The sequence below is a fragment of the Frankia sp. BMG5.60 genome, from assembly GCF_059428125.1.
In genome coordinates this window covers 2531204-2646546 of the sequence record NZ_CM182091.1, presented here as the reverse complement: position 1 = coordinate 2646546, position 115343 = coordinate 2531204, and the positions used below count along the sequence as shown (strand labels likewise).

Genomic DNA, 115343 nt, shown 5'->3' with positions numbered 1-115343 from the left:
CCACCGGGGCCACCGGTGCGGGCGTGGCAGCGCCACGGTCGGGGGGTCGGATCCGTCGTTGACGACCGCACCGTCGACGATCTCCAGGATCGGTGGCATGGCCCGCCGCGGCCGCCGCTCCGCCGCCTTGCCGTCGTCCCTGGTTGCGGGGGCGGGGGATCCGTCACCCGGCGGCCCGGCGGCACCGGAACCGGCGTGCTGGGACATCGTCGCGTCGCCGGCCGCACCGTGCCGGTCGGTGGCCGTGGCCTGCTCGGACGTCCTGGCCTGCTCGGTGCTCAATGTCTCGTCGGTCGTGTCGGTGGTGCCGGTCGTGGTGCTTTCGTCGGTCGTGCTTTCGTCGGTCGGGGTGCTCTGATCGGTCGTGGTGCTCGCATCGACCGTGCTGCTCTGGTCAGCCGTGGTGCTCTGGTCGGTGGTGGTGCTCTGGTCGGGGCGGGTGGCACCGGCGGACGCCGGGGGCTCACCGAACGTCCCGCCCCCGGGGGACGTCGAGGCCCGGCCGGATGACTCGGCCGGCTTGGCTGCGCCGGCGTCGCCGGATGCCGCGGTCTGCTCGGTCGCCGAGGATCCGTCGGCGGCCGGTGCCGCAGCAGAGGCGGTTGCCGCCTCGGACCGCGCGGGTGGGCCGGCGGCGGCAGTGGCCGGGTCGTCGGCGTTCGTCGTCGCGGCGGCGCCGCGGGCTTCGGTGAGGGTCAGCGGTGGTGCGTCGTCGGCGAGGGCGGCGACCAGCAGCGCCTGGCGGTTGGCGAAGATGAAGGACTTGGCCTCCGCGGGTTGCAGGGCGTAACGGCTCAGCTTCTTGCCGCGCAGGTCGATCCGCTCGACGTCGTAGCGGCCCTTGGCGGGGTTCGTGAACTCCTCGCCGGTGCGCTTGCTCAGGTCCATGGAGACCAGGCGGCAGACGAAGAAGTGCGACACCGCGATCCCGTCGCCGCGCGGCGCGCTGGTGAGGAACACCTGTTGCACGCGGTCGACCGTCGCGCCGAGCTCCTCGGCGAGTTCGCGGTGCAGGGCCGCCACCACCGAGCCGTCCTCGCGGTCCACCCCGCCGCCGGGGGTGGACCAGTAGGGCTTGCGCTTTGGCAGCGTCCGCCGGAAGAGCACCAGTCGGCCGTTGCCATCGATGAGGATCGCTCGCGCCGCCCGCCGTACCACCCGCACCGAGCCATCATCCGCAACCTGCGGCGTCCCGCGCAGGGGAGTCCGGCTTCCACCGGCCAAGGTGTCCATTTGTGTTCTCTCGTATACAAGAGGTTGCGAAACGGGACTGGTTCGTCGCGGCCATCTGCCGGATGACCTCGCCGTACCGCGCCGACCCGGGGTCGTGCAACCATGGGCGGGTGCCGGTGTATCGCGACGAAGGGGTCGTCCTGCGAACGACCCCTCTCGCCGAGGCTGACCGCATCATCACCGTGCTCACCCGGCGCAACGGCCGGGTCCGGGCCGTCGCCAAGGGTGTGCGCAAGACGTCCTCGCGGTTCGGCTCCCGGCTGGAGCCGGGCACCTACGTCGACCTGATGCTGCACTCCGGCCGGTCACTGGACACCGTCACCCAGGCCGACATCATCTCCCCCTACGGGACGACGATCGCGCTCGACTACGCCCGGCACACCGCCGCGGCCGTGATGCTCGAGACCGCCGAGCGGTTGACCAGTGAGGAGCGTCAGCCCGCGCTGCGGTTGTTCCTGCTGCTCGTCGGCGGTCTGCGCACGCTTGCCGCGGCGCAGCGGCCGGCCCTGCTCGTGCTGGACGCGTTCCTGCTCCGATCACTGGCGGTGTCCGGATACGGCATGGCCCTGGACGACTGTGCCCGGTGCGGGGAGCCGGGCCAGCACCTGTCGCTGTCCGTTGCTGGCGGCGGCGTAGTGTGCCCGCAATGTCGTCCGCACGGCGCGGCGTCGGTCTCGGCGGGTGCAATACGACTCCTCACCGACCTGTTGCGCGGCGACTGGGACGGCGCGCTGGCCAGCGACGCCCGCGCCCGCCGGGAGGCCGGCGGCATCGTCGCCGCCTATCTCCAGTGGCATCTCGAACGGGGGCTGCGCGCGCTGCCGCACCTGGAACGGGCATGAGTGGCCGTGACCGGCCGGGACTGGACCGCGCTGTCCGATGACCGCGCCGGGGCGGCGTCGCGCCGGCGCGGTCCGTGGGCCGCTGGACGCGTTGGTCGGGAGGAACACGCTGATCGGGACGTGCTGGCCGGGGACGCGTTGGTCGGGGGGGAACGCGCTGGTCGGGGAGGAACGCGCTGGTCGGGGACGCGCTGGGAGGGGATGAGAACGGACATGGTGAGGTGGACAGCGGCGGTGGGGGCTCCCGGCGCGGTCCGGCGTCGGCAGGGGGACGGTGCGGCGATGGCAGCTACGGGTACGACGGACGACGGCTCGGCGCTGCCCCGGCCGGTTCTGGGGAGGTAGGCAGTGACTTTGCGCAATGACGTGGGGACGCGGTTCCGTGATCCGCACCCCCATCCCTCGGGGGCCCGGCCCCCGGCGCTGCCGCGCAGCCTGGTTCCGCGGCACGTGGGCATCGTCATGGACGGCAACGGCCGCTGGGCCAAGCGGCGCGGGCTCGCCCGGACGAAGGGGCACGAGGCCGGGGAGGACGCGCTGTTCGACTGCGTCGAGGGGGCGATCGAGCTCGGCGTGCGATGGCTGTCGGTGTACGCCTTCTCGACGGAGAACTGGAAGCGTTCGCCGGACGAGGTGGCGTTCCTGATGCGCTTCACCGACGGGGTCTTCGGCCGACGGATCGCGGATATGGACGCGCTCGGAGTGCGGGTGCGGTGGGCGGGGCGCCGGCCCCGGCTCTGGGGGAACGTGATCCGGCGCCTGGAGTCCTCGGAGGAGCGAACCCGCGACAACGACCGGCTCACGCTGGTTATGTGCGTGAACTACGGCGGCCGGGCCGAGATCGCGGACGCTGCGGCGGCGATCGCCCGGGACGTGCGCGAGGGGCGGCTGCGGGCCGACCGGATCGACGAGGCCACGGTGAGCCGCTACCTCGACGAGCCCGACATGCCCGACCTCGACCTGGTCATCCGGACGTCCGGCGAGCAGCGGCTGAGCAACTTCCTGCTCTGGCAGGCGGCGTACGCCGAGTTCTCGTTCGTCGAAACGCTCTGGCCCGACTTCGACCGCCGCAACCTGTGGCAGGCATGCGAGGAATACGCCCGCCGCGACCGTCGCTACGGCGGGATCGTCGCCCATCGTGCCTGACCATCCCGCTGACGCTGACGCTGACGCTGACGCTGACGCTGACGCTGACGTCGTCGCCGAGGCCGCTGACGACGACGCGCCCGCGCCGTCGGACGCGGCGCCGTCCGGCCCGGCGGCGGGCGGTGGACCCGAGTCCGGGTGGCCGGGCGTCGGCGCCGGGTGGACGGCGGCCTCCGGCGCGCCGGTGGTCGCCGAGATCCGCTTCGCGGTGCCGGCGGCGGCCGCGGCCGACTTTCCCGCGGCGGCGCGGACCGCACTCGACGCGCTGGCCCGGGCGGCCGGTTTTCGGTCCGGCCGGCTCGCCCGGGCGCTCGACGAGCCGGCGTCCTGGCTGCTGACCAGCGAGTGGGACGGCCCCGGCCCGTGGCGCCGGGCGCTGTCCGCGTTCGAGGTGCGGTATGCCCTCACGCCGCTGCTCGTCCACGCCGTCGACGCGCCCGGCGCCTTCGAGGTGCTCGCCGCCGTCGACCCACGAGTGGCGCGGAGTGACGGTCGGCGCGACGTCGAGGGTGGGCGCGACGTCGAGCGAGGTGGCTGCGGCCCGGCTGGCACCGGCAGCGAGGCTCGGACCTACCGTTCGGACCGGGCCGCCGACGCGGAGACCGCGGCGCCTCGCCGGCTCTGATCCACGGATTCGGCGGCCGCGTCCCGCCTGGCGCGGGTTGTCGGTGCCGCCCGGCGGCCTCCGACGTGCATCGCACATCCGTAGATGTGAACTACACAGATATCGGATTTCGGCTGGCCGAGGCGAGGGCGACGAGGTCGCGTAGGTGGTTGTGATCAGGCGGCGTGGTGGCGCCACCTGAAGCCGGACCGTCGAGGCATGGCCGTGGGAACGTGTGGTCATGGGCGTCGGGGTCGTCCTTGACGTCGGGCTCGCCTCCGACGGCGCCGGCGCGGTTCCGCGGAACCGTCAGGACCGTGCCAGGCCCTCGCGGTGCCAGGTCGTGCCGCGGGCACGGTTCCGCGGACGCGACGATCATCCAGGTCGGATGCTGGAGGCGCCGTGCGGTACGGACTGCACGGTCTGCGCTCCCAGACCGTGCAGAACGCACCACAAGTAAACACACGCCCTCCAGGCCGGCCGGGATCCTCGGGACTCCCGTCCAGCCCGCTGATCCGCGGCGTCGGCGGCCGCGCCCCGCCTGGCGCGGGTTGTCGGTGCCGCCCGGTAGCCTCGGACGTGCATCGCACATTTGTAGATATGACATATCGCGATATCGGATCTCGGCGGGCCGGGGCCAGGGCGACCAGGCCGGCCGGGATCTTCGGGACTCCCGTCCAGCCCACTGGCGGGCTCGTCCCCGGAAGGTCGCCGCGCGCGGCCCGGGGCCGACCCGTGGGTGGGGCGTCCTGCCCCGCTCGTGACCGTGACAGCGAAAAGCCGAGGCTCACCCGATGTTGACCATGCAGGACGCGTTGCTGGCGCTGACCCGCTACTGGACCGACCGCGGTTGCATGATCATGCAGCCGTTCAACACCGAGGTCGGCGCCGGTACGCTCAACCCGGCGACGGTGCTGCGAGTGCTCGGTCCGGAGCCGTGGCGGGTGGCCTACGTGGAGCCGTCGGTCCGTCCCGACGACTCCCGCTACGGCCAGAACCCCAACCGGCTGCAGACGCACACCCAGTTCCAGGTGATCCTCAAGCCCGATCCGGGCAACGCCCAGGAGCTCTACCTCGGCAGCCTGGCGGCGATCGGGGTCGACACCGCCGCCCACGACGTGCGCTTCGTCGAGGACAACTGGGCTTCGCCCGCGCTCGGCGCCTGGGGGCTCGGCTGGGAGGTGTGGCTCGACGGGCTGGAGATCACCCAGTTCACCTACTTCCAGCAGGCCGGCGGCCAGACGCTCGACACGATCAGCGTCGAGATCACCTACGGCATGGAACGCATCCTCATGGCGCTGCAGGGGGTCCGCCACTTCAGCGAGCTCGCCTACGCGCCGGGCATCTCCTACGGCGAGGTGTTCGGCCAGGCCGAGTACGAGATGTCGCGGTACTACCTCGACGACGCCGACATCGACACCGTGCGCCGCCTCTACGCCGACTACGCCGCCGAGGCCCGGCGGCTCGTCGACGCCCGTCTGCCCGTTCCGGCGCACTCCTACGTGCTGAAGTGCTCGCACGCGTTCAACATCCTCGACTCGCGCGGAGCCGTGTCGACCACCGAGCGGGCGACCTCCTTCGCCCAGATGCGCGGGCTGTCCCGCGAGGTCGCCGCCCTGTGGCGGGATCGCCGCGAGGAGCTCGGCCACCCGCTCGGCGTGGCGAGCCCGCCCCCGGCGGCCGTGCCGGTCACCGTGCCCACCCCGGTGCGCGAGCCGGCGACCCTGTTGTTCGAGATCGGCACGGAGGAGCTGCCCGCGGCCGAGGTGACCCGCACGGTGGCGGTGGTGCGCGCCGGCCTGCTCGACCGGCTGGCCGCCACCCGACTCACCCACGGCGGCGTGCGGGTGCAGGGCACCCCCCGCCGGATCGTGGCGATCGTCGAGGACGTGGCCCCGCGTGAGCCGGACGTCGAGCGGGTGGTGCGCGGCCCGCGGGTCAGTGCCGCCTACGACACCGCCGGAGCGCCGACGAAGGCCGCGGTCGGTTTCGCCCGCGGGCAGGGCGCGGACCCCGCCGACCTCCAGATCGTCACCCACCGCGACGTCGAGCATGTCGCCCTGGTTCGCACCGAGGCCGGCCGGGACGCCACCGACGTGCTGGCCGACGTCCTGGGCGAGCTCGTCGCCGGGCTGCGCGCGGAGCGCAACATGCGCTGGAACGACCCGGAGCTGTCCTTCAGCCGCCCGGTGCGCTGGCTGGTCGCCCTGCTCGGGGAGACGGTGGTGCCGGTGGCGGTGTCCTCCCTCGCCGCCGGGCGGACCACCCTGGGCCACCGGCGGGCGGGATCGCCGCCGATCGAGGTGGCCAGCGCCGACGGTTACCCGGAGCTGCTCGCCGCCCGCTCCATCCTGCTCGACCCGGCGGTGCGTCGCGACCTCGTCGTGGAGGAGGCCGCCAAGCTCACCGCGGACACCGGCGGCCACATCGATCCCGACGCCGACGCCGACACTCTGGCCGAGGTGACGAACCTCGTCGAGTTCCCGCGGCCGCTGCTGGGCGCCTTCGAGGCGCGCTTCCTGGAGCTGCCCGCGGAGATCCTCACCACCGTCATGCGCAAGCACCAGCGGTACCTGCCCGTGCGCGACGCCGCGGGGCGGCTGCTGCCGGCCTTCGTCGCCGTCGCCGACGGGCAGGTCGACGACGCGCTCGTGCGCGCCGGCAACGAGGACGTCATCCGGGCCCGGTTCACCGACGCCGCCTTCTTCTACGACGCCGACGTAAAGGTGCCGTTGGAGACCTTCCGCGCCGGGCTCGCGAAGCTCACCTTCGAACAGCGGCTCGGTTCGGTCGCCGACCGGGCGGACCGGATCGGGGCGCTGGCCCGCGCGCTCGGCGACGAGATCGGCCTCGGCGCCGACGACCGGGCGACCCTGGACCGAGCGGCCACGCTCGCCAAATTCGACCTGGCCACCCAGATGGTGGTCGAGCTGTCCAGCCTCGCCGGCACGATGGCCCGGGAATACGCCCGTCGGGCCGGTGAGCCCGAGGCCGTCGCCACCGCGCTCTACGAGATGGAGCTGCCGCGCCGGGCGGGCGACGACCTGCCCGCCACCGTCTCCGGGTCGCTGCTGGCCCTCGCCGACCGGCTCGACCTGCTCGTCGGGCTGTTCGCCCTGGATGCCGCGCCGACCGGCAGCTCCGACCCGTTCGGGCTGCGCCGGGCGGCGCTTGGTGCCGCCGCGATCCTCGGCAGCCGGCCCGAGCTCGCAGGCCTCGCCGTCGCCGACGTCCTTGCCCGGGCCGCCCGGCTCACCCCGGTGCCGGTGTCCGGGCCGGCGCTCGCCGCGGCCGAGGCGTTCCTCCGCGGCCGCTACACCCAGCAGCTCCTCGACAGCGGGGTCGACCACCGCCTGGTCGGTGCGGTCGCCCCGCTCACCGGCACCCCGGCGCGCGCGGCGGCCACCCTGGCGACGCTGCGCGAGCTGATCGCGGTGCCCGCCGGGGCGATGCTGGCCGGCGCCGGTGAACCGGCCACCGCCACGACGACGCCCGCGACGACGGGCGATCCGGCCGCGTTCGCCGCCCTGGCGGCTGCGCTGCAGCGCGTGCGTCGCATCGTTCCGGCCGACGCCCCCGCCGTCCTCGACGGCGAGCGGCTCACCGAGCCGGCCGCCGCCCGGCTTCTGGCCGTGGTCACCGCACTGGCGGAGCGCCTCGGCACGCGAGCAGGTTCGCCGGCTCCGGTCGGGGCCGATGGTCCGGTCGTGGCGGACGTTCCGGTCGGCTCGAGGGAGTCGGCGTACCCGGCGTTCGTCCCGCTCGGCGAGCTCGTCGCCGCAGCGGGGGAGCTGCCGGCCGCGATCGACGGGTTCTTCGACGCGCTGATGGTGATGGACCCCGATCCGGCGGTCCGGGCGGCCCGGCTCGGCCTGCTCGCCCGGATCCGGGATCTCACGGCGGGCACCCTGGATTGGGAGGCGCTCGGCTCGCTGCCCGCCGCCGGGCACTGACCCCGCCGCCGAGGACCGACCCCGCCGCCGCTCGGTCCGGTCGGTGGCCGGTCCGGCGGGCGCGGCCCGCCGCCGTCCGGTCACCCGCGAAAGAACCAGGACAAATGGGCGCATAGGCCGCGCTGTGTCGGATAGCCCGCCACGGGGGGCTACTGTTCCATCGCGTGGGTCTGTCCCGTCCTAGCCTCGCTGTCCATCCGTTCCGCGCGACCTGGTACCAGGTGCCCTGGTGGCGGTGGGCGATCCGGGCTGTGGTCGCGGTCGTCGCCGCCGTCGTGATCCTCACCGTGGTCACGTTCGTTCAGGTGTGGTGGGTGGGCCGGGAGGATCACCGGCCCGCCTCCGACACCCTGGTCGTCCTCGGGGCCTCGCAGTACGACGGGCGTCCCTCGGCGGTCTTCGCCGCCCGCCTCGACCACGCACTGGAGCTCTACCGGCAGGGCGTCGCACCCAACGTGATCACGATCGGCGGCAAGCAGCCCGGCGATCGCTACACCGAGGCCGAGGCCGGCGCCGCGTACCTGCGCCGCCGGGGCGTTCCGGCCGATCGGGTGATCGTCGTCCCGGAGGGCTCGGACACCCTCGGTTCGCTGACCGCCGTCGCGGGGGTCATGAACACCCGGCACTGGCGGTCGACGGTCCTGGTCACCGACCCGCCGCACAGCCTGCGGTCCCGGACGATGGCGCGCGATCTCGGGCTGGACGCGACCACGTCGCCGGTGACTCGCGGCCCGGCCGTCCGTGGCTTCGACACCAAGGTCCGCTACATCATTCGCGAGGGCATCGGCTACCGCTGGTACAAGCTTTTCCACCGGGCCTCGCCGCCCTCGGCGACCACACGGGCGGTCTGAGCTCGGCGCCTGCGACGGCCCGCCGTCGCAGGCGCGCAGCGGCGGCCGGGGGCGGCAGGGCTGCTCCCGGAGGCCGCTGCGCGCGGCCGTCGCGCCGGGTTGTCGGTTCGGGCGCGGACAGGCCCGCCGCCGGCACCGACCGGCTCGACACCTTCCGGCGCGCGGGTGGCCGCCCGCGAGGTGGCCTCTCCCGGACGGGCGGCGGTGGGCAGCGGCGGGGCGGCGAAGGGCGCGCGGTGGCCGGCCGGACGAAATCGGACGAATCTCCGATGTGACCTACCCGCAGCGCGTTCGACCCTCTTCGGTGGTCACCCGCGCTGGTACGGTTCGGATCGCCGGATGAGAGGGTAGTGCGACAAGCGGCAGTGACGCAAGGCGGCGGAGGCGGCCACCCGATGCGTGCGACAACACCCCGGAAATCACCTTCCGCGAGTGTAACGACTTCCTAAGGAGACTGGTGTGGCAACTCCCGTATCCGAGAGTGCGGTCGGGACGGCCGATCTGGAGACAGTCCGGGAACTCGCGCAGCAGCTGCGGGTCGACTCGGTGCGCAGCAGCACCTCGGCCGGCTCCGGGCACCCCACCTCTTCCATGTCCGCCGCGGACGTGCTGGCCGCCCTCGTGGCCCGGCACCTGCGCTACGACTGGGACAACCCCGACGACCCGGCGAACGATCACCTCATCTTCTCCAAGGGCCACGCCTCCCCGCTGATCTACTCGATCTTCAAGGCGGTCGGGGTCGTCAGCGACGAGGAGCTCATCAACGGCTACCGCCGCTTCGGCGAGCGGCTGCAGGGCCACCCCACCCCGATCCTGCCCTGGGTCGACGTCGCCACCGGTTCGCTCGGGCAGGGCCTGCCCGACGGCGTGGGGGTGGCGCTCGCCGGGAAGTACCTGGACAAGGTGCCCTACCGCGTCTGGGTGATCTGCGGTGACAGCGAGATGGCGGAGGGGTCGGTCTGGGAGGCGCTGGACAAGGCCTCCTACTACAACCTGTCGAACCTGATCGCGATCGTCGACGTCAACCGGCTCGGCCAGCGTGGCCCCACCGAGCTCGGCTGGGATCTCGACACCTACGCCAAGCGGGTCGAGTCGTTCGGCGCGCGGGCGGTCGTCGTCGACGGCCACGACATCGCCGCGATCGACGAGGCGCTCGCCGGGGCCGAGGACGCGACCCGGCCGACCGTCATCCTCGCCCGCACCCACAAGGGCGCCGGCTTCTCGGAGACGTCGGACAAGGAGGGCTGGCACGGCAAGCCCTTCCCGGCGGACATGGCCGAGCGCGCCATCGCCGAGCTCGGCGGCGAGCGCAACCTGCGCATCCGTGGCCCGGTGCCGGGGCCGGACTTCCCGCGCCCGGAGCCGATCAGCCGGCCGGCGATCACCCTGCCCAGCTACGAGCTCGGGGCCAAGGTCGCGACCCGTCGGGCCTACGGGCAGGCGCTGGCCGCGCTCGGGGCGCGCACCGACGTCGTCGCCCTCGACGCCGAGGTGAGCAACTCGACCTACTCCGAGGACTTCGCCAAGGCGTACCCGGACCGGTTCTTCGAGATCTTCATCGCGGAGCAGCAGCTCGTCGCGGCGGCGGTAGGCCTGTCGGTGCGCGGCTACGTGCCGTTCGCCTCCACCTTCGCCGCCTTCTTCTCCCGCGCCTACGACTTCATCCGGATGGCGGCGATCTCCCAGGCCGACATCCGGTTGTCCGGCAGCCACGCCGGGGTGGAGATCGGCGCGGACGGTCCGTCGCAGATGGCGCTGGAGGACCTGGCGATGATGCGGGCCGTCGGCGGGTCGACGGTGCTCTACCCGAGCGACGCGACGTCCGCCGCCAAGCTCGTCGCGGCGATGGCCGACCTGTCCGGGGTGAGCTACCTGCGTACCACCCGTGGCGCCTACCCGGTGCTCTACGGCCCGGACGAGCCGTTCGCCCCCGGGGGCTCCAAGGTGCTGCGCCGTTCGGACGGCGACACCGTCACGCTCATCGGTGCCGGTGTCACCCTGCACCAGGCCCTGGCCGCCGCCGACACGCTCGCCGCCGAGGGGGTCGCCGCCCGGGTGATCGACCTGTACTCGGTCAAGCCGGTCGACGCCGCGACCCTGCTCGACGCCGCCCGGGCCACCGGCGGGCGCATCGTCGTCGCCGAGGACCACTACCCGGAGGGTGGCCTGGCCAGCGCCGTGCTCGGGGCACTGGACGACAGCGGGCTGCCGCTGTCCGTCCGGCACCTCGCGGTGCGCTCGCTGCCCGGTTCCGGCACGCCGGAGGAGCTGCTCGACGCCGCCGGCATCTCGGCGAAGCACATCGTCGAGGCAGCCCGCGACCTGCTGCGCTGAGGGTCTCCCCGGCGGCGCGCGACGCCGCCGGGGAGGACCGCCGATGGTGCGGAGACGGCAGCGGGGCCGGGGGGATGACGTCCCCCCGGCCCCGCTGCCGTCGTCATGCCCGTGGCCGCGTCACCAGAGCCCGGCGCCGTCACACGCCCGGCAGTCCCGGCGACGCGGCCACCCCCGCGTCGTCCCCCGCGGGTGGGATCCGTACCGCCGGCGTCAGTCGTCGCCGGCCGGCGATGGTGCCCCACCGAAGGTCATGTCGACCAGGGTGAGGTAGAGCCGGTCCGGTCGCGGCAGAAACTGGATCTTGGATAGTGCCTGGTCCTGACCTGCGGACTCGACCACGAACTCGCCGTAACCGAGCAGCCGGCCTAGCGGATCCCGGTTGTAGGTCAGATCGGTGATCTTGGACAGCGGCATCGTCTGGACTTTGCGGAAGAAGATCCCCGACACCTTCAGCAGCCGCTTGTCCGTGATCATCAGATGATCGAACTGCCAGTCGGCGACCTTCCAGAGCATCCGCAAGATCATAAAGAGCGCGAAGTACCACAACAGTGTGGTGATGAAGCCCGCGTCGACGTCCTGCGCGGCGAACAGGATGTTCGCCACCAGGGCGAGCAGCACCGCACCCAGGGTCTGGAGGAAGACGGGGAGCAGGACGGCCCAGTGCAGCCGCACCATCATCACCAGGCGTTCCTGCGACGCCAGGTACTTGGTGTCGCGCTGGGCTGGATCCGGGAGCTGAAGTCTCACCACGTCCGCAGTGTCCCAGACATCCGGGCCGCCTGGGCAGGCATTACAGGGCGGTGTCGCTGACGAACGTGGACACCCCGTCGGCCCATGACTGCAACCATCCGAACACACGGTCGATGATGCTGGCCGCGCTGTTCGGCGAGGTCACCACGAAGAAGAGGATAAACGCGATCGCGCCATACTTGATGATCTTGTCCACGGCGGGCCTCCGGGCCGATTGGTGAAGGGTGCGCACAAAGTATCGTCGCTGCGATCGGCCGAGGTCCCCGAATCGCGCCGATACGCTCAACCTCGTGGTCGGTGAGTGGTATGACGCTTCGGATACGGTCCGTCGGGTCTCGGAACGCCCGAAGGCTACACCGCAGCCGCGGCCCCCGTTCGTCCGGGACCGGGCGCGAGTGCTGCACTCCAGCGCGCTGCGCCGGCTGGCGGGAAAGACGCAGGTCGTAGGCCCGCTCGACGACGATTTCCCGCGGACTCGGCTCACCCACTCGCTCGAGACCGCCCAGGTGGGGCGGGAACTCGCGGCGGAGCTGGGAGCCGATGCGGACCTCGTCGATGCGGCGTGCCTCGCACACGACCTCGGACATCCCCCTTTCGGGCACAACGGCGAGCTGGCGCTGGACGAGGCGGCGGCGGCCTGCGGCGGCTTCGAGGGCAACGCGCAGAGCCTGCGGGAGCTGACGAGACTGGAGGTCAAGATCGTTGATGACGAGGGGCGCAGTGCGGGGCTGAACCTGACGCGCGCGAGCCTGGACGCCGCGACCAAGTACCCGTGGACGCGCCGGTACGCCCCGCCCGAGCACGCCGGCAAGTTCGGCGCGTACGAGGACGACCTGCCCGTGCTGGAGTGGGTGCGCGCGGGCGCCCCGCCGGGGCGGCGGTGCTTCGAGACCCAGATCATGGACTGGGCCGACGACGTCGCCTACTCGGTCCACGATCTCGAGGACGGGGTCGTCGGCGGGCACATCGAGCTCGCCGCGCTCGACGATCCGGGGCACCGCGAGGAGCTGGCGGCCGCCACCGCGCAGCGCTACCCGGGCGCTTCGGCGGCGGCGGTGTCGGCGGCTCTGGACACGCTGCGTGGCCAACCCTGGTGGATCCGTTCGGAGATCACGTCGGCCCGCGGCCAGGCGGCGCTGCGGGCGATGACGAGCGAGCTGATCGCGCGGTTCTCCCGGGCGGCGGTGCGGGCCACGCGGGAACGCCATCCCGAGGGGCCGCTGCGGCGCTACGGCGCGGACCTGGCGGTGGATTCCGCCACGGTGGCGGAATGCGCCGCCCTCAAGGGGGTGACCGCGTGGTACGTCATGGAGCGGCCGGGCGCGCGGACCCGGCAGGCCCGGCAGCGGGAGGTCGTCACCGAACTCGTGGATCTGTTGCTGCGCGGCGCGCCGCGGTCACTGGACCCGTCGTTGCGCGCCCGTTTCGAGGCGTCCCCGGACGACGCCGCCCGGCTGCGGGTGGTCGTCGACCAGGTGGCCCGGCTGACCGACGCGAGCGCCGAGCGGCGCCACGCCGCGCTGCGCGGGCAGCCGGTGCACCGTGTGCTCTGAGCGGCCCGGTCGCCCGTCGGCGCCCGCCCGCGGCGGCTGCGGGTGGCGCCGCGCCGGTCGGCGCGCGCCGCGGGGCGGTGCGGGGTCCTCCACGCGGGTGATCGTCGCACCCCCGGCTGAGGGAACGAACCCGTCCCCACCCGGGGTAGGGGCGCATCCCCCGTCGGAGGGAGGGTCGCCACGGCCGGCCGCGAGGCCACTCTCCCGGCCCGGGATGCAGGTGGCGGCCATTGTCCTCAACATTCCCGTGGCATGATCGGTACTGTCGTGCTTACGACACGTACCATCGCACCGGTAGGACCGATGTGAGCGGCGTCGCGGCCGCCTTCACCGCCGACATCGGCCGGGGGTACGGCGACGGTGCCGTGATGATCGGCTCCGCGGGAACGGGATGGCGCACTACTGGCGGGCGTTCTGCCCCGGGCGAGGTACCTCTTGCCCGACACGGACGAGGGGAGGGACGGGTGGCCGGACGAATCCGTGACGCCGACGTCGCCCTGGTCCGGGAGCGCTCGCCGATCGCGGACGTCGTCTCCGAACACGTCCAGTTGCGCCCGGCGGGGCGTAACGAGCTGGTCGGGCTGTGCCCGTTCCACGAGGAGAAGTCACCCTCCTTCTACGTCAACATGGCCACCGGCCTGTTCCACTGCTTCGGCTGCCAGCAGGGCGGCGACGTCTACTCCTTCGTCCGCGAGATCGACGGGCTGAGTTTCCGGGAGGCCGCCGAGCGGCTGGCCCGCCGCGCCGGGGTCACGCTGACCTTCGAGGGCGGTGGCACCACCGACCGGACCGTGTCCAGCCAGCGTCAGCGGTTGCTGGAGGCGCACCGGATCGCGGCCGAGTTCTACGCCGAGCAGCTCGGCGGCCACTCGTCGGCCCGCGCCGGCTGGGACTTCCTCACCGCCCGGGGCTTCGATCTCACGGCGGCACAGCGCTTCGGCGTCGGCTACGCCCCGACCGGCTGGGACACGCTCACCCGCCACCTGCTGTCGCGCCGCTTCACCGGCGAGGAGCTCGTGCTCGGGGGGCTGTCCAAACAGGGAGCCCGCGGGGGCCTGATCGATCGGTTCCACCACCGGCTCATGTGGCCGATCCGGGACCTCGCCGGCGAGGTGGTCGGCTTCGGCGGGCGCCGCCTCGCCGAGGACGGCTCGCCGAACGCCGGTCCGAAGTACCTCAACACGCCCGAGACGCCGCTGTTCAAGAAGGCGAGCCTGCTCTACGGGGCGGAGCTGGCCCGCCGCGACATCGCCCGGCGATACCAGGTCGTGGTGGTCGAAGGCTACACCGACGTGATGGCCTGCCACCTCGCCGGGGTCACCACGGCCGTGGCGACCTGTGGCACCGCCTTCGGCCCGGAACACGTCGCGGTCGTGCGCCGGCTGCTCATGGACTCCGACGAGCGCCGCGGCGAGGTGATCTTCACCTTCGACGGCGACGCCGCCGGCCAGAAGGCCGCCCTGCGGGCGTTCGAGCACGAGGAGCGCTTCGCCACCCAGACGTTCGTCGCGGTGGAACCCGCCGGGCTCGACCCGTGCGAGCTGTGGATGCGCGGCGGCGACGCCGCCGTGCGCGAGCTGGTCGCCCGCCGCGTCCCGCTGGTGGAGTTCGCGATCCGCGGGGTGCTCGCCCGCTACGACCTCGACACCACCGAGGGCCGCCTCGCCGCCCTGGACGCCGCGGCCCCGTTGATCAACCGGATCAAGGACGCCGGCCTGCGCCACCGCCACGCGGTGAACCTGGACCGCTGGCTGGGATTCCTCGACGAGCGGTTCGTGGCGCGTCGGGTCGCCGAGCACCGGGAGAAGCAGACGGGCGGCCGGTCCGCCGCCGTCGCGTCGGCGGTGGGCCGCCGGGAGCCCGCCGCGACCGACCCGGTCGTCATCGTGGAGCGTGAGGCGCTCAAACTCGCGGTCCAGTTTCCGGGACTTGCAGGGCCGATGTTCGACACGCTGGCCCCGGAGATGTTCACTGTTCCCGCGCACCGCGCCGTCCGTGAGCTCATCGTGGGTCTCGGTGGGGTGGGCGGGGGGCTGGCGAGGACCGGCGACGTCGCCGTGTGGGCGACGGAGCTGTCCGCGGCGGCGACGGAGGAGGGGCTGCGACGTTTCGTCACCGCGCTCGCCGTGGAAAGGGTGCTCTGCGACCACGATGTGGATGATCGTTATGTCGACGAACAGATGTCACGCGTACAGGAGTTGCATGTGACACGTCGGATCACCGACCTGAAGTCGCGAGTGCAGCGGCTTAACCCGGTGGCCGACGCCGAGGCCTTCAACCGTGCCTACGGTGAGCTGATCGCTTTGGAACAGCACAAGCATCAACTCCGGGAGCGGGGCGTAGGTGCCGCGTAACCTGGGTCGATCCCGAGAAGGAAGTGACGAGATTCCGCCCATGAGTCCTACCGTCCTACCCCGCGAAGCCCAGGTGGACGAGGTCAAGGACCTCATCACCCGGGGCAAGGAGATCGGTTTCCTCACCACCGAGGATGTCACGGTCGCCATCCAGGCGGCGGAGCTGCCCCCGGAGCAGGCCGAGACGGTGCTGCAGGTGCTCAACGACGAGGGCATCGAGGTACTCGAGGCGGGGGGTGAGAACCCCGACGAGGCCGATCTCCTCGCCCGCCGGCGCCGCGAGGAGGAGGAGCTCGCGCTCAAGGCACCGACCTCCGACCCGGTGCGCATGTACCTCAAGGAGATCGGCAAGGTCCCGCTGCTCACCGCCGAGGAGGAGGTCGACCTCGCCAAGCGGATCGAGGCCGGGCTGTTCGCCTCCGAGAAGCTCGCGGTGGCGACGAAGAAGACCTCCCCGCAGATGCGGCGGGATCTCGAGGCCATCGAGCGCGACGGGCAGATCGCCAAGCGCAAGCTGGTCGAGGCGAACCTGCGCCTCGTCGTCTCGATCGCCAAGCGCTATGTCGGTCGCGGCATGCTGTTCCTGGACCTCATCCAGGAGGGCAACCTCGGCCTGATCCGCGCGGTCGAGAAGTTCGACTACACCAAGGGCTACAAGTTCTCGACCTACGCCACCTGGTGGATCCGGCAGGCGATCACCCGCGCGATCGCCGACCAGGCGCGCACGATCCGCATCCCGGTGCACATGGTCGAGACCATCAACAAGCTGATCCGCATCCAGCGGCAGCTCCTTCAGGACCTCGGCCGCGAGCCGAGCCCGGAGGAGATCGCCAAGGAGATGGACCTCACCCCGGACAAGGTCCGGGAGATCCTCAAGGTCTCCCAGGAGCCGGTCTCGCTGGAGACGCCCATCGGTGAGGAGGAGGACTCCCACCTCGGCGACTTCATCGAGGACTGCGACGCTGTCGTCCCGGTCGACGCGGCGAGCTTCATCCTCCTGCAGGAGCAGCTCGACTCGGTCCTGCATACCCTCTCCGACCGGGAGAAGAAGGTCATCCAGCTCCGTTTCGGGCTCACTGACGGCCATCCCCGCACGCTGGAGGAGGTCGGGCGCGAGTTCGGCGTCACCCGTGAGCGCATCCGGCAGATCGAGTCCAAGACGCTGTCGAAGCTCCGCCACCCGTCGCGATCGCAGAAGCTGCGCGACTACCTGGAGTAGACGCGCCTGAGTGGTCACTCGGGTCGTTGACCGTGGGTGGCGACAATATTACTCTTGGCTAGTATCGGTGTCCTGATCCTCGGTGGTTGCTGTCCATCGATGCTCGTCGGCCCGGTGCGCGGCGGCACGTTCAGTGCCGTCTGTCCGGCCGAGAGGATGGCGAGCATGGCTGGCAGGGGATCCACCGTCGCACGCCGGCTACGCCCGCTGGCGGGATTCGCCATGGCGACAGCCGGTGCGCAGAACTTCCTCGGCGCTCGATGGGTGTCTGCGCTACTGGCCGTGACCCCGGCCGGCCGGCGCCCGGCGGTCGCGCTGGGCCTGCTGGCCTGGAGCCCGCACTACTTCCAGCCTGGCGAACATGACCGTCACGCCGCGGCCGAGCGCAACCGGCGCACCCGGCAGGTGCTCGCCGACGAGATGCTTGGCCGTTACCTGCATGCGGACGACGATGTCCTCGACGTCGGCTGCGGCCCCGGCTACCTGGCCGCGGCCGTGGCGCCACGGGTCCACTCGGTGACCGCGGTCGACGTCTCCCGCGGGGCGCTCGCCTGCGCGCGGGTGTTGAACCCGGCCCGCAACCTGGACTACGTCACCGTCGACGAGTTCATCCGCGGTGGCCGTGACGTCGACGTCGTCTACTCCGTCGCGGTCGTGCAACACCTCACCGACGAGGTGTTCGCGCGCGCGCTGCGTGGCTGGCACACCGCACTGCGCCCCGGCGGCCGGTTGCTCGTGCACGTGGTCGTCGACGATCCCCGCTGGCGGACCGAGGCGCAGTGGCGCGCCGAGCGGGGGTTGGCGGGCCGGCTGAAGCTCCGGTTCGCGCTGAACTGCTTCGGCCGCAGCGCCGACCAGGTGCGTCGACTCGTGACGGCGGCCGGATTCGGCGATCTGGATCTCGTGCCGGTGGCCTCGCTCGTCGACGTCGACGACGACGTCGCCGGTCAGCATCTACTGGTCGCCCGGCGCCTTGACGTGGCCGCGCAGTCCGTGGCGACGCCGTCGCGCGGGCTCCCGGTGCCGGCTCAGGCGACGCCCGTCGAGCCGTTCGATCTGGAGCCGTTCGATCTGGAGCCCATCGTTCCGGCGACGGCGGACAACGACCCGACCCGCTGAGCGACCCGACCCGCTGAGCGGACTGTGCCGGCTGAGCGAGCTGGGTCCGCCGCGGCGGACGCGGTGGAGCACGACCACGCCCGCCGGAACCGCCGCGATCAGCCCGCGGCGCCCTCGCCGAGCAGCAGATCGAAGTAGCGCCCGCGGTCGAACGGGTTGTCCTGGTCCGGCTTCAGGTCCGCCTCGAGCGCGGCGTGCAACGCGGCGGCGATCTCCTCGGCGGCCTCCCGCTCGTAGCCGACCAGCGCCGGACCGGCGATCTCGCGGTTGTGGGCGGTGTCCAGCGCGACGACGGGCACGCCCATCATCCGGCCCTCGGCCATGGGGTAGCCGAAGGATTCGAGCTCGGCCGGGAAGAAGATGGCGTCGCACCGGATCATCATGTCGATGACCGTGGTCGCCGGGTGCTCCCTGACGAGCCGCAGGCGTGGATGGTGCGCCACCGCGGGATCCTCGATCAGGTCCGCCCGGCCGGTGACGGTGATCGTGGCGTCGATGTGGTGGGGCGGTCCGGCGAGGATGTCGAGGGCCCCGAGCCCCGCCCGCAGGCGGCGGGCCATCAGCTTGTGCGGGGTGATGATGATGGGGCACAGGAAGTCCACCGTCCCGGCGCCCGCGTCCCGCTCGCGGCGCTCGTCCGAGCGGACCCGCAGCAGGTGCGGGTCCGGCGGCGTCACCGGGTTGAACGCCACGACCACCCGGTCCCGGGCGGCCGGCATGATCCGCAGGACCCGCTCGGCCATGCTCGTCGACGGAACGAAGATGTGGTCGGCCCGGCGCATAGCCGCCCACACGACCGGGGCCTGCGCGTGCACAGCCGGGCCGATCCGCAGCCCGAGCGTGCGCACCTCGTCCATCCGCAGGAAGTGCTGGGGGCCGTGGATGAGGACCCGGCGCTCGCGGCCGGTCAGCGCGAAGGACACGTTGTTCAGCGCCAGCGAGCGGTCGTACCGGTCGCCGGGGCGCTCCCGGCGCAGCAACCAGGGGGCGGTCAGGACGCGGTCGCGCCCGGTCACCCGCAGCTCGGGCAGCCGGCGGTCCTGCAGGTAGAGGTCGAACTCGTTCAGCAGGCGTTTCGCGCCGCCGATGCGGGCGCCGGCGCAGTCGACCAGGATCTTCATCATGCTCCCGAGTGAGAGGGTGCGCCGGCGCGCGCCTTGCCGCGCGGGGCGTCCGCCGGCTGGTCCGGGACCTCCGCCCCGCCGAGGGCGGCGGGCGGACGCCCGGTCAGGGCGGTGAACACGAGCCGGACGTAGTCGTCCGGCCGGGTGGCAGCCGCCGCCCACTCGGCGGCGCGCCGCCCGGTGCGGGCGAGGCGCGCCCGGTCGGCGAGCATGGCGCGCAGCACGTCGGCGAGTGCCTCGGCGGACTCGTCGACGGGGGTGGAGCCGGTGACGCCGTCCTGGTAGGCGTCGTGGCTGCCGCCGGAGGCCGGGCCGACCACCGCGCACCCTGCGAGCTGGGCCTCCAACAGCACGATGCCGTAGCCCTCGCCGCTGGCGGCCGGTCCGCGCGGTCGGGTGCGGGTGCACAGGGCGAACAGGTCGGCGGTGGCGTAGAACCGGGCGAGGTCCTCGTCGGTCGGGGACTCGTGCAGCTCGGTGTCGGGATCCGCGGACACCAGTTCGTGCAGCGCACCCGGAGCCGGTCCCTGGCCGGCCAGCACCAGCCGGACCGGCCCCAGGGTCTGCCGGACGGAGCGCACCGCCTCCATCAGCACCGCCGCGCCCTTGCCCGCCCAGTCGGCGAGCCGGAAGACGCTGAGCATGGTGGGGACCGGCGGTAGCGGCCGTCGCCGGCTCGCCTCGGCGAGCAGCATCGTCCGCCAGGCCGGGGAGATGCCAGGCGGCAGGATGGGGGCCAGGCCGACAGTGGACAGCGCCCCCGCGCTGTAGGAACTGATCGTGAGCGGGTGCAGCAGGGGGTCGGCCCGCAGGATCGCCCGGTCGGCGGCGCGCATGCCCCAGATGTCGGTGCCGTAGAACAGGACCGGGCCGAAGCGGGCCCGGGTCAACCGCAGCGCGGCGGCGGCGACCGGGATGAGGTTGGCATGGCCGGCGACGACGCTGTCCGCGGGGCCGAAGCGCCGGGCCTGGTCGAGTGCCCGCAGGGTGAAACGGGCGCGGGCGGCGGCGGTCAGCTCGACCCCCGGTCCCAGCATGTCGATCCGCAGCAGGTCTGCCCCGCCGGCACGCAGCGTCTCCTCGACGGTGGTGAGGTAACGCTCGATGCCGCCGCCGAGCCCGCGCGAGACGGTCAGCAGCAGCACGCGCGCGGGCTGGTCGAGTGCGGGCGCAGGGGAGGGGGCAGGGAATCGGCGAGGAAGCGGCACGGAAGGTGATGCTAATCTCTCGCGGGGTGTTGGCTCCGTGTTGAGTGCCGTGTCATCGGCACGTTGAGGATTGAGTAACCCACTCTCAGTGTCCTGTGCGCGGGGCGGGAAGGGCGTCGGGGGAGCCGTCCGGACCCGGACGGCGGGACCACCGGTTCTTCTGGCGCAGCGCCGGCGCCTCCACGGTGGTCCAGCTCGCCGCGGCGAGCAGCACCGTCACGACCGTGGTCAGCGGCAGGTAGACGAGGGCGCCGAGCCGGTGCAGGCCGTACACGGTGGCGAGCTGCTGGATCGGGAAACCGTAGATGTACAGGCCGTAGGACAGGTCGCGGCGGGAGCCGACCCGGCGCAGCGGCAGCCGGACCGCAAGCCACGCGATCAGGTACGCCATCGGCAGCGCGGACACCAGGTGCTGGTCGGTGATGAAGAACGACGCGCCGAACGCGAGCGCCGCCGCGGCGGCCAGCCGGCCTGACAGCGGGATGCGCTCGGCGTACAGGCACAGCACGGCGCCGGCGAGGAAGTGCAGCCCGAATCGGGCGAGGTCCGTGGAGAAGGGCGCCGGCAGCAGCGCGCCGCCGGGGCCCAGCGGGTGGATCGCGGCGAGCAGCAGCAGCGCCGCACCGACGGCGAGAACCGGGCGGCGGCGCAGCAGGCCCACCGCCGCGAGCGCCGCGGTGCCGAGGTAGCACAGCACCTCCCACCACAGTGTCCACAGCGAACCGTCCCAGGCGACCGGCATGCCCGAGCCGGGCAGCGGGAAGAAGGTGCCGGTGGGCGTGCCGGCGATGTCGTAGAAGCGCATCCTGACCAGCGCGTTGTCGGTGAGGTAGCGCAGCGCGCCGTGCGAGCCGGTCAGCGGGTAGCCGCGAAGCGAGCCGGTGTCGTGCAGCCAACCCAGGGGCGCTACGACGAGGGCGACCAGCAGGAGGCACGCCCAGAAGGCCGGCAGGATGCGCAACGCCCGGTGCCACAGGAAGCGGGGGAGGCTCAGCCGCGTGCCGCTGCGGGTCACCAGGAAGCCGCTCACCGCGAAGAAGCCGTTGAGGGCGACCGCATCGTACTCGTGGTGGCCCAGTGCAGGTGTGCGGTGTCCACTCAGCGCCCAACCGTGGCACAGCAACACCGTCGCCGCGAACAGCAACCGCAGCGCCGCGCCGCTGTTCGGCCCCGCGAAGGCCGTGGCGAGGGTGGGCCGGGGTCCACGCACCGCCTGTCCGGCGCTCGGGGTGGTCGCCGAGGCGGGGGACCCGCTCGGGCGCGCGGCGGCCGGCGTGGGGAGGGCGCTCGCGGTCGGTCCGATGCCCGATTCCATCAGAGGCTCCTTCGCGGCCGACACAGGGCCGACGGTGGTCCCGACGCAAGGTCGACGATGATGCGTCACGATGGCATTACTCTATGTGAACATCGGGCCTCGCCTCTGAGGCCGAGGACGCGTGCCGTGCCCGCGCGAAAGGAGTCGTACATGGAACTCGATCTGCGGTATCGCAATGGCGGCAACTCCGACCTGCTCGACCTGATCGACATCCGGCCTGGGCGGGCGCTCGACTGCGGCTGCGGGGCGGGGGACAACGCCCGGCTGCTGCGCGCCCGGGGCTGGCGCGTCACCGGTGTGACGATCGATCCCTCGGAGCGGACGGCCGCGGGCGTGGAGTGCGAACAGGTTGAACTCGCCGATCTCAACGACGGGCTGTCCTTCGCGCCGGACGGCAGCTACCAGCTCGTCCTGCTCTCCCACATCCTGGAACACCTGGCCGAGCCCGCGCCGCTGCTGGCCGAGGCCCGCCGGGTCGTCGACCCGGCCGGGCGCATCCTGGTGGCGCTGCCCAACGTGCTGCACTACCGGCAGCGCGCACAGTTCCTGCTCGGGCGCTTCGAGTACACCGAAACCGGGCTCATGGATGCCACCCACCTGCGCTTCTACACGGTGAACTCGGCGCGGCGCCTGCTGGCGGACAACGGCTTGCGCCTCGTCGCCCACTCGACGACCGGCGGCCTGCCGTGGTGGCGCAGCCGCGAGGTGCTGCCGCGCGGGCTGACGCGCGGTGCCGACCGCAGTGTTCTCGCCCGGTGGCCGAACATGTTCGCGTGGCAGGCGCTGTTCCTCGCCGCCCCGGCCCCCGCCCCCGCCCCCGCAGCCCCCGCCGTCGGCGTCGGCGTCGAACCCGGCGCGCCCGCAAGCACACCCGTGGTCGTGCCGGCACAGAGCCCGGGGTCGTCGAGGCCACCGGCGGTCATCGGGCAGCTCGGTGCCGAGGCCGAGGCCGGCCGGCGGACACCGCCCCGGCGGCCGTGAGAGCGGGACCGACAACCCACGTCGGCCATCGGCGACCCGCAGTAGGTCGGCGCGGCGGGGCCCACCACCCGGGGCGCGCGACGCTCAGGTGGCGCGGGGACCGCTGCGGCAGCAGATCCGTCGCCACCCGGATCGCGACCAGGACGACGCCCAGCACCGCGACGGACCGCGCCACCGTCACGGTGGCGAGCACGGGCGGGATGCCGACATCGAACGCCACCTGGATGAGCAGGATGCGGATCGCCACCATGGGTACCGTCGTCGCGGCACACCGCCGATAGCCGGCGTCGAGGGCGAGCATCCAGCCGCAGATGAGCAGGGTCGCTCCGCCCAGCCCGAGGTTGAGCGCGGCGTCGCCGAAGGCGGTGATGGTCGAGAAGGTGGGTACCTCGCGCGGAAGCTCGAAGACCGCATAGCTCACGGCGTGGCCGTAGTCGACCGGCGGCTTGTCCGGATAGAGGAACCGGGGCACGGCGCTGGCAGCCTGGTCGGCGAGGTCGACGGCCTGGCGGGCAGCCGGATCGTGCCGTTGGTCGAGCGCCCGCAGCAGGTACGGGCGGTAGTCCAGCCGGCGGGCGATCGCCTCCGGCGTCTGGCCCACCGAGACCGACGCCGGCCCGTGCTGGCCGTGCTCGGCGCTGATCGTGGCGCGCACGGCCGACCCCAGTAGGAACAGGGCGACACCCGCGGCGCCGAGGAGCACCACCGGCGCCGGGTGGCGCGCGGGCCGCCGGGCGAGCGGGCGCCCGTCCCGCCGGGCGCGCGCCTGGCCGGCCGGAAGGTCCGCCGCGGCGGGCCCGGGCGGGCCCGAGCCGGCCGGGCCCGCAGGGCGCCCTGCAGCGATCGCCACTGCCAGGCACATCACCGGCGCCGCGCCGCGAAAGCCGGTGAACGGCAGCGCGAGCAGGTGCAGCCCGAGCAGGCCGGCGGCGGCGATCGTGGCGGGCGGCGACGCGTCGGTGCGGTGCAGGACGACGGTGGCCGCGGCGGCGAGGACCGGCCCGAGGGCGCCGAACAGCCCGGCGTACCCGCCGCCGCTGCCGCCTCCGCTGACCTGGCTCACCACTCCGACCGAGCCGGAAATGATCATTAGTATCTCGACGACCAGGGCTGCTGCGGAGACCGCGATCGTGCCGAGCGCCATCCGCAGGCTCGCTGTCGGCGGGTTCGCTGTCGGGGCGGCCCCGCGCCCGGTCGCCGACCGGCCGCGGGGTCCGAGGCCGGCGGCCAGCACTATCGCGGCGATCCACAGCGCCGCACAGGTGTCGGCCCGGCCGCCGTCGATCACCCCGGTACCCGGTAACAGGACGTCGCGGGCCGGTGCCAGCCGCCCGGCGAGGACGAGACAGAACACCACCGTGACCAGACAGGTGGCACTGAACCGGGACAGCGCGCGTCGGGCGGCGACGGCACCCGCCACGGCGACGGCGACGCACCAGCCGCCGGGCAGTCCGGCGGCCACCGCCGCGAACACGAGCGGCGGGGCTCCCAACGCGGGCAGTGTCCCCGGCGGGCGGGGGACGTACGGTCCGGCTACCGCCATGCCGTCCAGTGGGCCGCGCGCGGCTCGTCGGCCCTCGGGTCGCCGAGGGGCGGCAGGGGGCCGAGGCCGTCGAGCAGGCCGTGGCGGACCAGCGCCGTCGTCTCGAGTCCCCGCCCGCGCACCACGTCCAACACCACACTGCGGGGCAGGACGACGGTCGCGGTGACGGCGGCGACCAGCGTCGTGCGCAGCCGCCAGCCGCGGATGCGGGTGAACCACAGCCGGTTGCGCACGATGTAGTAGGCGTTGCCGCGGCGGGGGATCGTGGTGCTGCCGGTGTGCCAGGCCCGGTGCGGGCTGAGCACGACACTCCACCCGGCCTCCCGGACCCGGTAGCAGAAGTCGACGTCCTCGAAACCGAGGAAGTACCGGCCGTCGAACGGGACCCGCCGCAGGCATTCGGCCTTGATGAACATCACCGCGCCGGTGACCCAGTCCGCCTCGCAGGGCCGGTCGTCGGGGGGGCGCCGGGCCCGCGGCGCGACGAGGACCGGGCTCAGCCGCGCCGAGCCGGACTGCAGGCCGTCCCCGTTGATGAGGGTGGGGGCGACGACGCCGATGTTGGTGCCGGTCAGTAGGTCCAGACACGCCCGGATCGTCGCCTCGTCGATCCGGATGTCGTTGTTGACCAGCAGGTAGGCGCCCGCCGCCGGGTAGTCCCGGACGGCGAGCTGGAAACCGCCGCCGAAGCCGAGGTTGCGCGGCGGCAGGATCCACGCCACGGAGGTCGCCAGCTCCGCCGGCCGGGTCGAACCGTCGTTGGCCACGACGGTGACCTGGGCGATCGCCGGGCTCGCATCCAGGCGTTCCGCGAGTTCGACCGTGGGCTGGTGCGGGCCCCAGTGGACGATGACCGCCACGGTCTTCATCGGGCCCCCTACCTCGGTCGAGCGGAGCGTGAGTCCTGGCGGCCGCGGGACGGCGCCATTGATTGGATGCTGAGAGTAGCAGAATAGTGTCACGCTGTAAGGCAAGGTGGGGGTGTCGGCTCGCCGTGGCGAGGGTGTGGCGCCCGATCGATCTCCCGAATGATTGCTAGAAGTAGTTGAACGATGCCTTAGAGTGATGATATGGCTGGAGCATCCTCGGTCCCGGCGGCCGAAGACGAGCAGGGAACCGCGTCGAGCGGTCCGGCGACGGGCGGGATACCCGGACCTGGTCGGCCGGCCGTGCCGGCGGCCGACGCGCCCACGGTGCTCGTCGAGGACCCGGCGTCCGGCGGCGAGCGCGCTCCCACCGCCGGGTGGCGGATGCTCGCCGGCCGGCTGGCCCGCGGCCTCGGCGAGCTACTGATTACCGCCGGGATCGTCGTCGCGCTGTTCCTCGCCTACCAGTTGTGGGTCACCGACCTGTTCGCCGCGCGGACCCAGGATCGCCTGCACCACCAGCTCGAGCAGGCCTGGCAGCGGCCCCCGGCGCCGCGGGCGCCCGCCGGCGATCGGGTGCGGCCGGCTCCGCCGCCGGTCGATCTCGGCGACGGTCTGGCGATCCTGCGGGTGCCGCGATTCGGTCGGGACTATTCCCCGGTCGTCGTGGAGGGCGTCGCCGCCGCTGACCTGCGGCGCGGACCAGGCCATATTCCGGGCACGGCCATGCCCGGTCAGCTCGGCAACTTCGTCGTTTCGGGGCATCGGACGACGTATGGAAAACCGTTTAGTCGTCTCGATGAATTGAAGGTTGGCGATCCCCTTGTCGTCGAGGTGCGGGACCGTTACTACACCTACCGGGTCACCGGCTCCGAGGTCGTGACACCGAACCGGGTGGATGTCATCTATCCGGTCCCCGAGCGACCGGGAGTTGCGCCGACCAAGGGCCTGATCACCCTGACCACCTGCCATCCGAAGTTCTCGGCGAGCCATCGACTGATCGTGTACGGCGAGCTGGTCGACACCACCGCGAAGTCCGCCGGGGCGCCCCCGGCGCTCAGGGGAGAGTGAGCGATGTACGCGTGGCTCTACCGTCACCTGCCCGGTCCGCCCCGGCTCCGGCTGACCCTGGCAGTCGTTGCGGTCCTTGCTGCCGTCGCCTTTTTGATGTTGGTGGTCTTCCCCGCGGTGGAGACGGTGTTGCCTAACGGTCGAGTCACACTGGGTGACTGATAGGAGCCGGCCCGGCGGCGGCGGGCCGCCGGCCTACGCTCGTCCGCCGCCGGACCAGCGGATTAGTCGAAATGGCGACGGCCTGGTCCCATCGGGTAGCGGAGTGGAATTCGGCAACGCCTTCCCGGGCATTAGGACCCGATGGTCGTGGGAGCGCGCCGGGGACACCGGACAGCTGAGCCGATGCCACCGGAAAGTCGGGCATCGGATACCCTGCGAACTGGGCCACGTTACGCTCGGATAGCGCGGAGATCGGCGTGGGCGTGGGGCCGGCCGGGCCGGCGGAGGTGGCGGCGGGTGGGCCGGCCACAGCCGGTCCGGAGAGTGGCACAAGGGCATTGCGGGATCGGCTTCGGGGGAATTCAATGAAATGGCCGGATCGGATACGGCGTGGTTCGGCGCTCCGCCCCGGCGGCGTGGCGTCGGGACTGGGCAGTCGCGGACCGTCACGCCGCCCGCCGGGCGGGGCGGCCCCCGTCGTCGGCGCCGGCGGGCCCGACCAGCCCGGAGGGGTTCGGCCGGCGCCGGGCGCCGTACCGCCCGGCCGGGGCGGCCGCGGCGTCGCCCGCCTGGCGGTGGCCGTCCTCGCCGTGCTGATCGTGCTGGCGCTCGTGGTCGGTTTCGTGCGCCCGTCGGGCTTATCTGGCTCCGCCGGTGGCGCCGGGGGTCGCGCCGGCGCGGCCGCGATCTCCCTCGCCGCGGTCACGGCGTTCGCCGCGGTCCTCGTCCCCGCGGTGGTCTCGGGCCGGGGACGCGCGCGCGCCGGCACCGGGTGGGGCTACCGGCGGCGGCGGCGCTGGGCCGGAGACGAGCTGACCGGGCTCGCCGACCGCCGGCACTTCCTCGACGCGGTCGGCCGCAGCCTGGGCGGCGGCCACCGGGCGCGCGCCGTGACGCCGGTCGCGGTCCTGCTCCTCGACCTCGACCGGATGCGCGACGTCAACGGTGCCCTCGGCCACGAGCAGGGCGACCGACTGATCGTCACCGTGGGCCGGCGGCTGCTCGCCGCCCTGCCCGGCTCAACCCTGCTCGCCCGGGTCGACGGCGACGCCTTCGCGGTGCTGCTGCGCGGCGGCGAGGTCGAGAGCGCCGAGCGGCTCGCGGCCGTCCTGCGGGAGGCGCTCGAACCGCCGGTCCTGCTCGCCGGCACCCCGGTCCGGCCCGACGCGAGCATCGGGATCGCCTGCTCACCCGAGCATGGCCGGATGGCGCTGGAGCTGTTCCGCCACGCCGAGGAGGCGATGCACGCCGCGAAGCGCTCCCGGTGCGGGCAGGCGGTCTACATCCGGGCGCATCCCCCGATCAACCGGGCACGGCTGCTGCTGCGGGCCGAGGTTCGCCAGGCGCTGGACCGCGGCCAGCTCGAGCTGAGCTACCAGCCGAAGGCCGATCTGCGCAGCGGCCGGATCAGCGGGGTCGAGGCGCTCGTGCGCTGGCGCCATCCGGTCGACGGGGTGCGCCCGCCCGACGTGTTCCTCGCCGAGCTCGACCGGGCGGGGCTGATGCCGAAACTCACCATGCACGTCCTCGACCAGGCGCTGGCCGCCTGCGCGGGCTGGCACGCCGGGGGGGCACCGCTGACGGTCTCGGTCAACGTGCCGGCGTCGGTCGTCGTCGACCGCGCCTTCGTCGGCGTGGTCCGCGCGGCGCTCGGCCGCCACCGGCTCCCGCCGTCGGCGCTGGTCGTCGAGGTCACCGAGGACAGCCTCATCGAGGCCCGGGAGGCGGCCCGCCGCACACTGGCGGGTCTGCGCAGCCTGGGCGTGCGCGTCAGCCTGGACGACTACGGCACCGGCTTCTGCTCGCTGACCTACCTGCGCGAACTTCCGGCGGACGAGGTGAAGCTGGACCGCACGTTCCTGCGCGATCTTGACCGTGACCCCGCGGCGGTCGAGATCGTGCGTTCCACGGTCTCGCTCGCCCACGCGCTGCGGCTGCGCATCGTCGCCGAGGGAGTGGAGACCCAGCGGTCCTGGCAGGCGCTGGCCGACTGGCAGTGCGACGAGGTGCAGGGCTTCTTCGTCGCCGGGCCGATGACGGGCGACCGGGTCGTCGGGTGGCTGCGTGAGTGGGCCGCCCGGCTCGCCGTCCCCGCCGCCGGGGCGCCGGCGGGCGGCGCCCTGGTCGGCGCCGGCATGGCGCCGGGGGGTGCCGCCGCGGCCATCCCGGCGCTGTCGGCACCGCCGTCGGCCGGGGCCGGCACGCCGCGGCCGGGCCAGTGGCCGGCCGGTCTGCGCGGCACCCCGGCGCCCGCCACGGCCCGGCGTGCGGCCGGCTACCGGGTGCAGACCGACCGCGCGGCCTCCTGAGCTCAGCAAGCCGGTCCCTGCCGGGCCGCCGCCGCGTCCAGCCGCAGCGTCAGCTCGGCGACCGCCCTGATCTCCCGTGCGTCCTCGCCCGGCGCCCCCGCGACGAGCCGCTCGCAGATCCCGCGGTACATCGCCGGGTAGCTGTCGAGCCGGTTGACCCGGCGGCGGCGCAGGATTCGGGAGCCGGCCTCGGCGGTGTAACGGGCGCCGTCGACGATGGTCGCCGTCACCCCGTTGGCGCGCAGCTCGGTGTGCTCGCGCAGGCCGTAGCGGCTGCCGCCGGCGCTGGTCAGCACGAGCGAGAGGATTGCGTCGTTCACGAGCTCGACGTACACGGTGAAGGTGCCCGTGCGGGCGGAGGTGACCGTGGCACGGCGTACCGGCGCGAAGTCGTTGAGCCACAGGAAGTGGTCGATCCAGTGGCAGCCGTTGCTCACCAACCGGGTGCGGGAGGCCGGCCAGCGGTACCAGTGCCGGGCGGGCAGCGGCTCCTCGTACACCACCGCGCTGTAGACCATCGGCTCGCGGGCCTCGCCGAGGCGGAGGTCGGCACGTAGCCAGGCGTTGATCGGCGAGTGGCGGCGCTGGAAGCACGCGAACAGGCGCCCGCCGCCGTCGATGAGCTTCGTCAGCTCCTCGAGGTCCTCCTCGGTGGTGACCACGGGTTTCTCGACGACGGCCGCCGAGCCGCGGCGCAGCGCCGCGCGGGCCAGCGGTGCGTGGGTGTGGTGGTAGCCGGCGATCAGCAGGACGTCCGCCGGGTCGTCGTCGGCCAGCAGCGGCGAGGTGTCCCACGACCACCGGTCGGTGCGCCGGGCGCCGATCTGCATGGGATCGAGCTCGTGCACCCGGATGAGGTCGAGATGCTCGCCGATGTGCGGGACGATCTGGGTCTTGGCGTAGTGACCGAGCCCGAACAGGGCCGCGGTGGGGCGGCCGGAGCCGGGCGCCGGGCGCCGCCGCGTGCTGGTCGCGATCGGGCTGGCGCCGGTGAGCAGCCGGTCGTCCGGCCTGGCCCCGCGCCACTCGACCGCGAGCCACGCCACGAGTCGGTCGACGGCCGCCGGGTCCAGCGCGGTTCCCGCCATCGGCGACCAGCCGACCAGCGCGTCGTCGACCGCCGGCGGCGGGCTCGCCGGCCGGGCCCGGTGGACGATCGTGGCCCGGCCCGGCCGGCCGCCGTGGTCGACCGGCCGGGGGACGTCTGCGAGGTGGACCGGGCGGATCAGGTCGCGGTGCAGGACTACCCGCTCCATGCACGCCGGGTGGCAGGGCGCGACGAAGGCGACGGGCGAGCCGGCGGCCGGGACGCCCGCCGCGGGCTCCTGCGCCCGGGGCTCGCCCGCCGAGGACGGGTCCGGTTCGACCGTGCCCAGCCCGACCCCCACGTACCGGCGGTTGCGGTCGCGTTCCCGCAGCCGGCTGGCGGTCTTGCGGGCCACCGCCCGAGCCCCGAACTCGCGGGTGTAGGCGGCCAGCGCCCGGGCGCCACCCGACCGCACGAAGAACTGGTCGTCCACCGGGACCAGGGTGATCCAGACGGACGGGCGGATGCGTGCCTGCCCGGCCGTCGGGGTCTCGTCGAGGAAGCCGTCGGCCCAGCGTTGCGCGATGAGAACCCTCATCCCGCCGCCGCCGCCGGCGGCAGTCCGGCCGGCTGGGCGCGGCAGGCGCCGGCGAGCAACGTCAGCGGACCCGACAGCGCCTCGTCGATCATCCGGGCGCAGGTCTCGAACGCATCCCGACCGCCCTCGAGCGGGTCGGTCAGGTCGTCGATCGACGCCGGCACGATGCGGCCCGAGGCACGGACCCGCCAGGCGGCCGCGGTCAGGTGCTCCCCGGCCAGCCGCGGCTCACCCGGCGGGAGGTCCGTGGGGCGTACCCCGGAGGTCAGCCGGCCGAACTCGCGCACGGTGAAGGTCCGGCGCAGTGCGCGCGGCGCGAGGGCGACCACCGCCGAGCGGTGCGGTCGGGTCGCGCACAGGACCAGGTCGCTGGCGCCGATCAGCTCCGCGGTCAGCGGCCGGGTGCGGAACGCCCCTGGGTCCACGCCCCGCGCGCGCAGCAGCGCCGCGGCGTGCGGGTGCATCGGCGCGGCCGGCTCCGCGCGCACCCCGGCGCTGTGGAACACGGGCCCCGGGGTGTGCGTCGCGCCGGGCGTCGCGCGGAACCGGGCCGCGGCGAGGTGCTCGGCCAGCGGCGAGCGGCAGAGATTGCCGGTGCAGACCATCAGCACCGTCCACGGCCGACGCTGCTCGCCTGCCCTGCTCGCCTGCCCTGCCCTGCTTGCCTGCCCTGCCCTGCTTGCCTCGCCTGCCTTGCCCGCCTCGACCGCCCCGCCAGCCTCCCCGGGCCCGACCGGCCGGGTGGCGTGACGGGGCCAGCCGGTGGCGCTCATGCCGGACGGGGCGCGCTGCCCCGGCGCCAGTACACGCCCGTCCAGTCGACCTGGATGATCGGCTCGGTCACGCCGTGGGCGGCCCGGTAGTCGTCCACGGCCGCCCGGCAACCGGGAACCGCCCCGTAGTCGTCGATGATGCAGTAGCCGCCGGGGGACAGCCTCGGATAAAGCGCGCCGAGCGCGTCGATGGTGCTCTCGTACATGTCGCCGTCCAGGCGCAGCACCGCCAGGCGTTCGATCGGCGCGCCGGGCAGCGTGTCGCGGAACCATCCCGGCAGGAAGCGGACCTGGTCGTCGAGCAGGCCGTAGCGGCGGAAGTTCTCCCGCACCTGGTCGATGGAGACGACGAGGGCGGAGTGCTCATGGTGGCGGTCGCCGGCGTCGGCGGAGTAACGCGGGTCGGGCACCGGCAGCCCGGCGAACGAGTCGGCGACCCAGACCGTGCGGTCGTCGACCCCGTAGGCCGCCAGCACCCCGCGCATCAGAATGCAGGCCCCGCCCCGCCACACCCCGGTCTCGATGAGGTCGCCGGGGACGCCGTCGCGGATCACCTGCTCGGTGCACTCCTGGAGGTTGCGCATGCGATGTTCGCCGGTCATCGTGTGCGCGAGTCTCGGCCAGTCCCGCCCGTCGCCGCGGGCGTCGGGGGAGGATCTCTTCACGATCTCCACCCCCTGTCGCGCGGCGGCCAGGGCCACGATGCGCCGGGCTCCGCCGCGCGGCTCCCACACGCTGCCGTCCCCGCCGTCCCACAGGGAGAAGGTCAGGGTGGACCGGAGGAGATCGAGGTACCGCGACGTGGTGTCGGGCAGGTCGTCGCGGGTGACGGTCGGCGTCGTGGTCATCGTCGCTCCTGGATGGGGGATGTATCGCCGGTGAGGTCGGTGATGGGGTCGGTGATGGTGTCGGTGGTGGTACGGGGCGCGGGGATCGCGGGGTACGGGCGGCCCGCAGGATCGGTCGGGCCGGTGCGGGCGAGCTGGCGGGTGCGGGCGAGCTGGCGGGTGCAGGCAAGGTAGAGCGCGGCGGCGGAGGCGGTGTAGGTGGCGCCGGAGACAGCGGCCACTCCCGGCAGCCCCCCGTGGCGCAGCGCGACGAGGAGTCCCAGGACCGTCGCCAGCGCTACCGGCACCTGCACGGCGAGCACCGTGCGCGGCGAGCGGAAGCCGAGCAGCACGTGGATGAGCAGGTAGTCGACCGACTGGGGGATGGCGGCGAGGACGAGGATCCGGGTGGTCGTGGCCGCCGGGGCGAAGTCGGCGCCGTACACCACCCGGATACCCAACGGGGTGAGCAGCGCGACCGGCCCGGCGACGGCCGCGGCGATCGCGAGCGTGGCGAGGACCGCCCGGCGCACCGTGCGGGCCCGCGCGCGAGGGTCGACCATGGAGCGCAGCCGGCTGAACACCACCATGCCCGTCGCCTGGCAGATGCTCGAGCAGGCGGTGGCGAAGGCGACCGCCACCCCGTAGAACGCCACCTCGTGGGCCGCCCGGAAAGTCGCGACGAGCAGCATGTCGAGCTTGTAGATGAGCTGGGCGCCGACGACCGTGCCGTAGGCCGCCAGCGCGCAGCGCACGAAGGCGCGCCGCGGCAGCAGCGCGCCGATCCGCGGGCCCCGGGAGCCCCGCCGGCCGCGTCCGGACGGCTCGGCGCCGCGGCCCTTCCCGGCGGGGCGCATCCCGCCGCGGCCCTTCCCGGCGGGGCCCTTCCCGGCGGGGCGCAGCACGAGCAGGTGGTAGCCGAGCGGGGGCACCAGCGCCGTGAGTGCCAGCGCCACCATCCACCGGCCGGGATCACGCACCCCGCTCGCGGCGAACAGGACGAACGCGCCGAGCGTCGCCGCCGCCGGGAGCAGCCGCACGAGCTGGAACTCGTCGCCCATCCGCCCGCGGCGCTGCGCGAGCCCCGCCGCGTTCGACCCGACGACCGTGGCGGCGGCGAAGCAGCTCGCGCCCACCACCGCGACGGCGTCCCACTGCAGGTCGCCGCGGCGCGCGATCCCACCGGCCGCGGTGGCGGCGAACAGGGCGCCGCCCGCCGCCGCCACGGCGCCCGCGTGCGCGAGCAGGGGACCGAGCAGGCCGTCGTCGTCCCCGTCGTCGGTGACCAGCGCCTGGGAGACCCCGAGGCTGAGCACCATCGCGAGCATGCCGGCCCAGGTCTGCAGGGTGAGCAGCTCGCCGCGACCGGTGGGCCCCAGCGTCCGGGCCGCCAGGGCACCGGTGGCGGTGCCCAGCACCAGGGTGCCGGCGTTGCCGGCGAGTACCGCGACGGTCGCCCGCGACAGCCTGGCGGTCGGGTTGGGACGGGTCACCGCGGCCGCGCCGAGCGGCGCACGGTGGCGACCGCCCGGTGGAACCCGTCGATCGAGGCGTCGAGGTCGATGTCCGGCACCGCCTTCTCCGACTCCAACGCCATCGCGGCGAGCAGGTCGGGCCGGCGGCGCAGCTCGTCGAGGATGCCGGCGAGCGCGCCGACATCACCGACGGGGTGGATCCGGGCGTTGCGGCCGGGGCGCACGTCGTCGGTCGGGCCGATCGATCCGACCCGGTCGCTGACCACCACCGGCAGGCCGCACAGCACCGCGTCCTTCACGGCCAGCGGATGCGGATCACGCTGCGCCGGATGCAGGCACAGGTCGCTGGCGGCGTACAGGCGGGGCAGCCGTTCCTGGTCGGCGAAGCCCACCACGCGCAGCGCTCCGTCGAGGCCGGCCGCCGCCGCGTCGAGGGCGGGCCGCAGCACCCCGTCGCCCGCCATGATCACGACGAGCTCCCGGGTGTCGGACTGCCGTGGGGCGCGGGCGACGATCCGCAGGGCGTCGGGGATGTCCAGCGGGCGCTTCCGGGAGATCATCTTGCCGACGTAGAGGGCGACCACCGCGTCCGGGGCGATCCCGAGTTCGGCGCGGACGGCGGCGCGGTGGGTGGCCCGATCGGTCACCACCTTGTGCAGCGCGTCCTGCTCGGTGGGGTAGGGCGTGCGGAACATCCGCTCCCGCGGGACGCCGTAGTGGGCGAGATAGTCCTCGTTGTTGTCACCGACGGTGAGGAACGCGTCCACCCGGCCGAACAGCGGCGGCAGGACGAGCCGCTTGGCGGCGCGCACGCGGGCCGCGCGGTGGCCGAGCAGTTCGCTGTCGCCCATCATCAGGGCGCCGACGCCGCGTCGGCGGGCCCAGGCGAGGGCCGCGAGCGAGCCGACGTGGCGGTAGCCGTGGACCAGCACACAGTCGGGCCGCAGCCGGTCGAGTGCCGCCCAGACCCGGCCCGCCGCCCGGGCGCTGGCCGCCGGCTGGCGCCACTCCGGTCGCAGCGGCAGGTCGGCGACGAACTCGTGCCGGTAACCCGCGGTGATGTCCGGCCGCCAGCGCACCTCGGCTCCGAAGCCCCGGTCGAAGTAGCGGTCGAGGCCGGCGCGGGACAGAAACAGCACCCGCAGGTCCACCGCTCCCTCGCCGACGGCCCGGTACAGCGGCACGACGTGCTGGATCGGATGGGGCACGACGGCGGTGACGGCCGTCGGCCGGGAGGTGGACGTCATGGGCGTGCTGCGCCTCCTCGGGGCCGCCGATCAAAGCGGCTGTCGGGCTGTCGGGAGCGTCAGTCTTTACGATGCGTGTTTATTAATCAACGCACTGTAGATATGTGTCGCGGAACCGGTCCCTCGTCCGCTCCGAACCGGCGGTCATCGCGGCGGAGGTCGGCGGGGCATCCGAGCGGGCTGTGACGTGTTGTGCTATGAGTCATACTCTCCGTGAGCGACTTGATCTGGCCGAACACCCGGCCGGGTGCGCCGAGGTCGGCTCCGCCAGGGAGGCTGGGGAGGCTGTGATGTCCATGCGTGTCGTCGTGGCCGGGGGAGCGGGCTTCCTCGGCAGTCATCTCTGCGAGCGACTCCTGGCCGGCGGGGCCGAGGTGATCTGCGTCGACAACTTCCTCACCGGCCGGCCGGAGAACATCGACCCGCTGCGGGCGCTGGACGCCTTCCGGATGCTGCGCCGCGACGTCACCGGGTCCGTCGACGTCGCCGGGCCGGTCGATGCGGTGGTGCATCTGGCCTCCCCGGCCTCGCCGGTGGACTACCGGGCGCTGCCGCTGGAGACGCTCGCGGTGGGCGCCTGGGGTACCCGCCGGCTGCTGGAGCTCGCGCGGCGCAAGGGGGCCCGGTTCGTGCTGGCGTCCACCTCCGAGGTGTACGGCGACCCGCAGGTGCACCCGCAGCACGAGGGGTACTGGGGCCACGTCAACCCGGTCGGCCCGCGCAGCATGTACGACGAGGCCAAGCGTTTCGCCGAGGCGCTGACCACCGCGCACCGTGCCACCCACGGCACTCGCACCGGAATCGTGCGGATCTTCAACACGTACGGCCCCCGGATGCGCGCGGACGACGGCCGGGCGGTGCCGACCTTCATCACCCAGGCCCTGCGCGGCGGGCCGGTCACCGTGGCCGGCGACGGCTCGCAGACCCGTTCGCTGTGTTACGTCGACGACCTCGTGGACGGGCTGGTCCGGATGCTCGACGCCGAGCATCCGGGGCCGGTGAACCTCGGCAATCCGCGGGAGCTGTCGGTGCTGGAGCTCGCCCGGCTGGTCGTGCGCCTGTGCGGCGAGCAGGTGCCGATCGTCTTCGTCCCGCGGCCCCCCGACGATCCCAGCGTGCGCCGGCCCGACGTCACCCTGGCCGGCGAGGTGCTCGACTGGCTGCCCGAGGTGGAGCTGGCGGACGGGCTGGCCCGGACCGTCGGCTGGTTCCGGGACCGGGCCGCCCGGCCGCCGCTGGCGCTCGTGCCGCGCCAGAGCGGGGCGCCGCGTTCCCGGGCGGGCGGCGGCTGAGCGGGCGTCCCGCGATGGACGATGACCGCGGTCGCCTTCACGCCTGGGCCTGCCGCAGGGCGACCGGCTCCGGCGGCCGGGCGGTGGTCGGGACGGCCAGGGTCGACCAGGGCGCGACTGCCAGCGGGTGGCGCCGCGCGGGTGGGGTGTCCGCGTCGACGACGCGGTAGTCGTGGCGGGCGAGCAGCGCGCCCACCGCCTCGGCGTTCGGCGTCGCGACCTCGCAGATCAGTACCGGCCGCACCGCCGCGAGCAGGTGGTTGGCGCCCGCGAGCACCGCCCGTTCGGCTCCCGCCACGTCGATCTTCACCACGTCGGGGGCCGGCAGGTCGGCGAGCAGGCCGTCGAGGGTGACGGTCGGGACCAGGTGCGTGGTGCGCACGCCGCCCGTCTGGCTGCCGCCGAAGCCGGCGAGGTGGCTCGTCGCCCGGCTGCGTCGGGCCACGTGGAAGCGTCCGACGCCGGTCGACGCGCCGACCGCCGCGGGCAGAATCTCCACCGCTGCCTGCTCCCTCGCCGGACCGGCGCTGCGGGCGGACAGCCGCGCCGAGCGACGCAACAGGCTGACCAGCCACGTGTCCGGTTCGATCGCGACCACGGTTCCTCCGGGCGCGGCCGCCCGCGCCGCGGTGAACGTGAACAGGCCCAGGTTCGCGCCGACGTCCCAGACGATGTGCCCAGGCCGGATCACCTCGGCGACGAGACCGGTGAGCATCGGATCGACGCGGGCGAGGCTCGGGCGCAGGTACTTCAACCCGCCCTCGCTGGACACGTAGATCCGGCTGGCCCGGTACGGCGGCGGCAGCCGGCGGGGCAGCACCACCCGGTGGGTGAGCTGCTCGGCGAGGCGACGCGCGGGCGGCCGGTGCGGCACGGAGCCCTCCTGACGGGTGTGGTCGGCGCGGCCCGCCCTCGCGGAGGCATTCAGCGCCACGGGTCGGTGTCGGCGGGACGCGGCGCGTCGAGGGGATGCGGGGTGTCCCGGGGAAGCGGGACGTCGAGGTGGCCCGCGGCGCGGGCGGTCAGCGTCGCGTGCAGTTCGACGGGTAGCTCGGCGTCCAACCGGAACTCGGCGGTGGGGGCGGCCACCGTCCGTTCCCAGCCGGTTGCTCGCCGGGTCGTGCGTACGTGCCACCGGCCGGGTCCACCGGCGCGCAGCAGCAGGCGCCGCCCGGCGGGGGTGGTGATGTCGAGCGCGGCGGGCTCCGGTGGGCCGCCGGGACCGGGCCGGCGGGCGGCGGCCAGCGTCACTCTGGGCGCGAAGTGGAACAGCACGGCGAGCCGGTGTCGTCCGCCGCCGCTGATTCGGTCGGCGACGGTGAGGCCCTCCGCGTCGAGCCGCCAGGTTCGCCAGTGGACGGGCCGGCCGGGCAGGTGGCGGTAGCCGTCGTGCCCTGCGGTCAGGGTCGCCACCCCATCGTGGTGGCGCATGGTGACCAGGGTGGGGCGGGCCCGGCGGCCGGCGCGGAACGCTCCCCAGACCTCGGTCGAGTCGGCGCCGTCGACCGTGACGGTGCTGTGGGCGGCGGAGCCGCGCTCGGCGTCCCGGCGCTGCCCGGGCGCATAGGTCGAGGTGCCCACGTCGACGAGCAGCGGGTGGCCGTCCAGCCACAGCAGGAAGCCGAGGGTGTCCGCGTGCGCGTGCGCCGGCAGGTCGTCGGGGCAGGGCGGGCCGACGTCGGCGAGCAGATGCCAGGCACCGGCCGTGAGCGCCGCCAGCCCGCTGTCCGCCAGCAGCAGGCCGCCGTCCCGGCCCGGTCCCCCCGCGCCCGCGGCGGCCGGGACGCCGGGCCGGCCGTGAGCGCTGGCGCCCGCGGGTCTGGAGGCGTCGGTGGGGCTGGAGGCGTCGGTGGGGCTGGAGGCGCGGGTGGGTCTGGAGGCGCGGGTGGGGCTGGAGGCGTCGGTGGGTGTGGAGGCGCGGGTGGGCGGGTCCACCTGGGGGCCGGGCGGGGGCGGCTGCGCCGGCACCGAGGGCAGCAGCCGGCGCAGCAGGTCGGGGTGTACCGGGAACCCGTCGTTGAGCAGCGGCACCGTGCCGTCCGGACCGAGCACCGCGCCGAGCCAGGCCCGCATTCGGGTGATGGCGTCGAACAGTTCGGTCGGCACGGGCCACCCGCCCGCGACGAGCAACCCGGCGACGTCGTCGAGGTCGGCGAGGACCTGACAGTGGTAGGACGGTGACCGCTCGTAGTGGCCGCCGTCGTCGAGTACCTGCCGGCGGGTTTCGCGCACGAGCTGATCGACCCAGCGGTGCAGCCCGCGCGGGTCGTCGGCGGCCACCGCCAGCGCGATCAGCGCCTTGTGGTTCTTCAGCAGGTGGTTGCCCCCGACGTCGGTCTCCAGGTGGATCCGCAGGAACGATCGGTGGACGCCCAGATCGGCGCGCAGCACGTCCCGCGCGGGGGTGTCCCGGGCCAGCGTCGGGCCGAGCGCGCACAGCGTCCAGGCCCGCAGCGAGGCGACGTAGGGCGACCAGGCCACGGGATGGCCGACTGGGACCGCGGCGCGCCAGCCGAGGTAGAGCCGCGCGAACAGGGCGCGCTCCCGATCGCCGCCGGGTGCCAGCGCCCAGGCCCAGTCCCAGTAGTGCAGGTGGTAACGCCACAGCAGCGGGGCGCCGGCCTGCTCCCAGTCCCAGCGCGCCGGATCGTCGTCCACGTCGCGGACGGGGTCGAGCGGGTCCGTGTGGCTCAACGGACCGGTGTGGCTCAGCGGACCCGTGTGGCTCGGCGGACCGGTGCGGCCGAGCGGACCGGCGTGGCCGAGCGGACCGGCGTGGCCGAGCGGACCGGTGTGGCCGAGCGGGCGGGCATGGCCCAGCAGGGTCAGCCGGCCGAGGGCGAGCTCGTCGACGGTCGGACCCGAGGGTGGGCACGTCTCGTCCACCGGGACGAACCCGGCCGGCCACTGCCCCGCCGACGGGCGGCCGCGCAGCATCGCCGCGGCCAGATGGGGATGGCGGCGCAGCACGGCGCGCTGTCCGCGTAGCCGCGCACGGGCGGCGACCTGACGTGGTCGCAGGCGTGCGACGGTGCGCAGATAGCGACCGAGATCCGCCGGTGGGTTCATGCGCCGACCGGTCCCTTCGCGGCGCCGGCTGGTCCGACCGGGTGCGCGGACGTGCCGTTCGCGGCGTGCCGGCGCTGCGCCTCCAGCTCGTCGTGGCTGATCTCCGGGGACATCATGGCCTGTTGACGCTGGCCGGCGTAGCCCCGCCAGGAGATGTGCCAGACCGCGGCGCCGCTGCTGCGCGCGAGCTCGACCGTGCCCCGAGGACCGGGCCGCTCACCCGGCTCACCCGGGCATCCCGGCGGGCACCGCGGCGGGCGGGCCGGCGGCAGCGGTGCCCGCCGACCACCCGTCGCGGCGGGCGTAGAGGTATCCCGACGAGGCCCCGGCGAGATCCCGGACGCGGCGCAGGTCGTTGTCGAGCAGGGTCACCTCGAACCCGTGCCGGCGCAGCCGCGCGACGAGGGCCGCCGGATCGCCGAACCCGGGGTGCACCTCCATCACGAGCCGGCCGACCGCGTCCAGCCAGCCCGGCTCGCCGAACAGGGCGAACTCGGAGCCCTCGATGTCGAGTTTGAGCAGGTCCACCTCGTCGACGCCGCCGGACTCGAGAACCTGGGCCATCGTCAGCCGGTCGACGTCGCCGTGCCAGTGGGTGGCGCCGTGGCGCGCCGACGGGTCGGCGAACACTCCGGTCGACGGTCCGACCAGGGCGTGCAGAAGCTGAATGCGGTGGGAGACGCCGTTGGCGGCGGCATGGTTGACGAAGGCGGAGGCGAAGCCGCGCTGAGCCTCGACGGCGATGACGTCGGCCCCCGCCCGAGCCGCCAGCATTGAGAACAGGCCCTGGTTCGCCCCCAGATCGACGACGATCTCCCCGGCTGCCGGCGCGAATCCGGGCAGCGCGTGGTAGACCCCGCGGCAGTACATCTCCCGGGCGTCCCCGAACGCCCCGCCGGGCAGGGTGACCTGGACGCCCGGCAGCGGGCGGTAGGTGTGGCTGCCCCGGGCCATGGCCCGGTCGGCGGCGTCGAGGGTGCCGGAGCGCAGGACGGCCGGGGCGTGGCGGACGATCGCGGCGCCGAAGCGCAGCGCGGTGGGGCCGCCCGCCACGTCGGCGACGGCGCGGACGTCGCGGATCAGCCGGCGCAGCCGGTCGGGCCGGCTGATGGTCCGTGGCCGCGGGTCGGGCCGGCTCGTCGCCCGTGCCCGCTGCTCTGCCCGTGCCGCCGGGGCGGACCGGCCGGCGGCGCGGCGTTCCGCGGCGGCCTGCTCGGCGATGCCGACCCCGAACGGTCGCGGCCGGTGGTCGAGGTCGCGCATGGCGGGGCCGATGTCGAAGGCCTTGTCCTCGGCGAGGCGGGCGATCTGCTCGACCTTCAGCCGCGGCGCGGCGGCGCGGCGCTCGTAGGCGCGGGCGGCGGCGAGGACCGGGCGGGCCGGTACCGGAACGCAGTACACCCGGCGGCCCTCGGCCGCCGCGGCCGCGGCGACGATCTGGCGCAGGGACAGCGCCCGCGGACCGGCGACGTCGTAGCCGCGCCCGACCGCCGCGTCGGCGCTCAGCGCCCGCAGCACGGTCGCGGCCAGGTCGTCGACGTGCACGGGCTGGTGCAGCCGCCGCCCGCCGCCCGGCAGCGGCAGGACGGGGACGCGGCGTACCAGCGCGAGCAGCCGGGCCATGTTGCGGTCGTCCGACCCGCCGTAGATCATCGTCGGGCGGATGATCGTCCAGTCCAGCCCGCTGGTCTCGATCGTGTGCTCGGCCGCGATCCGCACGCGCTTCGACGGCGGGTCGAGCGAGGTGAAGATCCCGGTGGTGGACAGGAACACCGCCCGGCGGAGGCCCGCCGCCCGGGTCGCGGACACGATCGCGTCGGCGTGGCCGAAGCCGAGCGAGGCGATGTTGAGCAGGGCCGCGCAGTCCGCCTCGGTGAACGCCGCGGTGAGCCCGGCCGGGTCGTCGAGGTCGCCGGCGACGGCGGCGGCCCCCTGCCGGCGCAGCGCCGCCGCCGCCGTGGCGCTGCGCGCCAGCCCGACGACCTCGTGCCCCTGCGCGAGCGCGCGCGGCACCACCCGGCTGCCCAGGAAACCCGTTGCGCCGGTGACGAGGATCCTCACGCCAGCGCCTCCGGTCCAGGTGCCATCGCCGTCCGCTGCCCGGCCGAGTCCCGGTCCGGGGCGGGCGTCGCCGCCCGCTGCGCCGGGACCGTCGCGTCCGGCGCACCGGTGGTTCGCCCGGCGCCGCCGGGGCGGGCCGGTTCGTCATGGTCGAACAGCAGCCGGCGGTAGTGCCGGGCCAGCGCGTCGCGGTCGAAGTGCCGCTCGACGTGCGCCCGGCCGGCCTGTCCCATCAGGGCCCGCCGACTCGGGTCGGCGGCCAGTTGCGCGACGGCGGCGGCCAGCGCCGCGGGATCCTCCGGGGGGACGACGACCTGCCCGGCGGCGGTGAGGATGCGGGCGGCCTCGCCGCGCACCGCGCCGATCACCGGCCGACCGGCGGCGAGCAGCTCGAACATCTTCGACGGGATGAACGTGTCGAACATCGGCACGTCGCGCAGCGGCACCACGCAGAGGTCGGCGGCCGCGATGACGCCCGGCACCTGCTCGCGGGGCACGCCGTCGTGCAGCACCGTGTTCGCCAGCCCCAGGCCGCGGACGTGCTCGGCGAGCCGGCGTTTGTCGGCGCCCTCCCCGACGAAGGCGAACCGGATCCGCGCCTCACCGAGCCGCGCGTCACCGAGCCGCGCCTCACCGAGCCGCGCGTCACCGAGTCGGGCGTCAGCGAGTCGGGCGGCGGCGTCGGCGACCGAGGTCAGGCCGTGCGAGATGCCGTGGGCGCCGACATAGAGCACGAGCGTCTCCGCGCCCGGCGCGCCCAGCCGCGCCCGCAGGCCGGCCGGCGCGACGGTGTCGGGGTGGAACCGGTCGAGGTCGACGCCGTTGCGCACGACGTGCACCTTGTCCGCCGCGATGCCGCGGCGGACGATGTCGTCGCGGAAGCCCTCGGTGACCGTGACCACGGTGTCGGCGGCCCGGTAGGCGGCCAGTTCGAGGCGTTCGAGCAGGCCGAGGACGTGCGGGTCGGTGATGACGCCGAGCTGTTCGAAGATGGCGGGCCACAGGTCGCGCACCTCCACGACCAGCCGGGCCCGCCGCAGCCGGGCGAGCAGCCACGCCGAGCCCAGCGGGAAGAAGGTCGGCGAGGACACCACGACCACGTCGCACGGGCCGGTCCGCCAGCCGCCGAGCAGGACGCTCGAGACCATGAACGACAGGTGGGACAGCGTCTTGCGGACCACGCCCTCGTTGGGGGTGGCGTACAGCCGGGTGCGCACGACGCGGTATCCGTCGACCCGCTCGGTGCGCAGCCAGGCGCCGCGGTACTCGGGCGGGATCACCCCGGTGGGATGGTTCGGCATCCCGGTGAGCACGGTGACGTCGAGGCCGTCGGCCGCCCACGCCCGGGCCGTCTCCGACAGCCGCGCCTGCGGCGCCCCGATCTCCGGAGGGAAGTAGTGCGTCACCACCAGGACGCGGCGGCCGGGAAGGGTGGACACGGAGTTCGACCTCCAGCCATCGACGATCTATCGCTAAAAGTAGCGTAGACTTTACATGGAGTGATTAGCGGTAGTGCGATCGCCCGCGTGTCGCGGCGGCGACCTCGTCCCAGGCGGGTTGCCCGAGCGGCAGTCGGAAGCCCCGCGTGTCGAGCCAGCCCCGCTGCTGCTCCTGGCCGAACAGCAGCAGCTCCGCTCGGCGGCACACCGCGCTCAGCGGCGGCAGCCACTGCCCGGTCGGCTCGGCGGCGCGCAGCAGCCCCCGGACCGCCCGCGTCGGCAGCGCGTGCAGCGGCCGGCCCGGCGCGAACGTCTCGTAGAGGCTGCGCACTGTTTGTCCCTCGTAGGGATGGGACACCACCAGGGGCGCGCCGTTCGCCGCCAGGATCGCGGCGACCGCCGCGCCGACGTTGCCGACCAGCGCGACCGGCACGGGCTGGCTGCCGTCCCCGCATGTCACCAGGGGCCAGCGGCGGCAGAACGCGGCGAAGGCGGTCGTCATCCGCCGCCCCGGGCCGTGCACGGAGGGGGGTCGGTAGAGGGTCACCTCGACGCGGCCGGCCGCCGCGGCGTCGCACAGGAGCTGCTCGCCGAGTGTCTTGGACCGGGCGTAGGGGTTCACCGGCGCGTAGCGGAGCCTCTCGTCGAGCCGGTCGGCCCGGCCCTGCACCGCCGCGGTGCTGACGTGGACGAGCCGGGGCACCCCCGCCCGCTCGCAGGCGTCCGCGAGCAGCCGGGGCCAGGCGGCGTTGCCCCCGAGGAGCTCGGGTGACAGGCGGGCCGCCGACACCGCCAACCCCGCGGCGTTGACGACCGCCCCGACGCCGTCCAGCTCGGCGGCGAGCCCAGCCAGGTGGGGTCGGTACGCGCGCTCGGGGGCCCCGGTCAGGGCCTCGCCGTCGACCGACAACCGGCGCGCCGGGCGGGGCAGCACCTCGTGGCCGGCGCCGGCCAACGCCGCCGCGCACGCGGCGCCGATGAAACCGGTGGCGCCGAACAGGGCGATCCTCGTCATCGGGTCGTCCTCCCTGGCGCCGCCCGATGGCCCGGCTCGTCGTCGGTCCGCCGCTGTGCCGGCAGCCTGGCGGCCTGGCGGGGTGACGGCGCGGCGGGGCGAGGCGCGACGGGGCGAGCCGTGAGCGGGTGGGCGGCGGTCCGGCCGCGTCGCGCCGCCCACCGGGGTGCGCGGAGGTAGGCCAGCAGTACCAGCCCCGCGGCGGCGTCCGCGGCGAGCCGGCCGGGCAGCGGGCCGAAGGCGGCCAGGGACAGCACGACGAGCACCGCCGTCGCGGCGGCGACGAGGCCGGTGACCCGCACGTGTGACCAGCCGGCGATGGTCAGCCGCTGGTAGGCGTGCGAGCGGTGCGGGGAGTACCACTGCTCCCCGGCACGGATCCGTCGCGCCAGCGTGGCGGTGGTGTCCGCGAGGTAGAGGGCGGTCGGGGCGAGCGCCGACTCCAGCGGGATGCCGGCCAGCACCGCCTGGACGGTGAGCACGGCGAGCACGGCACCCAGCGCGTAGCTGCCGACGTCGCCGAGGAAGACCCGGGCTCGGGGGAAGTTGAACGGCAGGAAGCCGAGCGCCGAGGCCACGACGAGTACCCCGCCGGCGGTCACCGTGGGCAGGTCCTGCGCGGCGCCGAGGGCCGCGAAGGCCCCGCCCGCCAGTGCAGCCGTGGCCGCGGAGATGCCGTTGATCCCGTCCATGAAGTTGAAGACGTTGACGAAGCCGGTGATCCAGACGGGCGCCGCGACGGTCACCAGCAGGACGGTGAGGAGACTGGGCGCCGCGTCCCCGAGCACGGCGCCGAGCACTGCCATCGCCGCGACGACGAACGACATGGCGGTGTGCAGGGCCAGCCGCCGCATCGCGGTGACCCCGCCGACGTCCTCGGCCAGCCCGATCAGCCCGAACAGGGCGGCCGCCGCGGTCAGCGGCAACAGGTCGGGGGAGTCGGCGCCGCCTTGGGTGAGGAGCATGACGAGGACGCCCGCGAACAGGCCGAGCACCACGGCGATGCCGCCGCCGCGCGGGGTCGGTGCCTGATGCGAGGAGCGCGCCGTGACCTCGTCGATCGCGGCGAGGCGCCGCATGCAGACGATGACGATCGGGGTTGCCGCCAGGGTGACGATGCACGCGGCGGCCGGCGCTCCCAGCATGCCGTTCCTCCGGCTCTGACACGTCGGGTGGAGTACGAGCGGCGTTCATCGCTGAATGTAATGCATCAACTACACTGCGGAGCACGATGCGGGTGCGGGTGTCCCGCGCGGCCGCCCGCCGGCCGCTGCCGGCCGGGGGCCGGGCTCGCCGACGCTCACCGGAGGTTCGCGCGATGAAACAGGTGGTCCAGGCGGCATCCGGGGGAGCGGTGCGGGTGCTCGACGTGCCCGTGCCGGTCATCGGCCCGACCGAGGTGCTGGTGGCGACGGCGGCGACGATCGTGTCGGCCGGCACCGAACGGGCCGTCACCGAACTCGCCCGCGCCGGGCTGCTGGCCAAGGCGCGGGCCCGCCCCGACCTGGTGCGCAAGGTGACGGAGAAGGCCCGGACCGACGGCCTGGTGCCGGCCGCGCGGTCGGTGCGCGACCGGCTCGGCGGCGATGTGCCACTCGGCTACAGCGGCTGCGGCCGGGTCGTCGAGGTCGGCTCGGCGGTCGCCGACATCCGCCCCGGTGACCTCGTCGCCACCGGCGGCGCGGGTCGGGCCAACCATGCCGAGTTCCAGGCCGTGCCCGGACTGCTGTGCGCGCGGGTGCCCGACGGGGTGGAGCCCGCGGCGGCGGCGTTCGCCACCATCGGCTCCATCGCCCTGCACGGGCTGCGCCTCGCCGAGGTCGGGCCGGGATCGAAGGTCGTCGTCATCGGCCTGGGCCTGGTCGGCCAGCTCGCCGCCCGGCTGGCGCTGGCCAGCGGTTGCGAGGTGGCCGGCATCGACCTGGCGCAACCGCCGCTGGCGGCCGCGGCGGCGGTCGGCGTGCACGCGCTCGCCGAGGTCGGCGAGGCCACCACGGCCGCGGTGCGGGCCTGGAGCCGGGGCCGTGGGGCCGACGCGGTGCTCATCTGCGCGGCCGGCCGATCGGCGGAGCCGGTGATGCGGGCGACCGCGCTGGCCCGCGACCGCGCGCAGCTCGTCGTCGTCGGCGACGTCGGGCTGGGCCTGCTGCGCGCGCCGTTCTACGACAAGGAGCTCACCCTGCGCTTCGCCCGCTCCTACGGGCCGGGACGCTACGAGCGCGGGTACGAGGACTGGGGGGTGGACTACCCGGCCGGGCAGGTGCGCTGGACCGAGGGCCGCAACCAGGAGGCCGTGCTCGACCTGCTCGCCGCGGGCCGGCTGCGCGTGGACGACCTGGTCACGCATGCCTTTCCCATCAGCGCGGCGCCGCGGGCCTACGAGCTCGTCGCGAGCCGCAGCGAGCCGTACCTGGCCATCCGGTTCGACTACCCGGCAGAGGTCCCGGCCCTGCCGGCGAGCCGCCGGCCCGGGGACGACGCGGGCGGACGGGCTGCGGACGACCTCGGCGGGCGGGCTTCTGATGGCGCGGGCGGGCGCGCTTCTGATGGTGCGCAGCGGCTGCCCGCACCCGGGCTCGCCGCCGCGCCGCGCCCCCGCCCCCGCCTGGGGCTGCCGCGCCAGCGGGGGGTGGCGGCGAGCCGTCGCGGCAGCCGGGTGGGCTGGATCGGCGCCGGGACGTTCTCCGGGGCGGTGCTGCTGCCCGCGTTCCGGGCCGTCGGGTTCGACCAGTTCGTCACGGTCGCCTCCGCCGGCGGCCGCTCGGCGCGGTCGTTCGCCGACCGGCACGGCTTCGCCGGGGCGGTGGCCGGCGCCGACGCCGTCCTCGATGACGACGACATCGACGTCGTCGTCATCGCCACGCCGCACGCCACGCACGCGGAGCTCGCCGCCCGGGCGTTGGAACGGGGTCGGCACGTGTGGTGCGAGAAGCCGCTCGCTCTCAGCTTCGACGAGCTGGAGCGGGTGGAGAAGGCGGCGGCTGCCGGCGGCGGCGCACTCGTCGTCGGCTACAACAGGCGGTTCTCGCCCGCGGTCGGCGCCGCCCGGGCGGCCCTGGCGGCGCGGACCGGGCCGCTCACCACCGTCTACCGGATCGCGGCCGGCGCGGTGCCGGCCGGTCACTGGTACAACGACCGGGTCCAGGGGGGTCGCCTTCTTGGCGAGGTGTGCCACTTCATCGACACCTGCGCGGCGCTCGCCGGCAGCGAGGTCGAGGCGGTCGCGGCGCTCGCGGGGCGGGAGGCCGAGCTGCTGCTCGCCCCCGACCTGGCGGTGTCGCTGCGGCACGCCGACGGGTCGCTGTCGACCGTCGCCTACAGCTCCGCCCTGCCCCGCGGAGCCCGTAAGGAACAGGTCGAGGCGCTGGCGGGCAGCCGCCACGTCCGCATCGACGACTACCGGGAGCTCGTCGTCGACGGCCGGTCGGTGTGGAAGGGGGCCCAGGACAAGGGGCACCGCGATGCCGCGGCCGCCTTCCTGCGGATGTGCCGCGGCGGCGACGCCGCGGTGACCGCGGAACTGTTCGCGTCGAGCCGGGCCACCCTCGCCGCCGCCGACGCACTCGGCGTCGAGGCGGTGTGCAGCCCCGGGTGACGCCCGGGCCTGACTGGAACCGCTTCTTTGCGACGACGACGACCGCCGCCGCCGGCCCGCCCCGGCGAAAGAAAGGATGACGACGTGCCGCGTGCGCTGATTACCGGGATTACCGGTCAGGACGGGTTGTATCTGGGTGAGTTGTTGACCGCGAAGGGTTATGAGGTGTTCGGGTTGGTTCGGGGGCAGTCCAACCCGAAGGTGGCGGTGGTGGAGCGGGTGGTGCCGGGGGTGGTGTTGTTGGAGGGTGATCTGACGGATCTTCCGTCGTTGATCGGTGCGGTGGAGATCTCGCAGCCGGACGAGGTGTACAACCTGGGGGCGATCTCGTTCGTCGGGCTGTCGTGGAAGCAGGCGGAGCTGACGGGGGAGACGACGGGGATGGGGGTGTTGCGGGTGTTGGAGGCGTTGCGGATCGCGGGTGGTAACGACATGTCGCGGGTGCGGTTCTATCAGGCGTCGTCGTCGGAGATGTTCGGGAAGGTGCGGGAGACGCCGCAGCGGGAGACGACGCCGTTTCATCCGCGGTCGCCGTATGGGGTGGCGAAGACGTTCGGGCATTATTTGACGGTGAATTATCGGGAGTCGTACGGGGCGTTTGCGTGTTCGGGGTTGCTGTTTAATCACGAGTCGCCGCGGCGGGGGATCGAGTTTGTGACGCGGAAGATCACGCGGGCGGTGGCGCGGATTTCGTTGGGGTTGCAGGACTCGTTGACGTTGGGGAATTTGGAGTCGCGGCGGGACTGGGGTTTTGCGGGGGATTATGTGGAGGCGATGTGGCGGATGTTGCAGCAGGACACTCCGGATGACTATGTGGTGGCCACGGGTGTGACGCACAGTATTCGGGAGTTGTTGGATGCGGCGTTCGGGCGGGTGGGGATTGCGGACTGGTCGGGGTTGGTGAAGCAGGATCCGCGGTTTTTCCGGCCGGCGGAGGTGGATGTGCTGGTGGGGGATCCGTCGAAGGCGCGCGAGGTGTTGGGGTGGACGCCGCGGGTCGGGTTCGAGGAGTTGATCGCGATGATGGTCGACGCCGACCTCGTCGCCGAGGCCGAGGCGGCTGCCCGCGAGCGCCTGACCGCCACCGCGCCCCCACCGCCCGTCCCGCCGCCCCTGCCCGCCCCCCCGCCCCTGCCTGTCGCGACGTCCCTGCCTGTCGCGACGTCCCTGCCTGTCGCGGCGCCCGGTCCGACCTCGCCGCCTCCGCCTGTCGCGTCGCCCCGCCCGACCCTGCCGCCCCGCCCCACCCCGCCGCCTCGCCCCACCCCGCCATCCCGCCCCACCTCACCGGGCCGCCCCACCTCACCGGGCCGCCCCACCCCACCGGCCGCCCACGCACCATCCGCGGGCCCGCCGGCCCAGGGGGCGTCGCCGGAGGTCAGGTCATGACCGAGGGGTCAGCCGCGTCAGCCGGGTCAGCCGGACCGGGCGGATCGGGCGCTGGTCGGGCGGTGCGGCCGCCCGACCAGCGGGTCCCCAGACCTGCGCGGCCGGTGCCGCAGGTGGCCCCGGGGCCGCACGCGGTGGTCGTCGCGGGCGCGCGGCCCAACTTCGTCAAGGCCAAGCCGGTCCTGGACGCCCTGGCGACCGGCGGGTTTCGCACCACGCTCGTGCACACGGGCCAGCACTACGACGAGGCGATGAGTGGGGTGTTCTTCGCCGAGCTCGACCTGCGCCGCCCCGACCACCATCTGGCGGCGGGTTCGGGCTCCCACGCCGTGCAGACGGCCGCCGTGATGACCGCCTTCGAGCCACTGCTGGAGCGGCTGGCCCCCGACGTCGTCGTCGTGTTCGGGGACGTGAACTCGACGCTGGCCTGCGCGCTGGTGGCGGCGAAGGCGGGGGTGCGGGCCGCGCACGTCGAGGCGGGCCTGCGCAGCGGTGACCGGTCGATGCCCGAGGAGATCAATCGGATCGTCGCGGACCATCTCTGCACCGACCTGTTCGCCACCTCGCCGGATGCGGTGGAGCACCTGCTGCGGGAGGGCGTCGCGCCGCGGTCGGTACATCTTGTCGGGAACGTCATGGTGGACACCCTGCTGGCCCGCCGCGACGAGGCGCTCGCCCGGCCGACCCTCGCCGAGCTCGGGCTGCGTCCCGGCGGCTACGGGCTGGTCACCCTGCACCGGCCGGCCAACGTCGACGACGCCGCGGCGCTCGCCGGCCTGCTCGGGGCGCTCGGCGAGATCGCGACGCGCTGCCCGCTGGTCTTCCCCGCCCACCCGCGCACGGCGGCCCGGGTGGGCGGCCGGCTGCCCGCGGGGGTCCGCCTGCTCGGGCCGGTCGGGTACCTCGACTCGGTGGCCCTGCAGGCCGGCGCCCGGATCGTCCTCACCGACTCGGGCGGGATCCAGGAGGAGTCGACGGTGCTCGGCGTGCCGTGCCTGACGCTGCGGGAATCCACCGAGCGCCCACTGACGGTCACCGAGGGTACGAACCGGGTGGTCGGGCGCGACCGCCGGGTGGTCGTCACCGCGGCGCTCGACACCCTGGAACATCCGCCGCCCCCGCGCCGTCCGGCGCTGTGGGACGGGCAGGCCGGCCGGCGGATCGCCCGGGTGCTGGCGCAGGCGGTGGCGCACCCGCCGACCGGCGGCGCGTCCGTCGGCCCGGTGGCCGCCGCGCGATGAGGACACGATGAATCGGCTGCGTCTCTCTATGTGATTGATAAGCAACACTCTGCTCATGTCATCGAACAAGCTGGTAGTGGTCGGGCAGGGCTACGTCGGCCTCCCGGTGGCGATGCGGGCCGTCGCCGTGGGCTGGCACGTCGTCGGGGTGGAGGTGGATCCCGACCGGGCCGCCCGGCTCGCGGCCGGGCGCTCCTACGTCGAGGACATCCCGGACCCAGAGCTCGCCGCGGCCCTGCGCAGCGGCCGGTACGAGCCGACCGGAGACTACGCGCGGGCCGGCGGGTTCGACGTCGCGGTGATCACGGTGCCGACCCCGCTGCGCGAGGGCGCCCCCGACCTGTCCTACATCGTCGACGCGGCCCGCAGCCTGGCGTCGCTGGTCACCGCGGGAGCCACGGTGATCCTGGAGTCGACCACCTATCCCGGGACGACCGAGGAGCTGCTCGCCCCGCTGCTCGCCGAGGGCTCCGGGCTGCGGCCCGGGGTGGACTTCCACCTCGGCTATTCCCCGGAGCGCATCGACCCGGGGAACCGGACGTGGAACCTGGTGAACACGCCCAAGGTGGTCTCCGGCACGGGCCCGGCGTCGCTGGCCGCCGTCACCGCCTTCTACGACAGCCTGATCGAGCGGACGGTCCCGGTCGCCTCGACCCGCACCGCGGAGCTGACCAAGCTGCTGGAGAACACCTTCCGCCACGTCAACATCGCGCTGGTGAACGAGCTGGCGATGTTCGCCCACGAGCTCGGCGTCGACATCTGGGAGGCGATCGACGCCGCGTCGACGAAGCCGTTCGGCTACCTGCGCTTCACCCCCGGTCCCGGCGTCGGCGGCCACTGCCTGCCCATCGACCCGTCGTACCTGTCGTGGCGGGTGCGCCGCAGCCTGGGGCGCAGCTTCCGGTTCGTCGAACTGGCCAACGACGTCAACGACCACATGCCCGATCACGTCGTACGCCGGGTGACCGAGATGCTCAACGCCCGCCACCTGCCGGTCGCGGGCAGCCGCATCCTGCTGCTGGGGCTGGCGTACAAGCGCAACACCGGCGACGCCCGCGAGGCGCCGGCGACCCGCGTCGCCGGCCTGCTGGCCGATCTCGGCGCCGAGGTGCGTGCCGCGGACCCGCACGTCGATCCGGCCCGGCTGCCGGCCCGGGTGACCCTCGTCGAGGCGGGCGCGGCCGAGCTGGCGGCGGCGGACCTCGTCGTCGTGCTCGTCGACCACGACGCCTTCGACCGCGACGCGGTGGCCCGGCACGCTCGGCTCGTGCTCGACACCCGCCGCTGGCTGCCCGGCCCCCTCGACGCCCGGCGATCAGGCCCCGCCGCCGTACGCATACCAGCTCAGGCGACCCGGCACGAAGACGCCGGACTCGCCGTGGAGTCCCTCTGACCCACCCGTACGGCGACACGCCCGAAACTCACTCGACGAAGCTAACTACTTGCAGGTAGTCGTCGGATCGCGCCTCCCCTTCCTAGGATGATCGCTGAAAGTAGCAATCAATTTATGGAAAGGAGGGATCTGATGCGAAGCTCGTTCCGCGTGGCACACCGGGTGGGACTGCGCCGGCTCACCGCCGGCGTCGTGTCCGGTGGCGTCCTCGCGGCCACCATGGTCGGTGTGGGTGGGCCCGGCCTCGGCCGTCGCCAACCCCCTGGCCTACGAGCAGTACGCCTACGGCACGCAGGTCGCGCAGGGTAGCACGGTGACGTCGGGGCCGACGTTTCCGGCCGGGATCTCCTGCACCACCCAGCCGAACCTGGGGGTGAGCGCCGGGGGTGTCGTCAACGTCCCGGGAGTGATCACGGCGGCGGCGGTGTTCCAGTCCGCGACCACCTCGGAGGTGGGGCCGAACAACAACCAGGTCGCGGTCACCCGTAGCACGGTGAGCAGCGCGAGCATCCTGGGTGGGGTGGTCGCGTTCAGTGGCCTCGCGGTCACCTCGACCGCGGTGAACACCGGGACCGCCGTCGCGAGTTCCGGCGCGGTCTCGTTGGGCAGCCTGACCGGGCTTGGTCTCCCGATCCCGGTCGGTGCGATCGCGCCGAACACGGTGATCCCCATCCCGGGCATCGGGGCGATCACGCTCAACCAGCAGACCGTCGCGGTGAACGGGATCCGCACCATCGGGGCACGGGTGCAGATCCTCGCGGGACCGAACGCCGGCCTGGACATCGCCCTGGGCTTCACCCGGTCGCGCCTCCTGCCGAAGCCGCCGGTGTTCGTCACCGGGGTGGCGTACTCCAACCTGATCGCGGCGGGTCCGCTGTCGGTGAGCCCGCTCATCGCGCAGAGCGTTCCCTGCAACGGTGGATCGACCACGGCGAACCTGGCCGGGATCAACCTGCCGGGCGTCCTCACCACCGGGGTGATCACTGCTTCGGGGGCGGCGGTCCTGGGTAATCCCACGCTGGGCGCAACGAAGATCGCGCTGGCCAACGTCAACATACTGGGTGGGTTGATCACGGCAAGTGCGATCACCTCTCAGGCGAACGTCTCGAAGGCCAACGGCCAACCCGCCGTGCTCGATTCCATCGGCACCCAGTTCGCCAACCTGACGGTCGCCGGGGTACCGATCTCGGTGAACGTGGCACCCAACACCTTCATCCCGCTGCCAGGGCTGGGGTACGTGGTGCTCAACCGTCAGATCCAGACGGCCAACGCGCTGGAGGTCCGGGCCGCCGAGGTGGTGGTTCAGGTCGCCGGTGTCCTGCCGGCAGGGGCCGTGATCCGACTGGGTGTTGCCGCGATCAACGCGTCCGACAACGGGGCCACCCCGCTGTCGGCGCCGCTCGACGGGCATGACACCAGGGCGCTGTCGTCCGGGCATGCCAGCGAGCTCTGCGCTGACGTACCGGACCCGGTGAAGTGCCTGGCGGTGAGCGACACGCTGTAACTCCGAGGGATACGCGAACCCCCGAAGGGAATACACGAACCCCCGAAGGGATGCATGAACCCGCGAGGATGCCTCCTGACCCTGGGGGTGCAGCCCCCGCGGGAGGCGGGCGGGTGGGGCGCTTTGCCCCACCCGCCCGCTCGTGCGTCCGGCGCCGGATGTCGCTCCCTGGCGCCCGAACTCTCCGCGAGTGCTGTATCTCTCTGTAGTCAAGTCATGGCTGTAGGTTGAGCACGTCGTGGAGGGAGTACCAGGGAAGGGCAGGCGCCATGCGAGTTGTCGTCGCGACGGAGGCACGGTTCCATCGGGGAGGCGACGGCAGTGCGCTGGCCCCCACGCCCGGTGAGGCCTACCCACACTGGTGCGGCTACCTCGCCGTCTTCGACGAGGTCGTGGTGCTCGCCCGGGTTGGCACGGCGTCCGACGACCCGGCTGCGACAGCATCCTTCCCGGTCGAGGGTGAGCGGGTCCGCGTCGTCGCGCTGCCGCCCTACCAGGGGCCGGCCGGCTACCTGCGCGCTGTGCGATCGCTACGTTCCGTGATTGCCGGCGGGCTCGACTCGGGCGGCCAGCTTGCTCCCAGCCCCCGGCAGCGCGCTGCGGCCGCGGCTGCGGCGCGCCGATCGTCGCCGCCCGGGCCGGTCCCGGCGCCCCGGTCGCCCGCCACCCCCGGCCCCGGGGCGCTGCCCGCCCGCGCGTCCCACGTCGTGGACACCCGCTACCTGGCGGTGATGCCAGGCATGGTCGGGGCGGCGCTCATCACCGAGCTGAGCGCTCGCGGGCTGCCCTACGCCATGGAGATCATCGGCGACGCCGAGGCGGTGGCCGGCGGGATGTTCGGCCGCTGGGCGCGCAGGCCGGCGCGGCGCTGGTTGGCCCGGCGGGCCGCGGGAGCCCAGGCGGTCGGTTACGTCACCCGCGAGACGCTGCAACGCCGCTACCCACCGGCGGCCGGAGCGTTGACGGCCGACTACGCCTACGGCCGCCTGAGCGCCCAGGACTTCACCGCGGCCCGGCCGCGTGCCGCTCGGCCGCCGATGCCGGCGACACTGGTGACGATCGGCTCGCAGGACCGCCGGTACAAGGGCCACGACATCCTGCTGACCGCGGCCGGCCTGCTCGACGCGTGGGGGCACCGGCTGCGCGTCGTCATCGTCGGCACCGGCCGCCATCACGCCGCCCTTGTCCGCGCCGCCCGGCGTGCGGGGCTCACCGACATCGTCGAGTTCGTGCCGGCGCTCGACCGGGCCGGCGTGCGCGCCGTGCTCGACGTCGCCGACCTGTTCGTCCTGCCGTCGCGGACGGAGGGCCTGCCCCGGGTGCTCATCGAGGCGATGGCCCGCGGGGTGCCCTCGATCGCCACCGCGGTCGGCGGGAACGTCGAGCTGCTCGCGCCGCAGGACCTCGTCCCGCCCGAGGATCCCGAACGGCTCGCCCGGCGGATCGCCGAGGTCCTCGCCTCGCCCGGCACGCTCGCCGCCATGTCCGCGCGAAACCGCGCCGCCGCCGAGGACTACCGCGGCGACCGGATGGCCGCGCGGGCGTCGGCCTTCTACGCGGCGATCGCCGGGGACCCGCCGGCGGTCGCCGCCGCGGCGCCGACCCTCGAGCGGGGGGTGCCGGCGGTCGCGACGCCGGCCGCATCGCCACCCGCGCGGACTCCTCAGCCGACGGGACGATCATGACTCCGGACACCACGTCCACCCCCGTCCGCACGCCACCTTCGGACGGCACGCCACCTTCGGACGGCACGGCGGCCCAGGAGACGGCGTCGGTTGCGGCGGCCACGTCCGCCCTGGAGACCACCGGACGGACGGCGCCCGAGGACACCCGCGTCGACCGGCGGCCGCAGGCCCCGACCGGGTCCGTGATCGAATCTCGCCCCGCCGCCCCGGCGGCCGGCGCGGCCACCGTGGCCACCCGGCCGGGGCCCGGCGACCCCGGCCGGCCCCGCCGCCCGGTGCGGGTGCTGGAGGTGCTGGGCCGGATGGACCGCGCCGGGGTGGAGCTGCGCGCGGTGAACCTGTTGCGTCGGCTGGATCCGGAGGAGTTCCGGCTGGAGTTCGCCGTCACCTCCGGTGCCCGGGGTTCGCTGGACACCGAGATCCGCGGCCTCGGCAGCGAGGTGTACTACTGCCGGGCCGACTGGCGGTTCGGCTGGCGGTTCCTGCGACTGCTGCGCCAGGTCCGTCCCGACGTGGTCCATTCCGCCGTGGCGACCTTCTCCGGGGTGGTGCTCGCGCTGGCCCGCCTCGGCGGTGTGCGACGGCGGGTGGCGTACTTCGTCAGCAGCGCCGACCGGCACGGCGACAGCCTGCGCGGCCGGGTTCAGCGGGCGTTCGGGCGCCTGCTGCTCGACCGGTTCGCCACCGACCTCGTCGCGGTGAGCGAGGCGGCGATGCGGGGGTTGTGGCGGGAGGACTGGCGGCTCGATCCGCGCTGCCGCGTCGTCTACAACGGAGTCGAACTGGAGCCGTCCGGGGTCGCCATCGCCGCGCGGCGCCGCGCCGAGGACCTGGCCGAGGACGACCACGACGTCGTCACCCTCGTCCACATCGCCCGCCCGGACCCGCTGAAGAACCGGGCCCGCGCCATCGAGATCCTCGCCGCGCTGCGGGCCCGCTCGGTCCATGCGCGGCTGCGCATCGTCGGCCGCCAGGACGATGCCGAGACCGCCCGACTGAGCTCGCTCGCCGACCGGCTCGGCGTCGCCGAGCACGTGGAGTTCACCGGCGAGGTCCGCGAGATCCCCCGGCTGCTCGTGGCGTCCTCGCTGCTGCTGGTCACCTCGCTGCACGAGGGGATGCCCACGGTCGTGCTGGAGGCGCTCGCGGTGGGTACCCCGGTGCTCTCGGCGGACCTGCCGGGAGTCGTCGAGATCGGCCGCCTGCTGCCCGGGGTGGCGACGCTGCCACTGGCCACGTCGGACGCCGTCTGGGCGGACACCGCCGACATGCTCACCGCGGTCCCACCGACCATCGATCAGCGCCGCGAGGCGATGCGGTTGCTGCGCCGCTCTCCGTTCACGATGGACACCTGGCAGCGCGACATCACGGCGGTGTGGTCCTAGGCGATGGCCGCCCCCAGCCGCGCCGCCCGACCGTGCCAGTCCCGGTGGCCGTATCCACCCGTCGCCGTGGCTGCCGTCCTGACCGCCCTGCCCGCACGGACCGCCCAGCCCGATCAGCCCGATCAGCCCGATCCACGGCGTCGTGTGGGCGCGGCGCCGTCCCGGCCGGCGAGCGGGGTGGCGCTCGCCGGCTGCCTGCTGGCCCTGTTCGCGGTCGCGGCCTGGTCGTCGTCGTTCGCCGAGCTGGCGGAGCACTCTGCCGCCCGGCTCAGCGTCGCGGTGGTCGCCGGCTGCGTGCTGCTGTGCGTCCGGGCCCAGCCGCGTGGGGTGTGGGCCTGCTCGTCGGTCTACCTGATCACCCTGTCGGTGTTCCACTTCGGGGTGGCGGCGCTGTTCGCCACCGGCACCTCCTTCGACCGGATCCGCGGTCAGTACGACTTCCGCTGGCTGGGCGTCTACCCGATGAGCCGGCTGTTCGCCGTGGCCACGCTGGGGGTCGTCAGCGCCGCGGTGGGCGTGGCGGCGATGACGTGCCTGCGGGCCGTGCGTGCCGGGAGCGAGAGGCCCGAGCCCGCCGCGCTCCACCCGCCGGCTGCCGCCGACCGGCCGGCCACCGTCGCGGATCGGCCGGTCGGCGCCGACCGGCTGGCCGTCGCTGCGGATCGGCCGGACCTGCGCGCGCCCGTCGGCTTCGTGCTGCTCGCGGTGTCGGTCCTCGGGCTCGTCGCGATCGTGCTCGCCACCGGCGGGATCGGTCTGCTGTTCGGCTCGTATGCCGCGGTCGGCGAGACGGCGTTGCGTGGCCCGCTGGTGCCCTACGTGCTGCTCGGGATGAGCCTGGGCCTCGTGTTGGCGGTCATCGGCGGGCCGAGCCGGTGGCGCACGGCGGCCCTGGTGGTGTTCGCCCTGTTCGCGGTCGTGGCGCTGCCGCTCGGACTGCGGGGCGAGGTGATGTTCCCGGCCGTCGCGGCGGCGGCGGTGGCCGCCCGGCGGCGCATCGTGGTGCGCGGGGTCGTCGTCCTGCTCGGCGCGGTCATCCTGCTGGCGTTGATCGGTGGGCTGCGGGAAATCCGCCAGTCCGGTCTCGCCGCCACCCGGCTCAGTGCCATCACCTTCAGCCCCGTCGACGGTATCGCCGAGCTCGGGGCCTCGATCCGTCCGATCGGCTCGGTGCTCGAATGGCGCGACGAGTTCGGCGAGCGCCCGCCCGCCGGCGCGACCTTCTACGGCCAGATCGACCGGCTGGTGTCCGGGCGGCTGCTCGGCCAGCCCCAGCCCTCCCAGTTCAGCGACGAACGGCTGTTCAACGTGCTGATGCTCGACCGGGAGGGTCCGATCGGGGGGTCGCCGATCGCCGAGGCCTATTACAACTTCGGCGCTCGCGGCGTCGTCGGCTTCCTGCTGCTGACCGGTCTCGTCGTGGCCTGGATGGACCATGGCCGGTCCGTGCGCGGGACGGACACGGCCTGCCTCGTCCTGCTCGTCCCGTTGATCACCGAGGTGCGCAACGCCTTCGCGGCGGTGCCGGTCCAGGTGGTACTCGGACTGGGTGTGCTCGGCCTGATCCGGGCCGCCGAGATCGTGGCCGCCCGCACCCCCCGCGCCGACCCCGCCCGGCCGCGGCGGGATCCGCCGCGGCCCAGTCCGGTCCGCCCGCGCCCGCCTCGTCAGCTCGGGCAGACCGGACTTCCGCCGGGGCAGGCGGTGCGACGACCGCCCGGGCCGGCAGGGCCGCAGTCCCTGCCGGCGTGGGCCGAGGCGGCGGTGGCGCTGCATGCGCCGGCCGGGGGATCGTGGACGAGGGTGCTCCCCGCACTACCCACGCCGGGTCGGAGGGTGGGCGTGGCGCACCCCTACCGCGGGATCGGCCGGGTCGGCGCGGTGGTCACCGGGTGGCTGGGACTGTCCGCCGTCGCCAGCCTGGGCCAGGCGGTGGTCACCGCGCGGATGCTGCCCCTGAGCGGGCGCGGGGCGCTGGTGGTCCTGCTGACGGTCTCCGCGCTGGGCTCGCTCGTCGGCGGTCTCGGCACCAACGTCGCGTTCCGGCACTACTTCGGCCGCGGCGACCCCCGGGTGTCCCTCGGCGACTACCTGGGGCTGTCCCTCGCCGCGACCGCACCCGCCGCCGTCCTGATCACCGTGGCGTCGCTGCAGGTGATCCACCTGTCCGGCGGGGCGCGGGTGGACGCCGGTCTGGTGCTCGCGATCGCCGTCCTCGCCGCCGCGAACCTCCTCGCCGTGCAGGTGCTCGACGCGCTCAACGCCGCCGGTTCGATCGTCCTCGCCGCCGGGCTCGTCGCCGCCGCCGGGCTCGCCCAGCTCGGGCTGCTGCTGGCCGGCCCGCGCCATCCGTCCCTGCCGCACATCCTGGTGATCCTCGCGCTGTGCTGGGCCGCGCAGGCGGCGACGGGCGTGGCGGCGCTGGCCCGCAAGGGGCTGTCCGTGCGGCCGCGGGCCGACCCGTGGGCCTGGCGGCTGCTGGTCGTCAAGGGTGTCCCCGCGCTCGGCCTCAACGTGGGCGCGACGATGGCGTTCCGGTTCGACCGGCTGCTGGTCGCAGCCTTCGGTGGGGCCGGTGCCGCCGCCGTGTACTCGATCGCCGCCGCCACCGGCGAGGCACTGCGCCTGCTGCCCGGTTCGGTCGGCCAGGTGGTCTTCCACCGCGCCGCGCGGGGCGTCCTGTCCCGCGCGGCGCTTCGGACGGTGACCCGCGGCCTGCTCGCCGTCCTGCTGGTCGCCGCGGGCGTCCTCGCGTTCGCCGCGCCGTGGCTGGTGCGGACCCTGTTCGGGCCGGGCTATGCCGCGGCGGTCACCCCGATGCGCCTGCTGCTGGTCGCCGAGCTCCTGCTGGCCCCGTTCCTGGTCGAATGTCGGGCCCTGACCGGCCTCGGCCGCACCGGCGCGGCCGGTGGCGCCGGGCTGCTCGGCCTGGCCGTGTCGCTGGCGACCTATCCGGTGCTCGTGCCCTGGTGGGGACCCGCCGGCGCCGCGGTCGGCAGCATGATCGCCTACGCGGTCATGACGGCGCTGGCCCGCCGCGCGTTGCGGGGGGAGTTCGACGCCCCGCTCGCTCTCCCCTCCCCGCAGCCGACCGTGCCGCTGACCGTGTCCCGCCCGTTCGGACCAGGCCATCCGCGCGAGCCGGGCGGTGACGAGCCGCTGCCAGTCCTCGGAAAGGGGATGCCCTGATGGCACCACACCCGGCCCGCGACACGCTCGTCGTCGAGCCGACCGCCCACGGCGGGCGGCTGGTGTTCTACCGCCAGGCGGCCGACGCCGCCTACTGGGACGAGCGGTGGGACGCCCAGCCCGCGGACTACCGCCGAGCCCGTGCGGGCCATCTCCCGCTCCACCTGCGCCGGGCGGTCCGCCGCCACCTGCGGCCGGGCGACCGGGTCCTGGAGGCCGGGTGCGGGCCGGGGCAGTTCAGCGTCGCGATGGCGGCGCAAGGATTCGCCGCCGAGGCGGTGGACTGGGCGCCGCGCACCGTCGAGCGGCTGCGCGCGGCCGCTCCCGAGATCCGCGTCTGGCGGGGCGACGTCCGCTGGCTCGACGTGCCCGACGGGCGGTACGACGCCGTCTACTCGCCCGGCGTGTGCGAGCACTTCGAGGACGGCCCGCAGGAGGTGCTGCGCGAGACCCTGCGCGTGCTGCGACCGGGCGGGATCGCGCTGGTCTCCACACCGTGCTTCAGCCCGCTGCTGCGCAGCCTGGGCCGTGGCGGCCGGGTCGGCGGCCCGGGCTCCCACGGGGGCCCGGTCTGGCTGCCGCTGCCGCTGCCGCGGGCGGGGGCGGGGGAGTTTTACCAGTACGCCTTCACCCCGGCGGAGCTGTCCGCGGTGCTGCGCGCCGTCGGTTTCGAGCAGGTGCGGGCGTATCCCTACGGCGCGCTCGCCACGGCGCTGGAGTTCACCGCTGCCGGCCGGGCCGTGTCCGCCCGCGTTCCCCGCCCGCACCTGCGGCCGCTGGAGGCCGCCCTCGACCTGTTCGGCGCGGCCCACCTGTCCGGCCGGGCCTGCCTGTGGGTGGCCCGCCGACCGGCCACGCCTCGCGTCCCGCGACCCGCGGCGGCGCCTGCCGCCCGCCCATCCACGACCCGGAAGGACCGTTCCGCATGAAGATCGCTACTTTGGTCAAGACCGGGGACGGGCCGTTGTGGATCATTCCGCACGTGCTCGCCGCGCGGGAGTCCGGCGACCAGGTGGTCGTGCTGCTGCCCGCGCCCGACCACTTCGACAGCCGGCTGGCGCGGGAGCTGACGGCGCTGGGGATCGAGGTCGTCGAGAGCCCGGCTCCCCGGCGCGGCGCGTCGCCGGCCGCGCAGCTCGTCGGGATCATCCGGCTGCGGGCGAGGCTGCGCGAGCTCGGCGTCGATGTCGTGCACTACCACCTGTACGCGTCGGCGCTGGCGGTCCGGCTCGCCACCCTGGGTACCCGGATCACCAGGGTGTACATGGTCGCGGGCCCTCTCTACCTGGACAACACGCTGATCCGGGGGGTCGAGCGGGTGCTGTGCCGGCTCGACCACCTGCTCATCGCGTCCAGCGCGGACATCCGCCGGCGGTACGCCGCGCTCGGTCTGCCGGCGCACCGGATGCGCACGCTGTCCTACGGCGTCGACCTGGAGCGCTTCAGCCCGGCCGACGGCGAGCGGCGGCGGGCGGCGCGGGCGGAGCTCGGCCTCGGCGAGGACGAGTTCGTCGCGGTCTGCGTGGCCTACTTCTACCCACCGAAGCGGCTGGTCCGTCCGGGCCAGGGCGTCAAGGGCCACGAGGTGCTCCTCGCGGCGTGGGCCCGCTTCGCCGAGCTGGGCGGGCGCGGGACGCTGATCCTGCTCGGTGGGGGCTACGGCGAGGCCGGTGAGAGCTACCGCGAGCAGGTCCGGGCATGGGCCGCCCGGCTGCCCGGCGCCGACCGGGTCCGCTGGGTCGACAGCGTCACCGACGTCCGGCCGTTCTACGCCGCCGCGGACGTCAACGTCGTGTCGTCGTGGTCGGAGAGCTACGGCGCCGGGGCCGAGGCGTCCGCGTGCGGGGTGCCCTCCGTCGCCACCGCGGCCGGCGGGCTGCCGGAACTGGTCGACGAGGAGACCGGCTGGCTCGTCGGGCTCGGCGACGCCGTGGCGATGGCCGCCGCCCTGCAGGAGGCGGCTGCCGGCCGGCGCACGCCCGCGGCCCGCCGCCGCGGTGAGGCGGCCCGGTTGCGGGCGGAGAAGCTGCTCGACCGCCGGGCGCTCAGCCACGATGTGGTGGCGGCGCTGCACCACGCCACCCGCGTGCGGCACACGCCGGGCCAGTGGCTGCACCGGGCTCCGTCCCCGTCGTCCCCGAAGCCCTCCACGGTCCAGCCGTCCCCGTCGTCCCTGTCGCTCCCCGTTGGCGCGTCGGTCCGTCGGCCCGGGCCGGACCGGCCCGGCGCGGGGGCGCTGGCCGGCCGGGTCCGCCTGTCGCCGCTGGCGGCGCTGCCCGGCCGGGCGCTGCGGGCGGCCTTCCGCACCTACCTGCTGCGAACCGACCCGGTGGGCTACGCCCGCAGCATCGGGGTGCGGCTCGGCGCGGACTGCCGGCTCATCGGGGTCACCGCCGCCACCTTCGGCACCGAGCCCTACCTGATCAGGCTGGGTGACCGGGTGGCCATCGCGGGCGGCGTCCGGTTCATCACGCACGACGGCGCGGCCACCCGGATGCGCCGGCAGCATCCCGACATCGACGTGGTCGCGCCCATCAGGGTCGGCCACGACACGGCGATCGGGATGAACACGATCATCATGCCGGGCGTCACGATCGGCTCCGACGTGGTGATCGCAGCCGGCTCCGTGGTGATGCGCGACGTGCCGGCGCGGTCCCTGGCCGCCGGGGCGCCGGCCCGGGTGGTGACCGACGTCGAGCAGTGGGAGCGGCGGATGCTCGCCCGGTCGGTGGGCACCGGGGCGATGAGCCCGCAGCGCAAGCGGCAGGTGTTCCTCGACCGGTTCGCGGCGGAGCTCGCGGCGGATCCGTCTGATATTGTTAGCGCTGCTAATTAAATGGCGGCACGTCCTCCCGGGTTCGCCGTACGGTGGGTTCCGGCGTCCCCGCCGCGGCGGGCGGGACCGATCGAGCCTCGGTGGCGCGGTCGCGTCGGCTGTGTCACAACCCCTCGGGCGCGATCCCGCAAGGCGGGAAATGCCAGGATGGACACGAGCCGGCCGAGGATGGCCGACGCCGCGGGCGGCCCTGCGCCTACGCCAGCCGCCGTCGGCGGCGTCGCCATGGCGTAGCCGCAGGGGCGCGACCATGGTGGCAAGCCCCGCCGCCCGCGGGTGACGGACGGCGGGTCATGAGGAGGAGAACGATGGACAGCTTCGGCAGTACCGGATCGCTCGCGGTGGGTGATCGCACCTACACGATCAGGCGGCTGGACGCGGTGCCCGGGGCCGATCGACTCCCCTACAGCCTGAAGGTGCTGCTGGAGAACCTTCTGCGCACCGAGGACGGCGCCAACATCACCGCGGACCACGTCCGGGCGCTGGCGAACTGGGACCCGGCGGCGGCACCGAGCCAGGAGATCCAGTTCACCCCCGCCCGCGTGATCATGCAGGACTTCACCGGCGTCCCCTGTGTGGTCGACCTCGCTGCCATGCGCGAGGCGATGGCCGCCCTCGGGGGCGACCCGGCGAAGATCAACCCGCTGGCGCCGGCCGAGCTCGTGATCGACCACTCGATCATCGCCGACCACTTCGGCCGGCCGGACGCCTTCGAACTCAACGCCGCGCTGGAGTTCAGCCGCAACCGGGAGCGCTACCAGTTCCTGCGCTGGGGCCAGGCGGCGTTCGACAACTTCACCGTCGTCCCGCCGAACACCGGCATCGTGCACCAGGTCAACCTGGAGCACCTGGCCCGGGTGGTGTTCACCAAGGACACCCCCGAGGGCACGCTGGCCTACCCGGACACCCTGGTGGGCACGGACAGCCACACCACGATGATCAACGGCCTGGGCGTGCTCGGCTGGGGCGTCGGCGGCATCGAGGCCGAGGCCGCGATGCTCGGCCAGCCCGTGAGCATGCTGATCCCGACGGTCGTCGGCTTCAAGCTGACCGGCGAACTGCCCGCCGGCACGACGGCCACCGACATGGTCCTCGTGATCACCGAGCAGCTCCGTCGGCACGGTGTCGTCGGCCGCTTCGTCGAGTTCTACGGCGAGGGCGTCACCAACGTCCCGCTGGCCAACCGGGCGACCATCGGCAACATGAGCCCCGAGTACGGCTCCACCTGCGCGATCTTCCCGGTCGACGACGAGACGCTGAACTACCTGCGCCTGTCCGGCCGCCCGGCGGAGCAGGTGGCGCTGGTCGAGGCGTACGCCAAGGAGCAGGGGCTCTGGCACGACCCGAGCCGAGAGGCCGCCTACACCACCACTCTGGAGCTCGACCTGTCGACGGTCGTGCCGTCGCTGGCCGGGCCGAAGCGGCCGCAGGACCGGGTGCCGCTGTCGAACGCGAAGCAGGCGTTCCGCGCGGCCCTGGTCAACTACGCGCAGCCCTCGGCGTTCACCAACGGTGGCGCGGACGAGGCCGACGCCGAGTCGTTCCCCGCCTCCGACCCGGCGGCGGCGTTCGAGGACAAGCCGTCGGACGCCCCCATCTCGGTGAACGCCGTCGCCGGCGACATCACCAGCCGGCCCGCCAACCCGACGTCGGTCACCCTCGCCGACGGCACGACGGTGGAGATCGACCACGGGGCCGTCGCGGTCGCGGCGATCACCTCCTGCACCAACACCTCGAACCCGCAGGTCATGGTGGGTGCGGCGCTGCTGGCCCGCAACGCCGTGGAGAAGGGGCTGACCCGCAAGCCGTGGGTCAAGACGACGCTGGCCCCGGGCTCCAAGGTCGTCATGGACTACTACGAGCGCGCCGGGCTCGTGCCGTACCTGGACAAGGTCGGCTTCAACCTGGTCGGCTTCGGCTGCACCACCTGCATCGGCAACTCCGGCCCGCTGCCGGAGGAGATCAGCGCGGCGGTGAACGACGCCGACCTCGCGGTGGTCAGCGTGCTGTCCGGCAACCGCAACTTCGAGGGCCGGATCAACCCCGACGTCAAGATGAACTACCTGGCGTCCCCGCCGCTGGTCGTCGCCTACGCGCTGGCCGGGACGATGGACATCAACCTCGACACCGACCCGCTCGGCCACGGCAGCGACGGCCAGCCGGTGTACCTGCGCGACATCTGGCCGAGCGAGGCCGAGGTGTCCGCGGTCGTCGCGGACGCGATCCAGTCGGAGATGTTCGAGTCGGACTACGCCGACCTGTCCGGCGACGAGCGCTGGCGCTCGCTGCCGGTCGGCGACGGCGGCGAGGTGTCGCGGACGTTCGCCTGGGCTGACGACTCGACCTACGTCCGTCACCCTCCGTACTTCGAGGGTATGGCGACCAAGCCCGAGGCGCGCACGGACATCATCGACGCCCGTGTGCTCGCGGTGCTGGGGGACTCGGTCACCACCGACCACATCTCCCCGGCCGGTTCGATCAAGAAGGACTCGCCGGCCGGCCGTTACCTCGCCGAGCACGGCGTCGCGCCCGGCGACTTCAACTCCTACGGGTCGCGGCGCGGCAACCACGAGGTGATGATCCGCGGCACGTTCGCCAACATCCGGCTGCGTAACCGGCTGGCGCCCGGCACCGAGGGTGGCGTCACCCGGCACCTGCCCGACGGCCAGGAGATGGCGATCTACGACGCGGCCCAGAAGTACGCCGCCGAGGGCGTGCCGCTGGTCGTGCTCGCCGGCAAGGAGTACGGCTCGGGCTCGTCGCGCGACTGGGCGGCCAAGGGCACCTCGCTGCTCGGCGTGCGCGCCGTCATCGCCGAGTCGTACGAGCGGATCCACCGCTCCAACCTGATCGGCATGGGCGTGCTGCCCCTGCAGTTCCCGGCGGGCCAGTCGGTGGAGTCGCTCGGCCTGACCGGTGAGGAGTCGTTCACGATCACCGGTCTCGCCGACGTCGACGAGAAGACGCCGGCGATCACCGTCCGCGCGGGGGACAAGACCTTCGACGCGGTCGTGCGCATCGACACCCCCGGCGAGGCGGAGTACTACCGCCACGGCGGCATCCTGCTCTACGTCCTGCGCTCGCTGCTCTAGTCGAAGCGATCGACCCCGGCCGGGGACCGTCCCGGCCGGGGTCGAGAAGCTCGTCCCACGCGAGCCCGGACGGACGACCCATGTTCACCTTCCAACGCATGCCGGTGGAGTACGCGCCGGGAGAAGGCGCTCGAAGGTGACGCGTCGGGTCAGTAGACTGGACGGCAGCGTCGCGTGCCGTCGAGCGTTCCGGTTCCGGCATGGAGGCGTGGGACCGAATGGGGTCGGCATGACCGTTCGTTTCAACCACACCATCGTCGCAGCACGCGACAGGCACGAGTCGGCGACCTTTCTCAGCCGGCTGCTCTCACTGCCCGCGCCGGTACCTGCCGGACATTTTCTGGCCGTCCAACTCGCCGACGGCGTCACTCTGGACTACGCCGACACCGGCACCGAGTTCTCGGCCCAGCACTATGCCTTCCTGGTCTCGGACGAGGTTTTCGACGCCGCGATCGAGCGGATCCGGACGCAGGGCGTCGAGCACTGGGCGGACCCGGCGCGACAGCACCCAGGTGAGACAAACACCAACGACGGCGGCCGGGGCGTCTACTTCCAGGACCCGGGCGGCCACTTCATGGAAATCATCACCGTGCCGTACGGCGGTTTCTGACGGTCGACAACCGTACCTCGTCGCACTATTGGGCCCTGCACCATCGTGCGACCGACGGTCCACACTGGCGTCCCGTACACCGGAGATGACCGCACGGGCAGTTGCCTGCGCCTGACCTTCACCTTCCTGGTCTCCGTCGCTGCCGCCGACGGCCGCGATCATCCGCTGCCGCGCGCCGAGCTCCGGTGGACGGCGTCAAGGGCCAGCGTGAGTAGCCGGCCGGCCTGGTCGGCATTGTCGCCGCGGGCCGTGGCCAGGGCGATCCCGACGACAAGCTGGACGAGATCGTCAGGGGTCAGGTCGGGGCGGGCTGTACCTGCCTGCTGGGCGCGCTCGAGGAGGCCGGCTGCGGCATCCACGATGACTCGGTGGCAGTCCGCGACCCACGGCTCGATTTCCTCGACCATGAAGGCGCCGGCGAGGCCCTGGTTCACATGGACATGGACGAGGAACAGGCGCAACCAGGCCGACAGCGCGCCGTCAGCCGATTCGATGGCCGACAGCTCCGCCGCCCGCCGGCACAGCGTCTCGATCCGGTCGGCGAGGACGGCCTGCAACAAGGCGGCCCGGGTCGGGAAGTGCCGGTAGAGAGTTCCCTGTCCAACGCCGGCCCGGCGGGCGATCTCGACGAGGGACACGTCCGGTCCGGCCTCCTCGAACGCCTCGCGCGCGACGGTGAGCAGGAGCTCCCGATTGCGCCGGGCATCCGCGCGCGGCGGGCGTTGCCCGGGGGCTCGCCCGGCCGGTGTCGCCATCGCGTCCTCCTCTCGCCACCGAACGTAGACAACCGGACAAGGTGTCCGTATTGTAGTCGGCATTAACCGGACAGCATGTCCGGATATCCGACCTGAAGGAGCATGGTGGCAGCGCACCCAGGACACGAGCTCGGCGGCATCGGTGTCTGGACCTTCGCCTTCGAGGGCCAGCCGGCCAACCGGGTGCGGGAGGCCGCGGCGGAGATCGAGGAGCTGGGCTACGGCGCCATCTGGTACGGGGAGGCGTTCGGTCGGGACACGGTGGGCCAGGCGTGGCTGCTGCTGTCGGCCACCCGGAGAATCACCGTCGCGTCCGGGATCGCGAACATCGCGTTTCGCGACCCGATCGCCATGGCGACCGCGGCCCGCACGCTGGGCGAGGCGTTCCCGGGGCGCTACCTGCTCGGTCTCGGTGGCCACCGGATCGACGACACCGTCCACCTGATGGACGGCTATCCCATGCCGGCCCTGGGCAGGGCGGTCTCGACGATGGACGCCTACCTGGCGGCCATGGACGCCGTCCCCGCCCACAGCCCGTCGCCGCAGGTGGCCGTGCGCCGCGTGCTGGCAGCCCTCGGCCCGAAGATGCTGTCGTTGGCGGCGGAGCGGACCTGGGGGGCGCACCCGTACTTCGTGCCCGTCGAGCACACCCGGCGGGCCCGCGAGATCATGGGCCCGCAGGCGTTTCTCGGTGTGGAGCAGGCTGTCGTCCTGGATTCCGACATCGACCGCGCCCGGGAGGTCGCCACCGCGCACGTCGCCGCATATGTCGCGATGGAGTCACATCAGACGGCGAATCTGCGGCGCCTCGGCTTCGGCGACGACGACATCCTCGGCGGCCCGAGCCGCCGCCTCGTCGACGCCATCGTCGCGTACGGAGACGACCAGACGATCCACGATCGGGTGCGCCGACACTTCGACGCAGGCGCGAACCACGTCGGCATCCAGGTCCTCACCACCGACCCGGCCGCGCTGCCTGACCACCAGTGGCGCGAGCTCGCGCCGGCGCTGCGCCAGGCTGCGACCGCGCAGTAGACGCGATCCTGCGCCCGGGTCGCGGTCCGCGCGGCGACGGCATGGGCCGGGTCGGATCTGGGTGGGGATCGACGCGGGCCGTCGGACCCGTGACTAGTCGGGCCAGGCGGCCAGCGCGGCGGTGACGACGTGATCGAGTTCGGCGTGGGTGGCGCCGTCGCGGGCGAGGCCCGACATGCCCTGCAGGGTGGCCGCGTAGAAGCTCGCGAGGGCGTGGGCGTCCGTCTCGGGTGGCATTTCGCGGTCGCGGATGCCGGCGGAGATGCGTTGCGTGAGGGCCTGCCGCCCCTGCGCCCGGATGCCGCGTAGCTCGGCCTGGACGTCGTAGGAGCGCGGCGCGCAGTTGGTCGCTGCGCTGATGACGAGGCAGCCGGACGGGTGGCCGGGCTCGGTGTAGGCGGCTGCCGCGGCTCGAAGGAGCCGCTCGACCGCCTCGCGGGCGGTGGACGCCCCGTCGAGTGCTGTGGCGGTGAAGCGTGCCGGCCCCTGAAGGTAGCGGCGGACCGCCGCGGTGAACAGGGACCGCTTGTCGCCGAACGCCGCGTAGAGGCTGGAGGCGGTGATTCCCATCGCCTCGGTGAGCGCGGTGATCGAGGTCGCGTCGTAGCCGTGCTGCCAGAACACCAGGAGCGCCTGTTCGAGGGCGGTCTCACGATCGAACGCGCGCGGTCTGCCCGGGGTCACTCCCGAATTCTACAGCGATCGCTCCAGAATTGGGGTATCGTTCTGGAACGTTCTCTACAGAATGAGGTTAGTCGTGGTCACTGTGGGACTTCTGATCCGGCTCGAGGCCAAGCCTGGCAGGGAGGAGGAAGTCGCGAGACTGCTGACGTCCGCGGTTGCCATGGTCAACGACGAGGCGAAGACCCCGGTGTGGCTCGGGGTGCGCTTCGGCTCGGCCGCCTTCGGCGTGTTTGACGCCTTTCCGGATGACGCCGCGCGGCAGGCTCACCTGTCGAGGAACCTCGGCGCGCTCCAGGCCGCCGCGGCGGAGCTCTGCGTCGCCGCACCGACGATCGAACCCGCCGACGTCCTCGCCGCAAAGCTTCCAGGCCAGGGCATCCGGTCTGGCTGACGGGCTGCGTACGGCACGGGCTGTCCCCTCGGGTCGGGCCCGGATCGTGATGCGCTCTGGGTTATCTGAAAACTACAGACAGTGATACCTTCCCCCTGTGAGGCAGCCCCGGGCCGCCCGGCGATCGTCCGGGCGGGCCCTCGGCCGCTGGTGTCGACGCGTTGCGCCAGGGGGAATCCGATGCCGCGTGGTACTCCGGAGCAGAGTGGGCCCTCCGTACCGACGGTTCCGTCGGGGCTGCCCGGCGAGCGGGTCAAACCGCTGGTGCCCCAGCCCAGCGGGCCGCAGCCCCGCCGCCCGTCGCTGACCGCCTCCCGGTCGGCGTCCGCCGTGTCGCGGGCGGCCGGCCCGACCGGGCGCCGCCTGCGGGTGCTGGTGGTGGTGGGCACCCGACCGGAGGTGGTCAAGCTCAGCCGGGTCGTCGCCGCCCTCGACCGGGCCGTCGACCTGCGCCTCGTCCATACCGGGCAGAACTACGACCATGAACTCAACCAGGTCTTCTTCGAAGAACTCGGCATCCGCCGGCCGGACCACGTCCTCGACGCCGCCGGGCCCACCCCCGCCGAGACGATCAGCCGGTTGATCTCCCGGCTGGACCCGATTCTCGCCGCGGAGGCCCCCGACGCCGTGCTCATCTACGGCGACACGAACACCTGCTACGCCGCGATCGCCGCCAAACGTCGCCGGATCCCCGTGTTCCACCTGGAGGCCGGCAACCGCTGCTTCGACCAGCGGGTCCCGGAGGAGATCAACCGGCGGGTCGCCGACCAGCTCAGCGACGTCCACCTGGCCCTGACCGAACGGGCCCGCGGGCACCTGCTCGCCGAGGGGCTGCCCGCCCAGCGGATCTTCGTGGTCGGCTCCCCGGTCAAGGAGGTGCTCACCCACTACGCCCCGCTCATCGACACCTCGTCGGCACTCACCACCCTCGGCGTGCAGGCGGGGCGCTACCTGCTCGCCAGCGTCCACCGCGAGGAGAACGTCGACCGGCCCGAGGCGCTGTCGGCCATGCTGGAGACCCTCAACCGGCTGGCGGCCCGCTACCGACTTCCGGTGATCGTCTCGACCCACCCGCGGACCCGGGACCGGCTCGGCGCGCTACGCCGCTCGGGGCGGGCACCCCTGCTCGACGACCGGGTCCGCTTCTGCCGGCCCTTCGGCTTCTGCGACTACATCGCGCTGCAGCGGGCCGCCCTGTGCGTGCTCTCCGACAGCGCCACCCTGACCGAGGAGGCCTCGCTCGTCGGCTTCCCCGCCGTGCTCGTCCGCGAGGCGCACGAGCGGCCGGAGGGCATGGACCGCGGGGTGCTCGTCGCCAGCGTGCTGCGCCCGGAGCGGATCCTCGACGCCGTCGAGCTGATCGTGCGGGAGGCCGAGAGCGACCGCCGGGCGCGGGTCGTCCCCGACTACGACGCCGACGACGTCTCCCGCCGGGTGGTGCACATCATCGTCAGCTACGTCGACCACGTCCGGCGGACCGTCTGGTACGGCGACACCGGCTCCAGCGCCGGGCCGAATCCCGCCGCCCCCGCCACGACCGCGGACAGCCGCTGACCCACAGATCAGGGATCACAGTCAGGGATCTCCCCGACCCGCCGACCGGCCATGACGGCCTGGCCGGGGCGTGAACCCGGCGAGGCCGCCCCCGCCCCCGCCGCTGCCGCTGCCCCGCCCGCGGGCCGCGGGCGGGGCAGCGGGCGGGGGGTCAGTCGCGGTCGGCCGGGGGGTCCTCGGCGAGCAGGTCCGTGAGCGGGCCGAACAGCGCCGGCGGGGCGGCGACGGTGAGGTCCTCGGTCGCCGGCCGGCCGTGCAGCCCGCCGACCCGCAGGCCCGCCTCGGCCGCGACCAGCCCGCCGGCGGCATGGTCCCACGGCTTGAGGCCGCGTTCGTAGTAGGCGTCGACGAGGCCGCCGGCGGCGGCGCACAGATCCAGCGACGCCGCGCCCATCCGGCGGATGTCGCGGACCCGGGGTACCACCCTGGTGAGCACCGCGGCCTGGGCGGCGCGGCGGGACTCCAGGTAGCCGAAACCGGTCGCGACGAGGGCGCCGGCCAGGGTCGTCACCGTCGACCCGGTCAGCGGCGTGCCGTCGCGGAAGGCGCCGCCGCCGCGGACGGCCGTGTAGGTCGTGCCCATCGCCGGGGCGTGCACCACCCCGGCGACGACCTCGCCGTCGACCTCCGCGGCGATCGACACCGCCCAGTTCGGCAGTCGGTAGAGGAAGTTCACCGTGCCGTCGAGCGGATCGACGATCCAGCGCACGCCGGTCGACCCGGCGGAGTCGGATCCTTCCTCGCCGAGCAGGCCGTCGCCCGGACGCAGCTCGTCGAGCCGGCGGGCCACCAGCGCCTCGGAGGCGCGATCCAGGGCGGTGACCACGTCGGTGGGGGAGGACTTCGTCGTCTCCGCGGCGACCGCGCCCTCGCGGCCCCGAGCAAGCAGCTCGCCGGCCTCGCGGGCGATCGTCAGCGCGACGTCGAGCAGGATGTCCGGGTCTGGCAGGTCGCTCATCGGTCGGCGCTCCGGGGCTCGGGCTCTGGTTCGGCTTCGGAATGGCGGCCGGCTTCGGGACGGCGGCCGGCCTCGGGACAGCGGCCGGCGTCGGCGGGGCAGGGCGGTCCGCTCACGGGCTCATCCTGCCAAGGTGGCGTCGCACGCGAGCATCCCGGCGGGTGAAAGCGGTCACGCCAGGCGGACGCGCGGGGTCTCGGGGGGCCGGGCCCGGCGGTCACGATCGGCGCGCCCGTAGGATCGTCGCTGTGGTTGGCACAGACAGCACTGATCGCTCCGCACGCGCGGTTCCCGCGAAGCCCAGCCTCGATGGCATCGAGGCGCGGTGGTCGACGGCATGGCAGGACGAGGGCATCTACACCTTCGACCGCACCGTCGACCGGGGGCGGGTGTACTCCATCGACACCCCGCCACCGACCGTAAGCGGCTCGCTGCATGTTGGCCACGTGTTCTCGTACACGCACACCGACCTCATCGCCCGCTACCAGCGGATGCGCGGCCGTGAGGTCTTCTACCCGATGGGCTTCGACGACAACGGGCTGCCCACCGAGCGCCGGGTGCAGAACTACTTCGGGGTGCGCTGCGACCCGTCGCTGCCCTACGACCCGGACTTCGCTCCGCCGGCGAAGCCGGGCAAGGAGCAGGTGCCGATCTCGCGGCGCAACTTCGTCGACCTGTGCGAGCGGCTGACGCTGGAGGACGAGAAGGGCTTCGAGGAGCTCTGGCGCCGCCTGGGGCTGTCCGTCGACTGGTCGCACACCTACGCCACCATCGACACCCGCGCGCGCGCCGTCGCCCAGCGGGCGTTCCTGCGCAACCTCGCCCGCGGCGAGGCCTACCTGGCCGAGGCGCCGACGCTGTGGGACGTCACCTTCCGCACCGCGGTCGCCCAGGCGGAGCTGGAGGACCGGGAGCGTCCCGGCGCCTTCCACACCCTCGCCTTCCCCCGCGGCGGCGCCGACCCGGCCGGGTCGGCCGCGGCGGAGCCCGTGGTGATCGAGACGACCCGGCCGGAGTTGCTGCCCGCCTGCGTGGCCCTGGTCGCCCACCCCGACGACCCGCGCTACCAGCCGCTGTTCGGGTCCACGGTGCGCACCCCGCTGTTCGACGTCGAGGTCCCGGTCGTCGCCCACCGGCTCGCCGATCCCGAAAAGGGATCCGGTATCGCGATGATCTGCACCTTCGGTGACCTGACCGACGTCATCTGGTGGCGGGAACTGCGCCTGCCGGCCCGCGCCGTGATCGGCCGTGACGGCCGGCTCGTGCCGGAGTCGCCGGCCGCGATCACCTCGCCCGCGGGCCGGGCGCACTACGCCGAGCTCGCCGGCAGGACCGTGCACAGCGCCCGCACGCGCGTCGTGGAGCTGCTCACCGGGTCCGGTGCGCTGCTCGGCGAGCCGCGGCCGATCGCCCACCCGGTCAAGTTCTACGAGAAGGGCGACCGACCGCTGGAGATCGTCACCACCCGCCAGTGGTACATCCGCAACGGCGGGCGGGACGAGCCGCTGCGCGCCGCGTTGCGGGCCCGAGGCCAGGAGCTGCGCTGGCACCCGGAGTACATGAAGGTCCGCTACGAGAACTGGGTCGACGGCCTCAACGGGGACTGGCTGATCAGCCGGCAGCGGTTCTTCGGCGTGCCGTTCCCGGTGTGGTACCCCCTCGACGACGCCGGCGCGCCGCGCTATGACGCGCCGATCGTGCCGGCCGAGGCGGCCCTGCCCGTCGACCCGTCCAGCGACGTGCCACCGGGCTACACCGACTCCCAGCGCGGGGTGCCCGGCGGGTTCGCCGCCGATCCGGACGTGATGGACACCTGGGCGACGTCCTCGCTCACCCCGCTGATCGTCAGCGGCTGGGAGAGCGACGCCGACCTGTTCGCCCGGGTGTTCCCGATGGACCTGCGGCCCCAGGCCCACGAGATCATCCGGACCTGGCTGTTCTCCACCGTGGTCCGCACCCACGCCGAGTTCGGCGTGCTGCCCTGGTCGAACGCGGCGATCTCCGGCTGGATCCTCGACCCGGACCGCAAGAAGATGTCGAAGTCCAAGGGCAACGTCGTCACCCCGATGGGCCTGCTGGAGGAACACGGTTCGGACGCGGTCCGCTACTGGGCGGCGTCCGGGCGGCCGGGCACCGACACGGCCTTCGACGTCGGCCAGATGAAGAACGGCCGCCGGCTCGCCATCAAGATCCTTAATGCCAGCCGTTTCGCGCTGGGGCTCGGCGCCGAGGAGCCGCCCGCGGGGGCCCCGGTGCCGGTCGATGGTGCTGCGCCGGTCGATGAAGCCGTGCCGGTCGATGGTGATGCTGTGCCGGCGGGTGAAGCCGTGCCGGTCGGCGAGCCGCTGGACCGGGCGCTGCTCGCCGCGCTCGCCGACGTCGTCGATGCCGCGACCGCCGCGCTCGACACCTACGACTACGCGCGGGCCCTGGAGGTCACCGAGTCGTTCTTCTGGCGGTTCTGCGACGACTACGTCGAGCTGGTCAAGGGCCGTGCCTACGGCTCGTTCGGGGCCGCCGGCGCCGCCTCCGCGCACACCACCCTCGCGGTCGCGCTGTCCGTGCTGCTGCGGCTGTTCGCCCCGGTCCTGCCGTTCGTCACCGAGGAGGTCTGGTCCTGGTGGCGGCCCGGCTCGGTGCACCGGGCGAGCTGGCCGGACCCGGCGGAGATCCGCAAGCTCGCCGACGGCGGGCGTCCCGAACTGCTCGACGCCGTCGGCGCGGCGCTGACCGGCGTGCGGCGGGCCAAGTCCGCGGCGAAGGCGTCGATGAAGGCCGAGGTCGCGAGCGCCCGGATCAGCGGCGAGGCCGACCTCGTCGCCCTCGTCGAAGCTGCGGCCACCGACCTGCGCAGCGCCGGCAGCATCCGCGAGCTCGCGTTCCGCCCCACCAGCGGCGAGATCGCCGTCGCCGTCGACCTCGCCTGAACCCGCTGCCTTCCTTGTCTTTCCACAGCGACGAATCGGACGTCCAGGGCTGTGGGCCGGCAAGGAAGGCGCGTGGGCGGCGGGCGGCGGCTGCTCAGATGCCGTGCAGCCGCCGGGCGGACGGCCGCAGGTAGACGAACCAGGTGACGACGAAGCACAGCGCGTAGTAGGCGATGAAGGAGATGTACGCCGCGTCGCCGGACTTGTAGCTCAGGAACGACTGCCGGAAGGCCAGGTTCACCAGCATCCCGCCGAACGCGCCGATCGCGCCGGCCAGGCCGATCAGCGCGCCGGAGCGGCGCCGGGCGGCGCGCTGGGCCGCCAGCGGGTCGGCGCCGGCGTCCACGGCGAGGCGCGACTTCGCCCGGAAGATCGCCGGGATCATCTTGTACGTCGACCCGTTGCCGACGCCGCTGAAGACGAACAGGGCGATGAACCCGACGAGGAACAGGGCCAGCGAGTCCGTCAGCGAGGCGACGAGCACGACCGCGGCCGCGGCGGCCATCGCCACGAAGTTCGCGAACGTGATGCGGGCGCCGCCGAAGCGGTCGGCCATAAGGCCGCCGAGCGGGCGGATCAGCGAGCCGAGCAGCGGCCCGAGAAACGTCAGGTACGCGGCCTTGATCGGGGTGTCGAACCGGTCGGCGAACTGCACCTGCAGCACCTGCCCGAAGGCGAAGCCGAAGCCGATGAACGAGCCGAACGTGCCGATGTAGAGCAGCGACATCACCCACGTGTGGCCGTCGCGGGCGACCTCGCGCATCGCGCCCCGGTCGTTGCGCGCCGAGGACAGGTTGTCCATGAACAGCGCCGCGCCGAGCGAGACCAGCACGATCAGCGGGATGTAGACCGCCAGGACGACCCGCGGGTGGCCCTTGCCCGCCGTGGCGAGCACGAGCAGGGCGACGAGCTGGATCGCGGCCACGCCCAGGTTCCCGCCGCCGGCGTTGAGCCCGAGCGCCCGGCCCTTGAGCCGGTCCGGGTAGTAGGCGTTGATGTTCGTCATGGACGAGGCGAAGTTGCCGCCGCCGACGCCCGCGACCGCGGCGACGATCAGCAGGGTGGTGTACGAGACGCCGGGTTCGAGGACGATCGCGGCGAGGATCGTGGGGACGAGCAGCAGCAGCGCGCTGAAGATCGTCCAGTTGCGCCCGCCGAAGCGGGCGACGGCAAAGGTGTACGGGATGCGCAGCACGCTGCCGACCAGCGTCGGCAGCGACGTCAGCAGGAACTTCCCGGCGGGATCGATGTGGTACTTCGGCCCGAGGAACAGGACCATCACCGACCACAGCGACCAGATCGAGAAGCCGACGTGCTCGGCCAGGATCGAGAAGATCAGGTTGCGGCGGGCGATGCGGGACCCGCCGCCGTCCCAGAACGTCGGGTCGTCGGGCCGCCAGTCGTCTATCCAGCGACCCCGCCGGGATGCGGCCGGCGTGAGGTCGGTGGTCGGGACGCCTTCCAGTGTGGCGCTCATGTGATGATCCTCCGGGGTGCGGGCGATGCCACGACCGTAGGAACGCACCGTTACGCGGCGACGCGCGAGCTGTGACACTCTCTGAGACATCCGCTCACCCGGCCGGGAGCCGCGCGGTGAGACGTGCGGTCGCGGGCCACCGTCCGCCCGTGAGATCGCCGCCCGCGCCGCCCGGCTGCCGGCGGATGTCACACCGGTGGCGGGTACCCCGTCCAGGTGGGGGAGGGGAGCCTGCCACGCCCGTCCGGCGGGGCCGGTGACGCCCGGTCCGTGGCGCCCCCGAAGTCTCCGGAGGAGCCGATGACGACGATCCCGGACCGCGCCGCGCAGAGCCCCGGCGCCGTCCCTGCCGGTCCGTCCGTCCCTGCCGAGGTGTCCGTCCCTGGCGGGGAGTCCGCGCCTGCCGGGGAGTCCGTCCCTGGCGGGGAGTCCGCGTCTGGCGGCGGGCCCGGCGTGGCCGGTCCCTCGGCGCTGGCCGCGGCGTTCGAGGCCGAGCGTCCCCACCTGCGGGGGGTGGCCTACCGCCTGCTCGGGTCCTTCGCCGACGCCGAGGACGCGGTGCAGGAGGCCTGGCTGCGCCTCGGCCGGGTCGACGCCGGCCGGATCGAGGACCTGCGCGCCTGGCTGACCGTGGTGGTCAGCCGGCTGTGCCTGGACCAGCTCCGCTCGGCCCGCGGGCGCCGGGAGGGGTACGTCGGGCCCTGGTTGCCCGAGCCGTTCGTTGACGGGCTCGCCGGCGGTGACGGTGCCGGGCGCGGCGCCGATGCCGGCTCGCCCGTGCTGGACGCGGCGTTCGTCGCCGGTGCGGCGGTGCCGGTCGGTCCCGATCCCGCGAGCGGGGGCCGGGTGCCGGACCCGGCCGACCGGGTGACGCTCGCCGAGTCGGTGAGCATGGCGATGATGGTCGTGCTCGAGACGCTCAGCCCGGCCGAGCGCACCGCCTTCATCCTCCACGACGTGTTCGGCTACGACTTCGCCGAGATCGCCGCGGCCACCGGGCGCACCCCGGCCGCCGCCCGTCAGCTCGCCAGCCGGGCGCGGCGCCACGTCCGTGACCGGTCGGTCCGCTTCGACCCGGATCCGGCGTCGCGGCGTCGCGTCGCCGCGGCCTTCTTCACCGCGGCGGCCGGCGGCGACCTCGACGGGCTGCTGGCCCTGCTCGATCCGGACGCCGTCCTGCGCAGCGACGGCGGGGGACTCGCGCAGGCCGCCCGCCGGCCGGTGGCGGGCGCCGACCGGGTGGCCCGGTTCGTGCTCGGCATCCTCGCGAAGGCGGCCCGGCGCGCCGACGGGCGGGTGCGGATCCAGCCGATCGAGGTCAACGGCGAACCCGGCTTCGCGAGCTTCGAGGGCGACGTCCTGCGCTACATCGCCGGCCTGCACGTCGCGGGCGGCCGGATCGTCGAGATCAACATCGTGGCGAACCCGGAGAAGATGCGGCACCTGCCGGCCGCGGCCCCGCCCGGGGGTTCAGTCGATCCGGCGTAGCTGCTCGCGGTAGCGCTTGCCGTTCGCCACGTAGACGGCGGCGCCCGCGGCGAGACCGGCCTGGTCCGCGCCGCCGGGCAGCACCTTGGCCGGGATCCCGAGTGCCCGCCCGCCCGGCGGCACGACCGTGTCACCCACCACGACGGCCCCGGCCCCGACCAGCCCGCCGCGCCCGACCCGGACCCGGTGCAGGACCACCGAGCCGGACCCGATCAGCGAGCCGTCCTCGACGACGCAGCCCTCCAGGTGCGCGAGGTGCCCGATCGTGCAGTCGTCGCCGACGACGGTCGCCAGCTCCTCGGTCGCGTGGATCACCGTGCCGTCCTGGACGGAGGTGCGCGCGCCGATCACGATCGACCCGTAGTCGCCGCGCAGCACCGCCCCCGGCCACACGGTCGACTCGGGGCCGATCGTCACCGTGCCGATAACGGTGGCGTTCGGGTGGACGTAGGCCGTCGGGTCGATGACGGGGACGGCGTCTCCCAGGGCGTACACGGCCATCCGGCCTCCCGCGGGTCGTCGTGCGCGACTGTGACCTCCATCGTGCCCGCCGAGCCCGCCGGGTGTGCGGATCAGTCCGTCGAGGTGGCGACCTTCGGACGGACCATGCCGGGTGGCGGGGAGCCCGTCGCCCTGACCCAGCCGCGGGCCACCGTCCGCTCCGCCGCGAGCCGACCGAGCCCGATCGCCAGGCCGGAGATCGCCGCCCAGGCGATCGCCTCCGCCCAGGCGGTGTCCGGGTCGGCCGGGTTGACCGGCGGGTCGGACTTGCGGACCTTGCGGTACACGGCCGTGACCCCGCGGCTGGCGGCCGTGCCCGCGAGCGCCGTCGCCGCCCCGCCGACGACCTTCCATCCCAGCTTCGATGCCGCTTTCGCCACCCCACACCTCTCGTTCTGCGCCGCGGGCCGCCCTGGCCCGCCCGTGTGTTGTCCCTACCCCGGTGGCTCCGATTACCCCCAGCCGACCAGGGTGGGCCGCCGGTGGTCCCTATCCGATCACGGCCGGGCGGCCCCGCCGGCACGTGGGGCGCGCCCGGGTGCCGCGCTGGGGATGGCCTAAGGTTCATCTCGCGGATCGCGGACATCCGGCGCGGCGCAGCGGGCGCCGGCGACGGCCGTCGGCGGCGACCATCCATCTCCCCGTTCGGCCCGTCCAGGCAGGAGACCAGACCCATGACCGCCCCCGATCAGACGATTCCCGCTGCCCCCGTGGCTTCCGCCGCCTCCGTGGCTTCCGCCGCCCCTGTGGCTTCCGTTGCCTCTGAGGCTCCCGCGGCACCGGCCGGGCCGGCCGCGCCCGAAACGGTGGCCGGGGCCGTGGCGGCGGCCACCGAGGCCGCGGCGGCGGGGCGGGTGGAGGTCCTCGTGCGGCGGCTGGACCGCGAGGTGGCGCCGCCGGCGTACGCCCAGCCGTCCGACGCGGGCGCGGACCTGGTGACCACGCAGGATGTGACCCTCGAGCCGGGCGAGCGCGCCGTCGTCGGCACGGGCCTGGCGATCGCGCTGCCGGCGGGCTACGCCGCCTTCGTGCATCCGCGCAGCGGCCTGGCCGCCCGGCACGGCGTGACGGTGGTCAACGCGCCAGGCACGGTCGACGCCGGTTACCGTGGTGAAATCAAAGTAGTTCTCATCAATACCGATCGATCCGATCCGATCACGTTGCGTAGGGGCGACCGGATCGCCCAGCTCGTGGTGCAGCGTGTGGAGCATGCCGTCTTCCGCGACGTGGACGAGCTGCCCGCCTCGGTGCGCGGCAGCGGTGGGTTCGGTTCGACGGGTGGCTTCGGCTCGACGGAGGGTCCCGGCGCCGGGGTTGGCGCGGGGACGCCCGGGGGCGCGGGAAGGGAGTCCGGTGGTGTTCGGCCGCGGGCGTAGGGAATCCGATCAGCGCGAGGCGTCCCGGCCCGAGGCGCCCGAGCGGCGCGCGCCGGTCGCCGAGGCCGCATCGGTGGTGTTGGACGACGGTCCCTACGATGTCACCGAGGCCCCGGAGGACGATCTCCACCGGCTCGACCTCGGCTCGTTGCGGATCCCGGCGCTGCCGGGCGTGCAGGTGCAGTTCCAGGTGGAGGAGGCGACCGGCCAGCCGTTGACGGTGCTCGTCACCGACGGGCGCAGCGCGATGGAGCTGTCGGTCTTCGCCGCTCCCAAGAGCCGCGGCCTGTGGGACGAGGTGCGCGCCGAGATCCTGACGACGATCGAGGCGGCCGGCGGTCGCGAGGCGAACGGCGCGTTCGGGCCCGAGCTGCGGATGCTGCTGCCCACCGGCCGCCCGGGCGAGACCGTCCCCGGCCGGATGATGGGCGTCGACGGCCCACGCTGGTTCCTGCGTGCCGTGGTGACGGGCGTGGCCGGGGGCGAGCCGGGGGCCGCCCCGCTGCTCGACGAGACGCTGCGCCAGCTCGTGGTGTCCCGCGGGGACGGCGCGATGCCGGTGCCCGGCGTCCGCACCGCCGAGCTTCGCTGATCGGGTACGCCACGCGCCGGTCCTGTACCGCACACGCTACGTATCCGCGCCCGGATCGCTCGATCGTGCGGCTTGCCGCGGGCACACTGAGCCTCGGTCATTCGTTGCATCAGACGTGTTCGGGCAGGGTTGCTCGCGCGGGAACGGAGGAGCCGTGGGCGAGCCACACGGTTGGTGGGGGCGCAAGCTCCACAGGCTGACGGCGGGAACGAACGAGCTCGATGCCGAGGATCTCCAGGCCGCCTCCGCGGCGGCGGGTGCCGTCCCGATGAGCGGTTGTCATGACCGGGACGAGACCTGCGTCGCGGGTACCATCCAGGCGGTGACGGTGCGCGCGCGTGCCGGCGCACCGACCCTGGAGGTCGACATCTACGACGGCAGCGGCACTGTGACGCTGGTGTTCCTGGGCCGCCGGGACATCCCGGGCCTGCGGGCCGGCGCCTCGGTGAAGGCGTCCGGCCGCATCACCGTGCAGGAGGGTCGCCCGAGCATCTTCAACCCGCGGTACGAACTTCTCCCGGTCCCCTCCGCGAGCGCCTAGGTTCGGGCGGGGAACCGGCCCCTCACCGACAGGATCCCCACCGACGATGCCACGACTGCCCACCCCCGACGCACCGCCGATGACGATGTCCGAGGCCATCGGCGGGCCCCGGGGGATCATCGACAGCTCCATCCCGACCGTGGCGTTCGTGACGGTGAACGCCGAGGCAGGGCTGACCGCCGGCATCGCCGTCGCCATCGCCGCCGCGCTTGCCCTGCTCGTCCTGCGCGTCGTGCGGCGCGAGCCGACGCAGCAGACGTTCTCCGGCCTGTTCGCCGTCGCGGTCGCCGCGTTCGTCGCCTCGCGCACCGGCGACGCGAAGGGCTTCTTCCTCCCCGGCATCGCGAAGAACGCCCTCGGCGTCGTCGTGGCGCTGCTGTCCGTGGTGCTGCGCCGGCCGATCGCCGGCTATCTCATGGCCGGCCTGGACGCCCGCTACGTGGGCTGGAAGAACGATCCCCGCCAGCGGCGTGCGGCGGTGTGGGCGACGCTGGTCTGGGGCGCCGTGTTCGCCCTGCGCTTCGGCGTGCAGGGCGTGCTCTACCTCGCCGACGAGTCCGGCTGGCTGGCGGCGGCGAACATCGCGCTCGGCCTGCCGCTGTTCGGCCTCGCCGTCCTCGCCAGCTTCGCCATCGTGCGCCGGCTCGCCCCGCTGCCGCCGCTGCCGCCCGCCGCGTCGGGCGCGGCCGTGGTCGAGGGCGAGGTGGTCGAGGGCGAGGTGGCCGGGGACGAGATGGTGCGGGCCGACCCGCCGTCCCTCGAGGCGCCGGTCGTCGATCGACTCCGCCCGCCGCGCTGAGCTGCGGGCGGCTCCTCGGCGCGCGGCTCAGCGCGGGCCCGTGAAGTCCCGGGTTGTCCGCGGGACCCGGGGTCGTCCGGGCCGGGTCAGCCCCCGGTGAGGGTCTGCTCGGGCACCGGGCCGAGCAGGACGGCGAGCTGCTCCTCCGCCTCCGAGCTGGTCGCGACCGCGAGCACCTCGTCGCCGTGCTCCAGCGTCGCGTCCGGGGACGGGATGACCGCCCGCCCGTCGCGCAGGATGACCACGAGGGCGGTGTCCGGCGGCAGGGTGATCTCGCCGATGCGCCGACCGACCACGGGCGCGTCCTCGGCGAGGGTGAGCTCGACGAGGGAGGCATCGCTCTGCCGGAAGCGCATGAGCCGCACCAGGTCGCCGACGCTGACGGCCTCCTCGACCAGCGCGGTGAGCAGCCGCGGTGCGGAGACGGCGACGTCGACCCCCCACGACTCGGTGAACAGCCACTCGTTCTTGGGATGGTTGACCCGGGCGACCACCCGCGGCACACCGAACTCGGTCTTCGCCAGTAGCGACACGACCAGGTTGACCTTGTCGTCCCCGGTCGCCGCCACGAGGACGGTGCATTCGTTCAGCCCGGCGGCGTCGAGCTGGGACAGCTCGCAGGCGTCGGCGAGCAGCCACCGGGCTTCGGGCAGCGCGTCGGTGCGGATCTTCTGGGGGTCGCGCTCGATGATGAGCACCTCGGCGCCGTTCTCCAGCAGTTCGGCGGCGATGGAGCGGCCGACCTTGCCGGCACCCGCGATCACCACCTGGCGCATGCTCATCGTCAGCCCTCCTTCGGACCGGTGCGAAGCACCGTGTCGGCCTCGGTGGCGCGGGCCTTCGTCACGGCCACGTGCAGCACGTCGCCGTCCTGGACGAGGGTGCGGGCGTCGGGCAGCACGCCCTCGCCGAAGCGGGTGACGCAGACGACCCGTACCCCCGCGGCCTCCTCCAGTTCGCGCAGCTTGCGGCCTGCCCAGGCGGCCCCGGGGGGGATCGCGGTCAGCAGCACCGAACCGGACGGATCGGACCACTGCGCGGTGACGGCGTCCGGGACCAGCCGGCCGAGGATCTGGTCGCGGGTCCAGCGCACGGTCGCGACGGTGGGGATGCCGAGCCGCTCGTAGACCTCGGCGCGGCGGGGGTCGTAGATCCGTGCCACGACCCGCTCGACCCCGAACATCTCCCGGGCTACCCGGGCGGCGATGATGTTCGAGTTGTCCCCGCTGGACACGGCGGCGAACGCGGCGGCCCGCTCGATGCCCGCCTCGACGAGGGTGTCGCGGTCGAAGCCCATCCCGGTGACGCGCTGGCCGGCGAAGGTCGCGTCCAGCCGGCCGAACGCGGCCGCGTTCTGGTCGATGATCGCTACCGAGTGGCCGAGCCGCTCGACACCGCGGGCGAGGGCGGAGCCGACCCGGCCACAACCGAGGATCACGACATGCACGAGGGGAGCGTAGTCGGATCCCGCCCGCGCGGCGCGGATCGTCACCGGAGTGCTCTGTATACGGAGATCCGCCACCCTCGGGCGCGTGACCCCAACCAACACGGGTTTGTGTGTGCCATGTCACAGTTGCGTGTAGCGGTAGCCGACATCGGTAGCATCGCCGCGTGGCGCTCACGGACCGCCTGAAGCGCGGTTTCGTCGGTCGACCGATCGGGAGCGACCGGCTCGGGGAGACATTGCTCTCCAAGCGCGTCGCGTTGCCCGTTTTCGCCAGTGACGCCCTGTCGTCGGTCTCCTATGCAACGGAGGAGATCCTGCTCGTCCTGTCACTGGGCGGGTTGGCTTTCTACCACCTCTCGCCCTGGCTGGCCGGCGCCGTCATCGTGCTCATGCTGACGGTGGTCGCCTCCTACCGGCAGAACGTGCACGCCTACCCGAGCGGCGGCGGCGACTACGAGGTCGTCTCGACCAACCTCGGCCCCCGCGCCGGCCTGCTCGTCGGCAGCGCCCTGCTCGTCGACTACGTGCTGACGGTCGCGGTGTCGGTGTCGGCGGGTGTCGCGAACCTGACATCGGCGGTCACCGCGCTGGCTCCGCACAAGGTCATCATCGCCGTCGTGATCGTCATCGTGCTGACGATGATGAACCTGCGTGGCGTGCGCGAGTCCGGGACCGCCTTCGCCATCCCGACCTACGGCTTCGTGGCCGGCGTCGCCGTGATGATCGTGACCGGCCTGATCAAGACGGCGGTCGGTCACACCCCGCGGGCCGAGAGCGCGGGCTACCACGTGGTCGCCGAGCACGACTATGCCGGGCTGGCCCTGGCCTTCCTGGTCCTGCGGGCGTTCGCCTCGGGCTGCACCGCGCTCACCGGCGTGGAGGCGATCAGCAACGGCGTGCCCGCGTTCCAGAAGCCCAAGAGCCGCAACGCCGCGACCACCCTGCTGCTCATGGGCGTCATCGCGGTCGCCATGTTCGCCGGTGTCACCGCCCTGGCTCTCATCTCGGACGTGCACGTGGCCGAGCACACGAAGGACCTGGTCGGCGCCAGCGGCGAGCAGCCGACGGTCATCGCCCAGGTCGCCGCGGCCGTCTTCGGTGACGGTTCGCCGGGCTTCGTCTACATCGCCACCGTCACCACGCTCATCCTCATGCTCGCCGCGAACACCGCCTTCAACGGCTTCCCGGTGCTGGGCTCGATCCTCGCGCGTGACGGTTACCTGCCTCGCCAGCTGCACACCCGCGGCGACCGGCTGGCGTATTCCAACGGGATCGTCCTGCTGGCCGGCTTCGCGATCGTGCTGATCATCACCTACCACGCGCAGGTCACCGCCCTGATCCAGCTTTACATCCTCGGCGTGTTCATCTCGTTCACCCTGAGTCAGACCGGGATGGTGCGGCACTGGGCGCGCATCCTGCGCTCGACCGGCCCGGCCGCGCCCGACCCCGCCGCCCGCCGGCGGATCCGCCGCTCGCAGACGATCAACTTCGTCGGCGCCTGCCTCACCGGCACCGTGCTGGTCCTCGTGCTCATCACGAAGTTCACCCACGGCGCCTGGATCGTCTGCCTGGCCATCCCGATCATCTTTCTCGGCATGCGGGGGATCCGGAGCCACTACGACCGGGTCGCCGTCGAGCTCACCCCGGAGCCGGGCCCCCCGACCCTGCCCTCGCGGATCCGGGCCGTGGTCCTCGTCAGCAAGATCCACGCGCCGACGCTGCGGGCGCTGGCCTACGCCAAGGCGTCCCGGCCGCACAGCCTCGTCGCGCTCACCGTCGCCGTGGACCAGGCCGACGCCGACCGGCTGCGCGACGCGTGGGCGGAACGCGGCATCAGCATCGATCTGGTGGTGCTCGCCTCCCCCTACCGGGAGGTCACCCGGCCGGTGCTGGACTACGTCGCCCGGATCCGGCGGGAGAGCCCCCGCGACGTCGTGGCCGTCTACGTCCCGGAGTACGTCGTCGGGCACTGGTGGGAGCACCTGCTGCACAACCAGAGCGCGCTGCGGCTCAAGGCCCGGCTGCTGTTCCAGCCCGGGGTGATGGTCACCAGCGTGCCCTGGCAGCTCGCCTCGTCCAGCGGCGCGGAGCGGCGGGTGGAGCGGACCGGTGCGGGCGCGGTGCGCCGTGGCCGAGCCGCCCTGCCGGGCCCCGCCACCCTGGAGGCGACCCGCGGGTCCACGGGCACGGCCGGCCCCGCCGCTGCCGGGTCGACGCCGGTGGAGCGGGAGTGACCCCCCCTCGCCGCCGGCCGGCCGGCGTGCCTGCCACCCGCCCTCACTCTGCTTCGGCGGGGAAAGCAGCCGGTTCGGCGGGCAAAACGGCCGGTCCGGCGGGGAAAGCGGCCGGTGCGACAGGGCAGGCGGCCGGTCCGGCGATGGCCGACGCCGACGCGGCGACCGCGGTGGGTTCGATCATCGAGCTGGTGGTGGGGCAGGTGGCCCACGGCGGGTTCTGTGTGGCGCGCGCGGGCGGACGGGTCGTGTTCGTCCGCCATGCGCTGCCCGGGGAGCGCGTCCGGGCCCGGGTCACCGACGACTCCCACGACCGCTACTGGCGCGCCGACGCCGTCGACGTCCTCACCCCTGCGCCGCAGCGGGTGGCGGCTCCCTGCCCGCATGCCGGTCCCGGCGCCTGCGGGGGCTGCGACTGGCAGCACGCCGACCTCGCGGCGCAGCGCCGGGGCAAGGCCGAGGTGATCGCGGAGGCCCTGCGCCGCTTCGGCGGCCTGGACGCCGAGGCAGACCCCGAGGCCCACCCCCTGCCCGGCGCGCCCTCTGCATCCGCCGTGCCCCCTGCATCCGCCGTGCCCTCTGCATCCGCCGTGTCTCAGGTGGCCGCCGTGCCTGCGGGCCGGCCGGGGGAGGCCGGTATTCGACGCGGGCCCGTGCGGGTGGTCGTCGAGGCGGTGCCCGTCGACGGCGGGGGCGACCAGGCGGGGAGTGACCAGGCGGGGGGCGGCGCGGACGACGGGCTGGGCTGGCGGACCCGGATGCGCTTCGCCGTCACCGCACAGGGCGAGATCGGGCTGCGAGCCAGCCGTTCCCACGAGGTGATCGCCACCCCGGACTGCCGCATCGCCCACCCGCTCGTGGCCGCGGCGCTGGCCGGGCGCCGGTTTCCCGGCGCCGACGCGGTCGAAGTCGCCGCGAGTCCCTCCACCGGTCAGGTGGCCGTCGCCGTGCACCCGGCCGGGGCGGCGCCGGCGCCGGGCGAGGTCGTCGAGACGGTGGAGCAGCGGCGCTTCCAGCTCGGGCCGGACGTGTTCTGGCAGGTCCACCCGGGCGCCCCGCGGGTGCTGGTCGCCGCCGTGCGCGACGCGTTGCGGCCCGGTCCGGACGAGACCGCGCTCGACCTGTACTCGGGGGCGGGGCTGTTCGCCGCGTTCCTCGCCGTCGACGTCGGCCCCGGCGGCCGCGTCGTCGCGATGGAGTCCGACGCCGCGGCGGTCGCCGCCGCCGCCCGCAGCCTCACCGACCTGCCCCAGGTCTCGCTGCGCTCGGTGCGGGTGACCCCGGCGACGGTGCGCGGGGTGATCGGTAGCGGGCCGACGGCCGGCCGCGTGGACATCGCCGTGCTGGACCCGCCGCGCACGGGGGCGGGGCCCGCCGTGATGGCCGCGCTGCTCGCCCACCACCCGCGTGCCGTCGCGTATGTCGCATGCGATCCGGTGGCCCTGGGCCGGGACCTGGCCGCCGCATCCGAACTCGGTTACGAGATGGTCTCGCTGCGTGCGTTCGACCTGTTTCCGATGACCGCGCACGTCGAATGTGTGGCCCTACTGAAGCCACGCGTCACCGAACCCGCTGTGACCGAGCCCGTACGGCAGGTGGGGCGTGCGGCCGCCGTCGGGACCGATCGCTCGGCTCCGCCGCCGCCTGGTCGCCCCGGCGTGTCGTCCGCGCGCCACGCCGGGGCGCGCGGTACGTCTGCGTACCCGCATCCCGACCAATAGTGTGCGAGCCGGGGGTGCATTTTACCCCGAGCAGGTCTATTGCCTCCCCATCCACGAGGAGCTCACATGTCGTCAGCCCGTCTGCGAGCGCGCAGGGGAGCTGCGTAGACTTTGCCGGACCCGGACCGATCCCCTTTCGGGAGAGGGAGTTCACGCCGTGTCGCTTCTGTCCACGATCAGCTGTCCCCAGGACGTCAAGCGCCTCGACCATGAGGAGCTCGGCATCCTGGCGGCCGAGATCCGTGATTTCCTCATTCACGCCGTCGCGCGTACCGGAGGCCACCTCGGACCCAATCTCGGTGCCGTCGAGCTGACGCTGGCGATACACCGAGTGTTTGATTCGCCGTTCGACCGCATCCTCTGGGACACCGGACACCAGTCCTATGTCCACAAGATTCTCACCGGTCGGTCGGGCGATTTCGACGGGCTGCGCCAGCGGGGTGGCCTTTCGGGTTACCCAAGCCGGGCCGAGTCCGAGCACGACATCATCGAGAACTCGCACGCCTCGACCGCCCTGTCCTACGCCGACGGGCTTTCGCGCGCCTACGCGCTGCGCGGGGAGGACCGGGCCGTCGTCGCGGTCGTCGGTGACGGTGCGCTGACCGGCGGCATGTGCTGGGAGGCCCTGAACAACATCGCGGCGGATGACCGCCCCGTCGTCGTCGTCGTCAACGACAACGGCCGGTCCTACGCGCCGACGATCGGCGGCCTCGCCGACCATCTCGCCGCCCTGCGCCTCGCCCCCGAGTACGAGCAGGTCCTCGACGTCGTCAAGCAGGTCCTCGGCCGCACGCCGCTGGTCGGCGCGCCGCTGTTCGACGCGCTGCACGGCATCAAGAAGGGCATCAAGGACGTCGTCCAGCCGCAGGGGATGTTCGAGGACCTCGGGCTGAAGTACGTCGGCCCCGTCGACGGTCACGACGTCGTCGCGGTCGAGTCCGCCCTGCGCCGCGCCCGCAGCTTCGGCGGGCCGGTCATCGTCCACTGCGTCACCCGCAAGGGCTTCGGCTACCCGCCGGCCGAGCAGGACGACGCGGACAACTTCCACGGCGTCGGCGTTATCGACCCGGTCACCGGCAAGCCGGTGTCCACGTCGAAGACGACGAGCTGGACGAACGTCTTCTCCGACGAGATTGTCCAGCTCGGCGCCGAGCGGCCCGATGTGGTCACCCTGACGGCCGCGATGCTCCAGCCGGTCGGCCTCGGCCCGTTCGCCAAGGCGTACCCCGACCGGGTGTTCGACGTCGGCATCGCCGAGCAGCACGCCGTCACCTCGGCCGCCGGGCTCGCCATGGGCGGGCTCAAGCCGGTCGTGTGCCTGTACGCGACGTTCCTCAACCGTGCCTTCGACCAGGTCCTCATGGACGTCGCCCTGCACAGCCAGCCGGTGACGTTCGTGCTCGACCGGGCCGGGGTGACCGGTGAGGACGGCGCGTCGCACAACGGCATGTGGGACATGTCGTTCCTGCAGGTCGTCCCCGGCCTCGCGATCGCGGCCCCCCGGGACGCGCCGACCCTGCGCGCCGAGCTGCGGGAGGCCGTCGAGACCACCGACAAGCCGACCGTGGTCCGCTTCCCCAAGGGCAAGGTGGCCGCGGACGTGCCGGCGATCGACACCATCGGCGGGGTGGACGTGCTGTTCCGCTCGCCGGCGGTGGCCCAGCACCGCGAGGTGCTGCTCGTCTCGGTGGGCGCGATGGCCGCCACCTGCCTGGAGGTGGCGCGGATGGTCGCCAGCCAGGGCATCGGCATCACCGTCGTCGACCCCCGGTGGGTCAAGCCGCTGCCCACCGTGCTGGTGGACCTGGCCCGGGACCACGACCTCGTCGTCACCGTCGAGGACAACGGCCGCGTCGGCGGGGTCGGGTCGTCGCTGGCCCAGTTGCTGCGCGACGCTGACGTCGACGTGCCGCTGCGCGACTTCGGCATCGCCCAGCGCTTCCTCGACCACGGCAAGCGTGACGAGGTCATCGCCGAGGTCGGCCTCGCCCCGCAGGACCTCGCCCGCAAGGTCGTCGAGGCCATCGCGAAGCGCCAGCCCGCGCTGGAGGGCGACCCGGCCGCCGTCGCCAACGAGGCATCCCCGGGCGCGCAGCGCAGCGGCGAGCAGGTCGCCGACCAGCACTGATCGTCGCTGCTCCCCGCGACTCGCGGATTCGGCGCCCCATCACCGGCACCCCCGGCGGTGGGGCGCCGCCATCTGCGTGCCGCTCGACGGGGGGGCCGGTGCCGGGGGCCGGCGCGCTGGCGGTCGGGATCCCGGCCTAGGCTGGCCCGGTGGGTCAGCACACCGCGTCGGGCGAGCCGGCGGCCATCTCCGCGCGCCGGTCTGGGCGCGGCCCGCGCTGGTGGCTCGTGCGCGCGGCGCTGGTCGTGGCCCTCGGCCTGCTGGTGGTGGCCCTGGTCAGCCAGTGGAACGACGTGCGGGACTCGTTCCGCCTGCTCACCGTCGGCAGCGTCGTCGCCTCGGGGATCGCGACCGTTCTCGCCGTCGGGACGACGGTGCTGTCCTGGCGGGCGCTGCTGGCCGGGCTCGGTGCCGAACTGCCGCTGCGGGCGGCGGTGCGGATCTTCTTCGTCGGTCAGATCGGCAAGTACATCCCCGGCAGCGTGTGGCCGGTCCTCGCCCAGATGGAGCTTTCCCGCGACTACGGCGTCTCCCGGCCGAAGGCGGCCTCGGCGAGCCTGGTCGTGCTGGCCCTCGCCGTGCCCAGCGGCGGCCTCGCCGCCGCGGTCACCCTCCCGTTCGTCTCCGCCGATGCGCTCACGAGCTACTGGTGGGCGCTGGCGGCCGTCCCGGTGTTCGCCGTCGTGCTCTGTCCGCCGGTGCTGTCCCGGCTGCTGGCGCTGGGGTTCCGGCTGCTGCGTCGCGAGCCACTCGACGAGCCGCTGACGCTGCGCCCCATCGCCGCCGGTGCCGGCTGGCTGCTGGTCAGCTTCTGCTGGTACGGCCTGGCGACCTGGCTGCTCGTGCGCGATCTCGATCCCGAGGTCGGCGGGGGGCGGCTGCTGCTGCTCTCGGTCGGCGCCTACGCCCTGGCCTGGACCGCCGGCTTCCTGGTGCTGGTGGTTCCGGCCGGCGCGGGGGTCCGCGAGGCGGTCCTCGTGCTCGCGCTCGCGCCCGCCGTCGCGGGCGGTCCCGCCACGCTGGTCGCCCTGGTGGCGCGGCTGCTGGCCACCGTCGCCGACCTGGTGTGGGCCGGCGTCGGCGTGGCCCTGCGCGGCCGGGGAACGGGGGCGGCCGCCGATACGTCGCCGCATACGGATCGGGACCTCGGTCCCGAGAGCGACGGCCCGGTGATGGTGCATCGCACCCGTTGACGTCGCCCATCGGCTGATCGTCCTGCCGGTGCTGCCCGAGACTCGGCGGACCGTTCAGTCCGCCGGATGGAAGTCGGCGATGGCGAGTCTGACGGCGGCCTGCCCGGCTTGGCCTGCCCGGCCGGATGGCGCGGCGGGCAGGATGGAGGGTGGGGACCGGCGCCCGTCGCGTGCGCCGGCAGGTCGACCGCCACGCGAAGGAGATGCATGAACGGCCGGGGCAGTGAGCATTCGCCACGAGGTCCCGCGGTGGCGGGACCGCCCTGGGGCCCGCCCGCGCGGCCGGCACCCCCGAGGTCGCCGACGGCTCCCGGCTCCGGCGGCGGCCCCTGGAACGGTGGCGGGAGGCCGTGGCCGCCGCCGGTCCCCCACATCCCGCCGAACCCCTGGGGCGACCCCGTCTGGTCGGGTGGTCCCCCACCTCCGCTGCCGCGCCACGGTCGGGCGCGTTGGCTCATCCCGCTCGTGCTGGTAGTCGCCCTGCTCGTCGGAGCGGGTGGCACCGCCCTGTTCCTGTCCGTCCGCTCCGACGACGGCCCGGCCTCCACGGTCCGCGCTTACCTGACGGACGTCGGTGGCTCCCGCTACGACGCCGCCTACGCCCGCCTCTGCCCCTCCGTCCACAGCCAGCGGTCGGCACTTGAATACGCGACCCTCATGCGGGCTCTGGACGCGATTCAGGGCGGTATATCCGCATTCGCCGTCCGGGGCGTGCGGATAAACCGGTCCGCGGGTTCGGCGACCAGCCGGGAGGTCCAGGTCGACGTCCGGCGGGGCATCGCCGACGCGAGCCGGCAGATTTACCGGGTCGGCCGAGAATCTGGCACGTACTGCGTGCTGACGCCTGGCGCTCCCTTCTCTCCCGATTCGCAGATTCCGGATCTGCGCCCGCCCATGCCCTTCGGGAATCCCGCCGCCCCGGGCGGCGGCTCCCCGGCCCGCCCGGCCTGATCGCCGGGCACCGGTCGCAGGTCGCAGTCGGTCCGGGTAGCAGGGCCGGTCCGGGTAGCAGGGGCCGGTCCGGGTAGCAGGGTCGGTTCGGGTAGCAGGGTCGGGTGGGGCAGCAGGGTCCGGGTGGCAGCAGGCAGGGGCCGGGTGGTAGCAGGGTCCGGGTGGCAGCGGGGTCCGGGGCGCCGCGGGTCCCTGCCGTGCGAGGGACGCGGCGGTCGCCGAAGCCGCCAGCGGTCTTGGCAGGGTGCGCCGGGCGTCGATCCCGAGTGCATCGAAAGGAGCAGCACTACGTCTTTTCGGGAATTTCGCGGGATGACGAGTGGTGATTATCTGGTGTCTACCGCCGGTTCGGCGTGGCTGGACGAGAAGTCCGCCATTGCGACCGGCCCCAGCATAATGACCAAGGAGCAAGCTGATGGCCGGCACGTCGGCAATGCCGCCCGCGGACGGGGCGATCGCGCCCGGCGAGGGGACGGCCGATCGACCACCGTGGTATCGGTGCGACGGATGCAGAACCGTTCTTTATGGGCGGCAGCTCGCGCGGCTTTCCCTGGTGTGCCCGGAATGTGGCAGGCATCTGCGGATGACGGCCGCGGAGCGCCTGGCGGCGCTGCTGGACGAGGGTGAGATCGATCCGATCCGGTTCACCCCGACGGATTATGATCCACTCGGCTTCGTCGACGTCCGTCCCTATCGGGACCACGTCGTCGCCGCGCGGGCCGCGACGGGTCTGGACGAGGCCGTCGCCTGCGCCCGGGGTCGGCTCGACGGCACCGCGGTCGCGATCGCCGTGATGGACTTCCGGTTTATGGGCGGCAGTCTCGGCGCCGCGGTGGGCGAGGCCATCACCGTCACCGCCGAGCTCGCCCTGCGGGACAACACGCCGCTCGTCCTGGTCACCGCCTCCGGCGGCGCTCGGATGCAGGAGGGCGTGGTCGCGCTCATGCAGATGGCCAAGACGAGCCAGGCCCTCGCCCGGCTGGACGAGGCGGGCGTGCTCACGGTCAGCGTGGTGACCGATCCCACCTACGGAGGGGTCGCCGCCTCCTACGCCTCGCTGTGCGACCTGACGATCGCCGAACCCGGCGCCCGGCTGGGCTTTGCCGGCCCCCGGGTGGTCGCGCAGACCATCGGTCAGGCGCTGCCGGCGGGCTTTCAGACGGCGGAGTTCCTCCTGGCCCACGGATTCGTCGACCTGGTGACACCCCGTGAGCAGCTGCGGTCCACGCTGGGCCGGTTGCTGCGCGTCGGTCGCCTCCGGCCACCCGCGGCTCGGCCCGACCGGCACGCGGGAGTCCGGCCGGATCGCCCGCCGCAGCCCGGTCTCGTCACCAACGCCACCGGCCCTCTCCGGTCGACCGGATCGGCCGGTTCCCCCGCGCCGGCCGTGTCGGTCCCCGGGCCGGCCATGCCGGTCGACCCGGCCGGCCTCATCCGCGATCCGGGCCTGCTGCCGGACCGGGATCCATGGCCGGTGGTCCGAGCGGCCCGCCGGCTCGACCGGCCGACCACCCTCGACCACGCCGCCCTCATGATGTCGGACTTCACCGAGCTGCACGGTGACCGGCTCGGGAGCGACTGCCCGGCGATCGTCGGCGGTCTCGGTCGGCTGGCCGGTATCGACATCGTCCTGATCGGGACGCAGAAGGGGCACACGGCGGCGGAGCTGCGCGCGCGTGACTTCGGCATGCCCTCGCCAGCCGGCTACCGCAAGGCGGCTCGCCTGATGCGGTTGGCTGCGAAGCTCGGCCGACCGGTCGTCACCCTCGTCGACACCGCCGGCGCCCATCCCGGGCTCGCGGCCGAGCAGGGAGGTCAGTCGGCCGCCATCGCGGCGAACCTCCGGCTGCTGGCCACCCTGCCGGTCCCCGTCGTCGCGACCATCACCGGCGAGGGCGGTAGCGGCGGCGCGCTTGCCCTGGCTGTGGCCGACCGGGTCCTGATGTACTCCGACGCGGTCTACTCCGTGATCAGCCCGGAGGGATGCGCCAGCATCCTTTGGAAGGACCCCGCCGCGGCGCCCCGGGCCGCGGCCGCGCTGCGGGTCGACGCGCGGGAACTGCTGCGGCTCGGTGTCGTCGACGGTGTGATCCCGGAGCCGCCGGGCGGAACGGGCGCCGATCCGGCCGAGGCCGCGGAGCGCCTGCGCGATGCCCTCGTCGCCAGCCTGCGACCGCTGCTCGCCTTGGAGCCGACCGAGCTGGTCGCTCGCCGGCAGGCACGGTTTCGCGGCTTTGGCGCCGAGGCGCTGAACGCCCCTGGGCCGCTGCCCCGCCAGGACAGCCAGCCCCGCGACGCGGCCGACCGCGTGGGGGTTCGATGAGCGCCACCGCGCCCGCGCACCCCGCGGCCCCGTCGTCCACCCTGTCGCCGTCCGAGACCCTCTCGCAGTCGGGGACCCTGGTGCCCGCAGCCCACGGGCCTGGCCTGGTCGAGATCTTCGACGCGGTCCGCGACCACCTCGCCGCACTGGGCGCGGCGGCCGGCGTACCCCCGACGTCGGTGAGGGTGACCAGCGGCGATCTCACCGTCGAGGTCAGGTGGGGGGCGGCCGAGGCGCTGCCCGCAGGCCCGGTGCCGGTGCCGGCCGGCTCGGTGCCCGCGGATCGTGCGCCCGGCGGCCCCTCCGGACCGCACGGCGGACCGCGGGGCAGCACGCCCGGCGGGCATCGGGAGGCGGGGGCGGACAGGCGCGCGGATCCGGACCGGAACCGGCTGGTCCTGGCCGATGCGGTGGGCACCGTCTACCTTGCGCCGGAGCCTGGGGCTTCCCCCTTCGTCGCGGTCGGGGATGTGATCGCGCCCGGCCAACAGGTCGCGATCATCGAGGTGATGAAGTTGATGATCCCGGTCGAGGCGCGGCACGCCGGACGCGTCGCGGAGATCCTCGTCGCGAACGCGACGTCGGTCGAGTTCGAGCAGCCACTGATCAGGATCGAGGCGACGGATCGGACGGATCAGACGGATCAGACGGCCGGGAGGGGCTGACCATGCCGACGGTGCTGATCGCCAACCGTGGTGAGATCGCGGTGCGGATCGCGCGGGCCTGCCGCGAGCTCGGCCTGGCGACCGTCGCGGTGTACTCGACTCCGGACCGGGACTCGGCCGTGGTCCGGCTGGCGGACCGCGCGATTCACATCGGCCCGGGACCCGCGCGGCGCAGCTATCTCAGCATCCCGGCGATTGTCGAGGCGGCCCGCGCCACCGGGGCCGATCTCATCCATCCGGGCTACGGTTTCCTCTCCGAGAACGTCGACTTCGCGACGGTGTGCGCCGAGGAGGGCATCACGCTCGTCGGGCCACCCGCGTCCGTGCTGGCCCGGCTCGGCGACAAGTCCACCGCCCGCCGGACGATGCTCGACGCCGGCCTGCCGCTCCTGCCGGGCAGCGCCGCGTCGCTCGACAGCGCCGAAGCCGCCCGCGACGCCGCCGAGGACATCGGATATCCGGTCATCATCAAGGCGGTGGCCGGTGGGGGTGGCCGCGGGATGTCCATCGTGCGTCGATCGGACGACATCGCCCGTGCCTACCAGCGCACGCGGGCCGGCGCCCGCGTGGCTTTCGGTGATGACCGGGTGTACCTGGAGCGGTACCTGCCCTCGGCGCGCCACGTCGAGATACAGATTCTCCGCGACCTCCAGGGAAACGCGCTCCAGCTCGGGGCGCGGGACTGCTCGGTCCAGCGCCAGCATCAGAAACTGGTCGAGGAGAGTCCGGCGCCGGGACTGACCGCGGACCTGGTGCACCGGCTCGGCGAGGCTGCGCTGCGCGGCGCGCGGGCCGCCGACTACCTGGGCGCCGGCACGTTCGAGTTCCTCCTCGACCCGGCCGGCGAGTTCTATTTCATGGAGGTGAACTGTCGTATCCAGGTCGAGCATCCGGTCACCGAGATGGTCACCGGCGTCGATCTGGTCCACGAGCAGCTGCGCATCGCGCTGGGGGAGCCGCTGACGGTCTCCGCGGCCGATGCCACGCCGCGCGGCGTGGCCATCGAGTTCCGCATCAACGCCGAGGATCCGGCGGCCGGCTTTCGACCATCTCCGGGGGTCGTCGAGACGTTCCGACTGCCCTACGGGCCGTTTGTGCGAGTGGACACCCATATAACGGCGGGTGATCGTGTTCCGCCCGAATACGATTCGCTGCTGGCAAAGGTGATCGTCTGGGCGCCGGACCGGGAGCGAGCGCTGGCACGCATGAGCCGAGCACTGGACGAGATGCGCGTCGAGGGCCCGGGCCTGAGTACCACGATCCCTTTCCTGCGACGGCTGCTGGCCGAGCGCTCCTTCCAGCTGGGTTCCCACGACCTCTCGTTGGTCGCCGAGATGACGGCCGCCTCCTGACCCTCCATGACCACGGGACCGGGAGCGCGGGACCGGGAGTGCGGGACCGGGAGTGCGGGACCCCGGGAGAACCTCGCCAGCCACGGGCCCGCCAGGGCAGCGGTGCGTACCGGGAGGCCGTCCGTTGGGGCGCCGGCCGTTGCGGCGGTCGGCTGCTGGTCGGCTGGGATACCATCTCGGGGTGACTACCCGTCAGGTGGGCAGCGACAGCCGAACCGGCCTCCTGGCACACCTCGTGGGCTGTCGGCTCATCAAGGTGTTCGAGGAGGTGCTCGCTCCGCACAACCTGAGCAGCCGCGGCTATTTCATCCTCACCCATATCAGCGAGGAACCGGCGAGCTCGCAACAGGATCTCGCCCGCCGGCTGCTCGTGGATCCCACGACAATCGTGGGGACGGTCGACGAACTCGAGCGGCGCGGTTTTGTCATCCGATTGCGCAACATCCATGACCGGCGCCGATACGAGCTGCATATAACAGCCGCCGGACGCGAGGTACTCCGTGCTACGGAGGAGCCGTTGGACGCGTCAGAGAAGAATTACTTCGAGCGGATTTCCGAGGAGCAGCGGCAGCAGTTGCACGCGATTCTTGAGCAGCTGCTCGACGATCAGTGACCCGGTCCGCGCGGGTCAGGATCCCATGCCGTAGCCGCCGCCCACGGGCAGGTAGAGCCCGGTGATGTAGCCCGCGGACTCGTCCGCCAGGAACTTCAGCGTACCGACGATCTCGTCCGTCGTACCCGGTCGCCGCAGCGCGGTCCGTCCGAGCACCTCCCGCCGCCGTTTCTCGGTCATCTGCTCGGTCATCCCGGTGTCGATGAAGCCGGGAGCCACCACGTTGACCGTGACACCGCGGGGGCCGAGCTCCCACGCCAGGGATCGCGCCAGCCCGATGAGCCCGGACTTCGACGCGGCATAGTTGGCCTGACCGGGTGCCCCGACCAGGCTGGTGACCGAGGAGACGAAGATGATCCGGCCCCACCGGGCCGACACCATGTCGGTGCTCGCCTCCCGGGCGCACCGCATCGCACCGACGAGGTTGACGTCGACGACCGACATGAACTCGTCGTCGCTCATTCCGAGCAGCAGCCTGTCGCGCATGCTCCCCGCATTGGCCACCAGGACCTCGACCGGGCCCTGGCGCATCCGCACCTGCTCGAAGGCCGAGGTCACGGCGGCCGCCTTGGTGACGTCGCACTGGACGCCGAGCAGCCCTTCCGGCGGAGAACCAGTGTTGTAGGTCACCGCCACATCGTGACCGGCCGCCGCGAACGCCCTGGCAGTCGCCAGACCGATCCCTCGGCTTCCCCCCGTCACCAGCACCGAACGGCCCATCATCGAGCTCCTCTGCCTCGCGGTCCCGGAGGATCCGCCGTGGTTGCCTGGGTTGCACTGCGCGCGGTCGGCCGCCCACACCCGAGCATGGGGGACGCCGTGCCCGTCAGCCGGCGGTGCCCGGTCCGGCCAGTAGTCCGGCGACCTGGTCGGTGGCGTCGCGAGCCCCGGTGAAGTGAATCGCCTGCCAGCCGGCGGCCCGGGCCGCGACACAGTTGTCCAAGGTGTCGTCGACGAGCAGGATCTGCTCCGGGCTGACTCCGGCCCGGGTGGTGCCGAGCGCATAGATCTCCGGCTGGGGCTTGCGGCAACCGACGGCGAAGGAGAGCACGACGTCATCGAAGAGCTCCTCGACCGGGAGCATGCGCCGCCAGTAGACGTCCCAGGAATCGATCATGTTCGACATGAGACCGACGAACAGGCCCGCCCGGCGTAGCTCGACGAGCGTGTGAATCCAGGCCTGGTTGGCCGATCGCCCGTCGAACCAGAGATCGGCGATCGTGTCCCGCGGAAGCCGGTCGCGTAGCTGTTCCGGGAGCGCGTCGGCAAGGCGCGCGAGCCATTCCTGCTCCGTCGCCAGGTCGGTGTCGTAGGGGATCATCAGGCTGTGGGCGGACGGGTAGGACGCCGCCACCGTCCTGACGGCTCCCATCACCAGGTCCCGGCCGACGCCGATCCGTCGACAGAAGCTCTCCATCGTCTGGTCGAGCGGCGGTGTGAGAACGCCTGCGAAGTCGCTCCATATTGCTTTCACCCATACCTCACAACCCTCGGGGACTGCCCGACGGAACCGTCGGGAACCGGCGTCGTGGAGCCTCGCGTCGTACCATCCCAGCGGCAGGTAAAAGAAACATAGACAGCCCGTCAAATCGGCCTGGCCCGACGCCGGGAGGCGGATCAAGCTGCGCCTCGCCTACTACTTTCGATCCGTTTCCTGCCGGTGATGTTGAAATGCGTTGACGGTCGATCCGATACCCGGCTAGGCTGATGATCAATCTGATTCCCGGTTTCTGTGGTGCCTCTTTTCCTGACTGGTGGGGTTCGGGCGGACTACCGTTCCGTCGACTCCTGGCCACGTGCGTGGCGGGCGCCGGACCGGTACCGGGAGAATCGACACCGAAATCGTCCACGAGGGGATTCCAGTCATGGCTGAGAGCCAGGAGCGCCGAAACGACATCGAGCAACGAATCCGGGAGATCATCAGTGTGGAGCTGGAGCTCGAACCGGAGGAGTTCTCGTCGTCGGCGCACTTCGTCGAGGACTACGGAGCCGACTCGCTCGCACTGATCACCGTCGTCACCCGGATCGACCGCGAGTTCGGTATCCGACTGCCCGAGGAGGAATTCGTGAACCTGGACACCGTCGTCACCGCGGTGTGGAGCCGGGAAGCCGAGCTGGGAAATGTCTGATTCCGGTCAACGGGTGGTCGTCACCGGCGTGGGGGCGGTCAGCAGCATAGGCATCGGGGCCGACGCCTTCGGCGCGGCCATCCGGGCCGGCCGGACGGGCATCTCACCGATCGAGAGTTTCGACACGAGCGGCTTTCCCTACCGCCTGGCGGGCGAGGTACGGGACTTCGATCCGGACCGGTTGCTGCGGCGGCTCGAACCCGGGCGCTGGGGGCGCAGTGGGCAGCTTGCCGCGGCCGCCGCGCGGCTCGCCGTGGAGGACGCGGCGATCGACCCCGACCTGCTCAGCACCGCTGTCACCGCGTCGGTCATGGGAACGACCGCGGGCGAGGCAGTCCCGACCCAACGCCTGGCCGAACAGTGGGTGAAGGAGGGGCTGGAACACCTGGACCCGCGGCTCGCCGCCCAGGTGCCGGCCAGCCAGATCGCCAACGCGGTCAGCACGGAGCTGCTGCTGACCGGCGACAGCCAGACGGTGCCGACGGCCTGTTCGGCGAGTAATTTCGCCCTGGCCTACGGATTTGATCTCATCCGCACCGGCGAGGCGGATTTCGTCCTGGCCGGCGGCGCGGACTCGGTCAATCGCACGACTCATGCCGGCTTCTATCAGCTGGGGGCGCTCGCGGAATCGGTCTCGCGGCCGTTCGACGCGAACCGCTCGGGGATCCTCACCGGTGAGGGCGGAGCGGTACTCCTGCTCGAACCACTGGAGACTGCGACGGCGCGGGGCGCCACCTGCTATGCCGAGGTGTTGGGCTACGGGATGAACTGCGATGCCGGCCACATGGTTCACCCGGACGCGGCGGGTATCGCCGAGTGCATCCGGATAGCCCATCGCTCCGCCGGCGTCCGGCCGGACCAGATCGATTACATCTGTGCACACGGTACGGGCACGATCACCAACGATCTGACGGAGATCACCGCGGTGCGGGAGGTGTTCGGCGACCGTATCCCGCCCATAAGTTCGATCAAGTCGATGATTGGGCACACCATGGGGGCTGCCAGTGCATTCGGTGCGATCGCCTGTTGTAAAGCCTTGGTGGACGGCTTCCTGCCGCCCACCGCCACGTTGCGCGAGGTCGACAGCCGGCTCGGGCCGAATCTCGACTGCATCGCCGTTCGGGGCCGGCCAGCCCGGCCCGCCATCGTGCAGAATCACGGCTTCGCGTTCGGCGGCAACAACGTCATCACGATCCTGGGGGTGCTGGCATGACCACGGCGTCGGTGGTGCGTCCGCTGCCGATCACCGGTATCGGCGTGGTCAGCTCGGCCGGCCTGGGCCTACCGGCCCTGGCCGGGCCGGCCCGCGGCGTCGGCACCGATCCGACTGGGCCCGCACCACCCGAGCGGGCGCAGTTCCCGCCGCGGACCGTCCGGCCCGTCACCGACCTGCGCCTCGCGGACCATCTCGGACGCAAGGGAATCCGCCACATCGACCGGCTGACCGCCCTGGGACTGGTCGCCACCAAGTTCGCGCTCGCCGACAGCGCAGGGCGCGGCACCGCGGCCGAGTCGGCCCGGACCGGGGTGGTGCTGGGAACGAGTACCGGCAGCATCGGCAGCGCCGCGGAGATGGCCTACGACACGCTCACGCAGGATCGTCCGTACATGGTCAACCCTGCCCGCTTCCCGAACAACGTCATGAACGCCTGCTCCGCCCAGATGGCGATCTGGAACTCGCTCGGCGGGGTGAACGCGACCGTGGCGGGGGGGCAGCTTTCCAGCATCTTCGCGATGCGGTCCGCTCGGATTCTCATCGATCAGCGGCGGGCTGATCGGCTGCTCGTCGGCGGCGTCGAGGAACTGACGGCGCATACCGCGTGGGCCTGGCACAGAACCGCCGCACTGCGGCCGGAGACGGCGTTGGGCGAGGGGTGCGCCGTGTTCGTGGTCGACGCCGGGAGCGACCCCGCCAGCCAGGCGATGGCCCACCTGCTCGCCGGAGAGGTGCGGTTCTGCCCGCGTGCCTTCGTCCGCGGACCCGGCGGGACCGAGCCCGCACGGACCGGATCCGTGCTCGCGGAGGCGCTGGCGTCAACCATCCGCCGCGCGCTTCGTCGCAGCGGGGTCGAGTCCGACGAGGTCGAGATGGTCGCGCTCGGATCGACCGGCTTTCACGTCCTCGCGGCGGCCGAGCACGCGGCGATCCGCGCAGCACTGGGACGGACGCCCGAGGAGATCCGGGTGAACGATCTGCTGGGCCTCAGTTACAGCGCGACCGGTGCGCTCCAGCTCGCCGCCGTGCTCGCCCGCTGGCAGGCGGTGGGGCCGGCCGTCCGGCCCGGCGCCGTCGCCCTGCTCACCGCGATCGGGCCCGATGGCAACGTGGGCTGTCAGGTCGTCCGCGGGTGAGCTGCGGGTCGGACCCGGCCGGGACGCCCGGTCGGGTCCGACCCGACGACCGACGTGCCGGCGCGGGTGGTGGCGGCGCCGAGGCGCGATGCGCGAGCCGGCGCTGGGCCGTGCTGGGTTGCTGACCATGGGGGAGGCCCGTCACTGGTTGGAGGCCGCCGGAGGGTGCCCGCCCGGTCCCGCGCGAAACGAGGGAGGAGCGGACGACAGGACCGCCTTGTTGACGGCGTCGATGCGGCTGACCGCGCCCAACTTGCTGAAGATGTTCCTCAGGTGGCGCTTCACCGTGCCCTCGGTGATGGTCAGGTGGCGCGCGATCTGGCGGTTGCTGTACGCGTTGGCGACCAGGCCGAGTACCTCGCGTTCCCGCGGGGACAGCAGGTCGACCATCCGCCCCGCGTCCGGCAGATCGCGTCGCGTGAACGAGACGGTGATCCGCCCGTCGTCCCAGTGCGCCTCGCGGATGGTCCGGGCCAGGCCGCGGATCCCCACGCTGTCGTCGAGGAAACCGTGCACGTCCATGGCCAGAACGTCCTGGACATGACGAAGATCCGCACCCATGCCGAGCACGATGATCCGCGAGTGCGGCGCCTGCCGTCGCAGCTGCCGGACGATCCAGGTCGGTGCGCCGCCCATGGCCCCGCAGCCGAGCAGAATCACGTCCGCCCGGGTACAGCGGGCGAGTTGCAGCAGAGCCGCGCCACCGGCCGCGTCCCCGACCACCCGAAAGCCTGCCTGGGCGGTGAGCGCGGCACGCACCGTCTCCCGCAGGAGGGCGTTCTCCGAGGCGATGGCGATAGAAATCTCTCCAGTGCCAGCATGCATCGGAATCCTCCGGCTGGAAAACTAACTAATCTCGGCCCGGTCGGGCGGTCGGCCACGGATCCGGGATGCGCGTGCCGCGCGGCTGCCCGTTCAGTACCGCATCGCGTACTTGACGCGTCGCCACCGGGAGGCGTCGCGCTGATTCGCATGATGCCGCGCGTCCGACTCCAGCGAGGCGCGGTCCGCCCGGACCCGTTCCAGCGCGATGTCGATGGCCTCGTCGACCGGCGTCACCACCGGAAATTCGAAGATTTCGAGAATCTGGTCGAGCCGTTCCCGGATGCTGCCGCCGACGACCCAGTACGGTATGTTGATCTCCTCCAGAGTCGCCAGGAGGAGATCGTCGGAGAGGTTCCGGAACCGTTCCGACACCGGCCGGTGCCCGTCCTTCTCCATCTCGAACTCGACCGGAAGATGGATGTACGCGTCGTAGATGCGCTTCGCCCGGTTCTTCGTGAGCCCGCCGTAGGCGTTCATGTACTGTTTGTAAAAGGGCTTGATCGGCAGTCCGACGATTTCCTTGGTCATGCGGTGGAACACGGTCGATCCGGGATTGATCCCGATCCGCATGCGTGCCTCGCCGTAGACCCACTCGTGGATCGTCGAACCGTCGCACACGAAGGGCCCGTCCCGGCCGATGGCGACCGCCTCATGATGGATACGCTCTTCCAGCCGGCGCATCCCCAGCATCATGAGTTCCATGGCCGAAAGATCCATGACCTGCTTTCCCGGAACCAGGTCGACGAGGATCTGCCGAGCCGTCATGGCATGCGTGCGCGGAATACCGGTCGCCACCGACAACGCCTCGGTCGTGGTGGTCTTACCCGTCGAATAGGTGCCGGACACGGCCAGGTGGATTTTCTTCACGTCGAATGTGTGCTGGTGTGACGTCGCCATCGCTCTGATCCCTCGACAGTCAGGTGGGTGTGCTGGGCGTTGGTCGGCTCGCCGGCCGCGGTCAGACCCGATGCCCGACGGGCAGCTCATGGGCCATGACGGCACGGGCCCGGATGCCGTCGATCTCGCCGTCGATCCTGGTGGTCCGCCACGGGCTGCCGTTCAGCTCGACGCGCTCCGTTTCGACGGTCCACACCGAGACGGTGAAGGAGTCGGTCAGCGGGTGGTGCGGCGTGCTGGTCTCCATACTGATCCGGCGCATCCACAGGGTGTTCGTCATGCCCCGCTGCAGGCCGTCCTGGCGGTAGAACAGGACCTGGGAGAGCTGGGCGGCGGTGGCCATGCAGTCGATCATCGACAGGGATGGCTCATAGTGCGCTCCGAGGCCCGCGTGCCCGCCGTGCTCGCTCTGTCCGGGGCGGACGGTGACGGTCGCCTCGGCACGGGCGGCGTCGTCATCGAGAATGATGTCGCGGATGCTGTGCCGTCGGTTCTTGTAGCCCTCGCCATAGTGACGCCCACTGCCCGGCCCCAGGATGTTCATCTCGGTCGCCGGCGCCTCAAGATCCGGGCGGGGAGACGGGATCTCGTGCTCGACCTCGCATTGCATGCGGACCGTTCCGATCATGCATTCGATGACGGAGACATGGCCGCACAGCGTTTCGGTGTCGGCCCGGTAGGAGATCCGTCGGGCCCGGACCGCCACGTGGTCGAGGTTCTCCTGTGGAGCCGAGCCCGCGCGCATCACTATTCGCCGCAGCCACATCCGGTCACGTTGTTCGGGCAGTAGGCCGTGCGCTCGGGCGAGAAAGATCTCGGCCATCTGGACGCTCAGCAGCAGGGTGTCGATGCTACTCAGGTGCGGTTGGATGAGAACGTCGGTAGACTTCCTCGACCAGTCGCCCGGATAGTGGATCCGCGCGGCGGCCGAGAGTTCGTCACCCTCCCTTCCCGTGGTCTCCGCGTGGATGTGCTCGAGCCGTGTTTCGGTCCGTTGGTAGCCGGCTCCGAAGAACCTGCGCTCGGCCGGCCCGAGGAGATCTTCGATCGAATCGAACCGTGCCGTTTTCATACCGCCTCCATGCCGTGGCGCACGCTCTCCAGGAATCCAGCCTGACAGCGATGCGTGGAAGGACCGTCAACGAATTGTCAAAGTTGGGTCGCGGTCGTCGGCCGCCGTCACACCGGGGGCGTGGGCGGTGATTTGGTCGGCCGCCCGCGGCGGTCGGTCGGCCCCGGGCGGACCGCCGCGCCCAGGGGACGAAGGCGGGCGGCCGGTCCCGCTGGGCCCGACTCGGGCGTCGGCGCCCGTACCGGCGCCGAGCCGAGTAGGCCTCGGGCAGGCGGGCGCGATGGGTGGTCGCGGGGCGGTGGACCGGCCGGGGCTATGGATCGGTTCCTCCCTTGCTCGTGTGCAAGGGGTGATGGGAAGCCTGCTTATTGTGTTTGACAGTAGAGATCGTTCACCGTAGCGTCGTCCAGGATCGAGTTTCCAACCATCGAAATTCCCGGTATCTCGGGCCCGACGGAGGACTGTCATGACTCGCCCAGTCGATGATGCGGATCCAGCCGCCGCCTCAAGCGGGGAGGCGCCAGGAGGTGCCGCCAGCGCCGGATCCGGCGGCAATCGGGGCTGGACCCTCGGCATCGTGACCGTCGCAACGTTCATGCTGATGCTCGACCTGACCGTCGTGAACGTCGCGCTGCCCGATCTGCGGGACTCGCTGGATGCGAACTTCACCGACCTGCAGTGGGTGCTGGACGCCTACGCCCTCACCCTCGCGGCGTTCCTGCTCACCAGCGGCTCGCTGGCGGATCGGCTGGGGCGCAAGCCGGTGTTCATCGCCGGCTTCATCATCTTCTCGGCCGCGTCACTGGCCTGCGGGCTCGCGGACAGCGTACTGTCGCTCACCATCGCCCGCGGATTCCAGGGTGCCGGCGCCGCGGTGCTGTTCGCGGTCGGACCCGCTCTCATCGGCCAGGAGTTCCACGGCGCGGACCGCGCGCGGGCGTTCGGGGTGTTCGGAGCCGTCACCGGCCTGTCCATCGCCCTCGGGCCGCTGATCGGCGGCGCGCTGACCGACGGGATCAGCTGGCGCTGGATCTTCCTGGTCAACGTCCCGATCGGCGTCGTCGCGGTGATGCTGTGCTTCGTGCGGCTGCGGGATACCCGCGACCCGGCGGCGCACGGCATCGACTGGCCCGGTCTCGTCACCTTCTCGGCGGCGCTCACCTTGTTCGTCCTGGCACTGCTGCGCGGTTCGGCCGAGGGTTGGACGAGCGGGATCATCCTCGGCTCCTTCATCGGCGGAGCCGTGCTGCTCGTCGTGTTCTTCGTGATCGAGCGCCTGGCCGGGGAGCGAGCGATGCTCGACCTCTCTCTGTTCCGCATCCCGACCTTCGGCGGGATCTCGGCGGCCGCGTTGCTCTACCCGGCGGCCAACATGTCCGCGATCTTCCTGCTGGTGGCCTTCCTCCAGAACAACCTCGGGTACTCGCCGTGGGCGACCGGGGTGCGGATGCTGCCGATGACGCTCCTGTTGTTCGTGGTGGCCGCCGTGGCCGGGATCATCGCGACCAAACTCCGGCCGGGCCTCCTGATCGCGGCCGCCGGCGTGTTCCTCGCCGTCGGCCTGGCGCTCGTCAGCGTGCTGGTGGATGCCGACAGCGGCTGGACGGCGCTGTTGCCGACCATGCTGCTCACCGGCATCGGGCTCGGGTTGTTCAATCCGCCCCGGGCGTTCCTCTCGGTCGGGATCGTCGAGCCGCGCAAGGCCGGGATGTCCTCCGGGATGAACGAGACATTCCAGCAGGTGGGTGTGTCCATCGGCATCGCGGCGATCGGCGCCCTGTACCAGAGCCGGGTGTCCGATCACTTCGTCGACTCGGCGGCCGGTCGCCAACTCGGCGCGGGGGCGCATGCGGCGGGCTCCTCGATCGCGTCCGGGGCCACCGCCGAGGCGGCCGGCTCGGTCTCGCCGGGCCTGGCCGCGCAAGTGTCGCAGGCCGGGCGTGCCGCCGTTGCCGACGGTCTCGGCGATGCCCTCCTGGTCGGCGCCGGTCTGGCCGCTGTCGGCGCGATCCTCAGTCTTCTGCTGATCCGGTCCAGGGATCTGCACCCCAGCGCCCGGGATGCGATACCCGGCGTGCCCCCTGAGGTCGACATCGCGGACACCTCCGCCGACTCTCGGGACATCCCGGGTACGCGTCCACCCGATCGTGTCCTTCCCGGTGCGGTGCCCGGGCCGGCCGTCGGCCGCTGAGCGGTCGGTGCGCAAGCGCGGGTCCGGACGCGCCTGCCCGATGGTGGTCTCGCACGTCGGCGACCACCACCAGGCGGGACGGTGCGCCGGGCCCGCATTCGACGTTGCGCAGATCGCAGTGCTGTCGGCCTGATCCGCGTGATATCCGCGGCGCCGGCTCGGACGGCCGCCCGCGAATCAATATCCGCACTTGCGCCGTCGTCCGGTGAAAGCCGACGTCTGTCGTGGCGACCCGGCCGGGTCCCGCATGGAATGATTGCGCGCCGTCGCCCGGCCGGGACCGGCGTGGGTTGTCGGTGTCCGGCCGTCGGCTATTTGACAAGCACACCGGTTGCCGGCGACTGTCGGTTACGCTCACTGTGGTGCATATCTCAGCCACTCGTGCCGCGATTCCGGGCATAGTATGTCACTCTGAAATAGTCCGGTCGGCATTGGTTCGTTGCCGAGACGGATTTGGAGACCCGAGAGATCTCCGATATCGAGTCGGTCACCTCAGGTGGAGAAGGTCGGGCCAAGGTCGACGATTGATCGACTGGTCGCGGAGCTGACGAGTGGCCTGCATCGGTCCAGACCCGAAGATTTCAGCATCCTGGTGGACAAATGGCACTCGTGAACGTCCTCGGATCGCTTGAGCTCGATGTGGAAGGTCGAGTTTTCGTTCCGCGCGGTCCCAAAATTCGCAAGATACTCGCCCTCATGGTGCTCCGATGCAACAGATTCGTTGACGCCGAACTGCTCGTGGACGAGCTGTGGGAGAGCTCGCCGCCACGGACCGCGGCCACGACGGTCCGAACCCACGTCTATCATCTTCGCCAGATGCTCGGCCAGGAAAATCTGATCTCGCCGGATCGAATCCGCATTTCCACCCGACCCGGCGGCTATCTCTTCCAGATGGATGAGGAAAACCTGGACGCGCAGATCTTCTCCGTACGCGTCGACGAGGGGCGCCGGTTGATCCGGCAGGGCCGGCCGGAGGAGGCTGCTCAGACCCTGTGCGACGCCCTTACACTGTGGCGCGGGCCGACGCTGTGCAACGTCACTCACGGAAATGTTCTCGCTCCTTATATCGTCCGGCTGGAGGAGCTGCGTACCCGGGCGCTGGAGCTGCGCATCGAGTGTGATCTGCAGCGCGGGAACCACCGGGACCTCGTCGCGGAGCTGCGAGAGCTGATCATGGCGAATCCGCTGAACGAGTGGATGCACGCCCGCCTCATCGACTCGCTGTATCGATCTGGTCGCCGTATGGAGGCCCTGGTGGCGTTCCGCGCGCTTCGCGAAACCCTGCGGGAGGAACTCGGCCTGGAGCCGTCCGCTGAGGTTTGCCGGCTCCAGCTCAGGATCCTCGGCTCCGAGGGGCTCGACGGATTCGAGGAACGCCTGTCCTGACCCGCCCACGGTGCCCTGCTGAGGCAGGGCCCGCGGACGGGGCGGGTGGCCACGACGCCAGGCGCGGAGGCCATCGCCGGGCCGGAACCCCAGTGCCGGATCAGCTCACCGCGGGTCCGTTGTCAGCGTGGAGCGCAGGAATTCGGTCGCGCGGCCCCAGGCGATCGCCGCCTGGTCCGGATCGTAGTTCCCCCGCGGATTCTCGTCGTTGAGGAAGGCATGGCCGGCGGGATAGAAGTGCAGCTCGGCCGAGACACCCGACTGGGCGCGAAGCCGTTCGGTGAACCGCTGGACCGAAGCCGGGTCATACATTGCGTCGAACTCGCCGTAATGTCCCTGGACGCGGGCGCGCAGCCCGGAGACGTCCACCATGTCGGGTGGTAGCCCGTAGAAAGGGACCGCAGCCGCGATCCGCTCCGGTTCCAGGGCGGCCAGTGCCAGCACGAACCCGCCGCCCATACAGAAACCGATCGCCCCCAGCCGCGGGCCGATCACGTCATCGCGCCGGAGGAGGAAATCCACCGCACCGCGCAGGTCGCGGACGGCGCCTTCCAGCGGCATCTTGGCCACCAGACGCCGGGCTTCCCCGGCATCGTGTGTCGTCGCGCCGCCATAAAGGTCGGGCGCGAGAGCCACGAACCCTTCCGCCGCGAGCCGGTCGACCATATCCGCGATATGCGTGGTCAGCCCCCACCACTCCTGGATCACGACGACGCCGGGCCCGGAGCCGCCAGGCGGCGTCGCCAGATAGCCGTGTGCCTGGCCACCGTTGCTCGGAAAAACCACGTTCTGTCGTGCGCCGGCCGTACCGGTCACGATGCATCTCCTTTCAGCAGGGATATGCCGTCCGGATTTTATGCCGATCCTCCGGCGCAGGTCACACTGCCTGGTCGAAGGCGCGCAGCCGGTCATCCGGCGGGCACATTCGGGCCGAATCGCACCGCGCGACGACCACCGGGCACATAGCGACCACCGGAACATAAAGCCATCGGCACGTAGAGACCGCCGGGCGGACAAAGACCACCGGGCGGACAGGGAGCCCACACGGACAGGGTTGCCGCAGGTTGCCGCTGACGGTTTGGTGCCCGGTATTGCCGGTATGGAACCTGCCCGGCAGCCGGCAGCCGGCAGCCGGCAGCCGGCGGTCAGCGGCTGGCGGCCGGCGGGAGGGTGGCGACTCCCGGTGGGGCGAAGCGCTGTCCGGTCACCTGCTCGCTGATGCCGGTGCGGTCCAGGTAGGGGGTGATCCCGCCGAGGTGGAACGGCCAGCCGGCGCCGAGGATCATGCACAGGTCGATGTCGGCGGCCTCGGCGACGACCTTCTCGGCGAGCATGAGGTGGATCTCCTCGGCGAGGGCCCGCAGGGCGGCCTCGCGCACCTCGGCGGCCGTGGGCGGCTGCGCTCCCGCGTCCGAGCGCAGCGCCGCGGCGGCCTCGGGGTCGACGATCTGGGTGCCGTCCGGGCCGGTGGTGTAGACCGAGCCCCGGCCCGCCTCGACCAGCCGGGCGAGGCTTGTCGGCGCCCGGAACCGGTCTGGGTAGGCGGCGTGCAGGTTCTGCGCCACGTGCAGGGCCACCGCCGGGCCGACCAGCGACAGCAGGACGAGCGGCGACATCGGCAGCCCCAGCGGATCCAGGGCGTGGTCGACCTGTTCGATCGGGGTGCCCTGCTCCGCGGCGCCGAGCACCTCGCCGAGGAAGCGGGTGAGCAGCCGGTTCACGACGAACGCCGGCGCGTCCGCGACGAGCACCGCGTCCTTCTTCAGGCTCTTGGCGACAGCCAGGGTCGTGGCGACCGTCGCGTCGTCGGTGCGGGCCGCGCGGACCACCTCGACGAGCGGCAGCACGGCCACCGGGTTGAAGAAGTGCAGGCCGGCGACCCGTTCGGGATGCTCCAGCCGCGTGGCCATCTCGGTGACCGACAGGGCCGAGGTGTTCGTCAGCAGCACCGCGGTGGGCGCCACCACGGCCTCCAGCTCGGCGAACACCGCCTGCTTGACCGCCGGGTCCTCGAAGACCGCCTCGATGACCAGGTCGGCGTCGGCGAAGGCGTCCAAGGTCCGCGAGCCGGTGACGTTCGCCTTGTACCGGTTGGCCTGGTCGGGGGAGATCCGGTGGCGCAGCAGTAGGTTGTCGAACTCCCGGTGGACGTTGGCGACCCCGGCGTCGAGGCGCTCGGCGTCGATGTCGGTGAGCACGACCGGCACCTCCAGCCGGTGCGCGAACACGAACGCGAGCTGGGCGGCCATCAGCCCGGCACCGACGACCCCGACCTTGGTGACCGGGCGGGCCAGCGCCGGATCCGGGCCGCCGACCGGCCGCTTCGCCCGCTTCTGGACCAGGTCGAAGGCATACAGCCCGGCGGCGAGCTCGCCGCTGACCGACAGGTCGGCCAGCGCCTGCGTCTCGGCGGCGAAGCCGCTGTCGCGATCGGCGGTCTCGGCGAGTGCGATCAGATCGAGGGCCCGGTAGGCGGCCGGTGCGGCGCCGTGCAGCCTGGCGTCGGCGAGCGCCCGGCCGCGGGCGACGGCCTCCGCCCAGGCGTCGCCCCGCTGGACCGGGCGGCGCTCGGCGACCGGGTCGATCTCCCCGCGTAGCACCCGGCCGACCCAGGCCAGCGCCTCCTCCAGGAAGTCGGCCGGCGCCAGCAGCACGTCCCCGATGCCCAGCTCGAACGCCTGCGGCCCGCGCAGGGTGCGGTTCTGGCTGAGCGCATTGTCGACGATGACGGACACCGCCCGGTCGGCGCCGATCAGGTTCGGCAGCAACTGGGTGCCGCCCCAGGCCGGCACCAGCCCGAGGAACACCTCCGGGAAGGCGAGCGCGGGAATCCCGGCGGACAGCGCCCGGTAGTCGCAGTGCAGCGCCAGCTCCAGGCCGCCGCCCAGCGCCGCTCCGTTGACCAGCGCGAAGGTGGGGACCTTGCGCCCGTCGGAGAGGTTGCGCCCGTCGAGGCGACCGGAGCCGAGCCGGGCGAAGGCGTCGTGCCCGAGCCGGCCGAGCGCGTCCAGCGACGGACGCAGCCGGTCCGCCTCGGTGATCGACGACCGGAAACCCAGATCCGCCCCGACGCTGAAGATGAACGGCTTGCCGGTCACGGCGATCGCGGCGACCGGGGGGTCATGCGCCTCGATCTCGTCGACGGCGGCGAGCAGCCGGCGCAGCCCGGCCGGACCGAAGGTGCTCGGCCGGGTGTGATCGTGGCCGTTGTCGAGGGTGACGAGGGCGACCGGGCCGGCCACCCCGGGCAGCGTCACGTACCGGACGTGCGCGGCCGTGACGACCTCGTCCGGGTAGTCCAGGGTCACCTCGTCGATCGTCATGCGCCCTCTCCTGGTACTGGGTGCTCGCGTGGGCCCGGTGCTCGCGTGGGCCCGGTCAGCTCGTCGTCGTGGTCGCGGCGCCGTGGTGGGGGTTCTCCCAGATCGTGGTCGCACCCATGCCGAGGCCCACGCACATCGCCGTCATGCCGTAGCGCACCTCGGGATGCTCGGCGAACTGCCGGGCAAGCTGGGTCATCAGCCGCACCCCGCTGGACGCCAGCGGATGGCCCAGCGCGATCGCCCCGCCGTACTGGTTGACCCGGGGGTCGTCGTCGGCGATGCCGAAGTGGTCGAGGAAGGCCAGGACCTGCACGGCGAACGCCTCGTTCAGCTCGAACAGCCCGATGTCGTCGATCGTCAGGCCGGTGCGGGCGAGCGCCTTCTCCGTCGACGGGATGGGGCCGACGCCCATGACCTCCGGCGCGACTCCGGCGAAACCGTAGCCGACCAGCGTCATCCGCGCCGGCAGCCCCAGCTCCGCGGCCACCTCGGCGGCCGCGAGCAGGCACCCGGTCGCGCCGTCGTTGATCCCGGCGGAGTTCCCCGCCGTGACCCGGCCGTGCGGCCGGAACGGGGTGCGCAGCCCCGCCAGCCCGTCGAGGGTCGTCGTCGGCCGCGGCGGCTCGTCGGCGGTGACCAGCTCCCAACCGCTGTCGGCGTGGCGGGCGGCCATCGGGACGAGGTCCGGCTGGATCTGGCCGTTCGCGTACGCCTTGGCGACCTTCTCCTGGGAGGCCAGGGCGTAGGCGTCCGCCCGCTCCCGGGTGATCGCCGGGAACCGGTCGTGTACGTTCTCCGCCGTCGATCCCATGACCAGCGCGGACGGGTCGACCAGCCGCTCGGCGACGAACCGCGGGTTGAGGTCGGCGCCCTCGCCCATCGGATGGCGGCCCATGTGCTCCACCCCGCCGGCGACGGCGACGTCGTAGGCGCCCACGGCGATCGACGACGCCGTCGTGGTCACCGCGGTCACGGCCCCGGCGCACATCCGGTCGACGGCGTAGCCGGGCACCGACTCCGGCAGCCCCGCCAGCACGCCGGCGATCCGGCCGATCGTCAGGCCCTGGTCGCCGATCTGGGTGGTGGCCGCGACCGCCACCTCGTCGATGCGCTCGGGCGGCAGGGACGGGTTGCGGCGCAGCAGCTCCCGGATCACCCGGACGATCAGATCGTCGGCCCGGGTCTCGGCGTACACGCCCTTGGCCTTGCCGAACGGCGTGCGCACGCCGTCGACGAAGACCACGTCACGGACCGAACCGCGGGCTGAACCGAACACGGTGGCCTCCCCACCGGCGGCTCGCGGCCGCCGGCACCTCGCCGTGGGACACCGACTGCCCGCGCCGGCCCGACGGGACCGCGCGGGCGGTCAGCACCGGCGCGGACACCGCCGGCACCGGCTAGCCTACGGCAGCGGTTACCGGCCGGTAGGTCACTCGCGCCGTCTGCCCCGGGTGTCGCACCGAGAGCCGGCTGCGACCGGCTCGGCCGGTCGCGGTACGGGGTCCGCCCTGCGGCGCGGTTTGCGCGGTCTGCAGGGTTCGAACCGTGCACAGCGCGACGCAACCGCCCCGTCCCCGGGCGGCGGGGGAGTCCGGTGCTGCGGTTACCGGTCGTGGGCGGGGGCGGTCGGGGCCCCACTCGTCGGGCCCGAGGCCGGGCCGGACGCCGCGGACGGCTTCGTCGCGCTGCCGCCCGGCGTGGCCGGGTCGGTGGAGCCGCCGCCGGCCGGAGTCGCGCCGACCGAGGAGCCGCCGCCGTCCGACGACGCCGCGCCGACCGGAGTGCCGGCGGTGGCTCGCCCGGCCGACCCGCGCGCCGATCGGCCGGCACCGGCACGCCCACCGCGGGAGCGAGTGCGTTCGGTCCCGCCGGTCCCGCCGCCGCGGCCCGCCCGCCGCCCGCCGGCGCGCTCGGGCGCGGGCGGGGCGGCCTCGTCGGCCGGGTCGGCCGGGTCGGGTTCCGGGTCGACGAGCGCGGAGCTCAGGGCCGCGCGGGTCAGCTCCCGCTGCCAGGCCCGGGCGCCGCTGGCCCGCAGCGTCTCCTCCACCGCCGACTCGGTCACCGGATCGGGCGGGGACCAGGCGATCCGTCGGGACAGCGCAGGTTCCAGCAGGTTCTCCACCGGCATGGTGTGCGTGGCGGCGAGAGCGGAGAGCTCCGCGCGCACCCGGGCCAGCCGGGCGGCGGCCACCGGATCACGCTCGGCCCACCGGTTCGGCGGGGGCAGGCCGTCGCCGCTGGGGCCGGCCGGCGCCGGCAGGTCGTCGTCGGGCAGCGCCGCTGCGCTGCGCAGCGCATCCAGCCAGGTGCTCGCGGTCCGCCGGATCCGCGGACCCGAGAAGATGGGCAGGCGGATCAGCGCCGCGGTGTCGGCGGGGGCGTTGAGGACCGCGTCCATGATGGCGCTGTCGGGCAGGACCCGGCCGGGGGCGACGTCGCGGGTCCGGGCCATTCGATCCCGGGCGGTCCACATGGCCCGCACCGCCGCGAGCTGGCGACGGGACCGCGCCCGGTGGATGCCGCTGGTCCGCCGCCACGGCTCGGCGCGGGGTTCCCGGGGTGGCGCCGCGACGATCGCGGCGAACTCCTGCCGGGCGAACTCGATCTTGTTCTGCTCGATGAGCTCGGCCTCGAGCGCGTCGCGCAGCTCCACCAGCAGCTCGACATCGAGCGCCGCGTAGCGCAGCCAGGGCTCGGGCAGCGGCCGGGTCGACCAGTCCGCCGCCGAGTGGCCCTTCTCCAAGCCGTATCCGAGCACCCGCTCGACCATCATGCCGAGGCCGACCCGCTCGTAGCCCAGCAGCCGGCCGGCGAGCTCGGTGTCGAACAGCAGGGCCGGCCGCAGCCCGAGCTCGGCCAGGCAGGGCAGGTCCTGGCTGGCGGCGTGCAACACCCATTCGGCGTCGCCCACCGCCTCCTGGATGACGGTGAGGTCACCCAGCGGGACCGGGTCGACCAGCAGCGAACCGGCCCCCCGGCGGCGGATCTGGACCAGGTAGGCGCGCTGGCTGTACCGATACCCGGACGCCCGCTCGGCATCGAAGGCGACCGGACCCGTCCCGGCGGCGAGCCGTTCGGCTGCGGCGGCGAGCGCTTCGGCGTCGATGATGACGGGTGGGACGCCGTCCACAGGAGCGAGCAGCGGGATGGGCTCGCGGGCGCTGGTGCTGGGCTCTCCCTCCACCTTTGCGCTTACACCCCCGCTGACCTGCTGTGTTGGTTCAGGAACCGTCGACGTCACGATCGGCGATCGTACGTCTGAATCCTCGCGGAGGCAGCCGCACTGTTCAGCGAATCACGCTGATTATACGCATCGTGACACCATTGCCGGGTAGGGTGGCCGGCTCCCGATCCGAACGGGGTACCGCGAATCCCCTGGATGTGGTCCCGCGACGGGGCCGCGGCCGGCGGATTCAGCTCCGGCGCTGGGGCAGCGACACGACGCCGGACAGTGCCGGTGGCAGGCCGGCCATGGCGGCCAGGAGGTCACCGAAGGCCAGCAGGTGGGCCGCCGCCCCGGTGGGACTCCAGGCGGGTCGCGCCGGCTCCGGACCGGTCGGGCTCGCGGCGCCCGTGTCGGCACCGAGCGCGGTCTCGGCCCAGTCAGGCGACCAGGAGCAGCGCAGTTCGACGTCGAAGCTGTCCCCTTCCGCCCGTAGCAGGCCGAACCGCCGCGACGAGGTCGTCGTCACCGCGCCGCCGAGCGCGCGGACCTGCGCGCCGTGCACGTCGAGGGACTCTCGCAACCACGACCAGGCCACGTCGGCCAGCAGCGGATCGGTGGCAATCTCCGGGTCGACGCTCGCCCGGGCGTAGCAGACGATGCGGGCGCTGCCCTGCCAGGCCGGCTGACCTTCCGGGTCCATCAGGACGATCAGCCGGCCGGCGGCGAGGTCGGCGGCGTCGCCGGTCAGACCGCCGGCGAGCGCGAAGGCGTAGGGCGCGAGCCGGGTCGGGGCCGTGACCTCGTGCACGCTGATCTCCGGGCGCAGCCGCGCCATCCCGTCGCGCAGGGCGTCGGTGCTGGCGAGGAAGATCGGCGGGATCGCCTCGTACGACTGCGCCGCCCCCATGACGGCAACGTTAGGGCGTCGACCTTGATCGCGCTGGGTGGACGCCGGAGCGTGCGGCTTCGACCCCGTTGCGTACGGACGGGTGCTGAGGAGGCGATGGCTGGAACGGTGCGCCGTGTCCCGCAGGACCGGAACCTCCCGGGGCCCGGGTGCTGCCTCCGGCGCGGCTGGCTCGCCGTAGCCTCCGGGACGGCCCGCAGCGGCGCCGTAATCGGGACGCGGGGCGGGATTGTGCAGGCTCACGCCGGAATCCGGGCGGCGGCGCGCTCACGGCCGCGATGGTCCCGCGCCCCGGCGCCTGCCTCCCGGCCCGCTCGCGGGTGCGCCGCCGACCTGGCGGCCGGGACCTGCCCCCCGGGCTGGACCGGCCCCACGAGCACCGCCGCACCGCACTCGGTGCAGGCCCACTCCGGGCAGTCCGCCCCGTGCCCGTCGGCGCACGGCGGCTGCTCGAACGGCCGCTCGTCACCGCATTCTGCGCAGGTCAGAACGATGTGATCGTCGGCGCCCATCCGGACCAGTTCCACTCGAACACCACTCCCCGCGCACGGCTGCTGCGTGTTGCGTCCCCTCGGGTGCGGCGGGCGCCTGCACCACGGATCCTGCGCCCCCGCGACTGCCGGCCGAGGGGGAACACGGACGACGCGCACCCTCTGCCCTCATTCCGACCGGACTGACGGTGCCATGGGACGGACAGATGTCCGCGCATTCTCTCCGGCGTGTCGCGTGCGCCCGTCTCGATGTGGTGTGGGTGGGAGATCCCCTGTCGCGGGACTCGCCCCGCTTGGGCGCGGAGCGCATATGTGCGCAGGGTGCAGGTGCACACGGCGGTGCGGCAGCACCCGGCGGTGCAGGTGCGCGCGGGTGGTCAGGTGCGCGGGTGGGGTGTCAGCTCCGGCGGGCGGTGGGCTGGGAGACCGGCCGCGTGTCCGGACCGGCCGGCGTGGTCGCGTGGCCCGGGGTGCCGGCGTCGCCCCGCAGCCAGTGCCGCTCCACGAAGAACGGTGCCACCGGCAGCACGGAGGCGATCAGGGCCAGCACGGTGCGCCGGCGGGGCCAGCGCCCGGCGAAGGCCAGGTAGCCGATGAGTGCGCAGTAGGCGAGGAAGAGCGTGCCGTGGATCGGGCCGAGGATCTTCACTCCCTGGGGATGGTCGGCGCCGTACTTGATCCCCGTGGCGATGAGCAGCAGGAGGAACGACGTCGCCTCGGCGAACGAGACGGCGCGGGCCGCGGTCAGGACGCGGGATCCGCCGTGCGGGGCCTGATCGGTCATCTCAAGTCCTCAATCGTCGTGGCTGTCGGACGTCGGTGGTGGCCGTCGAAGGTTCGTGGTGGCCGTCGGGGTTCGTGCTGCCCGTCGGAGGTTCGTGGTGGCCGTCGGGTGGTTCGTCGTGGCTGTCGGAGGTTCGTGGAGCCCTGCCGGACCGCCCGGTCGGACCGGTGTGCCGCCCGGACACGCCGGCCGCTCACCTGGGCGGACAGCGGATTTCGTCACATCCGAGCGGCCTGTGGTCGGCCCGGTCGGCCCGGCCGGTCGGGCCGGTCCGGACCGGCGGGCACCGGCTGGACCAGCAACTTCTTCTACTGAAAGTAGAAGATAGCTGACGCCGGAGGACTCGATCGGCCCGGACCGTGACCACGCCGACGCCGGTCATCACCCGCCCGTGCCGATCGGAGTGACCCCGGTCGCACCGGCACAGGTGCGGCGGGCATGCAACGATCGAGGCATGTCTGTCGTCCACATCGACGCCGGGCCCGGGTCCGGGTCGGCCAGCGTCCAGACCGCGCCGAGCGGCGTCGCGGTCGCTTCGGCGCGGGTCGCGCCCTCGCGGGACGGCGACACCCTCCATCGTCCCGGTCGGCCCGCCGCGCCGACCGGCCTTTCGCCCGCCGACGCCGCCCTCCGTGCCGGCGCCGCCGATCTGGGTTCCGGCGCGGCCGACCTGCGCGCCGGCGCCGCCGCCACCCGTTCCGCCGCCGCTCGCCGGCCCGGCCTCGCCACCACCGCTCCGTTCCTGCGGGCCTGCCGGCGGGACCAGCCCGAGACCACCCCCGTCTGGTTCATGCGTCAGGCCGGTCGCGTCCTGCCCGAATATCGGGCCCTGC

Annotated in this window: 87 protein-coding genes and 1 pseudogene (2 of these 88 running past the window's edge); 50 read left to right on the top strand and 38 right to left on the bottom strand. The window is 73.3% G+C overall.

The genetic code is table 11. From position 1 onward, the window contains the following. Window positions 1–1164, bottom strand: the 5' portion of a protein-coding gene (locus AC5R91_RS10595; RefSeq protein WP_495396973.1) for an NUDIX domain-containing protein. Its footprint begins 15 nt before the window's first position; 1164 of the gene's 1179 nt are visible here — the first part of the coding sequence; the start codon lies at window positions 1162–1164; the stop codon falls past the left edge of the window. Window positions 1165–1349: 185 nt separating this feature from the next. Here AC5R91_RS10595 and recO point away from each other — a divergent pair, with 185 nt between their 5' ends. The 6 genes from recO (at window position 1350) to AC5R91_RS10565 (ending at window position 10963) form a co-directional block, all read left to right on the top strand. After that, window positions 1350–2075 carry a DNA repair protein RecO gene (gene recO, locus AC5R91_RS10590; protein ID WP_495397936.1) on the top strand — a complete coding sequence of 242 codons (726 nt, stop codon included), beginning with the start codon at window positions 1350–1352 and terminating at the stop codon, window positions 2073–2075. Between the two features lie 348 nt (window positions 2076–2423). Continuing rightward, window positions 2424–3221, top strand: coding sequence for an isoprenyl transferase (locus AC5R91_RS10585; RefSeq protein WP_011603189.1), 798 nt, complete (start codon window positions 2424–2426; stop codon window positions 3219–3221). Next, window positions 3214–3846, top strand: a complete 633-nt coding sequence (locus tag AC5R91_RS10580; RefSeq protein WP_495396972.1) for an antibiotic biosynthesis monooxygenase — start codon at window positions 3214–3216, stop codon at window positions 3844–3846. The genes AC5R91_RS10585 and AC5R91_RS10580 overlap by 8 nt, the downstream gene beginning before the upstream one ends. 773 nt (window positions 3847–4619) lie before the next feature. Next, window positions 4620–7778 carry a glycine--tRNA ligase gene (locus AC5R91_RS10575; protein ID WP_495396971.1) on the top strand — a complete coding sequence of 1053 codons (3159 nt, stop codon included), beginning with the start codon at window positions 4620–4622 and terminating at the stop codon, window positions 7776–7778. Window positions 7779–7942: 164 nt separating this feature from the next. Then, the gene (locus AC5R91_RS10570; RefSeq protein WP_495396970.1) at window positions 7943–8629 is read left to right on the top strand and encodes a YdcF family protein; all 687 of its coding nucleotides are present in this window, start codon (window positions 7943–7945) and stop codon (window positions 8627–8629) included. 459 nt (window positions 8630–9088) lie between these two features. Next, window positions 9089–10963 carry a transketolase gene (locus tag AC5R91_RS10565; protein ID WP_495396969.1) on the top strand — a complete coding sequence of 625 codons (1875 nt, stop codon included), beginning with the start codon at window positions 9089–9091 and terminating at the stop codon, window positions 10961–10963. Between the two features lie 213 nt (window positions 10964–11176). Here the strand turns inward: AC5R91_RS10565 and AC5R91_RS10560 are convergent, their stop codons facing one another. Both AC5R91_RS10560 and AC5R91_RS10555 read right to left on the bottom strand, forming a co-directional pair. After that, window positions 11177–11716, bottom strand: coding sequence for a PH domain-containing protein (locus AC5R91_RS10560; RefSeq protein WP_009739724.1), 540 nt, complete (start codon window positions 11714–11716; stop codon window positions 11177–11179). A gap of 40 nt (window positions 11717–11756) precedes the next feature. Further along, window positions 11757–11912 carry a hypothetical protein gene (locus AC5R91_RS10555; protein ID WP_495396968.1) on the bottom strand — a complete coding sequence of 52 codons (156 nt, stop codon included), beginning with the start codon at window positions 11910–11912 and terminating at the stop codon, window positions 11757–11759. Window positions 11913–12006: 94 nt separating this feature from the next. Here AC5R91_RS10555 and AC5R91_RS10550 point away from each other — a divergent pair, with 94 nt between their 5' ends. The 4 genes from AC5R91_RS10550 (at window position 12007) to AC5R91_RS10535 (ending at window position 17961) form a co-directional block, all read left to right on the top strand. Next, window positions 12007–13269 (top strand): deoxyguanosinetriphosphate triphosphohydrolase, encoded by a 1263-nt coding sequence (locus tag AC5R91_RS10550; protein WP_495396967.1) that lies wholly within the window; start codon window positions 12007–12009, stop codon window positions 13267–13269. Between the two features lie 464 nt (window positions 13270–13733). After that, window positions 13734–15623, top strand: a complete 1890-nt coding sequence (gene dnaG / locus AC5R91_RS10545; protein WP_495396966.1) for a DNA primase — start codon at window positions 13734–13736, stop codon at window positions 15621–15623. A 40-nt stretch (window positions 15624–15663) separates the two neighbouring features. Continuing rightward, window positions 15664–16842, top strand: coding sequence for an RNA polymerase sigma factor (locus AC5R91_RS10540; protein WP_009739720.1), 1179 nt, complete (start codon window positions 15664–15666; stop codon window positions 16840–16842). Window positions 16843–17007: 165 nt separating this feature from the next. Then, complete coding sequence (locus tag AC5R91_RS10535) at window positions 17008–17961, top strand: class I SAM-dependent methyltransferase (RefSeq protein ID WP_495396965.1); 954 nt, start codon at window positions 17008–17010, stop codon at window positions 17959–17961. A 98-nt stretch (window positions 17962–18059) separates the two neighbouring features. Here the strand turns inward: AC5R91_RS10535 and AC5R91_RS10530 are convergent, their stop codons facing one another. The 3 genes from AC5R91_RS10530 to AC5R91_RS10520 form a co-directional block, all read right to left on the bottom strand. After that, entirely contained in the window at window positions 18060–19082 is a 1023-nt protein-coding gene (locus AC5R91_RS10530; protein ID WP_495396964.1) for a glycosyltransferase, read from the bottom strand. Next, window positions 19082–20293, bottom strand: coding sequence for a glycosyltransferase family 4 protein (locus AC5R91_RS10525; RefSeq protein ID WP_495396963.1), 1212 nt, complete (start codon window positions 20291–20293; stop codon window positions 19082–19084). The genes AC5R91_RS10530 and AC5R91_RS10525 overlap by 1 nt, the downstream gene beginning before the upstream one ends. 85 nt (window positions 20294–20378) lie before the next feature. After that, window positions 20379–21608 carry an acyltransferase family protein gene (locus AC5R91_RS10520; RefSeq protein ID WP_495396962.1) on the bottom strand — a complete coding sequence of 410 codons (1230 nt, stop codon included), beginning with the start codon at window positions 21606–21608 and terminating at the stop codon, window positions 20379–20381. Window positions 21609–21758: 150 nt separating this feature from the next. On the opposite strand from AC5R91_RS10520, the gene AC5R91_RS10515 reads away from it, so the two are divergent. Beyond that, window positions 21759–22589 (top strand): class I SAM-dependent methyltransferase, encoded by an 831-nt coding sequence (locus AC5R91_RS10515; RefSeq protein ID WP_495396961.1) that lies wholly within the window; start codon window positions 21759–21761, stop codon window positions 22587–22589. On the opposite strand, the gene AC5R91_RS10510 is transcribed toward AC5R91_RS10515, so the two are convergent. Then, a complete protein-coding gene (locus tag AC5R91_RS10510) occupies window positions 22528–24132 on the bottom strand; it encodes a hypothetical protein (RefSeq protein WP_495396960.1) in 1605 nt (534 codons plus the stop codon). The genes AC5R91_RS10515 and AC5R91_RS10510 overlap by 62 nt on opposite strands. After that, window positions 24123–25001, bottom strand: coding sequence for a glycosyltransferase family protein (locus AC5R91_RS10505; RefSeq protein ID WP_495396959.1), 879 nt, complete (start codon window positions 24999–25001; stop codon window positions 24123–24125). Before AC5R91_RS10505 ends, AC5R91_RS10510 begins: the two co-directional genes overlap by 10 nt. 201 nt (window positions 25002–25202) lie before the next feature. On the opposite strand from AC5R91_RS10505, the gene AC5R91_RS10500 reads away from it, so the two are divergent. Together AC5R91_RS10500 and AC5R91_RS10495 are read left to right on the top strand one after the other, a co-directional pair. After that, window positions 25203–26069 carry a class E sortase gene (locus tag AC5R91_RS10500; protein ID WP_495396958.1) on the top strand — a complete coding sequence of 289 codons (867 nt, stop codon included), beginning with the start codon at window positions 25203–25205 and terminating at the stop codon, window positions 26067–26069. Between the two features lie 578 nt (window positions 26070–26647). Further along, window positions 26648–28540 (top strand): putative bifunctional diguanylate cyclase/phosphodiesterase, encoded by a 1893-nt coding sequence (locus AC5R91_RS10495; protein WP_495396957.1) that lies wholly within the window; start codon window positions 26648–26650, stop codon window positions 28538–28540. A 2-nt stretch (window positions 28541–28542) separates the two neighbouring features. Here the strand turns inward: AC5R91_RS10495 and AC5R91_RS10490 are convergent, their stop codons facing one another. From AC5R91_RS10490 to AC5R91_RS10470, 5 genes are read right to left on the bottom strand one after another with little or no spacing between them, the layout of a single operon-like run. Continuing rightward, window positions 28543–30165 carry a Gfo/Idh/MocA family oxidoreductase gene (locus AC5R91_RS10490; protein WP_495396956.1) on the bottom strand — a complete coding sequence of 541 codons (1623 nt, stop codon included), beginning with the start codon at window positions 30163–30165 and terminating at the stop codon, window positions 28543–28545. After that, window positions 30162–30938 (bottom strand): arsenate reductase/protein-tyrosine-phosphatase family protein, encoded by a 777-nt coding sequence (locus AC5R91_RS10485; protein WP_495396955.1) that lies wholly within the window; start codon window positions 30936–30938, stop codon window positions 30162–30164. Before AC5R91_RS10485 ends, AC5R91_RS10490 begins: the two co-directional genes overlap by 4 nt. Beyond that, entirely contained in the window at window positions 30935–31786 is an 852-nt protein-coding gene (locus AC5R91_RS10480; protein WP_495396954.1) for a TylF/MycF family methyltransferase, read from the bottom strand. Before AC5R91_RS10480 ends, AC5R91_RS10485 begins: the two co-directional genes overlap by 4 nt. Then, window positions 31783–33258, bottom strand: a complete 1476-nt coding sequence (locus AC5R91_RS10475; RefSeq protein ID WP_495396953.1) for a lipopolysaccharide biosynthesis protein — start codon at window positions 33256–33258, stop codon at window positions 31783–31785. Before AC5R91_RS10475 ends, AC5R91_RS10480 begins: the two co-directional genes overlap by 4 nt. Beyond that, window positions 33255–34487, bottom strand: coding sequence for a glycosyltransferase family 4 protein (locus AC5R91_RS10470; RefSeq protein WP_495396952.1), 1233 nt, complete (start codon window positions 34485–34487; stop codon window positions 33255–33257). The genes AC5R91_RS10475 and AC5R91_RS10470 overlap by 4 nt, the downstream gene beginning before the upstream one ends. Window positions 34488–34783: 296 nt before the next feature. On the opposite strand from AC5R91_RS10470, the gene AC5R91_RS10465 reads away from it, so the two are divergent. Next, entirely contained in the window at window positions 34784–35779 is a 996-nt protein-coding gene (locus tag AC5R91_RS10465; protein WP_495397935.1) for a UDP-glucuronic acid decarboxylase family protein, read from the top strand. A 37-nt stretch (window positions 35780–35816) separates the two neighbouring features. Here AC5R91_RS10465 and AC5R91_RS10460 read toward each other — a convergent pair whose 3' ends face one another. From AC5R91_RS10460 to AC5R91_RS10435, 6 genes are all read right to left on the bottom strand, one after another. After that, complete coding sequence (locus AC5R91_RS10460; protein ID WP_495396951.1) at window positions 35817–36653, bottom strand: FkbM family methyltransferase; 837 nt, start codon at window positions 36651–36653, stop codon at window positions 35817–35819. A 50-nt stretch (window positions 36654–36703) separates the two neighbouring features. After that, entirely contained in the window at window positions 36704–38848 is a 2145-nt protein-coding gene (locus tag AC5R91_RS10455; protein WP_495396950.1) for a heparinase II/III domain-containing protein, read from the bottom strand. A 225-nt stretch (window positions 38849–39073) separates the two neighbouring features. Continuing rightward, window positions 39074–40909, bottom strand: coding sequence for an FkbM family methyltransferase (locus AC5R91_RS10450; RefSeq protein ID WP_495396949.1), 1836 nt, complete (start codon window positions 40907–40909; stop codon window positions 39074–39076). After that, window positions 40906–42348 carry a glycosyltransferase family 4 protein gene (locus tag AC5R91_RS10445; protein WP_495396948.1) on the bottom strand — a complete coding sequence of 481 codons (1443 nt, stop codon included), beginning with the start codon at window positions 42346–42348 and terminating at the stop codon, window positions 40906–40908. The genes AC5R91_RS10450 and AC5R91_RS10445 overlap by 4 nt, the downstream gene beginning before the upstream one ends. 64 nt (window positions 42349–42412) lie before the next feature. Continuing rightward, on the bottom strand, window positions 42413–43363 hold the full coding sequence (locus AC5R91_RS10440; protein ID WP_495396947.1) for an NAD-dependent epimerase/dehydratase family protein: 951 nt from the start codon (window positions 43361–43363) through the stop codon (window positions 42413–42415). Next, window positions 43360–44508, bottom strand: a complete 1149-nt coding sequence (locus AC5R91_RS10435) for an MraY family glycosyltransferase (protein WP_495396946.1) — start codon at window positions 44506–44508, stop codon at window positions 43360–43362. Before AC5R91_RS10435 ends, AC5R91_RS10440 begins: the two co-directional genes overlap by 4 nt. A 173-nt stretch (window positions 44509–44681) precedes the next feature. Here AC5R91_RS10435 and AC5R91_RS10430 point away from each other — a divergent pair, with 173 nt between their 5' ends. The 12 genes and pseudogenes from AC5R91_RS10430 to AC5R91_RS10375 all read left to right on the top strand — a co-directional run bounded on the left by AC5R91_RS10430 (window position 44682) and on the right by AC5R91_RS10375 (window position 65282). Further along, entirely contained in the window at window positions 44682–46958 is a 2277-nt protein-coding gene (locus AC5R91_RS10430; RefSeq protein ID WP_495396945.1) for a bi-domain-containing oxidoreductase, read from the top strand. Window positions 46959–47042: 84 nt separating this feature from the next. Continuing rightward, window positions 47043–48020 (top strand): annotated as a pseudogene (locus AC5R91_RS10425) (GDP-mannose 4,6-dehydratase); the annotation flags it as partial. A 431-nt stretch (window positions 48021–48451) separates the two neighbouring features. Then, window positions 48452–49588 carry a non-hydrolyzing UDP-N-acetylglucosamine 2-epimerase gene (wecB, locus tag AC5R91_RS10420; RefSeq protein ID WP_495396944.1) on the top strand — a complete coding sequence of 379 codons (1137 nt, stop codon included), beginning with the start codon at window positions 48452–48454 and terminating at the stop codon, window positions 49586–49588. A 55-nt stretch (window positions 49589–49643) separates the two neighbouring features. Continuing rightward, window positions 49644–50981, top strand: a complete 1338-nt coding sequence (locus AC5R91_RS10415; protein WP_495396943.1) for a nucleotide sugar dehydrogenase — start codon at window positions 49644–49646, stop codon at window positions 50979–50981. Between the two features lie 232 nt (window positions 50982–51213). Then, window positions 51214–52485: a choice-of-anchor P family protein gene (locus AC5R91_RS10410; protein ID WP_495396942.1), complete on the top strand. Its 1272-nt coding sequence runs from the start codon at window positions 51214–51216 to the stop codon at window positions 52483–52485. Between the two features lie 269 nt (window positions 52486–52754). Then, window positions 52755–54170: a glycosyltransferase gene (locus AC5R91_RS10405; RefSeq protein WP_495396941.1), complete on the top strand. Its 1416-nt coding sequence runs from the start codon at window positions 52755–52757 to the stop codon at window positions 54168–54170. Then, entirely contained in the window at window positions 54167–55555 is a 1389-nt protein-coding gene (locus AC5R91_RS10400) for a glycosyltransferase (RefSeq protein WP_495396940.1), read from the top strand. Before AC5R91_RS10405 ends, AC5R91_RS10400 begins: the two co-directional genes overlap by 4 nt. 3 nt (window positions 55556–55558) lie before the next feature. Further along, window positions 55559–58744 (top strand): O-antigen polysaccharide polymerase Wzy, encoded by a 3186-nt coding sequence (wzy, locus tag AC5R91_RS10395; protein WP_495396939.1) that lies wholly within the window; start codon window positions 55559–55561, stop codon window positions 58742–58744. Beyond that, entirely contained in the window at window positions 58744–59673 is a 930-nt protein-coding gene (locus AC5R91_RS10390; RefSeq protein ID WP_495396938.1) for a class I SAM-dependent methyltransferase, read from the top strand. Before wzy ends, AC5R91_RS10390 begins: the two co-directional genes overlap by 1 nt. Next, a complete protein-coding gene (locus tag AC5R91_RS10385; protein ID WP_495396937.1) occupies window positions 59670–61580 on the top strand; it encodes a glycosyltransferase in 1911 nt (636 codons plus the stop codon). The genes AC5R91_RS10390 and AC5R91_RS10385 overlap by 4 nt, the downstream gene beginning before the upstream one ends. 308 nt (window positions 61581–61888) lie before the next feature. Further along, entirely contained in the window at window positions 61889–64672 is a 2784-nt protein-coding gene (locus tag AC5R91_RS10380) for an aconitate hydratase (RefSeq protein ID WP_495396936.1), read from the top strand. A gap of 229 nt (window positions 64673–64901) precedes the next feature. Further along, window positions 64902–65282, top strand: a complete 381-nt coding sequence (locus AC5R91_RS10375; protein WP_495396935.1) for a VOC family protein — start codon at window positions 64902–64904, stop codon at window positions 65280–65282. A 158-nt stretch (window positions 65283–65440) separates the two neighbouring features. On the opposite strand, the gene AC5R91_RS10370 is transcribed toward AC5R91_RS10375, so the two are convergent. Next, window positions 65441–66037, bottom strand: coding sequence for a TetR/AcrR family transcriptional regulator (locus AC5R91_RS10370; RefSeq protein ID WP_495396934.1), 597 nt, complete (start codon window positions 66035–66037; stop codon window positions 65441–65443). A gap of 102 nt (window positions 66038–66139) precedes the next feature. Between AC5R91_RS10370 and AC5R91_RS10365 the strand changes: the two genes are divergently transcribed. Next, complete coding sequence (locus AC5R91_RS10365; RefSeq protein ID WP_495396933.1) at window positions 66140–67072, top strand: TIGR03620 family F420-dependent LLM class oxidoreductase; 933 nt, start codon at window positions 66140–66142, stop codon at window positions 67070–67072. A gap of 93 nt (window positions 67073–67165) precedes the next feature. Here the strand turns inward: AC5R91_RS10365 and AC5R91_RS10360 are convergent, their stop codons facing one another. Beyond that, window positions 67166–67756: a TetR/AcrR family transcriptional regulator gene (locus AC5R91_RS10360; RefSeq protein ID WP_495396932.1), complete on the bottom strand. Its 591-nt coding sequence runs from the start codon at window positions 67754–67756 to the stop codon at window positions 67166–67168. A 73-nt stretch (window positions 67757–67829) separates the two neighbouring features. Here AC5R91_RS10360 and AC5R91_RS10355 point away from each other — a divergent pair, with 73 nt between their 5' ends. Further along, window positions 67830–68147, top strand: a complete 318-nt coding sequence (locus AC5R91_RS10355; protein ID WP_495396931.1) for a putative quinol monooxygenase — start codon at window positions 67830–67832, stop codon at window positions 68145–68147. Between the two features lie 180 nt (window positions 68148–68327). After that, window positions 68328–69701, top strand: coding sequence for a non-hydrolyzing UDP-N-acetylglucosamine 2-epimerase (gene wecB / locus AC5R91_RS10350; protein ID WP_495396930.1), 1374 nt, complete (start codon window positions 68328–68330; stop codon window positions 69699–69701). Between the two features lie 151 nt (window positions 69702–69852). Here the strand turns inward: wecB (AC5R91_RS10350) and AC5R91_RS10345 are convergent, their stop codons facing one another. Next, the gene (locus tag AC5R91_RS10345; protein WP_495396929.1) at window positions 69853–70659 is read right to left on the bottom strand and encodes an inositol monophosphatase family protein; all 807 of its coding nucleotides are present in this window, start codon (window positions 70657–70659) and stop codon (window positions 69853–69855) included. Window positions 70660–70907: 248 nt separating this feature from the next. Here AC5R91_RS10345 and valS point away from each other — a divergent pair, with 248 nt between their 5' ends. Then, window positions 70908–73586, top strand: a complete 2679-nt coding sequence (gene valS / locus AC5R91_RS10340) for a valine--tRNA ligase (protein ID WP_495396928.1) — start codon at window positions 70908–70910, stop codon at window positions 73584–73586. 94 nt (window positions 73587–73680) lie between these two features. Here the strand turns inward: valS and AC5R91_RS10335 are convergent, their stop codons facing one another. After that, complete coding sequence (locus tag AC5R91_RS10335; protein WP_495396927.1) at window positions 73681–75063, bottom strand: nitrate/nitrite transporter; 1383 nt, start codon at window positions 75061–75063, stop codon at window positions 73681–73683. A gap of 300 nt (window positions 75064–75363) precedes the next feature. Between AC5R91_RS10335 and AC5R91_RS10330 the strand changes: the two genes are divergently transcribed. Beyond that, window positions 75364–76551 (top strand): sigma-70 family RNA polymerase sigma factor, encoded by a 1188-nt coding sequence (locus AC5R91_RS10330; protein ID WP_495396926.1) that lies wholly within the window; start codon window positions 75364–75366, stop codon window positions 76549–76551. Here AC5R91_RS10330 and AC5R91_RS10325 read toward each other — a convergent pair. Beyond that, window positions 76534–77052: a gamma carbonic anhydrase family protein gene (locus AC5R91_RS10325; protein ID WP_495396925.1), complete on the bottom strand. Its 519-nt coding sequence runs from the start codon at window positions 77050–77052 to the stop codon at window positions 76534–76536. The two genes, AC5R91_RS10330 and AC5R91_RS10325, sit on opposite strands and share 18 nt — an antisense overlap. Window positions 77053–77123: 71 nt before the next feature. Continuing rightward, a complete protein-coding gene (locus AC5R91_RS10320; RefSeq protein ID WP_495396924.1) occupies window positions 77124–77432 on the bottom strand; it encodes a DUF4235 domain-containing protein in 309 nt (102 codons plus the stop codon). Window positions 77433–77726: 294 nt separating this feature from the next. On the opposite strand from AC5R91_RS10320, the gene dut reads away from it, so the two are divergent. The 4 genes from dut to AC5R91_RS10300 all read left to right on the top strand — a co-directional run bounded on the left by dut (window position 77727) and on the right by AC5R91_RS10300 (window position 80360). Further along, on the top strand, window positions 77727–78428 hold the full coding sequence (dut, locus tag AC5R91_RS10315) for a dUTP diphosphatase (RefSeq protein ID WP_495396923.1): 702 nt from the start codon (window positions 77727–77729) through the stop codon (window positions 78426–78428). Next, complete coding sequence (locus AC5R91_RS10310; protein WP_495396922.1) at window positions 78409–79020, top strand: DUF3710 domain-containing protein; 612 nt, start codon at window positions 78409–78411, stop codon at window positions 79018–79020. The genes dut and AC5R91_RS10310 overlap by 20 nt, the downstream gene beginning before the upstream one ends. A 154-nt stretch (window positions 79021–79174) precedes the next feature. After that, on the top strand, window positions 79175–79561 hold the full coding sequence (locus tag AC5R91_RS10305) for an OB-fold nucleic acid binding domain-containing protein (protein WP_495396921.1): 387 nt from the start codon (window positions 79175–79177) through the stop codon (window positions 79559–79561). A gap of 46 nt (window positions 79562–79607) precedes the next feature. Beyond that, window positions 79608–80360, top strand: a complete 753-nt coding sequence (locus AC5R91_RS10300) for a DUF3159 domain-containing protein (RefSeq protein WP_495396920.1) — start codon at window positions 79608–79610, stop codon at window positions 80358–80360. 86 nt (window positions 80361–80446) lie between these two features. Here AC5R91_RS10300 and AC5R91_RS10295 read toward each other — a convergent pair whose 3' ends face one another. Then, the gene (locus tag AC5R91_RS10295; protein WP_495396919.1) at window positions 80447–81142 is read right to left on the bottom strand and encodes a potassium channel family protein; all 696 of its coding nucleotides are present in this window, start codon (window positions 81140–81142) and stop codon (window positions 80447–80449) included. A 2-nt stretch (window positions 81143–81144) separates the two neighbouring features. Beyond that, entirely contained in the window at window positions 81145–81852 is a 708-nt protein-coding gene (locus AC5R91_RS10290; protein WP_495396918.1) for a potassium channel family protein, read from the bottom strand. A gap of 119 nt (window positions 81853–81971) precedes the next feature. Between AC5R91_RS10290 and AC5R91_RS10285 the strand changes: the two genes are divergently transcribed. From AC5R91_RS10285 to AC5R91_RS10245, 9 genes are all read left to right on the top strand, one after another. Beyond that, a complete protein-coding gene (locus tag AC5R91_RS10285) occupies window positions 81972–84041 on the top strand; it encodes an APC family permease (protein WP_495396917.1) in 2070 nt (689 codons plus the stop codon). A gap of 143 nt (window positions 84042–84184) precedes the next feature. Next, window positions 84185–85762, top strand: coding sequence for a class I SAM-dependent RNA methyltransferase (locus tag AC5R91_RS10280; RefSeq protein WP_495396916.1), 1578 nt, complete (start codon window positions 84185–84187; stop codon window positions 85760–85762). 157 nt (window positions 85763–85919) lie between these two features. Beyond that, window positions 85920–87890, top strand: coding sequence for a 1-deoxy-D-xylulose-5-phosphate synthase (gene dxs, locus AC5R91_RS10275; protein WP_495396915.1), 1971 nt, complete (start codon window positions 85920–85922; stop codon window positions 87888–87890). 149 nt (window positions 87891–88039) lie between these two features. Beyond that, window positions 88040–89083 carry a lysylphosphatidylglycerol synthase transmembrane domain-containing protein gene (locus AC5R91_RS10270; protein WP_495396914.1) on the top strand — a complete coding sequence of 348 codons (1044 nt, stop codon included), beginning with the start codon at window positions 88040–88042 and terminating at the stop codon, window positions 89081–89083. A gap of 465 nt (window positions 89084–89548) precedes the next feature. Next, window positions 89549–90034, top strand: a complete 486-nt coding sequence (locus tag AC5R91_RS10265; protein WP_495396913.1) for a hypothetical protein — start codon at window positions 89549–89551, stop codon at window positions 90032–90034. A gap of 433 nt (window positions 90035–90467) precedes the next feature. Then, window positions 90468–92357, top strand: coding sequence for an acetyl-CoA carboxylase, carboxyltransferase subunit beta (gene accD / locus AC5R91_RS10260; RefSeq protein ID WP_495397934.1), 1890 nt, complete (start codon window positions 90468–90470; stop codon window positions 92355–92357). Further along, window positions 92354–93022 (top strand): acetyl-CoA carboxylase biotin carboxyl carrier protein, encoded by a 669-nt coding sequence (locus AC5R91_RS10255; RefSeq protein ID WP_495396912.1) that lies wholly within the window; start codon window positions 92354–92356, stop codon window positions 93020–93022. Before accD ends, AC5R91_RS10255 begins: the two co-directional genes overlap by 4 nt. Before the next feature lie 2 nt (window positions 93023–93024). Beyond that, on the top strand, window positions 93025–94374 hold the full coding sequence (locus tag AC5R91_RS10250) for an acetyl-CoA carboxylase biotin carboxylase subunit (RefSeq protein WP_495396911.1): 1350 nt from the start codon (window positions 93025–93027) through the stop codon (window positions 94372–94374). A 196-nt stretch (window positions 94375–94570) separates the two neighbouring features. Continuing rightward, window positions 94571–94987: a MarR family winged helix-turn-helix transcriptional regulator gene (locus AC5R91_RS10245; RefSeq protein WP_495396910.1), complete on the top strand. Its 417-nt coding sequence runs from the start codon at window positions 94571–94573 to the stop codon at window positions 94985–94987. A 15-nt stretch (window positions 94988–95002) separates the two neighbouring features. On the opposite strand, the gene AC5R91_RS10240 is transcribed toward AC5R91_RS10245, so the two are convergent. Continuing rightward, window positions 95003–95707, bottom strand: a complete 705-nt coding sequence (locus AC5R91_RS10240) for an SDR family oxidoreductase (protein WP_495396909.1) — start codon at window positions 95705–95707, stop codon at window positions 95003–95005. Between the two features lie 106 nt (window positions 95708–95813). Next, entirely contained in the window at window positions 95814–96461 is a 648-nt protein-coding gene (locus AC5R91_RS10235) for an HAD family hydrolase (protein ID WP_495396908.1), read from the bottom strand. 391 nt (window positions 96462–96852) lie between these two features. On the opposite strand from AC5R91_RS10235, the gene AC5R91_RS10230 reads away from it, so the two are divergent. Genes AC5R91_RS10230 through AC5R91_RS10220 form a run of 3 tightly spaced genes read left to right on the top strand, consistent with a single transcriptional unit; the run spans window position 96853 to window position 99468 of the window. Next, window positions 96853–97116 (top strand): acyl carrier protein, encoded by a 264-nt coding sequence (locus AC5R91_RS10230; protein ID WP_495396907.1) that lies wholly within the window; start codon window positions 96853–96855, stop codon window positions 97114–97116. A gap of 13 nt (window positions 97117–97129) precedes the next feature. Beyond that, entirely contained in the window at window positions 97130–98329 is a 1200-nt protein-coding gene (locus AC5R91_RS10225; RefSeq protein ID WP_495396906.1) for a beta-ketoacyl-[acyl-carrier-protein] synthase family protein, read from the top strand. Beyond that, on the top strand, window positions 98326–99468 hold the full coding sequence (locus AC5R91_RS10220; RefSeq protein WP_495396905.1) for a beta-ketoacyl synthase N-terminal-like domain-containing protein: 1143 nt from the start codon (window positions 98326–98328) through the stop codon (window positions 99466–99468). The genes AC5R91_RS10225 and AC5R91_RS10220 overlap by 4 nt, the downstream gene beginning before the upstream one ends. Window positions 99469–99609: 141 nt before the next feature. Here AC5R91_RS10220 and AC5R91_RS10215 read toward each other — a convergent pair whose 3' ends face one another. The 3 genes from AC5R91_RS10215 to AC5R91_RS10205 all read right to left on the bottom strand — a co-directional run bounded on the left by AC5R91_RS10215 (window position 99610) and on the right by AC5R91_RS10205 (window position 102262). Continuing rightward, window positions 99610–100293 carry a response regulator transcription factor gene (locus tag AC5R91_RS10215; protein ID WP_495396904.1) on the bottom strand — a complete coding sequence of 228 codons (684 nt, stop codon included), beginning with the start codon at window positions 100291–100293 and terminating at the stop codon, window positions 99610–99612. Window positions 100294–100383: 90 nt separating this feature from the next. Next, window positions 100384–101190: an AAA family ATPase gene (locus tag AC5R91_RS10210; protein ID WP_495396903.1), complete on the bottom strand. Its 807-nt coding sequence runs from the start codon at window positions 101188–101190 to the stop codon at window positions 100384–100386. A gap of 61 nt (window positions 101191–101251) precedes the next feature. Beyond that, window positions 101252–102262, bottom strand: a complete 1011-nt coding sequence (locus AC5R91_RS10205) for an AvrD family protein (RefSeq protein ID WP_495396902.1) — start codon at window positions 102260–102262, stop codon at window positions 101252–101254. A gap of 466 nt (window positions 102263–102728) precedes the next feature. Between AC5R91_RS10205 and AC5R91_RS10200 the strand changes: the two genes are divergently transcribed. Both AC5R91_RS10200 and AC5R91_RS10195 read left to right on the top strand, forming a co-directional pair. After that, a complete protein-coding gene (locus AC5R91_RS10200) occupies window positions 102729–104453 on the top strand; it encodes an MFS transporter (protein WP_495396901.1) in 1725 nt (574 codons plus the stop codon). A gap of 600 nt (window positions 104454–105053) precedes the next feature. Beyond that, the gene (locus tag AC5R91_RS10195; RefSeq protein ID WP_495396900.1) at window positions 105054–105839 is read left to right on the top strand and encodes an AfsR/SARP family transcriptional regulator; all 786 of its coding nucleotides are present in this window, start codon (window positions 105054–105056) and stop codon (window positions 105837–105839) included. Between the two features lie 105 nt (window positions 105840–105944). Here the strand turns inward: AC5R91_RS10195 and AC5R91_RS10190 are convergent, their stop codons facing one another. The 6 genes from AC5R91_RS10190 to AC5R91_RS10165 form a co-directional block, all read right to left on the bottom strand. Further along, window positions 105945–106655: a dienelactone hydrolase family protein gene (locus AC5R91_RS10190; RefSeq protein WP_495396899.1), complete on the bottom strand. Its 711-nt coding sequence runs from the start codon at window positions 106653–106655 to the stop codon at window positions 105945–105947. Window positions 106656–106984: 329 nt separating this feature from the next. Further along, window positions 106985–109162: a 3-hydroxyacyl-CoA dehydrogenase NAD-binding domain-containing protein gene (locus tag AC5R91_RS10185; protein WP_495396898.1), complete on the bottom strand. Its 2178-nt coding sequence runs from the start codon at window positions 109160–109162 to the stop codon at window positions 106985–106987. A 55-nt stretch (window positions 109163–109217) separates the two neighbouring features. After that, window positions 109218–110438 (bottom strand): thiolase family protein, encoded by a 1221-nt coding sequence (locus AC5R91_RS10180; RefSeq protein WP_495396897.1) that lies wholly within the window; start codon window positions 110436–110438, stop codon window positions 109218–109220. A 327-nt stretch (window positions 110439–110765) separates the two neighbouring features. Then, window positions 110766–112346: an HRDC domain-containing protein gene (locus tag AC5R91_RS10175; protein ID WP_495396896.1), complete on the bottom strand. Its 1581-nt coding sequence runs from the start codon at window positions 112344–112346 to the stop codon at window positions 110766–110768. Between the two features lie 229 nt (window positions 112347–112575). Further along, the gene (locus AC5R91_RS10170; protein ID WP_495396895.1) at window positions 112576–113235 is read right to left on the bottom strand and encodes a DUF3000 domain-containing protein; all 660 of its coding nucleotides are present in this window, start codon (window positions 113233–113235) and stop codon (window positions 112576–112578) included. An 888-nt stretch (window positions 113236–114123) separates the two neighbouring features. After that, window positions 114124–114510 (bottom strand): DUF3817 domain-containing protein, encoded by a 387-nt coding sequence (locus tag AC5R91_RS10165; protein ID WP_495396894.1) that lies wholly within the window; start codon window positions 114508–114510, stop codon window positions 114124–114126. A gap of 454 nt (window positions 114511–114964) precedes the next feature. On the opposite strand from AC5R91_RS10165, the gene hemE reads away from it, so the two are divergent. Further along, window positions 114965–115343, top strand: the 5' portion of a protein-coding gene (gene hemE / locus AC5R91_RS10160) for a uroporphyrinogen decarboxylase (RefSeq protein WP_495396893.1). 905 nt of this gene lie beyond the right edge of the window; the window shows 379 of its 1284 coding nt (coding positions 1–379); its start codon is at window positions 114965–114967; its stop codon lies off the right edge, out of view.

Coding starts and splice junctions, on each gene's coding strand:
- AC5R91_RS10575 (WP_495396971.1), top strand. CDS start 4,620: ATGTTGACCATGCAGGACGCGTTGCTGGCGCTGACCCGCTACTGGACC.
- AC5R91_RS10540 (WP_009739720.1), top strand. CDS start 15,664: ATGAGTCCTACCGTCCTACCCCGCGAAGCCCAGGTGGACGAGGTCAAG.
- AC5R91_RS10535 (WP_495396965.1), top strand. CDS start 17,008: ATGGCTGGCAGGGGATCCACCGTCGCACGCCGGCTACGCCCGCTGGCG.
- AC5R91_RS10530 (WP_495396964.1), bottom strand. CDS start 19,082: ATGAAGATCCTGGTCGACTGCGCCGGCGCCCGCATCGGCGGCGCGAAA.
- AC5R91_RS10520 (WP_495396962.1), bottom strand. CDS start 21,608: ATGGAATCGGGCATCGGACCGACCGCGAGCGCCCTCCCCACGCCGGCC.
- AC5R91_RS10515 (WP_495396961.1), top strand. CDS start 21,759: ATGGAACTCGATCTGCGGTATCGCAATGGCGGCAACTCCGACCTGCTC.
- AC5R91_RS10510 (WP_495396960.1), bottom strand. CDS start 24,132: ATGGCGGTAGCCGGACCGTACGTCCCCCGCCCGCCGGGGACACTGCCC.
- AC5R91_RS10505 (WP_495396959.1), bottom strand. CDS start 25,001: ATGAAGACCGTGGCGGTCATCGTCCACTGGGGCCCGCACCAGCCCACG.
- AC5R91_RS10500 (WP_495396958.1), top strand. CDS start 25,203: ATGGCTGGAGCATCCTCGGTCCCGGCGGCCGAAGACGAGCAGGGAACC.
- AC5R91_RS10490 (WP_495396956.1), bottom strand. CDS start 30,165: ATGAGGGTTCTCATCGCGCAACGCTGGGCCGACGGCTTCCTCGACGAG.
- AC5R91_RS10485 (WP_495396955.1), bottom strand. CDS start 30,938: ATGAGCGCCACCGGCTGGCCCCGTCACGCCACCCGGCCGGTCGGGCCC.
- AC5R91_RS10480 (WP_495396954.1), bottom strand. CDS start 31,786: ATGACCACGACGCCGACCGTCACCCGCGACGACCTGCCCGACACCACG.
- AC5R91_RS10470 (WP_495396952.1), bottom strand. CDS start 34,487: ATGACGTCCACCTCCCGGCCGACGGCCGTCACCGCCGTCGTGCCCCAT.
- AC5R91_RS10465 (WP_495397935.1), top strand. CDS start 34,784: ATGCGTGTCGTCGTGGCCGGGGGAGCGGGCTTCCTCGGCAGTCATCTC.
- AC5R91_RS10455 (WP_495396950.1), bottom strand. CDS start 38,848: ATGAACCCACCGGCGGATCTCGGTCGCTATCTGCGCACCGTCGCACGC.
- AC5R91_RS10440 (WP_495396947.1), bottom strand. CDS start 43,363: ATGACGAGGATCGCCCTGTTCGGCGCCACCGGTTTCATCGGCGCCGCG.
- AC5R91_RS10435 (WP_495396946.1), bottom strand. CDS start 44,508: ATGCTGGGAGCGCCGGCCGCCGCGTGCATCGTCACCCTGGCGGCAACC.
- AC5R91_RS10430 (WP_495396945.1), top strand. CDS start 44,682: ATGAAACAGGTGGTCCAGGCGGCATCCGGGGGAGCGGTGCGGGTGCTC.
- AC5R91_RS10415 (WP_495396943.1), top strand. CDS start 49,644: ATGTCATCGAACAAGCTGGTAGTGGTCGGGCAGGGCTACGTCGGCCTC.
- AC5R91_RS10405 (WP_495396941.1), top strand. CDS start 52,755: ATGCGAGTTGTCGTCGCGACGGAGGCACGGTTCCATCGGGGAGGCGAC.
- AC5R91_RS10400 (WP_495396940.1), top strand. CDS start 54,167: ATGACTCCGGACACCACGTCCACCCCCGTCCGCACGCCACCTTCGGAC.
- wzy (WP_495396939.1), top strand. CDS start 55,559: ATGGCCGCCCCCAGCCGCGCCGCCCGACCGTGCCAGTCCCGGTGGCCG.
- AC5R91_RS10390 (WP_495396938.1), top strand. CDS start 58,744: ATGGCACCACACCCGGCCCGCGACACGCTCGTCGTCGAGCCGACCGCC.
- AC5R91_RS10385 (WP_495396937.1), top strand. CDS start 59,670: ATGAAGATCGCTACTTTGGTCAAGACCGGGGACGGGCCGTTGTGGATC.
- AC5R91_RS10380 (WP_495396936.1), top strand. CDS start 61,889: ATGGACAGCTTCGGCAGTACCGGATCGCTCGCGGTGGGTGATCGCACC.
- AC5R91_RS10375 (WP_495396935.1), top strand. CDS start 64,902: ATGACCGTTCGTTTCAACCACACCATCGTCGCAGCACGCGACAGGCAC.
- AC5R91_RS10370 (WP_495396934.1), bottom strand. CDS start 66,037: ATGGCGACACCGGCCGGGCGAGCCCCCGGGCAACGCCCGCCGCGCGCG.
- AC5R91_RS10365 (WP_495396933.1), top strand. CDS start 66,140: ATGGTGGCAGCGCACCCAGGACACGAGCTCGGCGGCATCGGTGTCTGG.
- wecB (WP_495396930.1), top strand. CDS start 68,328: ATGCCGCGTGGTACTCCGGAGCAGAGTGGGCCCTCCGTACCGACGGTT.
- AC5R91_RS10345 (WP_495396929.1), bottom strand. CDS start 70,659: ATGAGCGACCTGCCAGACCCGGACATCCTGCTCGACGTCGCGCTGACG.
- AC5R91_RS10335 (WP_495396927.1), bottom strand. CDS start 75,063: ATGAGCGCCACACTGGAAGGCGTCCCGACCACCGACCTCACGCCGGCC.
- AC5R91_RS10330 (WP_495396926.1), top strand. CDS start 75,364: ATGACGACGATCCCGGACCGCGCCGCGCAGAGCCCCGGCGCCGTCCCT.
- AC5R91_RS10325 (WP_495396925.1), bottom strand. CDS start 77,052: ATGGCCGTGTACGCCCTGGGAGACGCCGTCCCCGTCATCGACCCGACG.
- dut (WP_495396923.1), top strand. CDS start 77,727: ATGACCGCCCCCGATCAGACGATTCCCGCTGCCCCCGTGGCTTCCGCC.
- AC5R91_RS10300 (WP_495396920.1), top strand. CDS start 79,608: ATGCCACGACTGCCCACCCCCGACGCACCGCCGATGACGATGTCCGAG.
- AC5R91_RS10295 (WP_495396919.1), bottom strand. CDS start 81,142: ATGAGCATGCGCCAGGTGGTGATCGCGGGTGCCGGCAAGGTCGGCCGC.
- AC5R91_RS10280 (WP_495396916.1), top strand. CDS start 84,185: ATGGCCGACGCCGACGCGGCGACCGCGGTGGGTTCGATCATCGAGCTG.
- accD (WP_495397934.1), top strand. CDS start 90,468: ATGCCGCCCGCGGACGGGGCGATCGCGCCCGGCGAGGGGACGGCCGAT.
- AC5R91_RS10255 (WP_495396912.1), top strand. CDS start 92,354: ATGAGCGCCACCGCGCCCGCGCACCCCGCGGCCCCGTCGTCCACCCTG.
- AC5R91_RS10250 (WP_495396911.1), top strand. CDS start 93,025: ATGCCGACGGTGCTGATCGCCAACCGTGGTGAGATCGCGGTGCGGATC.
- AC5R91_RS10240 (WP_495396909.1), bottom strand. CDS start 95,707: ATGGGCCGTTCGGTGCTGGTGACGGGGGGAAGCCGAGGGATCGGTCTG.
- AC5R91_RS10230 (WP_495396907.1), top strand. CDS start 96,853: ATGGCTGAGAGCCAGGAGCGCCGAAACGACATCGAGCAACGAATCCGG.
- AC5R91_RS10220 (WP_495396905.1), top strand. CDS start 98,326: ATGACCACGGCGTCGGTGGTGCGTCCGCTGCCGATCACCGGTATCGGC.
- AC5R91_RS10215 (WP_495396904.1), bottom strand. CDS start 100,293: ATGCATGCTGGCACTGGAGAGATTTCTATCGCCATCGCCTCGGAGAAC.
- AC5R91_RS10210 (WP_495396903.1), bottom strand. CDS start 101,190: ATGGCGACGTCACACCAGCACACATTCGACGTGAAGAAAATCCACCTG.
- AC5R91_RS10205 (WP_495396902.1), bottom strand. CDS start 102,262: ATGAAAACGGCACGGTTCGATTCGATCGAAGATCTCCTCGGGCCGGCC.
- AC5R91_RS10200 (WP_495396901.1), top strand. CDS start 102,729: ATGACTCGCCCAGTCGATGATGCGGATCCAGCCGCCGCCTCAAGCGGG.
- AC5R91_RS10195 (WP_495396900.1), top strand. CDS start 105,054: ATGGCACTCGTGAACGTCCTCGGATCGCTTGAGCTCGATGTGGAAGGT.
- AC5R91_RS10185 (WP_495396898.1), bottom strand. CDS start 109,162: ATGACGATCGACGAGGTGACCCTGGACTACCCGGACGAGGTCGTCACG.
- AC5R91_RS10170 (WP_495396895.1), bottom strand. CDS start 113,235: ATGGGGGCGGCGCAGTCGTACGAGGCGATCCCGCCGATCTTCCTCGCC.
- AC5R91_RS10165 (WP_495396894.1), bottom strand. CDS start 114,510: ATGACCGATCAGGCCCCGCACGGCGGATCCCGCGTCCTGACCGCGGCC.